A 115343-nucleotide genomic window follows, 5' to 3' on the forward strand; every position below is an offset into this window, starting at 1 on the left:
AACGAGCGCGCCGCGCTGCTGACGCTGAACACCGCGCGGGAACTGCGGCAGATGGAGCGGATCATCCTGGGCACGGACGGGCCGGCGGGATCCGGGGCGCAGCCCTTGGGCATCCTGCGGATGGTCGCCATGCTGTCAAGCCTGGGCGACGTGCCGGCCGAGATCGCGTTCTGCTTCGGCACCGGGAACACGGCCCGGCAGCGCGAGCTGGACACCGGCCTCATTGACCGGGGCTATGCCGCCGATTTCGTGCTGATGGACCAGGCCCAACACGCGCCGGGCGCGACGATCCTGGAGTCGGTGCAACTGGGCAACCTGCCGGGCGTGGGAATGACCATCATCGACGGCGTGGTGTGCTCGGGCCGCAGCCGCAACACGCCGCCCGCCACGCGCTTGCCGGAGGTGGTTGGCACCTGAATTGAGCGCCTTCGGCGCGCTCGATTCCTGTTGCGAGGCTCTGCCTCGCGCTCCGAGGTATTTGGCGCGAGAGGAAGAGCGGGCGGTCTTTTCCTCTTGCTGGAAATATCCCGGGGGAGTCGCGGCCTGCCGCGACGGGGGCAGCGCCCCCGCCTGCGCGTCAGGTGATCTTGCGCAGGAGCTCGATGAGGGTCGCGCGTTCGGGCTGGCTGAGCGGGGCGAGGGTCTCGGCGGTGATCCTGTGCGCGGCGTCGATCATCCGGTCGAGCAGTGCGGCGCCTTCGGCGGAGATCGAGATCACCATGCGGCGCTTGTCCTGCGGGTCGGGGCGGGTTTCGGTCAGGCCCTTCTGGCGCAGCCGGTCCACGACACCCTTGATGGTGGCCACATCCATCGCCGCCAGGCGGCCCAGCCGGTTCTGCGAGCAGGTGCCCAGCTCGGCGATGCGCACGAGGGCGGCGAACTGCATCGGGGTCAGACCTTCCAGCGTGTGGGCCTGGAATATGGCGGCATGGCGCTGGCTGGCCAGGCGCAGCAGGAACCCGACCTGGTCGTCCAGCCGGTACGGTCGATCCGCTTCGCTCACGTCACCGCCCTCAGACCGCGAGGTAGCGGGTCGAGATGTCGGGATGCGCGTCCAGATGCGCAAAGCTGCCCTCGTAGCGCATCTGCCCTTTCTCGATGATGTAGGCCCGGTCCGACACGATCCGCGCGAAATGCAGATTCTGTTCCGAGATCAGGACCGACAGCCCCTCGCGTTTCAATTCGCCGATGATCGTCGCCATCTGCTCGACGATCACCGGCGCGATGCCTTCCGATGGCTCGTCCAGCAGCACAAGCCGGGGATTGCCCATCAGGGTTCGCGCGATGGTCAGCATCTGCTGCTCGCCGCCAGAGAGCTGCTTGCCGAGGTTGCGGCGGCGTTCGGCCAGGTTCGGAAACAGCTCGAACAGGTGCTCGAAGGTCCATTCCGGCGCGTCCGCGCGGGGCTCGCGGCGACCGACCTCGAGGTTCTCCTCGACGGTCAGTTCGCCGAAGATGCGCCGTTCTTCCGGCACATAGCCCAGGCCCGCGCGGCAGATCATGTGCGACGCCCGGCCCAGGATCGCCTGCCCGTCATAGGTGACCTGTCCCGACACGTGCTGGACCAGTCCCATCACGCTCTTGATCGTGGTGGACTTGCCGGCGCCGTTGCGGCCGAGAAGCGCCACGACCTCGTTCTCGCCCACGCTCAGGGTCACGTCCGAAAGGATCTGCGCCCGGCCATAGCGGGCGGTCAGGGTTTTCACGTCAAGCATGGCCCGCCCCTTCGAAGACCGACCCGCCGCCCAGATAGACCTCCTGCACCAGCGGGTTCTTGCGGATCTGGTCGCCGGTGCCCTCGGCGATCAGCTGGCCGCGGTTCAGCACCAGGATGCGGTGGGCATGGGCAAAGACCACGTCCATGTCATGTTCGGTAAAGACCACGCTCACCCCGCGCTTCTCGACGATGCCGGCGGTCAGCGCCATCAGCGCGATGCGCTCTGAGGGCGCCATGCCCGCGGTGGGTTCGTCCATCAGGAGCAGGTCGGGCTCGTGGGCGAGCGCGATGGCCAGTTCCAGCCGCTTGAGGTCGCCATAGGCCAGCTCGGAACAGGGCCGCTCGGCCTGTTCGCTCATCGACACCAGGTCGAGCAGGGCCATGGCCTCGTCGACATAGAGGCGGGTCGCGCGGGAGAACAGGTCGTAGATGCGGCGGTGATGCGAGATCAGAGCCATCTGCACGTTTTCGCGCACCGTCATCGACAGGAAGGTGGCGGTGATCTGGAAGGTGCGCCCGACGCCCAGCCGCCAGATCCGGCGTGGCGGCAGGCCGATCAGCTCGCGGCCGTTCAGCTTGACCGAGCCGCCATCGGGTTTGAGGTAGCCGTTGAGCATGTTGAAGCAGGTGGTCTTGCCGGCGCCGTTCGGGCCGATCAGCGCAAGGAACTCGCCCTTGTCCAGCGAGAAGCTCACGTCATCCACCGCGTGCACGCCACCGAAACTCTTGGCGAGGGCGTCGACCGCCAGAACCGCGCTCATGCCGCATCCCTCCGCAGCAGCCGCATCAGGCGGTTCACGCCGCCGGCGATGCCGTCAGGCGCCAGCAGCACGATAACCAGGATGATGCCGCCGAAGATTACGCGCCAGTAGTCCAGCCGCGTCACCCAGTCCTCGATCAGCACGAAGGCGGCGGCGCCCAGGATCGGGCCGGCCAGCGCGTGGATGCCGCCCAGCAGCACCATGATCAACCCGTCGATGCTCTGGGCGATGCCCAGCGCGTCGGGAAAGACGCTGCCCTTGGAGAAGGCGAAGACGACGCCGGCGAGGCCCGCGAAGGCCCCGGCCACGGTGAAGCCCATCCATTGGTGGAACCGTGTGTCGACGCCGATCGCCTCGGCCCGGATGCGGCTGTCGCGCACGCCGCGCAGCACGTAGCCGAAGGGCGAATGGGCGGCGCGGCGCAGCGCCCAGATGCCGCCGATGCAGAGCGCGAAGGCGATGTAGAAATAGACCCGGTCGCTGCTGGCCCATGCCGCGGGCCAGACGCCCAGGATGCCGTCATCGCCCCCGGTGACGTCCTGCCACTGGAAGGTCACGCCCCACAGGATCTGCGCCGCCGCCAGTGTCAGCATGGCGAGGTAGACCCCCGACAGGCGCACACAGAACCAGCCGAAGAACAGCGCCGCCAGCGCCGCGCCGAAGGGCGCGAGTAGCATCGCCGGGATCATGCCCAGCCCCAGCAGCTTGACCGCCATCGCCGCGGCATAGGCGCCGACGCCGAAATAGGCGGCGTGGCCGAAGCTGACCATGCCGCCCACGCCCATCATGAAATGCAGCGAGACCGCAAACAGGGTGGCGACCATGACATCGACCAGCAGGATCATGGTGAAATCGGCCACGAAGACCGGGCTGAGCGCCAGCGCCATCACCGCCGCCGCCAGCATCATGGCGCCCTTTCCCGACAGCAGTCGGAGGGGCTGGTCGGGGTCTTCCGTGCCGCCATGCTCGCTGCCCGGCCGGCCGAAGATCCCGTAGGGCCGCACGATCAGCACCACCGCCATCACCACGAAGGGCAGGACGATCGAGATCTGCGGGAAGATCAGGATGGCAAAGGCGTTCAGCACCGAGATCAGCACCGCGGCGATGAACGCGCCCGAAACGCTGCCCATGCCGCCGATCACGGTGACCACGAAGGCCTCGCCGATGATCGACAGGTCCATCTGCAGCGACACCGCCTCGCGCGGGATCTGCAGCGCGCCGCCCAGGCCCGCGAGAAACGAGCCGAGGATGAAGGTGGCCGAGAACAGCCACGCCTGGTTGACGCCCAGGGCGCCGACCATCTCGCGGTCCTGGGTCGCGGCGCGCACCAGAACGCCCCAGCGGGTGCGGTGGAACACCAGCCAGATCGCCAGCAGCACGGCGGGACCGATGGCGATCAGCGCCAGGTCGTATTCCGGGATCGGTTCGCCCAGGATCCGGACCGCGCTGTCCAGACCGGGCGCGCGCGGACCCAGCAGGTCTTCGGCGCCCCAGATCGCCAGGGTGGCGTCCTGCACGATGAGCACGACGCCGAAGGTGGCGACCAGCTGGAACAGTTCGGGCGCGTGGTAGATGCGGCGCAGGATGATCAGCTCGACAACCAGGCCGATCACGCCGACCAGGAGCGCGGCCAGAACGATGCTGAACCAGAAGCCCAGGATGCCGCCATCCAGCCAGGTTACCAGCGAATAGGCCAGATAGGCCCCCACCATGTAGAACGAGCCGTGGGCGAAGTTCACGATGCGGGTGACGCCGAAGATGATCGACAGCCCGCTGGCGATCAGGAACAGCGACGACGCGTTGGCCAGCCCCGTCAGCAATTGCGCGAGATAAAACCCCATATCCGTCCCTGTTCCGTTTTTTCGTTGTGGCGGGGGCGCATCCGCCCCCGCGTCAGATCATTCCGCCGGGCGCAGCTTGGCGGCTTCTTCTTCGCTGGGCAGGTAGTCGGCCCCATCGGCATAGGTCCAGTCCACCATGGTCGGCATCCCGTCGACCAGGGCGGTCTTGCCCACATAGGCGCCCATGGTCGACTGGTGGTCGGCGGCGCGGAACATGAACGGACCCGTCGGGCTGTCGGACACTTGCAGCCCCTCCATCGCCGCCAGCAGCGCGTCGGTCTCGGTCGATCCGGCCTTTTCCAGCGCCGCGGCGATGGCCAGGACCGAGTTGTAGCCCACGATCGAACCGGTCTTGGGCAGCTCGCCGAACTTCGCCTCGTAGGCGGCGGAGAACGCCTTGTGCGACTCGGTGTCGATCTGCTCGGGCGGGTAGCCGGTCACGATCCAGCCGTCGGGCGTCTCGTCACCCAGCGGTTGCAGGTATTCCGGCTCGCCCGACAGGAGCGAGACCACGGCGCGGTCCTCGAAGAGATAGCGCAGCGAGCCCTCGCGCACGAACTTGGCCAGATCGCCGCCGAAGGTCACGTTGTAGATCGCGTCGGGCTTGGCCGCCTCCAGCGCCCGCACTGTCGAACCGGCGTCGATCTTGAACACCGGCGGCCATTGCTCCTCGACGAATTCCACGTCCGGGCGCAGCTTGGTCAATTCGGATTTGAAGGCCTTCACCGCGTCCTGGCCATAGGCGTAGTTGGGCGCCACGGTGGCCCATTTCACCGCATCGAGCTTGGCGGCCTCCTCGGCCAGCATCGCCGCCTGCATGTGGGTCGAGGGGCGCAAACGGTAGGTATACTTGTTGCCCTTGGACCAGACGATCGCGTCCGAGAGCGGTTCGGAGGCGAGGAAAAGCACCTGTTTCTGCTGCGCGAAATCCGCCACGGCCAGGCCTATATTGGACAGGAAGGTGCCGAAGATCAGCACCGCGCCTTCCTTCGAGATCAGTTCCTCGGCGATGCGGATCGCGGTCGCAGGGTCGCCGGTGTCGTCGCGGCTGACCACTTCCAGCTGCTTGCCCAGAACGCCGCCGGCGGCGTTGATCTCCTCGACCGCCAGTTGCCAGCCCTTCTTGTAGGGCTCGGTGAAGGCGGGCAGGCGGGTATAGCTGTTCACCTCGCCCAGCACGATGGTCTCTTGCGCCTGGGCCGGCGCGGTCAGCGCCAGCGGCAGCGCGGTCATCGCGCCCAGGAATGTACGTCGCATCAGGGTCATCTTTGGTGTCCTCCGGTTGGATCTGTTGGGTATGGTTGCCGGTTTTGTCCGGCATTTAGTGGTTATCGCAATCCGTCCTTGCCCTCGGCCTGATCGGCGGTCAGCCCGCCGACGCGGGGCAGCGGGCGACCGCTGTCGGTGACGGCGACCGCGACCATGATCTCGTTTGCGCGCGGAGCGTCGTTCAACTGCACCTCGATGCCGTCGAAATGGCTGCGGACATAGGCGGCATCCTTGTGGCCTAGCGGCACGTCCAGCACCTGGCCGGGGCTGCCCATCTTCTTGGACGAGGGCACCAGCGCGGCGCCTTTCTCGACCTCGGCGCGCAGGGGCGCGCCCAGTTTCGGGTGCAGGATGGCGGCGGCGTGTTCCAGCTCGCCATTCTCGCCCACCATCGCGGACTTGCCATAGCTCTCGGCCTGCGCCGGGTCGATCCCCAGCGCCTGCACGCAGCGCCGGCCCAGAAGCGCGCCCAGCTCGGCGCCGGTTTCCATCAGCGGGGTCAGATCCTCGACATAGCGCCCGGCAAAAGGGTTCTCGATCACCGCCACGGCGACGGCCTTGCGGGTGGGCGGGTCGATGCTGCGGCCCGCCTCGGCGTGGGTTTCCTCGACCGTCACGGCGATCTTGCGGATCTTCGTCATCTCAGCCCGTCCTCTCCCTTGATCTCCCAGGCCTCCAGCCCGCCCGAGCGCGAATGGATGCGCGGGCCGGTGGTCATGACCAGCGCCAGCGCCATTTCATCCGCGCGCGGCGCGTCGTTGCAGCCCACCTCCATACTGTCGAAATGGCTGCGCACATAGGAGGCGTTCACATGCGTGATCGGCACGTCCAGCCGCGCGCCGACGCCGCCGACCTTCTTGGTTGACGGCACGATGGCGCGGGCCTCGCCCAGCAATTCGCGCATCGCGTATCCGCCAGGGGCGTGCCACAACGCGCCATGTTCCAGTTCGCCCGCCGCGCCGATAATCGCGCCCTTGCCGTAGCCTTCGATGCGGTCGGGCCCGCCAAGCAGGTCCAGCAGCCGTTGCGCCATGTCCAGGCCCAGCGGCTTGAGATCCTCCATGAAGCCCTGGATCTCGGGTTCGTAGCGCCCGGCAAAGGGGTTGGCGATCACCGCCAGCGCTGCGGCGCGGCAGAGCGGGACTTCCTCGACCGGTCCCCCCTCGTGATAGATCTCCTCGCAGGATGTCACCATCTTGCGCAGCTTGATCTCAGGCATGGGCAAGGCTCCTTTCGGTGTCGGGTCGCATGTGTCTCGGACCTGTCTGGCACGACCGGCCCTGAAGGAACAGGGCCGCCGACCGGATCAGTCCGGCCGCCGCCATCCGGTCTGCGGCGCGGCGGCCCCGGTCCAGGGCGGCGTCGATCTCCCGTGGGCCCAGTGGCGGCACCGCGCGCACGACCGGCCGGGGCCCGAGGTCGCTGTCATCCTGAACGGTGTCGGCCGGGCAGCGGACAATGCCGGGGTGGTCGGGCAGGTCCACCGCGTTGGCGATCAGCGTGGCGGCGACATCGGCGCTTGCGGCGTCGCGGGCCAGAACCGTCACGCTGTCGGCGATGCCCATCGACAGGCTGCGCCCGCCCCGGCCCGAGGTTGCGATGCCGCCGATCCCGTTGCCGCCGACGACCTCGATCCGGCCCAGATCGGACCGGTCCAGCCCGGCCATCGCCAGGGAGAATGTCTCGCCCGGCGCAAGGTGCAGCGCGATGTCGCCGCCATTGTTCACATAGGCCCGGCGCAGCGGCGCGGCGGCGGTCATGGCGGCCAGGATCGCATCGGCAACCGCGCCCGCCACCGCCGCCATCGGCGTCACGAACAGCGGCAGATGCGCCTGCGCGGCCCGGTGCATGGCCCGCGCGACGGTACCGCGCGGCGTTGCGTCCTCGCAGCTGACGGCGGTGCGCAGCAGGTCCAGTTCCGCCACCAGTTCCTCCAGCAGCGTGTCGAACCGCTGCCGCGCGGCGGCAAAGGCCTCGGCCCTCGCCCCGTCGGTGCCCAGGATCAGGTCGATGGGGCCGTGCTGCAGATGCAGCCGCCCGCCCGGGAGAGGTGCGCAGACCGGCCGCATCAGCGTCGCCACCGGAAATTCTCGGGCGCCATCGGATCGGGCTGGCGCTCGGATTTCGACAGCTTGCGGGTGCTGTCCGAGATCACGTCCGCCACCGGGCGCACCTCGTCCACATGGCCGCCGAGGGCGGCGTAGTCGCTGGCGCGCATGGTGAACTCGATGGGTGCGACCAGCGCCGGTGTCGGCACGTATCCGAACGCATCGGTCGGCATGTCCATCACATCGGCCATCACCGTGATTCCGCCGCCGGGCCAGATATAGGCCTCGGCCCCGCCGCAGGAGACATAGGTCAGCGATTCCTTGACCGAGCGGGTCAGACGCACCGGGTTTTCGGTGACACCGGCCCGCAACGACCCGCCCGCGCCGCCCATGAAGAGGACCGAGCATATGGAGGGCTCGCAGTTCTCGGCGATCAGGTCGGCCGATCTGCGCAGGGCGTCGGGCACCGTTTTCTGCTGCGGCTGCAGAGCGTCGTCCAATTCGTAATAGGCGCATTGCTCGCCCGTGGTCGACACCATGAACAGGCGCAGGCCGGGCCAGGCGACCTTTGGCTTGAACTCGCCCAGGATGACCAGCGGGTCGCTGATATCCGTGCCGCCCCATCCGGTGCCCGGCTCGGCCACCTGGAAATAGCGCCCCGGCGTGGACCGGCGGCCCTTGATGCGGATGCCGGTGGCGGGCACGTCCAGCATCCGGCCCGCCTGATGCTCGCTGAGCACGCCGGTGATGTGGTCGTCCACCACTACGACCTCGTCGGCATGGCCCAGCCATTGCTTGGCGAACATGCCGATCGCGGCCGAGCCGCAGCCCACGCGCATCAGGGTCTCGCGCTGGCCGTCGATGACCGGCGGCTCTCCGGCCTGCACGACCACGCGCGTTTCGTGCCCCGGCGCGCCGATCACCATCTCGACCGCCTCGCGGTTGCACAGCTTGAGCAGCGCGTCGCAGGTTACGCGGCCCTCCTTCTTGGAGCCGCCGGTCAGATGCTCGACCCCGCCCAGGCTGAGCATTTTTGATCCGTACTCCGAGGTGGTGACATGGCCGATCGGCTCGTCATCCACGCGCACCACGTCGCATTCGTGGCCGATATGGCGGTCGGTGTCGATCTTCACCTTGACCCCGCAATAGGAAAAGATGCCCTCGGTCACGACCGTGACCATGTCGACGCCCTCGACCTCCTGGCTGACGATGAAGGGCGCGGGCTTGTAGTCGGGATAGGTGGTGCCGGCGCCGACGGCGGTGACGAAGGCCCGTCCGGACTGCACCAGATCGCCGTCCCAGTCCTCGGGCGCGGTGTCCTTGAGGAACGGCACCAGCTTGGCCTGGCCCTGCTCGATCACGGTCAGCGCGTCCAGCCGCACGAGTTCGCCTCCGTGATTGGCATAGCGGTCGCAGGCGCCCGAGCGGCCATCGGCGATGTAGCACAGCACCGGGCAGGCGTCGCAGCGGATCTTCTCTTCCTTAACGCGCTCACGTGCCATCGCGCACCTCGCGGATTGCCGCATACAGGCAGGACGGCGTGGCCGGGACCCGGCGCAGCCGCGCGCCGGTGGCATGGTGGATCGCGTTCAGGATCGCCGGTGCGGTCGGGATCAGCGCGTGTTCGCCCAGGCCCTTGGCGCCATAGGGGCCGTGTTCGTCGGGTTCTTCGATGATGATGGTCTCGATCTCGGGCACGTCCCCGATGGTCGGGATCAGGTAGTCGTGCAGGTTCTCGGTGCGCCCCGGCAGGTATTCCTCCATCAGCGCCATGCCCAGCCCCTGCGCGATGCCGCCCTGCACCTGGCCTTCGACCATCAGCGGGTTGATGGCGCGGCCCACGTCATGGGCGGCTACGAAACGCACCGCGCGCGCGGTGCCGAGCGCGATGTCCACCTCGACCACCGCCAGATGCGCGGCATAGCCGAACTGCGCATAGGGAACCCCCTGGCCGTCCGCGTCCAGCGGCTTGGTCGGCGGGTCATAGGTTTCCTCGGACCGCAGCACGTAGCCCTCGGCATCTGGTGTCAACGCTGCCAGGTCGATGCGGTGCGTCGTGGCGTCATCGCGCACCTCGATGGCGCCCGCGCCGAGGATGATCTCGGCCTCGGGGCCGGCATTGACGCGGGCCAGGATCTCGCGTCTGAGCGCCTCGCCCGAAAGCCGCGCGGCGTTGCCGGTCACGAAGGTCTGGCGCGAGGCCGAGGTCTTGCCCGCATCCGGGGTCCTGTCGGTGTCCGGGCCGACCAGTTCCAGCCGACCGACCGCCACGCCCAGGGCCGTTGCAAAGATTTGCGCGATCACCGTGTTGGCGCCCTGGCCGATATCCATTGCGCCCTGGTGCAGGAAAAGCGTGCCATCGGCGCGGATCCCGGCCTTGATGGTCGAGGGGTTGGGCAGCGAGGTGTTGCCGCAGCCATACCAGCCCGCCGCGACGCCGACGCCACGCTTCAAGGTGGGGTTCTCGGCGTTGAACCGCTCTGCCGCGGCCCGTTCCCGCGCCCAGGCCGGGCGCAGGGCCGTGAGGCAGGATTTGATGCCCACGCCCTGCGAGAAGACCTGGCCGCAGACCGTGGGTTGCCCGTTCTCCAATGCGTTGGCGATGCGGAACTCCAGGGGATCCATGCCAAGCTGCCCGGCCAGGTCGTCGAACAGGCTTTCCTGCGCGATCGCCGCTTGCGGCACGCCAAAGCCGCGGAAGGCCCCGGCCGGCGGGGCGTTGGTGTAGATCCCGGTGGCGCGGGCGCGATAATCGGCCACCATGTAGGGCCCCGAGGCATGGACCGGCACCCGGTTCGCCACCGTCGGCCCCCAGCTGGCATAGGCACCGGTGTTGAAGATGCCGTCAAACGCCATGCCGCAGATCCGTCCGTCGCGCGCGGCGCCGATGCGCAGGTCGATCTCGGACGGGTGGCGCTTGGTGGTGGCCTGCATCGAGTCGGTGCGCGAATAGCACAGCCGCACGGGCTGTCCGGTCTTGATCGCCGCCAGGGCCAGGTAGGGCTGCACCGAGATGTCCAGCTTGGCCCCGAACCCGCCGCCCACGGCGCTGGGGATGATGCGGATGCGCTCGGCCGGCAGTGCCAGGATGCCCTGCAGCGCGTCGCGGTCCATGACCGGGGCCTGGGTGCAGGCATGCACCTCGACCTTGTCGCCATCCATGCAGGCGAAACCGGCCTCGGGCTCGATATAGGCGTGTTCGACGAAACCGGTGGAAAAGCGCGCCTGGGCCAGCACATCGGCCCGCGCCAGCGCCGCATCGGCATCGCCGCGGCGGACATGGCCGGTGCACATCTCGTTGCCGGGATGGCCGGGATGCAGTTGCGGCGCGCCGGCGGCCATGGCCTCCTGCGGTGTCGGCGCATCCGGCAGCCGTGTCCAGTCGACCGGGACCGAGCCGGGATCGAGACCCGCGATGGCCTCGGGGGTGCCGATGATCGCGGCCACAGGCTCGCCGCGGAACCGGGTTTCGGTCTCGGCAAAGACCGGCTGATCCTCGAAACCGGGAATGACGCCGTACAGGTTGCGCCCCGGCACATCCGCCGCGCTGAGCACGGCGACGATGCCGGGGGTCGTCGCCGCGAACCCGTCCAGGTCGCCCAGACGGAAGGCCGCGCGGGGATGCGGCGACCGGATCAGCGCAATCTCCAGCGTTCCGGCCGGAGCGATATCGTCCCCGAAGGCCTCGTGCCCTTCCACCTTGGCGGCCCCGTCCAGCCGACGAATCGCATCGCCCACCGCGCCGTTGCCTGACGGGGCCGGCACCGTGCCGGTCGCCAGAACCGCCTCGATGATCTTGCGATAGCCGGTGCAGCGGCACAGCACGCCGCCCAGGGCATCCATCACCTGCCTTTCGTCCGGGGCGGGTGTCTCGCGCAGCAGGGCGGTGGCCGCGACCATCATCCCCGGCGTGCAGATGCCGCATTGCGCCGCGCCCTGCGCCTCGAAATTCCGGGCCAGCCGCCCGGTTGCCGGGTCGCGCGCCACCAGGCCGCGCAAGGTGTCGACCACACGGCCCTCCGCCTGGTGGGCCGGCATCAGGCAGGCACAGACCGGCGCGCCATCGACCAGCACCGTGCAGGCGCCGCAATCGCCTGCGTTGCAGCCGATCTTGACGTCGCGCGCCTCCAGCCGTTCGCGCAGGCTTTCGGACAGGCGCTCGCCGGGGCGCGGGGTGATGCGGGCCGGCGCGCCGTTGAGGGTGAAGGCAACGGTGTCTTTCTCGACGCGCTTATCCATGCGCTTCTCCGGCCGTGCGGATGACGCGGGCCACCTGTTCGGCCGCCGCGGCGGAGCGGTAGGCCGCGCCGGCGCGCATGTCGTCGATCGGGGCCAGCGGTTCCAGATGCGCCGGGGCGAGCGCAACCTCGCCGGGGCGCCGCCCGATCAGGTCCGACTCCAGCGCGGTCAGCCGTTGCGCCACCGCCGAGCAGGCGCCGACCGCGACGCGCGCCACAGTAATCCGGCCCGCCGCGTCCAGCCCGATCAGGGCCGCGCTCATGGTGATCGAGATCACCAGGTAGCGCCGCGCGCCCAGCTTGTGGAATGCGCCGCGCGCGCCCTCGGGCGGGGCGGGGACGTGGATCGCCGTCACCATCTCGTCGGCGGCCAGCGCGGTCCGGCGCGGCCCGGTAATGAACTCGGATAGCGGCAGCCGTCTTGTGCCGCGCACCGAGCGCAGCTCGATCTCGGCCGCCAGCGTCAGCAAGGGCGGCACCCCGTCGGCCGCCGGCGAGGCGTTGCACAGGTTTCCGGCCACGGTTCCGGCATTCTGGATCTGGATGCCGCCCACCTCGCGCGCCGCCGCGCGCAGCCCGTCGAAAGCGGGCGGAAGATCGGCGCGGGCGATGTCCGTCCAACTGGTCGCCGCCCCGATCCGCCAGCCGTCATCCTGCCGCGTGATCCCGCGCAGCGCGGCCACCCGGGTCACGTCGAGCAGCGGCACGGGCTCGGGGCCCGGTTGGCGGGCCGCGAAATGGTCGGTTCCGCCGGCGACGATGCGCACGCCGCCAGCCGCCAGCCGGTCAAGCGCCTCGTTCAGATCGGTCGGAGCGTGATAGCCCAAGTTCTCGGGCCCCCTGTCGGATCCTGCCGGTATCGGCAGGGTGGTTCTTGTTTGTATACGAATGATATTGAGGGAATTGGATTCGTGTCAATCATCAGTTTCCGCGGCGTCAGCGCTTGGCTATCCTGCCGCCATCCACTCCGGCCAGGAGCATCCGGTGATCGAGTTGAGGGACCTGCAATTGCTGGATGCGCTGGCCCGGCATCGGCATTTCGCCAAGGCGGCCGAGGAATGCGGGATCTCGCAGCCGGCCTTTTCGATGCGCATCCGCAAGCTCGAGGACCGGTTGGGCATCTCGATCGTGCGCCGGGCCAACCGGTTCCAGGGGCTGACCGAGGAGGGCGAGATGATCGTCCGCCGCGCCCGACGCATCCTGGATGACACAAGGGCGCTGGAGCAGGAGGTTCAGGCCGCGCGTGGCGAGATCACCGGCACGCTGGCGCTGGGCGTGATTCCGACGGCCCTGTCCTTTGCCAGCCGGCTGGTGCGGCACCTGTTGGCGGCGCATCCGCGCATCGTCACGCGGATCGAGACGCTGACCTCGTCGGCGATCCAGGGGCGTCTGGATGACGGCACGATCGATGCCGGCGTGACCTATTCCGACAGCATCGGCGCGGATCTGCGGGTGGTGCAGCCGCTCTACGAGGAGCATTACGTGGCGTTGATCCCCGAGCGCATGGCGGACGGGCAGGCGGCGCTGACCTGGGCGCAGGCGGCGGCGCTGCCGCTTTGCCTGCTGGTCCCGCAGATGCAGAACCGCCGCATCATCGACCGGGTGTTCGCCGACCAGGGCCTGCACCCGCAGATCATCGCCGAGACCTCGGGCTTTACCGCCGCAATGGCGATGGCCTGCGAGGGGTTGGCCGCCACGGTCGTTCCGCGCGTGTTGGTGGAGTCGCTTGGTCCGTTGGCCGGAACCCGGGCGCTGGACCTGATCGAGCCCACGGTGGCCAGGCCGATCTGCCTGGCCACGCTGGACCGCGATCCGGGCCTGCCGGCGGTGGCGGCCCTGCGCACGGTAGCGGCCTCATTGGAGTGATAATCCGTCGCTATCGTGCGATTGAGTATCGCGATTTGACGATATGGTATGCTGATGGAAAACGGTCCTGCACGCGGAGGACAACATGGCACCACTCGACAGCAAATCACCCGGCGGCAAGGGCGTCTGGAAATCCGGCCGGGGCAAGGGCCGGCACACGCCCAAGGGCCGGCAATTCACCGACGAGGCGCTGGCGGACATCCAGGCGCTGCTGGGCGACCGTCCGCGCCGCCGCGACCTGCTGATCGAATTCCTGCACCTGGTTCAGGACACGCATGGCCATCTGAGCGCCGATCACATCGCCGCACTGGCCGCCGAGATGAAGATCAGCCAGGCCGAGGTTTACGAGACGGCGACCTTCTATGCCCATTTCGACGTGGTGGCCGAGGGCGAGACCCCGCCGCCCGCGCTGACCATCCGGGTCTGCGACTCGCTCTCGTGCGAGCTGGCCGGCGCGCAGGCGCTCAAGACCGCGCTGGAGGACGGGCTGGACCCAGGCCAGGTGCGGGTGCTGCGCGCGCCCTGCATGGGCCGCTGCGACACCGCGCCCACGCTGGAGATCGGTCACAACCACATTGACCATGCCACGCCCGAAAAGGTTCAGGCGGCCATCGCCGCGCAGGCATTTCACCCGGCGATTCCCGACTATGAGAGGCTCGACGCCTACCGCGCCGGTGGCGGCTATGACAGGCTCTTGAACCTGCGTGAAAACGGCGACTGGGAGGCGGTGCAGGACACCGTGCTGGCCGCGGGTCTGCGCGGATTGGGCGGCGCCGGGTTCCCGTCGGGCAAGAAATGGGGCTTTGTCCGTGCCGAGGCCGGTCCGCGCTATCTGGCCGTGAACGGCGACGAGGGCGAGCCGGGCACGTTCAAGGACCGCTATTATCTCGAGCGTCAGCCGCATATCTTCCTTGAGGGGATGCTGATCGCGGCCTGGGCGGTCGAGGCCGAGACCTGCTTCATCTACATGCGCGACGAATATCCTGCGGTGCTCGAGATCCTGCGGCGCGAGATTGCCGCGCTGGAGGCGGCCGGCATCGTGGCACCGGGCCATATCGACCTGCGCCGCGGTGCGGGCGCCTATATCTGCGGCGAAGAAAGCGCGATGATCGAATCCATCGAGGGCAAGCGGGGGCTGCCGCGCCACCGTCCGCCTTTCGTGGCGCAGGTCGGCGTCTTCGACCGCCCGACGCTGGTGCACAATGTCGAGACGCTCCATTGGGTCGCGAAGGTCTGCCGCGAGGGGCCGGAATGTCTGAACGCGACCGAGAAGAACGGGCGCACGGGGCTGCGCAGCTTCTCCGTCTCGGGCCGGGTGGCGAAACCCGGCGTCTACCTGCTGCCCGCGGGCTCTACCATCACCGATATCATCGAGTCGGCGGGCGGTATGAGTGAAGGGCATGTGTTCAAGGCCTATCAGCCGGGCGGGCCGTCCTCGGGGCTGTTGCCGGCGTCGCTGAACGACGTGCCGCTGGATTTCGACACGTTGCAGCCGCACGGATCGTTCATCGGCTCGGCGGCGGTGGTGGTTCTCTCCGATCAGGACCAGGCCCGCGATGCTGCGCTCAACATGCTGCGGTTCTTCGAGGACGAAAGCTGTGGCCAGTGCACGCCCTGCCGGGCCGGCTGCGAGAAGGCCGTGAAGCTGATGCAGGCCGACAGCTGGGACCAGCCGCTGCTGGAAGAGCTGTGTCAGGTCATGGGCGATGCCTCGATCTGCGGGCTGGGGCAGGCGGCGCCGAACCCGATCCGGCTGGTCATGAAGCATTTCGGGGAGGAGATCTGATGATGCGCTTGTCTCCTGCCCGCCGCGCCCCGGGCCTGACCCGGGGCCCCGCGATGTCCCAGAGGCCCCGGGTCAGGCCCGGGGCGGGAGAAATGTCCGTCACAAGCCGCGCTCCGGAGGCCAGCCATGCTTGATGCCAGCGAGACCAAGACCGTCACCTTCCGCCTCAACGGCGAGGATGTCACAGTGCCCGATGGCTGGACCATCTGGGAGGCCGCCAAGGGCCGGGGTCTGACCATCCCGCATCTGTGCCACAAGCCGGCGCCCGGCTATCGCCCCGATGGCAATTGCCGCGCCTGCATGGTCGAGGTCGAGGGCGAACGCACGCTTGTCGCCTCCTGCATCCGGCCCGCCGCCGACGGTATGGTGGTGACCACCGACAGCGCCCGCGCCGAAACCTCGCGCAAGCTGGTGATGGAGCTGCTGCTGGCCGACCAGCCCGAAACCGATCACGACGCCAGTTCGCATTTCAACGCGATGGCCGATCTGACCGGCGTCAGCGACAGCCGCTTTCCGCGCCGCGAGGCCGAGGCCATCCCGCTGCTCGATGCCTCCCACGTGGCGATGCGGGTCAACCTGGATGCCTGCATCAACTGCAATCTCTGCGTCCGTGCCTGCCGCGACGTGCAGGTCAATGACGTGATCGGGATGAGCTATCGCGGCCACCTGAGCAAGGTGACCTTCGATCAGGACGACCCGATGGGCGCGTCGACCTGCGTGGCCTGCGGCGAATGCGTGCAGGCCTGCCCCACCGGCGCTCTGATGCCGGCCACGGTGCTGGATGACGCGCAAAAGGGCGACAGCGCGGACTATGACGAAGAGGTGCAGAGCGTCTGCCCGTTCTGCGGCGTCGGCTGCCAGCTCAGCTTCAAGGTCAAGGACGGCAAGATCAGATACGTGGACGGGGTCGAGGGTCCGGCCAACGAGAACCGGCTTTGCGTCAAGGGCCGCTTCGGCTTCGACTATGTGGACCACGCGCACCGCCTGACCAAGCCGCTGATCCGCCGTGACGGCGCCGAGAAGGGGCTGAACGTCGATCCGGCCAACCCGCTCAGCCATTTCCGCGAAGCGACCTGGGAGGAGGCGCTGGACGCCGCTGCCGCCGGCATGAAGGGCCGCGGGCGCGAGATCGCGGGGTTCGGCTCGGCCAAGTGTTCCAACGAAGAGGCCTATCTGTTCCAGAAGCTGATCCGCCAGGGCTTTGGCCACAACAACGTCGATCACTGCACACGGCTCTGCCATGCCTCCTCGGTGGCGGCCTTGCTGGAGAATGTCGGCTCGGGCGCGGTCACGGCCACGTTCAACGAGATCGAGAATGCCGATGTGGCCATCGTGATCGGTGCCAACCCGATCGAGAACCACCCCGTCGCCGCGACCTATTTCAAACAATTCGCCAAGCGCGGCGGCAAGCTGATCGTCTGCGACCCGCGTGGCGTGGGCCTGGGCAAGTTCGCGTCGCATCGCCTGCAGTTCAAGCCCGGCGGCGACGTGTCGATGCTCAATGCGATGATGAACGTGATCGTCGAGGAAGGGCTCTATGACGCCGAGTATATCGACCGGTTCACCGAGAACTGGGACGAGATGAAGGCGCATCTGGCCGATTACACGCCCGAGAAGATGGCGCCGATCTGCGGCATCGCCCCTGACGAGCTGCGCGATGCGGCGCGGACCTTTGCCAATGGCAAGGCGGGCATGATCTACTGGGGCATGGGGATTTCCCAGCATATCCACGGCACCGACAATTCGCGCTGCCTGATCAGCCTGGCGCTGATGACCGGAAATGTCGGCAAGCCCGGCGCCGGGCTGCACCCCTTGCGCGGCCAGAACAACGTGCAGGGCGCGTCCGATGCGGGGCTGATACCGATGTTCCTGCCGGATTATCAGAGCGTCACCGATGACGGGGTGCGCTCGGCCTTTACCGAGGTCTGGGGATCGGAGGATTTCTCGAACGAGAAGGGCCTGACCGTGGTCGAGATCATGGATGCGATCCATCAAGGCCAGATCAAGGGCATGTATATCCTGGGTGAGAACCCGGCAATGTCCGACCCGGATGTGGACCATGCCCGCGCGGCCCTGGCCAAGCTCGATCACCTGGTGGTGCAGGACATCTTCCTGACCGAGACCGCGAACTATGCCGACGTGATCCTGCCCGCCAGCGCCTGGGCGGAAAAGACCGGCACCGTGACAAACACCAACCGGCAGGTGCAGATGGGCCGTCGCGCCGTCGCGCCGCCGGGCGAGGCGCGCGAGGACTGGTGGATCGAGGTTGAACTGGCGAAGCGGCTTGGGCTGGGCTGGACCTATACCCACCCGTCCGAGGTCTTTGCCGAGATGAAGCTGAACATGCCCTCGCTCGACAACATCACCTGGGAGCGGCTGGAGAGCGAGGCGGTGACCTATCCGTCGCTGAGCCCGCAGGATCCCGGGCAGGCCATCGTCTTCGGCGACGGTTTCCCGCGCGCCGACAAGCGGGCGCGGTTCACGCCCGCAAAGATCATCGAGCCCGACGAACGGCCGGATGCGGAATACCCGTTCGTGCTGATCACCGGCCGGCAGCTTGAGCATTGGCACACCGGCTCGATGACCCGGCGGGCCAAGGTTCTGGATGCGGTGGAGCCCGAGGCGAACTGCTCGATGCACCCGCGCACCCTGCGGCAGATGGGCATCGCGCCGGGCGACACGATCCGCCTGACCACGCGGCGCGGTTCGGTGCGGGTGATGGTGCGGGCCGATCGGGCGATTGCCGAGGACAACGTGTTCCTGCCCTTTGCCTATGTCGAGGCGGCGGCCAACATCCTGACCAACGCGGCGCTGGATCCCTATGGCAAGATCCCCGAGTTCAAGTATTCCGCCGTGCGGGTCGAGACCGACGGGATCGCTGCCGAATAGGCGCGGGACAAGGTGATTTGCCCATGCCACGCGCCCCTGGCGGCGTGTGGGTCAAGGGGTGACGCGCTCTTCGATATGGCGGGCCATGAACCGGCCCACCTCGCTTTCGATCGGGCGGCGGCCCGAGAAGATCTCGACGAAATCCGGGATCCGGGCGATCCGCATCCAATGCGTGTCGTCGACCGGCAGCGCGAAATAGCCGATCTGCGCTTGCAGGAGCGCCAGCGTGCGGGTTTCGGCCTCGGTCTCGGGGTAGCCGAAATGCCGGAACAACCCGGCAATGGCGGTGCGCCGCGTGGCATCCGCCTGTGCCAACCGCTCCGCGACCGCAGGGTCGGCGCGCGCCCAGTCGCGCACGGCAAGCTCCATCCTGGCGTCGAACAGATCGCGATCCAGCCAGCAATCGCAGAGGTTGAACAGCGCCTCGCAGATCGTTTCGGCATAGGCGTCGGCGCGGGAAAGGAGCGGTCGCGTCGTGCGCGTCTCCCAGCGCATCAAAAGCGCGTCGAGCAATGCCTTGCGGTCCTTGAAATGCCAGTAGAACCCGGTGCGGGACAGGCCGAGCCGCTGCGCCAGCGGCGCAACCATGACCGCATCCACGCCCGCCTCGCACAACAGCGCGGCGGCGGCGTTCAGCCAAAGATCTTCTGACCCGCGCGGGCGACTCGGGGCGGCACTGCTCATGGCCCCGGTTAGCATTGTTTGCCGCGGCGCGGCAATGCACCCGACGGTTGAGTCCGTGAATTCGACAGGGCTGTCGGGTTGGGCCGCGTTTCGGCGCTGGTCAGCGGCGGTCTCGCGGGCCATTCTGGGCGCACCGATCACCGTGAGGACACCGCGATGACACGCCAGATTCCGCACTCGGGCCATGACGGCCCGTATCCCGCCCCGGTCGAGGTGGCCGGTCAGCAGGCCCTGCCGGAGTGGATCGACTACAACGGGCACATGAACGTGGGATATTATGGCGTGGCCTTCGACCGCGCGCTCGAAGTGATGCTGGACGACCATCTGGGGCTGGGCGAAACCTGTGTGGCGACGGCCGGTTGCGGGCCCTACGTGATCCAGTCGCATCAGCATTTCCTGCGCGAGGTGAAGGCGGGCGAGGCGTTCGGGTATCGCTTTCGCCTGCTGGACCATGACAGCAAGCGGCTGCATTATTTCGCCGAGATGGTGGCCGGGGCGGATGGCGCGACCTGCGCGACCCAGGAGGCGCTGATCGTCAATGTCAGCCAGGCGACTGGCCGGTCCGCGCCGTTTCCGGACTGGGCGTTGCCGCGGCTGGAGCGGATGGCGCAAGACCATCGCCAGTTGCCCGATCCGCCGCAGCGCGGCGCGGGCCTGGGGATCCGGCGCCGCTGATCTGCTGTGATTGTTTCGGGATCGGGAACAGAAACGGAGGCAAATCTGGAATTGTTGCCCGTGAAAGCCCAAGTAACAGAGGCTCGCACGGATAACCTCGGCGCGAATCGGGCGGCATGGTAAGCCGAGGAGCCTGCGGGGGTGGGCAGTGTAGGTGTGTGACCCGGGTACGGGCGGCCCAAGGGCCGGCCGCAGGGCAGGGAGTGGCATTTGGTCTTGCAGGACCGGACTGACCGGATCATGAGGATCGTCGAGACCGCCGAGGCGCGGTTCGGGCGGCCCGTACAGAACGTCACCGCCCCGGGCGGCGGCGGGCGCTCCAGCTTCCGCCTGCATTTCCACGAAGGCTCGGTCATCGCCACGTTCCGCTCGGATCCCCGGCGCACGCGGCTCGAGGCCTATGTGCTCCGACGCCTGAGCGAGCGGTGCGACGACGTGCCGGAATGCCTCGGCACGGTCGGCGACGTGATGTTCCAGTCCGATGTCGGTCGCCGCAGGCTCAGCAAGGTTATCACCCATGTCGACCCGCCACGGCGGAACGAACTGGCCGCGCGGGCGGTGGCGGGGCTGTTCCGCATCCAAAGCGCGGCACGACAGGCGAAACTGGCCGAGGTCGTGCCGCGCCTGGGCACCGATCCGGCCTGGGTGGCCAGCCTGGTGAACGCGGTCGATGCCCTCGAGCCGTTCTCGCACGGGATTTCCGACCGGTTTGACAGGGCTGCGGCCTGCGAGGTCCTGGGCGCGCCTGGGTCCCAGTTCGTCAAGTGGGATTGCCGGGCCGGCAATGCCGCGCTGACCAAGGACGGCCGGCTGCGCTGGTTCGATTTCGAGTTCAGCGGTCTGCGCCACGGGGCCGAGGATTTCGCCTGGCTGATCGGAGACGAGGCCTGGCCCGTGGCCCCCGACAAGATGATCGACTTGGTCATCGACGCTTTCGATCCGGGTTGCGGGCAGGACATCGCCGAGTGGCTGGAATACCTGTCGGTCTACCTGACCTTCCACTGTGCCGTACGCCTGCGCCTGATCCTGCAGGAGGCGCGGCTGCGCGGCTGGCTGTCCAAGGCGCGCGTTCTGGAGTTCGACGATGCGGGGGTGCATCCCGATTTCACCGCCCAGCTGTGCCGTGTCGGCCGCTATTTCGCGGCGCAAACCCGGCTGACCGCCCCGCTGACCTCCAATTTCGACACCGCGCTTGCCAATTTCAAATCGGGATCGGCCGGGAGTGCCGGGCAAAAGGGGGGCTGACCCCGTGTCCGAGGCGAATGGCCCTCAGCCCGGCGACACCGCGCCGCTGCTGCGCGTCGAACTGGTCGACCGGTTCGAGCGGTTCGCCGCCCTTCGACCGGCCTGGCAGGTCCTGGAATCGCGTGATCCCGAGGCGACCGTATTCCTGTCCTGGGACTGGCTGGCGCAGGCGTTCCGCCCGGCACCCGGTCAGTGGCGGGTCATGGCGGTGTTTCGCGGCGCCGCCCTGGTTGCAGTGCTTCCGCTCAGCTATCGCGTGGCCTGGGGGCCGGACCGGATGTCGCTTCAAACCCGGATCGCATCCGGCGGGCGGCTGGTGTCCAGCCCCTATTGCGGCCTGCTGTGTGAACCCGGCTACGAGAATTCGGCCATCGGTGCCTTGGCCGGTCTGTTGCGGACGATGCCCTGGGCGCGGATGACGCTGCATGGCGTGACGGTTCCGCGCCGCGCCGACCGCCTGCTGAAAGCGTTCGACGCCGAGAGTGTCGCGGTATCCCGGAATGGCGGCCCCGGGGGGCGGGCCGAACTGGACCTGCCGCGCGCCTTCGATACCTATCTGCGGCGGGATCCGGATGCCGCCATCCGCGAGGCCATCGAACGCCATGCGCCCGGCGGCGCGGGCCGGGGCCGGCTGAGTGTCGAACTGGCCTCGGGCCGCGGGGCCAAGGCCCAGCTGGGAGCGATGCTGCGCCTGTGGATGGTGGACCACGCCGGATCCCGGGGGGCCGCCGCTGCCCGCGCCGCCGCCGCCCGGTATCTGCACCTGCTCGGCTGTGCCGACCGGATGGGCCGGCTGGGGCTGGTGGTGTTGCGGTCCGACGATGCTCTGCTGGGCGCATTCGCCCATGTCACCGATCCGCGCCGCCGGGTGGCGCATGCGGTTCTGGGGGCGGTCGACACGCAGGCCACGAACCTGCCCGTGGCGACCGTGCTGCGCGCCGAGGCGATCCGCTGGGCCATCGGGCAGGGGTTCACCCGCTACGATTTCGGACCCGCGCCGATTGCCGAGGCGCGGGCTTTTGGCGCCATGCCCCGGCCGCTGGTCTCGCTGTCCTTGCAGCGGCGCGGTGCGCCGGCCGGGCAGGACTGCCTCGATCCGATCGGGCACCGTGCCGCGTTGCGCCTGGTTCTGAATCGAGTCGAATCCGGCAAGGCCGGATCCGCCGCGGCGGGTCTGCGGCAGATCATCGACCGGATGGACCCGACCAGCCGGGACTGATGCGGGTGGTCCGCCTCACGGGCCAACGGGTTGGCGGAGCAATTGAACGATTCTGTCGGATTTACCTGCAATCGGCGAACAATGGCGCGCCCGGATGCCCAGTGTTTCCATTCCGAATGGAAAAAGCCTTGTTTTTATGGTGGTTACCAAGAGAAACGCGGCATTTGCCGACAAATCGTTATTAATGCGCCGAAGCCGGTGCTAATGTGAATGTGGCGGAACTTGGGCAGTATTGTGCACAGGGTTCGCCCGCCGGTTCGGACGGCAAGGGTGTAGCGCCCCGTCCCGGTCGGTGATGTTTTTTCAAGGGTCGAGGTTTTCGGCCCGTCGATTTTGTGAGGTTGTGTAGCCGCGTGCCGTGCCAGTGTGGCCGGTTCGCGAGTGGGGTATCCCTGGGGGGGGATCATGAAAGACATTATTGACGGGGCCCGGGTGGCCCCTGCCGGCCATGTCTGGGTGGGGCCGGCGTCCTTTGGCGTGGGTGTGTCGGCATCCGCGGTGGATCCCGCGAATCTGAATGGTCCGTTCCGCGCGTCGCCGATCGCACCGCCACGTCGCCGCAGCTGGTATTCCGACACCGGCAAACGCGTTTTCGACGTGGCGCTGATCCTGGTCACGCTGCCGGTGACGCTGACCCTGATCGGTCTGTGCGCTCTGGCGCTGGCGCTCGATGGCGGGCATCCCTTCTATTGGCAGGACCGGCTGGGTCGCAGCGGTCGGCGCTTCCGCATCGTGAAGCTGCGCACCATGGTGCTGGACGCCGACGCGCGCCTCGAACGTCTCCTGGAGGAGGATCCGGACCTGCGCGCGGAATGGGACGCAACCCAGAAACTCAAATGCGACCCGCGTATCACCCGTGTCGGCGATTTCATGCGCCGCAGCTCTCTGGATGAGCTGCCGCAGATCTGGAACGTGCTGCGCGGCGAGATGAGCATCGTGGGCCCGCGCCCCATGCTGCCGGAACAGCTGTCAATGTACGACACGCCTGAGGCCTATTTCTCGATGCGCCCCGGACTGACCGGGGCATGGCAGGTCTCCAGCCGCAACGAGGACCGCTTCGGACTGCGCGCCAAGCTCGATGCCGGTTATGCCGCGACGCTCAGCTTCTGGGGCGACCTGGGGCTGATCTGGCGCACGTTCGGCGTCGTTCTGCGGCGCACGGGTTATTGATAGGTGGTTTTCGCACATGGCAGCCGGAACACGGCCAGGCGGTGTGGACAGGTTGATGGAGATCGACATGGCAATACATGACGCAAAGCTGGTCAGCGACGCCGAGATGAGCTCGACGATGGCCAAGCTTGACAAGATCGAGCGCATGTCGAAACAGCCTGCAAAGCCCTTTCGCCGCAAGGCTGCTCTGAAGGCCGCGGCCAAGGCCCGGCGCGTCACCGGCGCAAAGCCGGTCACGCCGGCCGCGCCCAGGATTCAGCTGCCGGCGGCGCTGCCCGAGCCGTGGCTGCGGCTCGAGGAGATCGCGCTCGAGGCGCCGGGGGGCAAGACAGCGAGCCTGCCTCTGGTCAACCGGTTTCGCGGCGCGCCGGCGACACGGGCGTTCGACGTGCTGCGTACGCGGCTGCTGCAAACGCTCAAGGCCCGCGGCTGGCGGCGGGTGGCCGTTGCCGCCCCGACCCGCGGCTGCGGCGCGACCTTCACCGCGGTGAACCTGGCGCTCAGCCTGGCGCGGGTGCCCGACAGCCGCACGGTCCTTATGGATCTCAACCTGCGCGAACCGGGCGTCGCCAAGGCATTGGGCCGCGCGCCTTCGGGCGACATGCGCGGGTTTCTCAAGGGCAACCTGCGCGTCACGGATCACCTGCTGCGCTGCGGCCAGTCGCTGGCGCTGGGGCTGAGCGACCGCCCGGCCGTCGATGCGGCCGAACTGTTGCAGGCGCCGGTCTGCGCCGGAGTTCTGGATGCGATGATTTTGGATATGAACCCCGATGTCGTGTTGTATGACCTGCCCGCGATGCTGGCCCATGATGACCTCAGCGGCTTTCTTCCGCAGATCGATGGCGTGTTGCTGGTGGCTGACGGCACCCGGACCACCGCGGCCCATATCCGGGCCTGCGAACGGGTTCTGGGCGAGGACGTGCCGCTGCTGGGGGTCGCGTTGAACCGGGCGCGCGGTTCGGACAACGAAGCTTTTGCGGTGTGACGCGCGCCGACGGTTCTGCCATAGTTTTGCCGGTATGATATGCTTGAACGCAGGGCTGTGCGCGTGGCGTGCCGCACCGGACAAGGGCCGCAAGCGGCCGGAGCAACGGAAAGAGGATCATGGGGCCGATTTACTCGCTTGAGGATTTCCTGGACATGGTGCGCCGCCGGATCGTTCTGATCCTCGGCGTCATCTTCCTGGGTGGCCTCGCGTCGGTCGGCATCGCCCTCATGCAGGCGCATGAGTACGAGTCCTCGGAGGTGATCCAGATCGTGCAGCCGATGATCGACGACGATCTCGCCCGCACCACGGTTCAGGGATCCTCGGCCCGGCGCCTGCAACTGATCGAACAGCAGTTGATGGCGCGCAGCACGATCCTTGGGATCATGGACAAATACGGGCTCTACCGGAACCTTCCGGGGCTTACGACGTCGCAGAAGATCGTCCTGTTCCGGGAATCGGTCGTGATCGAGGGCGTGGCCGCCGCGCGCGAGGGGTTCTCGGATGACGGCACGATCTCGGTCCTGACCATCACCGCGCGGATGGCGACACCGGAGCTGGCCCAAGCCATCGCGAGTGAACTGGGCGAGCGGACCATCGAACTCAGCAACCGCGACCGCATCAACGTCGCACGCGAGACGCTGGCCTTCTTCGATGCGCGCGAACGGGCGCTCACCGACGAGCTTGTCTCGCTGGAGGACCAGATCGCTGCCTACCGGCTGGAGAACAACATCGCCCTTCCCGACAGCGTGGAATTCCGCCGCGACGAAATCGCCGCCATCAATTCCGAGCTGCTGAACATCGCCCGCGAAAGAATTCGGATCGAGCGCGCGATGGAGCTGGCGACCAAGACCGAGCGCCCGGCCACCGCGGAACGCATGCGCGAGGATTTCCGCGAGGATCTGGCGACGCTTGCAGCCCAGAGCAACCTCTTGTCCGAGCGCAAGACCGAGCTTGAGGCGGTCATCCAGACCTCGCCGGAAATCGAGCGTCAGCTGGGCGCCTATGAACGGCAGCTGGCGCTGATGCAGGAAGAGCTGGAACAGATCGCCGAGCGTCGCACCGCGGCCGAGCTGGGATTTCGCCTCGAGGCCGAGCGGCAGGCCGAGCGGCTGACGGTTCTGGAAGAGGCGGCGCTGCCGGATTATCCCGTCACCCGCAGCCGCAAGCGGCTGGTGCTGCTGGGCGTGGTGGCCAGCACCATGCTGGCCCTGGGACTGGCCTTTCTGAGGGAGTTGCGCAACCCGGTGATCCGGTCGGCGGCCCAGATGGAGCGCGAGCTTGGCATCACGCCGGCGGTCTCGGTGCCGGTCTTCGACCCGAAGAAGGAGCATCGCCGCGCGGCCCGCGCCGGCTCGTCCGCCAGCGCCTGACGGGGTTCAGAAACCGGCCAGACCGGTAAAACTGTCCCAGTGCACGGCAATCACCGCAGCAGACAGCAGCGCACAAACCAAGGCCGCCAGCGCGTCATGCACCGGATCCCAGGCATGGTGGCGCGCGGCGAGCCAGGCCTGCACCGGATAGACCAGCACGACCGAAAGCCCCAGCGCTGCGATGGCGCCAATCAGACCGAATGCCGCCAGTGCGGCCATGATCGTGGCCACGCGCACGACCGCCCGCGCCAGCATCAGCACGAAAAACGACCTTGCGTCGCCGGCGGCCAGCGCAGCGTCGTCATAGGTCATGCCGATCACCTGCGGGATCAGCGAGATCGCCACCAGCGACAGGATCGGCCCGGACAGCAGATAACGATCGTCATAGAGCAGTGCGGCCAATCCCGGCCCCGCCAGGGCCATCGCCAGCAACAGCGCCGAAAGCCCGACCGTCATGGCCCAACGCAGCCTGCGGATCTTGCGCCAGTTGTCGCGGTTGCCGCGCACCGGCTTGTCCCGGTAGACGGGGATCATCAGCTTGGTGCTTACCGCCATGCCCAGCATCATCGGAAAGCTGCCCAGGAAATACCCGATATTGTAGATCCCCAGCATGTCCAGGCTCAGGTAGCGGCCCAGGATCGCCCTGTCGCTCTGGCTGACCACGAAGGTCAGCCCGGTGCTGAGAAAGATCCACTTGCCGAAATGCAGGATCTCGAGCGCTGCCGACCGGTCCCAGCGCAATCGGTTCGCGGGGCCGGGCAGGAAGAAATGCGTCAGCGTCAACCGGAATGCCGCCTCGGCCACGCCGCCCAGCACCAGCGCGATGGCCGAGCCGGTGGCCCACGCCACGATGATCACCACGGCGATCCCCAGGCCCTGGCTCAGCAGCGTCAAGCCGGTCAGGCGGCCGACGAGCAGGTGGCGGTTCGCGGTCTCGATGCGGGTGGGATAGAAACCCGCAAGCAGCAGCGACAGCGCCGCGATGGGCAGGTAGAGCGCCAGGTCGGCCTCGCCATAGAACCCGGCGACCGGCTTTGCCAGCAGGCAGGCTGCGACAAAAAGGATCACACCGCGGGCAATCTGGATGGTCCAGGCCGTGTTCAGGAACTCGGGGTCGTCGCCGCGCGGGTTCTGGGCAATGGAGGTGCCGATCCCGACATCCGAAAACAGCCCGAGCCCCATCACCGCGACCATCACCAGCGCCATCAGGCCGAACGCCTCGGGAAACAGCAGGCGGGTCAGGATCAGGTTGGCCGCCAGCCGCATCGCCTGCGATCCGCCATAGCCGATCACCAGCCACGAGGAACTGCGCAGCACGCGGGCCATCAGGCCCGATCCCCGAAAGGCCGTGGCGATCTGCTTCATTTGCGGGTCCGCGCTCCTGCCCGGCATGGCGCCGGTTCGATGGCACGCTAGGGGCGGCGGGCAGGGGGGTCAATTGTGCCCGCGACCGGCCCGGGCCTTTGTGTCCGGCGGTCCACATCGCGCTACCCGGCTTGGCACCTGCCCTTGCGCAGCGGACCGCTCCGGTTAGGAGTAAGAGGGCTTGACCCAACCCGGTAGCCGTCTCCGTGAAAATCGCCTATGTCCTCAACACCTATCCGCAGCCGTCGCACAGTTTCATCCGGCGCGAGCTGCAGGCGTTGGAGCGCCTTGGGCTGAACGTCACGCGGCTGGCGATGCGGCGGCCCGACCTGCCGCTGGTCGATGACCGCGACCGGCAGGAGGAGGCCGCCACCGAATTCGTGCTGGAACGCGGTGCCATGGCGCTGACCGGGGCCTTGCTCGGGCGCGTCCTGGCGGATCCCCGGCGCGGGTTGCGCGCGCTGCGCCTGGCGCTGCGTTGCGGGGCGGCCTCGCCGCTGGGGCGTCTGCGCCATCTGATCTACCTGGCCGAGGCCGGCTGGGTCGCCGGCCGCTGCAAGCGTGATGGTATTGCCCATCTGCATGCGCATTTCGGAACCAATTCCGCGATGGTGGCCATGCTGGCAAACGCGCTGGGCGGGCCGCGCTACTCCTTCACCGTGCACGGACCCGAAGAGTTCGACGCCCCTGCCGCCCTGTCCCTGCCCGCCAAGCTGGAGCGCGCGGCCTTTGCCGTGGGAGTCAGCCAGTTCGGCCGCAGCCAGCTGTGCCGCTGGACCGCGTTCGAGGCCTGGAACCGGCTGGCCGTGGTCCCTTGCGGGATCGAACCCGGCGCGTTCGAGCAGGCCGCCCCCCTGCCGGAGGGCGCGCTGCACCTGGTCTCGATCGGCCGGTTTGCCGAACAGAAGGGCCAGATGGTACTGGTACAGGCAATGGCGCGGCTGCGCGACACGCATCCCGATCTGCACCTCACCCTGGTGGGCGACGGGCCGATGCGCCCCGTGTTGGCAGCCGAGATCGACAAGGCCGGGCTGGAGGGGCGCATCACCCTGACCGGATGGCTGGACCAGGACGGGGTGCGCGCCGCGCTGGACGCGTCGCACGCGCTGGTCATGCCGAGCTTTGCCGAAGGGCTGCCGATGGTCGTGATGGAGGCGATGGCCGCCGCCCGCCCGGTGATCTCGACCTATGTCGCGGGCATCCCCGAACTGGTCCAGCCCGGGCGCACCGGCTGGCTGGTGCCCGCCGGTGATGACGGGGCGCTGGCCGACGCGATCCGCACCCTGGCCGTCACGCCGCGCGAACAGCTGGCCGCGATGGGCGCGGTCGGCCGGACCCGGGCCCTGCGCCGCCATGACATCGACCGGGCGGCGGCCCGGCTGGCAGCACTGATGACCCGTACCCCCTGACCGGCGAAGCAGACGCGCGTCAGCGCCCCCGGGTCCAGCCGGATCCGCCGAACAGCGGTGTCTTCACCGCAAGGCTGACCAGGGCATAGGCGGCAAACCCGGCCGGGTCGGCCAGCAGGCGGCGAAGCAGGCCGCGCATGCCGATCCGTGGCGTATCGTCGTGCGCCGCCAGGTCCGGATAGAGCCTGGAGATCTCGTCCACGCCGCGGTTCTGGCGACGCCGGACGCGCACGAGATTGCCCAGCCCCTCGACAGGTGGCCAGCCGTAACCGGCGGGCACCCGGATGCGCTCGTCGGGTGCAAAGCTGAGCCGGGCGAAAGTGTCGTCCGAGATGATCTCGGGCCAGGCGCCCCACCGCGCGCGGCCCGAGTCATTCATCGCGAACAGCCCGAAACCGGGCACACCGTGGGTGACGAAGGGCAAAGTGACCCAGAACCGGCCATAGGCCCGGGTAAAGGCGCTGTGCGCCCGGGTCAGGCGCGGCGTGCCGCTGGCATAGCGTGCCACGTTGCAGTCCAGCGCCGCGACCAGCTGGGCCATCAGGGGCGGATCGACCCGCACATCGGCGTCCAGATAGGCCCGGATCGTGCCGCGCGCCGCCGTATCGCCCTGGCTCAGCGCGCCGGGCTTGCCGCCCTCCGTGCGCTCGATCACCGCAAGGTCCCAGCCCGACGTCGCATCCGACATCGCCCGGGCACGCTTTGCGGTATCGTCGGCGCAGCCATTGGCAACCACAAACACCTCGCCGGTCCAGCCCTCCGGCAGCGGATCCGAGGCAAAAAGTGCCGCAAGGCAGGCCTCGATCCACTCCGCCTCGTCATGGGCCGGCAGGATCACGCTCAGGCGGCGGGTCATTGGAACGCCGTCAAAGCGTCCCAGCGGGGATTGGCGTCGTCGAGATGCCGCAGATGCCCCCAGCTGCCCCACCGGTTCGGCCGGTAGACATCCTGGAACGCCATGAACAGCCCGCCGCCCAACGCCTTCCAGCCTGCCAGAAGCTCGCTGTAGAGCGCGCCCATCTCGGGCGTGTAGTTCAGGTGGGTGTAGAATTCCGTCAGCTCGGGATCATCCACCAGTGGTCCGGTGCCGACCACGTGGCTGCCGCCCTCGTAGACGATCAGGTCCAGCCCGTGCCGGTCGGCAACCTCGGCATGATAGGCGATCAGGTCGGTCAGGTTGCCGACCAGGGTGTCCGTCGGGTCGCCGCTGACGGCACCATCGCGCAGCTCGGCGCGGGCCTGCGAGACCGCCACGTCAAACCTGTGCAGCGCGACGAAGTTTTCCAGCGCTGCGCCGTTCAGCCCACGTGCGGCACCTTCGGCTTCGGCGGCCCGCCGGCTGACGTCAAGCCAGCCCGTCACCATTTCACGCCGATCCTCCCATCCCAGCGTGCCGCCGAAATAGCCGGTTATGGCGTAGGCGTCGAAATAGGCCGCAGGCGGCTTGCGTTTTTGTGCTTCGGCCATCCACAGTTTCGAGTTCAGGATCTGCTCTTCCAGGCCCCGCCAACCGGTTTGGGTCGAGATCACGCGCACCAGCCGGTCCGCCGCTTCCTCTCCGAACACCTCGGTCCAGATCTCTGCCATCTCGACCGCACGGGCGGCGTAGTATTCGACCCAGCGGTCCTTTTTGCCCCAGCGTGCGAGCGCCTGTTCGTCGGCCCAATGTGCCTGCTGGAATTGCCAGTTCCAGACCTCGTTGGAATACTCGACATAGGCGCGCCTGTCGGGGGCCAGCTGATCGCGGACGACTTCTGCGAAGCGGCGGATGTAGTCGTCATCCGCCTTGTGGGGCATGTTGAACCACCCGTCCAGCCCGGCCCGGTTCAGCAGGGCCACCATCACCTCGACCGGAACGCCCTTGCGGTAATAACTGTAATCGTCGGGCTTCGGCCGGTCCTCCCAGCGTGACTGTTCGGAATCGTTTGTCGCCATCCAGTCCATGAACCGAACCGCCCGAAACCCGTCGAGCCGCGCCAGCCAGAGCGGGTTGAACAGCGCGCCGGCCGCATGGGCCTCCTGGTTCTCCTCCTTGACCACGGCGATGTCGCGCACATACGCGTTGCCCGGCCCGCTGCGCTGGATCCGGATGTCGACGCTGCCCGGCCCCGGTGTGAAGTCGAACGAGACCCGGTTCGGGCCATAGCGCACCCCGGTCGCGCGCCCTGTCACCTCGACGATCCCCTTGCCGGCAAATGTCAGCACATAGCGTCCGGCGCTGGCCGTGTCGTATTCTGGCAGGTCCGTCAGCACCAGCGTTCCGATCGAGCCCAGCTCGGGCGGGATCGAAAGCGGCCAGCCATCCGCGTCCAGATAGCCGGCGGCCTCCAGGTCGTCATGCGTGGCGCCGCCATACTGGCGGGGTTTGTGTCCGATCCACCGCCGCGCGGTCTTGAACACGTCGATGAAGGGTTGCTGCACCGACCAGTCGTTGAGCTTGGCCAGACCGATACCGCGAGGCACCGGGCCGGGCTCGGACGGCAGCGCCGCGCCGGGCGGCGGGTCGGGCAGGGTGGGCGGTGGACCGGTCGCCTCGGGCGGTGTCGCCTGTGCCTTTTGCGCCTGCGCCGGCGGTGTCGGCGTGGCTTGCCGGAATTGGGCCACCGCCTGCCAGGCAAGCTCCTGCAAACGCGCGGCCAGCGCCGGGCTGGGCGCGTCGAACCCCTGGCCCCATTGGTCCGTCAGACGCCGTGGCAGCCCCGCAGGGGACTCGCCGGTGATCGCGGCATACTGCACCATTGTCAGGTAGTAGAACCCCAGGTCGTTGGGGTGGATGCTGTCGTGAAACACGTCCTCGATCCGGCGCAGGCCCGGCACCGTCCCGTCCCGTATCTCATAGGCCAGCAGCGCCATCGCCTGACCGGCGGGGATCAGGCGCATCGGTTCGGTGCCGGGAGCGCGCTCGGCGTTGACCGCGTCCACGACCCCCTGCCAGGCGGAGAGGTCCTGTTCGATCCGCTGCAGCCAGGGAATATGGTCGGATTCGTCCCAGTCGATCGCGACCCCGGTGCCCGAGCGCAGGTCATGCCAGGTCTCTTGCAGATAAACGCGGGCCTGCGGATTGTTCTCGACCGCCAGCGCGTGGTATTTCCGAGCGGTGCCTACGGTGTCGCTGTATCGCAGGTGATTTGCCAGCGGGATCGCCTCGGTCAGGATCACCGCGTCATAGGCGCCGCTGGCCAGCGCCCGGCGCGCGTTCAGTCCCTGGGCGCTGGCGCCGTTCTCCCAGTTGTGGCGGAGCGGGGCGCCATTGATGATCTGGTAGTCCACCCGGACGCCGTTCTCGGCCAAGACCTCGGACATCATCTGAGGGTTGGTGGGGCCGAACAGCGAATGGCCCACGAAGAGGACGCCAATCAGGCTCGACAGCCAGCTCATCGCGCCACTCCGGTCTTGGGATAGTTGGTCACAACGTCCCACACCACCTGTTGCATCAGCGCCGCCGCCTCGGCGGACGGGGCGGGGGCGGGGCTTCCGTCGGCGCGGCGCAGCTCATACGGCAGACCCACGGGCGAGGTGCGATAGAGCACGGCATAATGGGTCAGGGCCACCAGGTAGTGCCCCAGAGCGTTGAGGTGGATGGTGTCCTGCGTGCCATCGTCGCGCCGCGAGAACAGGTCCTCGGGCCCCGCGATGCCGCCCACGCCGCCGCGGGCCTCGACCGCGCGGGCGAACGCCGCCATCACCTGCCCCGCGGGGATCACGCGCATCGGGCGGTCCGGTACGGCGGCCAGATCGGGCAGAAGCAGCTTGTCCTCCCACAGCGCAGGCAGGTCTGCATCGAGCCGCGACAACCAGCCGTCGGGATCGTCCAGGTGATGCCATGTCTCATAGAGATAGACCTGGACATCCGGCCCGGCCTGCCGCGCCAGGTCGGCCCACCGCGCCAGGTAGCGCGCGCTGTCGTGATAGCGGATCGCGTCCCGCAGTTCGACCATCTCGGTCAGCACGACGGCATCGTATTCGCCGGACGAGATCGCCTGTTTCGCGGGCCGGAACCGGTCATGGGCGTTCTCTTCCTCCAACCCGTTGATCGCGTCGCCGCCCTGCCAATGCTGCTTCAGCGACGTACCCCAGCCCAGCTGGCTGTCATAGCGGTGCCCCTGACCGGCCAGTTGTGCCAGCATGGCGGGCATGTCCCGGCCCACCAGGCTGTGCCCGAGGTGATAGACCGACAGCGCACTGTCGGGCGCGGGCAGGGGGTCGGCATAGGCCGCCGCCACCGCCTCGGGCGCGGGCGGGCGGGGGCGGAGCCAGAACCACCACAGGGCGGCGGCCAGAACGGCAAGCCCGAGCAGGATCAGAACGGCGGTGCGCATGGTGGGTCTCGGCGTGCTCCTCGTCTACCTGTTCAGCCGGGATCGGTGACCACGGTGGCGATCAACCCATTGCCCGCCGCGAACCGTCCCTCCAGAGGGTCGTTGCGCCGGAAGGGCGGCACCGGGCGGCGAAACCGCGCTGTGAATGTGCCCGCCCTTGTGTCCGGCAGCACCTCGATGGCGTGGAAATCGATCAGCGTGCGGCTGCGCGGGTATTGCGCCTTGTAGGCGCTTTCCTTGGCGCAAAAGATCAGCTTGGCGGCCCGGGCCGGTTCCGCCGCATCGTCCAGCCAGTCGCGTTCGGCCGGCGTGCAGACGATCGGCCACAGCTCGGGGTCCAGCGGTACGTCCGGTTCCAGGTCCAGCCCCAGAAGCCTCTTGTCACCGTCGCGCGCCACCGCGGCCAGGCAGGCGTCGGGCGTGTGGCTGATGCTGCCCAGCAGGCCGTCGGGCCAGACCGGCGCGCGGTCCTCGCCCATCGGGATCGCCTGTTCCGGCAGTCCCAGCCGGACCATCGCCATGCGCGCCGCCGCCCGGCCGGCGGCAAACTCGCGCCGGCGTTTCGGGATCGCTCCGTTCAACGCGGCGCATTCATCCTCGCGCTGGGCATAGTTTGCGCGCGGATCGGTGGCGGCCAGCGCCACGCTCTCGTCCAGCAACCCGGCCACGAGTTCCAGCGCGGCATCGGGGCCACCGGGGGTCATCGCGCCCGTTCCTTGCGGCTGGCCCGCATGGCGCGGCGGCGTGACATGGTTTCGGCGCGCTGGGGTTCGGCGATTTCGGGTTCGGGCTTTGCCGTTTCGGCCCCCGACAGGTGTCCCGCCAAACCGCCCAGCGTGGGAAAGCGGAAGATGTCGGTGATCGACAGGTCCGGGCGCTGCAGCGTCTCGCGGATCTGGCGATGCGCCTGCACCGCCAGCAGGGAATGGCCCCCGAGGGCAAAGAAATTGTCCTCGGCCCGGATCGCGCCAACGCCCAGGATCCGTGTCCAGATCGCGGCGATCTCGCCTTCGATGCCGGTGGGTGCGGGGCCGGCGGCCGCCGGCTCGGCCCGTGCCGGTGCTGGATCGGGGAGCGCCTTGCGGTCGATCTTCTTGTTGGGCGTGAGTGGAAAGGCGTCGAGCGTCACCACATGGGCCGGCACCATCACCTCGGGCAGGGTAGCGGCCAGCGCCGCGCGCAGATCGGCCTCGTCCACCGGAGCGCCGGCGGTGACATAGCCCACCAGCCGCGCATCGCCGGATATCTCGCGCGGCACCACCACCGCTCCGGTCACGCCCGGCTGGACGGCCAGCGCCGCCTCGATCTCGCCCAGTTCGATCCGCTGGCCGCGGATCTTGACCTGGTGGTCGGTGCGGCCCAGGAAATCCAGCGTGCCGTCCATGCGCCAGCGCACCAGGTCGCCGGTCCGGTACATGCGCGGCGCCGCCGTCACCGCCAGCCCGGCCGCCTCGGCAAAGGGGTCCGGCGGGAAGCGCGTGTCGGTCAGCTCGGCCCGCTGCCAATAGCCGCGCGTGACCCCCTCACCACCGATGCACAGCTCTCCGGCCACGCCGACCGGGCAGATCCGCCCGCCCGGGTCCAGCACGTAGACCGACGTGTTGGCGATCGGCGTGCCGATGCCGACAATGCCGGGCTCGGTCGGCCCGACCTGCTGGCAGGTCGACCAGATCGTCGTCTCGGTGGGCCCGTACATGTTCAGCACCCGGGCGGCGGTCGCCTCGCGCAGATCCGACACCAGCTCGCCCGGCAGCGCCTCGCCGCCCAGCACCAGGTGGCGCACCCGCCGCAGCGCCATCCGCGCCTCGTCGTTCATGGCGATGATCCGCGCCATGGACGGCGTGCATTGCAGATGCGTCACGCCATGCCGGATAATCTGCGCGGCCAGCGAGAAATCGTCCTCCGCCAGCGCGCTGGGCGCATTGGCCCGCTCCAGCACTTGAGCCAGCGGCTTCAACCCCTCCAGCACCAGATCCGGCGCGATGCCATAGTCGATCAGGCAGGCAACTTCATCGACACCGATGCGCTTGAGCTGTTCGACCCGCGCCAGCCCGTCCTCGACCGTGCCGAAGAGGCCCGAGTCCTCGAAGTACCGCTCGAAGGCGAAATCCAGGATCGCCTCCAGTTCCTCTTCGGAGAGCGCGCCCAGGTCCATCTCGAAGGGGTTGCTGACGCCTTTGGGCTTCTTGAAGGCGGGAAACGCCCAGGCATATTGCTTGATCAGCCCGGCGGCCGAGCGCAGATAATCCTTCATCGGCTCGCGCGCCACTTCGCGCGCCGCCTCGCGGCTGTCGGCCAGGTAGGAATGCAGCATCAGCGTGACCCGGTGATCCGCCGGATCGTGCCCCGCCTCGCGCAGTGCCGCGTGATAGAGGCGGATCTTCTCGCCGACCTCGTCCACCGACTGCCCCAGCAGATGGGTCAGCACGTTGGCGCCCACGCGCCCCGCCTCTTTCCAGGTCTCGGGATTGCCCGCGGTCGTCACCCAGACGTTCAGCTCCTTCGACACCGGGCGCGGCTGCGTCACCACCTCGTGGATCGACCCGTCGGCGCGGGGGAATCCGACCTTCTCGCCGCGCCACAGCTTGCGCACGGTCTCCAGCGCCTCGAACATCGCGGGCTTGTTGTTGGGCGGCGCGTTCTCGGGGCGCAGCACGAAGTCGTCCGGCTGCCATCCCGAGGCAAAGCCGATCCCGGTCTTGCCGCCGGTCAGGTTGTCGATCACCGCCCAATCCTCGGCGATCCGCGCCGGGTGGTGCAGGGGCGCCACGCAGCTGCCCGCCCGCACCGCCAGCCCCGGCGCCACGGCGGCCACCGCCGCACCGGTCACCGCCGGGTTGGGGTAGGGGCCGCCGAAGGCATGGAAATGCCGCTCGGGCGTCCAGACCGCGTTGAAGCCATGTGCGGCGGCGAATTTCGCGCCTTCCAGCAGCAGTTCGTATTTCTTCGGCCCCGGCCCGTCGTCATTGCCCCAATACATCAGGTTGAAGTCGATATGCCGGTCAGAAACCGCGATCGGGCCGTTGGAGATCGCCGCGCGGTTCTCGTCGGAACTCAGAACCACCTTGAACCCGCGCGCCAAGGTCCAGAAGATCTCCAGCACCGAGATATCGAAGTTCAGGCTGGTCACCGCCAGCCAGCAGTCGCCGGGTGCATGGTCGATCCGGTCGTCCATCCCGGCAAAGAAGTTCATCACGTTGCGATGCTCGACCATCACCCCCTTGGGCGTGCCGGTCGAACCGGAGGTATAGATCAGGTAGGCCAGATCGTCGGCGCTGGCGCCACCGTCAACGGCCACGTCGCTTGCCGCAACTTCCTCCAGCTGCAGAACCTGCGCGTCACCGGCGGGCAGGGCCGTCCGCAGCGCCGCCTCGGTCACGATTACCCCGGCGCGGCTGTCGGTGATATAGTGCGCGATCCGGTCGGCGGGATAGTCCGGGTCGAGCGGGACATAGGCGCCGCCCGCTTTCAGGATTGCCAGTGCCGCCGCCACCATTTCGGGCCCACGCGGACAGTAGAGACCGACATGCACCCCCGGCTGCACGCCCATCGCGCGCAACCGCGCGGCGATGGCGTTGGCCCGCGCGTCCAACGCGCCATAGCTGAAGGCCTGCTCGGCAAAGACCAGTGCGGGGGCGTCCGGCATGCGCGCGGCCTGCGCCTCGAAGGCGCCATGCACGGTTTCGCCGCGGTCATAGTCCCGGGCGGTGTCGTTCCAGTTGGTCAACACGGTTGCGCGCTCGGCCTCGGGCAGGAGGTCCAGCCGATCCGGCGTTGTATCCTCCGCCGCGCCGGCCACGGCCTGCAAGGCGCGCTCCAGCCGCAGGGCCAGGAGTTCGCCCGCATCGGTATCCAGCGCGCCACTGTCGACATGCAGCGCCATGCGCCCGTCGCTCAAGACAACCGTCGCAAGGCTGCCCGGCACCGGCCCGGCACCGTCCAGGGCCAACCCGATGGGCGGGGTACCGCGCAACTCGATGCCCGGGTCGCGGGCCACGAGGTCCCGGGCGAACCCGCCCAGCTCGGCCGCCTTGGCCAGGTCGGCCTCGGCCCGCATCTGCAACGCGCCCAGCGGCGCGTCGTCGCGGGCCCGGAGCGGCACCCAGTCGCTCGTCAGTCCATGAGCCGCCCGGACCCCTGCCGATGCCAGCGCCAAGTCGCCGTGATCCTCGCCGCTGGTGTGCAGCGCCCAGAGCAGGGTCGCGGCCGCCATCTGCGCCCGGCTCAGCCCGTGCGGGACCGAGATCCTCTGGACCGCCCAATCGCCGGACGCTTTGCCAGCGGCCAGCGGCAGCGGCAACGGGTGACGGTCCCGCAGCATCCGCCGCCAATGCGGTTCGGCGCGTTGTGTGGCGGCCAGGGCGGCATCGAGGGCGGTTGCCTCCTGCGCATCCGGCGGGACCAGCCGGTCGCCGGGCCGTGTCAGCCCGGTCAGGTCGACCGCCGACCCGTCCAGCCGAGTCACGCCTTCCAGCCGCAGCGCGCCATCGCCGGTCTCGACCGTCAGAACCCGGTCGCCCACGTCCAGAACCGTGCCCGGCAGGGCGCCGGTTGTGGCCGCGCCCTGCACCGAGGTCACCCGCAGGATGTCCGCGCCGATGCGCAGCTTCGCACAGGTCACTGGGTTCCAGTATCCGCCGAAATCCAGCGCCCGGATCTGCGCCGAAACCACGCCGGCCGGGCGCGCAAGGTCCAGCACACCGCCCGCCGGCGGGCGACTGTCGCGGCCGTGATACGCCCGGTGCGGCAGCTCTTGCGGCTGGCGCTGCAGGCCGGTCTCCAACTGGTCCAGCACCTGCGGGAAACTGTCCATCCCGGCGGCGTAGCATTTCGAGTTCAGGGACAGGGCCGTCTCGTCCGGCACGATGTCGAATCGTTCCTGAGCCAGGATGTCGCCCTCGTCGATGCCGCCCTCGATCAGGTGCCAGGTGACGCCATAGGCCGTGTCGCCCGCCATCAGCGCCCAGACCGGGCAATTGAGGCCGGCATGTTCGGGCAGCGGCCCGTCATGGAAGTTCACCGCGCCCCGCGCGGGCAGCGCCAGAACCGCCTCGGGGATGACCGACAGGTTGGCCAGAGACAGCAGCCAGTCGAACCCGTCCGGATCGAACGTCTCGGCAAGATCGGATATCGCCCCGGTCGTCGGCAGCCCCTTGCCCCGCGCCCAGGCCAGGATGTCGGCATCGCGTGAGACAACGGCCCGGATCTCGTGCCCACGCTCCAGCAGCATCTCGGAACAGCCGATCAGCAGGCTTTCCTGACCGATCACAACACAGGAAAAACTCATGCCTCGTCCTCCGTCAACGGGGTCAGAACGGCGGGTTCCGGGCGCGTTGCCGGGCGCCGGAAGGGGGCGGTCAGGGAATGGGCGATTAGATCGCCCAGAAACCGGTCGGGATCGGCCTGCGGCTTGCGCTGGATCAGCCGCCGCAGCTGCCAGGCGGACTGCCCGGCGATCAGCGCCAGTGTTGCGCAGAGCGCGTAGATGTGGCCGTGGGTCTTGATGAAATAGTGCCGGCGCGAGTCGAACCAGTAGCCCGGGGTGCGCGTCCAGCTCTTCATCCCGGTGCTGGCCGAGCCGACATGCACCACCGCGCAGTCCGGCAGGTAATGGGTGGTCCAGCCCGCGTCGAGTGCGCGGCGGCACAGGTCGGTTTCCTCGAAATAGAGAAAGAACGTCTCGTCGAACCCGCCCGTGGCCTCGATCACCTCGCGGCGGATCATCAGGCTGGCGCCGGCGGTCCAGTCGATGCGCGTCGCGCGTTGCGGCAGCGGGATCGCCACGATGGCCCGGCTGAGCAGGCGCGAGACCGGACCGAAGCGGATCGATCCCTCGAACTCGCTGGCGATCGACGGAAAGCGGAACGCGGTGCGGTGCGGGTCGTCATCCACCCCGCGCACACCGCTGCCGGCCAGCCCGGCCCGGGGATGGGCGATCAGGAAATCGCGCAGGTGCCGGATGGTGCCGGGGTCGGGCCAGGCATCGGAGTTGAGCAGGTAGTAGAAATCCGGCGCCGATCCGTCGGACATGCCGGCGCGGATCCCGAAATTCACGCCGGCGCCGAAGCCGCCGTTGCGGGTGCTGTCCAGAACCCGCAGCCGGCCGCCCCGGGTCCAGCCGCGCGCCTCGGCCTCGCGCTGCAGGATCGCCAGCGAGTCGTCGCCCGACCCGTTCTCGACCACCAACACCTCGCCCGGCAGTTCCGCCATCTCGCGCATTGCCGCCTCGGCCGCTTTCAGCGTCATCTCGGGCGTGCGGTAATTCAGGATGATGGTCAGGATGCGGGGCTCTTGCATGATGCTCACTCGGCCGCCTCGGCAACGGGCGGCGGAGACTGTGCCGCATCGATGCACGCCCTGAGCCGGTCGGCCAGAACCGAGACATTCGGCACCAGGACCATGCTGTCGTGATCGCCCGGAACTTCGACCACCTGCGTGCGCGGCGCCCAGCGGGTCCAGTCGTTGTCGTCAAAGACATATTCGCGTTCGCGGCTGACCCAGTTGCCGCCCGACACTTTCCAGTGCCGGTCGAGCGGCGGGCGGAACAGCACCAGCGGCCCGTCCCAGGGCTGCAACCTGTAGGCGGCGACCGATTCGCGGAACGCGGCCTCGACCCGGGCGTTGTTGAAGGCGGTCAGGGCGTTTTCGGCGTCCGGTCCGCGGCGCCTGGCGATCTCCCACGCCATGCGGTTGCGGGCCCATTCACCCAGGTAGCCGGGGCCTTTCCTGCGCAATTCCTGCAGCTTTATCAGCGCCTTGTCGCCACGGCTGAGGGCCGGGCGCACGGGCAGCGGCGTGTCGAGCATGGCCAGCAGCGACACCTGTTCGCCCGACGCTTCCAGCTGCCGCGCCATCTCGTAGGCGGTGATGCCCCCGCCCGAGAACCCGCCCAGCAGGTATGGTCCCTGCGGCTGCACCTGGCGCAGCTCGGCGATATAGTCGGCCGCCGCGGCCTCGATCGTGCGATGCGGATCGTCCTGCCCGATCAGCCCGCGCGCCTGCAGCCCATAGACCGAGCGTTCGCGTCCCAGCATCAAGGCCAGGTGCCGCAGGTTCAGCACGTTGCCGAACATCCCGGCGACGATGAAGAACGGCGCGGCCTTGCTGTCGGCCGACTGGTGCAGCGGCACCACGTGGGTAAAGCCCGGCGCTTCGTCCGGGGTGTCGTCGCCGCCGGCGATGGGGCCGGTGCGCGCCTCGATCCGGGTGGCGATGCCGGCGATGCTGGGCGCCTCGAACAACAACGAGATCGGGAACTCCACCCCGAACTCCCGGTTGATCTGTGCAAACAGGCGCACCGCGATCAGCGAGTGGCCCCCGAGGTCGAAGAAGCTGTCATGGACGCCGACCTGCGAGACGCCCAGCAACGCCTCGAAGAACCCGGCCAGCGTCTTCTCGATCTCGCCCTCCGGCGCGACATAGTCGGTGTCGAGGTCGGGCCGCTCGAAGCTCTGGCCGTCGCTCACCTGGGGCGCCGCGCTGCGTTGAGCCTGCCGGACCAGCGCGTCCAGGTCCATGGAACTGACCACCACCTGCGGCAGTCCGGCGGCCAGCGCACGGCGCAGCGCCTCGGCCCCCTCGTCGCGCCGGATGCCCTGGCTGATATTGTGGTGCAGCCGCTGCTCGTCCGGCGACAGCGGCGCGTCGCCGGTCCGGGCCACGAGACCCAGCGCGGCGGCATCACTGTCGGGACGGTCGGGATCGGACAGGTCCAGCGCGCCTTGCAATCGCTGCATGCGGAACCCCTCGACCTCGACGCAGATCCGGCCCTGTGCGTCGGTCAGGGTCACGTCGAATGCGGCCTCGCCGCCGGTGTCGCCTTCGGCCAGCCGGACCCAGCTGCGGATCTCGGGCGGCAGCGGCACATGCACCTGAACCGCGCGGTAGGACACCGGAACCCACAGCGTGCTGGCATCATAGCCCGGCGCAAGGCGGATCGCCCAGCCGGTGGCCAGGTCCATCAGCCCCGGATGCAGGACCGAACCGGTCGTCACGTCACCGCGGCAGGCATCGGGCAGGACAAGCCGCGCCAGACCTTCGCCCGCGCCGAATGCGGTGCTGCGCAGCACCTGCCAGCGCGGGCCGAAGCGCAGATGCGCCTCTTGCGGGGAGTGCAGCACCGTTCCGGGTGCCGCCTCGTCGCGGGTCGTGCAGCGTGCGGCGATCGCGGACAGGTCCAGCGGTTCTGGATCAGGTTGCCGCGTCGGGACCAGGCTGGCCTGCGCGTGCAGGACGTATCCGCCGGCGGCGGCGCTGTGCACCGTGAACCCGTATGTCTCGCCCGCCGGCTCCAGCCGGATGACGCAATCGCGGCCGGCGTCGTCGGCGGGCATGGGACGGAAGAAATAGAGATCGCGGATCTCGAACCGCCCATTCTCGCCCTGCGCCCGCAGCGCCTGCGCGGCCAGGTCGAGATAGCCGGTACCTGGCATCAGCGCCGCGCCCGCCGCCGTGCGGTGATCGTCGAACACCCACCGGTCACCGGCCCGGAACTGCGAGACGAACAGGCGATTGCCGTCGCGGTCGAAACCCGCCTCGTCCAGCAGCGGCATCGGGGATTCCGTCCGCTCGGTCGGCTGCGCGGCACCCAGCCGCGCCGCCTTGGCATCGGCCGCCATGCCGGCATCGGCCCACACGCCCCAATCCACCGCGACCACGCGAGTGGCCGCGTCGCTGCGCGCCTGGGCCCAGGCGTTGAGATAGGCGTTGGCCGCGACATAATCGATCTGCCCCGCCGGGCGCGTCACCGTCGAGGAAGACGAGAACAGCACCATCAGCTCCAGCATCCCGTCGGGAAAGAGCTGGTCCAGGACGCGCAATCCAGCGACCTTTGGCGCCAGCACCTGCTGGATCCCGGCCTCTGTCCGGGACAGGATCGGGCCGTCGTCGATATGACCGGCGGCGTGGATGAGGCCGGTGATCGCGCCGAACGCCTCTTCTGCCTGGCCCACGGCTGCGCGCATCTGCTCGATGTTGCAGACATCCGCCGCCACCGCCAGCACCTGGCCCCGGTCACGGGCCTCCAGCTCTTGCAGGGCGCGGATCCGCCTTGCGGTCCGGTCGGCGGGGCTGTGGCGGGCGAGGTGGCGCGCCCAGTCCTGCCGCGGCGGCAGCGCCTCGCGCGACAGCAGGATGACATTCGCCCCGTGGCGTTCCATCAGGTCGGCGGCGAGGGTCAGGCCAATGCCGCCGAAGCCGCCGGTGATCAGATAGGTGCCGCCGTCGCGGAACGCGAGCGCATCGCCGTCCAGCGCGACCGGGCGGTAGGTCTGGCCGAACCGCTTGTCGCCGCGCAGGGCGGCCACCGTCTCGCCGGGTTCTGCCAGCAGGTCCCCGAGCAGGCGGTCGGTCAGCGTCGTCCCCGTTTCGGGCGGGTCGGCGCGCAGCCGCGACAGGATCCCGCCGGGCGCGGCGCGTGGCAGTTCGATGTCCAGGGTAGCGCAAGTCACACCGGGAAACTCGCGCGGGATGACCCCGGCCGGCCCTGCGATCATCGCCTTCTCGGGATAGGGAAGCCCCTCGCCGCGCACCTCGGCCGCTCCCGATGTCACGACGGTCAGGTGCACCCGCTCGGGCAGGTCGACCCCGCCCAGGGCCTGCGCCAGCCCGGTGAGGCTCAGAAAGCCCTGTTCCATATTGCGGTCGAAGAAACTTGCGCCCGGGCGGAAGGTCTCTTCGTCGGTGACCAGCCAGAAATGCCCGATCCGGTCGGGCAGGCGGTCGGCATCGGCCAGGGCGTGCAGCAGCTGGTCATAGCCGTGCCGCCCCTGTTCGGGGGCCAGCTGGAAAACGTCGTCGCCGAGCCGCGCAAAGGTGTCCCCGGCCAACACGCGCGTCACGCGGTGCCCGGCGCCCTGCAGTCGCCGGGCCACGGGCGCGGCGATGCCGGCAGTATCCTCAAAGATCAGCCAGGTCAGCGGCGCGACGGTGTCCAGCTCGGTTTCGACATCGATGTCGCACTCCGCCAGGCGCGGCCGCCAGGCCGGGCGCCAACCCCAGCGCGCCATGTCGTCCTCGCGCATCGGCGCGCTGCCGGTATCGGCAACCTGCGGCGTCCCGGGCTCGATGAAATACCGGCTGCTCTGGAAGGCATAGGTGGGCAGCGGCAGGCGATGGCGTCTTGCCGCGCCCCAGACCTGTGCCCAGTCGGCCTTTACGCCGCAGGCCCAGAGCCGGCCGATCACCCCCAGGAAACAGGCGTCGTCGGCCATGTCCTGATCGGGATGGCGCAGCGAGCTGAGCACCTGGCCGGGTTGAACCGCGTCGGCCAGCTGGGCCAGCGAACTCAACGCCTTGCCCGGCCCGACCTCGAGGAACACGCGGCCCGGTGTCTCGGCCAACGTGGCGATGCAGTCGGCGAACATCACCGTGTTGCGCAGATGCCCGACCCAATAGGCGGGATCGGTCGCCTGCGCCTCGGTCAGCGGCTGGCCGGTCCGGTTCGAGATGACCGTGATTTGCGGCGGGTTCAGCGTAAGCGTGGCGAGGAAGTCGCCATAATCCTTCAGGATCGGCTCCAGCATCCGGGAATGTGCCGCGATGTCGATCTGGATGCGCTGGTGGTCGATTTCGCGCGCCGCGAGCGTCTCGGCCAGCGCGTCCAGGGCATCGCGTGGCCCGCTGACCGCCGTCAGGCCGGGGGCGTTCACGCTGGCGATGTCCAACGCGTCGCCGATCAGCGCCTTGACCGCGTCCACCGGCAGCGACACCTGCAGCATCCCGCCCGCGGGTACCGTGTCGAAGAGCCGCCCGCGCAGCAGGACAAGGTCGATGCAATCCTCGAAGCGCATCACCCCGGCCAGGCAGGCGGCGGTGTTCTCGCCCATGGAATGCCCGACCAGTGCGGCGGGCCGCACGCCCCAGCTGATCCAGAGCTGTGCCAGGGCGTATTCGACGATCATGATCAGCGGCAGTTGCACCGACGGTTTTTGCAAACGCCTGTCGGCCTCGGCCGGGTCGCCCTCGGGCAGCCAGATGGCGCGGATGTCATGGTCGAGCGACTTCTGTAGATGCTCCAGCCCGCGATCCATCCACTCGGCAAAGACCGGCTCGGTCTCGTAGAGATCGCGGGCCATGCCGGCATATTGCGCACCGCCGCCGGGGAACATGAACACGGTCTCGGGCCGCTCGCCCAGCAGGTCATGGGTGAAGACCCGGCGCGGGTCTCCGCTGTCCAGCAGTTCCGCCGCCTCAAGCGCCGTTTCGGCCACCAGAACGCGGCGTTTCTCGAACCCGCGCCGACCTTCCTTCAACGTGTAGGCCACATCGGCCAGATCCACATCCGGATTGGCCCGCAGCCAGCCCGCCAGCGCCTGCGCGTTGCCGTCCAGCGCGGCGCGGGACCGGGCCGAGAGGCACAGCACGTGGAAGGGAAAATCGCTCTCCTCGGAGGCACCGCGATCCGGCGCTTCCTCCAGAATCGCATGCGCATTGGTTCCCCCGACGCCCAGCGAGTTCACTGCCGCCCGTCGCGGGCCGTTGTGCGAGGTCCAGTCGCTCAAGCGGTCATTGACACGAAACGGGCTGGTCTCGAAATCGATGGTCGGGTTCGGCTTTTCAAATCCGAGCGAGGGCGGGATCTGCCGGTGGTGCAGGGCCAGCGCAGTCTTGATCAGCCCGGCCACCCCGGCCGCCGTATCGAGATGCCCGATATTGGTCTTGACCGAGCCCAGCTTGCAGAACCCCGTCGCGTCGGTGCCCTGCCGGAACGCCTGGGTCAGGGCCGAGACCTCGATGGGATCGCCCAGATAGGTGCCGGTGCCGTGGCATTCGATATAGCCGATGGTCTCGGGCGGTGTTCCGGCGTCGTCCAGCGCCTGGCGCACGGCCTGTGCCTGGCCGTCGACGCTGGGCGCCAGATACCCGGCCTTGGCGGCGCCGTCATTGTTGATAGCGCTGCCCTTGATGACCGCCCAGATATGGTCGCCATCGGCCTGCGCGTCCTCGAGCCGCCGCAGCGCCACCGCGCCTGCACCCGAGCCGAAGACGGTGCCCTGCGCCCGGTGGTCGAAGGCGTGGCAATGCCCGTCCGGCGACAGCACCTCGTTCTCACGATAGAGATAGCCGCGCCCCTGTGGCAGCTCGATGGTGGCACCACCGGCCAGCGCCAAGTCGCACGTGCCCTCGCGCAGCGCCTTGCAGGCATAGTGCACGGCCACCAGCGAGGTCGAACAGGCGGTCTGGATGCTGATCGACGGCCCTTTCAGGTCGAACACATGGCTGACGCGGGTGGAGAGGAAATCCTTGTCGTTGCCGGTATGGCGCAGCAGGAACATGCCCACATCGTCGACCAGCCCCGGGTTCGAGCAGATGTTGAAGTAGAAATAGCTGCCCATGCCGCAGCCGGCATAGACGCCGACGGGGCCGGGCAGGGTTTCGGGCGGGTGCCCGGCATCCTCCATCGCCTGCCAGCAGACCTCGAGGAACTTGCGGTGCTGCGGGTCGAGGATCGCGGCCTCTTTCGGCGAGAACCCGAAGAACTCGGCATCGAACCGGTCGAACCCGTCCAGCGGGGCGGCGGCAGGAACGTAGTCGGGATGGGACAGCAGGTCGGGGCGTTCGCCGGCGTCCAGAAGGGCCTGTTCGTCGAGCCGTTGGATGTATTCGACACCATCGCGCAGGTTGTCCCAGAAGGCCGCCGTCGAGGAGGCGCCGGGCACGCAGAGCGACATCCCGACTATGGCGATATCGCCCGCGCCTGACTGATTCCCTCGCGACGTCATACCTTGACCAACCGTTCCGCTCGCAGCCATACCCGCCTTTGCCGCCTGCACCGTTGGCAATTCCGGCACAGGACGGGCGGGCCTCTACAAATGACACTTCCCCTCGGTGAACAGACTAGCGGATTGTTTCGCGATCAACAAAGCAAACCGCGAAAAACACGACCATGGCGTGCAGAGTCCGACAAAGCCACGGGCGTCGCGAAATTGTCCCGCCGTCTGAGACAATCGGCAGGCCGGCTCCCCATTGCAACGGATCAGAGCAGGCTGCGAAGGTTGCGTTTCGGCTGCGCCCCGATGATCGGCCCGTCACCGAAACGCGGGTGGCCTGCACGGTGCATCTGCAGGTCCGGGTTCCGCAACCTCTCGACATGGCCCAGCACCGCACCGGCGCACAGCCAGGTATAGTTGATAAGCGTGTCGTTGAGCAGCATGTCTGCAAGCGTGGCGGCCAGGATGATGACCACGGTGGCCGCGTGCGGGGAAATTTCGCCTTCTCGCATGCCCTGCATCTGCCGGCCAAGCAGCAGGATCGGAGCGGCCAGAAGGCCCATCTGAGCGATATAGCCGACCCATCCGAACGTGCCGAAGACGATGATCCAGTTGCCGTCCGGAACGGTCAGGATGCCGCCGCCGCCCGGGTCCATGACCAGGTTCCGGCCCCAGCTGCCCCATCCGAACCAGGGTTTCTCATGCGCCCGGTCCAGCAGCAATTCCTCGTTCTCGACGCGAAAATACAGGGATTGCGCCCGTTCTTCGCTGATCGCGGCGGATTGCTCGATGATCCTGTCCATCGGTATCAGCCCGTTATTGCGCAGCATCGGGTAGGTCACGGCCAGAACCGCGATCAGCACCGCCAGCCGGATCTTTGCCTTGTTTCCGAACAGCAGCACGAAGGGTGTCAGCACAGCGCCCAGAACGATCGACGCGAGGCTTTTGCAGGCCAGCACCACGAGCCCCAGGAAGACGGCCGCCATGGCCCAGGCCGACCGCGCCTTGTCTGTCGCCCGCCGCGCCAGCGCCGCCGCCGAGATCAGCGCCGTGGCCATGAACAGTGCGACCCACAGCCCGTGCTGCAGGAACACGATGGGACGATAGCCATCTCCGCGGATCATCTGGGCAAAATCGTGCTGGAAGAAGCCGTAGATCCAGATGTTCAGAACCGGGCTGATCACCGTTTCCAGCAGCGCGGGGACCGAATAGATCAGCCCGCCGATGGCCAGCCCCAGCAAGAGTTCCCGCATGCCTCTATCCGTGCCCAGAAAGGCCCGCCCGAGGAAGAACGGCAGCAGGACGATCAGCTGCGCGATCAGGACCGACAGCAGGTCCCGCAATCCCATGCCCGGCAGGGCGAAACGCACGATACGGATCGGCTCGGTGTTTTCGATGGCATGGAAGAGCAGGGGATCGCCGTTGGTCAGAACCGTCGCCACCGCCCCCAGCAGGAAGGTGATCAGCAGCAACCGCACCAGCCACGACCGCGACCAGAGCGCGACCGGCCTGCGCGCAACGAAGAGACATGCCAGGAAGGCGCTGACGCTGGCGATGGAATGCTTGTTCATCGACGGGAACAGCGGCGGGTCGAACTCAGCCACCGGCGGCAGCAGCAGGTAGCCGCCCAGCAGGCTCCAGATCAGCGCCCGTTCCAGCGTCAGCCGCAGGAACAGGAGCAACGTGACCACCGGCCACAGCATCAGCATCAGGTAGGCTAGCGAATTGGGCATCGGTTCGGCGTGGATCGCGGCAATGGCACAGAAGAACGACAGTCTAGCAACCGCCGCGGCTATTGTCGCCGTCTACAGCGCCATTGCGGCAATCAGAAGGCATGTTGCGCACCGGCTCTGGCGCCGCGGGGCAGGGTGGCCCTAGGATGATCGGAAGCTGTTCTTGGGGGAGATAACCGTGCGGTTCCAATTCGGCGCGCAGCACAGCATCACGGTCAACATGCCCGACCGCGACAGGTTGTTCGGCGAGATCCGCCGCCGGGTCCGGAACGGGCAGGGGTTCGCGCTGGCAACCCTGAACCTCGATCATCTGGTCAAGCTGTCGTCCGACCCGCGCTTTTGCGAGGTCTATGCCGGGCAGGACCTGGTGGTCGCGGATGGCCGGCCGATCGTCTGGCTGTCCCGCCTCGCGCGGCGGCCGGTCCGGGTGATCCCCGGCTCGGACCTGGTGCTGCCGCTGGCCGGGCTCGCGGCCGACGAGCAGGTGCCTGTCGCCCTGGTGGGCGGCAGCCGCGAGGCCCTGTCCGACGCGGCCCGCGCCCTGTGCGAGGCCGCGCCGGGACTGCGCATCGTCTACAGCCACGCGCCGGTTTATGGCTTCGATCCGGTGGGGGCCGAGGCGGACCGGATCCTGAACGACCTGCGCAAAGCCGGCGCGGGCCTGTGCTTTGTGGCGCTGGGCGCACCGAAGCAGGAGAGTTTTGCACTGCACGGTCGGCGGATCGCACCCGCGGTGGGCTTCGTGTCGGTGGGGGCGGGGCTGGATTTCCTCGGTGGCCACCAGGTCCGGGCGCCGCTCTGGATGCGTCGCATGGCCCTGGAGTGGCTGTGGCGGGCGGCGGGTGATCCGCGCCGGCTGGTGCCGCGATACCTGGCCTGTGCGGCTATCCTGCCGGGACAGATACGTGACGCGCTCAGGCTGCGCCGCTCAGGTGCGGAGTGACCCGGCGCGGGCTCAGAAGCCTAACAGGTTGGCCTCGTCGATTGCCTTGCGCAGGAAGGTCTCGCGGTCCGTCACCGGCTGCCAGCCCAGCCGGTCCTGCGCAAAGGTGCTGTCGAACCGGCTTAGATGCGCCCGCGACAGCCAGTCGCGCAGCGAGGGGCGGGTCAGGCCCTCGCGCCGCAGCACACGGGTCTTGAGCGCATGTTTGACTGCGTCCGCCGCAAAAAGCAGGCGCAGATTGCCGCGACTGACCCGGATCCGCGCGCGCAGCCGATCCTCGATCGCGTCGAAATAGGCCTGTGCGCCCAGCATGGGCGGTGCCACGAGGTTGAAGCTTTCGCCCTCGATCCCGTCCGCCTCGCCCATGCGGATCAGCGCATCGACGCAATCCTCGATCAGCACGAAGGGCAGCGGGTTGCGGCCGTCGCCCCAGATCCGCACCGCTCCCGCGCCGTGCCAGCGCCCGATGCCCCAGTGCTGCAGGGGCCCGCCGCGTCCCAGTACGATGCCGGGCCGCGCGATCGTCACGGGCAGACCCTTGGTCCGGTGCAGGGCGAGTAGCCTGCGTTCACACTCAGCCTTGCTGCGGGCATAGAGGTTGCGGTCGCTCATGTCCTCGGCGAAGCCGGTCGCTTCGGTGATGACTTCGTCGGGATCGGACATGTCGTAGGACGCGATAGTGCCGGTATAGATCAACCGCCGGACACCTGCCGACAGCGCCGCGCGGCCGATGCGCTCGGTCACGGCCACGTCATTGGCCAGGCAATCCTCCCAGCTGTCATCGACCGACCGGGCGAGGTTCCAGACGGTGTCGATCCCCGCCATTGCCCGGGCCAGCCCGTCGCTGTCGCGCAGGTCCACGGCCACCGTCTCGACCTGCTCCGGCAGGTCGGCGAAAGGCCCGGTCTTGCCACGACTCAGCACCCGCACGTCGCGCCCGCGCGCGACCAGCTCACGGGTCAGCGCACGCCCGATGAAGCCGGTGCCGCCGATCACCAGCGCATCAGGGTCCGGCTTGCGCGCGGCCTTTCGCGGCGGTGTTGCGCCGGGCAGGCCGGCCTTGGCGATGAGCTGATCCAGGGCGCCCATCACCGGCTCGGCCGTGGCGCCGGCAAACCGGGAATCGGGGGCGGCGTCGGCGCGCAGGGGGCCGTAGATCCCGTTCATCATCCCGCGAAAGCTGAGCGGGTAAGGCGACTTGCGATTCAGCGAGACCAGCTGGACCGCGGCTTTGGCCGCACCGTTGCGCAGGTGTTGCCAGGCCAGCGCGGCCTGACGACGGGCCGGATTCACCACCAGGTCGGACGCGTTCTCGGCGTCGATCACCAGAGTGTCGGCGGCAAGATCCAGCCGCGCGCTGGCCGTCGAGCCGCGCAGGGTCAACGACCGGTCATCCACGGTCTCGACCAGCGACAGGATCAAGGTCAGGTCCACGTCGCCGGCCCGGGCCGTGATGCGCCAGCTTTGCGGCAGGTCCACCCCGCCCGGCAGCGTGATCGGCTTGCCCAGGCTGACATGCTCGACCTCGACCGGGCCGAACAGGTCGTTGGCGAAGGCCATCAGGTGCGGCCCGAATTCCAGCGCCAGGTGGCGCGGCTCGCGCAGCAGCCACAACGAGAACGGCCCCGAGCGCAGCGGCGGCAGGGGATAGCACCACCGGATCTCGGCCCCCGAAATGCGCCCCAGAGCGCCATCGGCCAGTTGTTTCCTGAGGCGTTCATATGACGGCAGGCCAAGGAAATTGTGCCCGCAATGGAAACGTCGGTCGGCGGCTTGCGCGGCTGCTTCGATTCGCGCGGCCTCGGTCGCGGACAGGGCGACAGGTTTCTCGACCAGCACGTGATGACCGGTCTGCAGGCACCTTATGGCCAGCTCGGCATGGCTGTCGGGCGGTGTCAGGACATGCACAGCGTCGCACAGGCCCGAGGCCAAAAGCTCGTCGGTGTCATCAAAAGCCCGCGCGCCGTGACGCTCGGCCAGCGCCTGCGCGGCGCCGGGCGCGCGGTCACAGATGGCGGTCAGGTCCAGACCGTCGGTCGCCGTGATGGCATCTGCGTGCCAGCCGGCGATGTATCCGGCCCCGATCAGGCCGATTCGGATCGCGGTGTCGGTCATGGGCTCACTGATACTCGATGATGCGGGGGGCGTGCCGGCGCAGCCGGTGGGCAGCATAGCGGATCATGCCGACAAGGTTGGGAAATTTCGACGCGACCAGGAACAGCGCCTGATGCGCGGCCTCGACCACGGGCAGGCCGTCGCGACGCAAGCCCTGCCAGGCCCGCAGAAAGGACAGCGCATAGAGGGCGCTCGCCAGCAGCAGGGCCGGCGCGAACCAGATTCCGCTCAGGGCCAGCAAGGGCAGCAACAGCCCAAAGACGATCACCCGCCGCCGCTCGGCCCGGAAATGTCCGGGATGCATCCGGCCGACCTGGGCAAAGCCATGGCCCGCGCGCTCGGCACGCCGCCACCATTCCGAAAACCGCGTCATCCCGGCGTCGTGGCGGGTCATCGGCGACGGCAGGCGTTCCAGCCGCCAGCCTTTGCCGGCCAGCCTGAGACAGAATTCGTCATCCTCGGCGGCGATCACCGTTTCGTCGAACCCGCCGACCTGTTCAAAGGCCGTCGCCCGCACCATCATGTCGCCGCCGCAGGTGGTGATCGGCCCCGCAGGCCGGTGCCATTCGTGGTCGCAGATGCGGTTGTAGATGCTGGCCTCGGGCGCGACCTCGGAGCGCCATCCGGTAACCAGCCCCAGGCCGGGACCGGTGTGCAGATGGGCGACGGCCCGTTCGATCCACCCCGGCTCGAGCTGGCAATCGCCGTCGATGAACTGCACGAATTCCGGTCTTTCGTCCCCTTGCATGAGCTCGGCATATCCGGCATTGCGTCCGCGTGCCGCGTTGAACGGACAGGCGGGGTCCAGTTCGACCACCGCCACACCGGCGGCGCGCGCCGCCGTGACGCTGCCATCCCGCGAGCCGGAATCGACATAGACAATTCTGTTGGCCTGACCGGTCGCCGCCTCAAGGGCCCGGACAAGCCGCGCACCTTCGTTGCGCCCGATCAGCACGAGGCCCACGGCGCCGGGACCGGGCAGGTCCGGATCGGCGGCTGGCTGCGGCAGATCTTCAAAGGATGACAACGGGTTCTCCGGCAGGAAACGGGGCGGGCGCGCGCCGAATCTTAAGCAGGCTTTCACCGCAAAGTCCAAATCCTCTTGCGCGTCACGCATCCGCGAGGCAGCAAAGGGCGGGCGATTTCGGACGCCCTGCATCCAGGAGAGCGACTTGACCCGGAACCACACCATCCGGCGACGTGTCCTGCAAAGCGCGGAGGCGTCTGTCACGATGCTCAGCCTTGGCTGCGTGACCCAGGACTGGCGCGTCCTGCGCGGCGGTCAACCGGTGCCGGTCGTGCTGGGGTTCTCGGATCCCGAGGCCTATCGCGGAAACCCGCACTACATCGGCGCGATCGCCGGGCGCGTCGCCAACCGGATCTCGGGTTCGGGTTTCGATCTTGGCGGGCAGCGCTGGAGGCTGGAGGCGAACGAGCCGCCAAACCACTTGCACGGCGGTCCCGCAGGGCTGTCGCACCGGAATTGGCAGATGGAGCCGGACGGGGCGCGCGCCGTGCGGATGCGTGTTACGTCCGAGCATGGCGAGGGTGGCTATCCCGGGCGGCTGGATGTCGAGGTGACGGTCACGCTGAGCGGGGCGCAGCTGTGCTATGAGATGGTGGCCCGCAGCGACCGACCGACGCCGGTGAACCTGGCCCAGCATTCCTATTATTCGCTGGGCGCGCCATCAGTGCGCGACCTGCGCCTGACCGTGCCGGCCGCGCACGTCACGCCGTGCGGGCCCGCGATGCTTCCGATCGGCGAAATCCGTCCGGTTCAGGGAACGCCGCTGGACTTCCGCAACGGCCGCAGGATCGACCTCGCCGATCCGCAGGGGCAGGGCATCGACCTGAATTATGTCCTGTCCGGGGACGAACCGGTCACGTTGCGCGGAAACGGGATGCGGCTGGAGCTGCGCAGCGATCAGCCGTGCCTGCAGCTCTATACCGGCCACAAGCTGTCGCCGGGTGCAGCGCCCTCGGGCGGGCTTGTCCACACCCCTTTTGCAGGCCTGTGCCTGGAGCCGCAGGGATATCCCGACGCGGTCAACCGGCCCGAGTTTCCCAGTCCGCTCGCCACGCCCGAAGAACCGTATCGGCAGCGCCTGACCGTCACCATCGCGCCGGAGGCGGTCGGTTAGGCGGTTCCGTCCAGCGCCGCCAGGGCGATATTGGCCACCTCGTCCAGCGCAAAGGCCCCGGCGCCGCGCGCCCACATCAGGTCGCCCCATTTGTGCACCCGGATTTCGGGCGGCGGCCGGTCGGTGCGGGTGGTCAGGGCCTGCATCCGTTCCAGCACGGGATCGTCATAGAGATGGTCCAGCGGCATCCGCTCGCCGGCCAGGATGATCAGCGACGGATCGAAGAGGTTGACGAGGTTGGCCAGCCCCATCGCAAAGACCTGCCCGGCCCGGTCCAGGATCCGCCGGGCGGCCCGGTTGCCGTCGCGCGCCGCCGCAAGCACCGCGGTCGCCGGATCGTCCATTGCGCCCGGGATTGCCCCGGCGGGCAGGGCGGCGGCCTCTCGGGCCAGCGCGTAGTCGGCCACATAGGCCTCGAGGCAGCCGCGCTGCCCGCATCGGCAAGGCGCCCCGTCCAGCTCGACCTTGACATGGCCGAACTCGGCGCCGCAGCCGCGTGTTCCACGATAGGGGCGGCCGCCGATGAACAGGCCCAGCCCGACGCCGCTTTCGATGGTGACGACCAGGAAGTCGGACCGACCGCGGGCCAGCCCGAACAGGCTTTCGGCCAGCGCAACCAGGTTGGCGTCGTTGTCGACAAAGGCCGGCATGCCGAGGTGGTCGGCCAGGATCTGCGCAAATTCCACGTTGCGCCCGGTGAGCGACGGTGACCAGTGGACCAGGCCGCGCACGGCATCGACTACGCCCGCGACCGCAACGCCCAGCCCCGAGATCTCGCCGACCGCTCGACCGGCGCGCTGCGCCAGCGTTTCCAGCGCGGCGGCGATCCGCTTGGCCAGCGCCTCGGCGGTCAAGGCTTCACCGGTCATCGGCTGTTCCAGTTCGGCCAACCGGGCGCCGCCGAAGTCCAGCAGCACCAGCGACAGGCTGTCCGTGCCGATGCGCAGGCCGGCCACCAACCGGGCCGCGCCGCGGATCTTCAGGTCGACGCGGGGCCGGCCGCGGGCGGGCGCGGCATCGCCGCCATCCCGCGCCACCTCCTCGATCAGCCCGGCGCGCAGCAGGTCGGCCGTGAGCCCGGTCACGGTCGCCCGGCTGAGGCCGGAGCGCGCGGCCAGGTCGATGCGGGCCACGGGACCGTTGGCGCGGATCTCGCGAAACAGAACCCGCCGCCCGGTTTCCCTTTGCAAAACAGTCATTTGGTGTCGGCCCCGTCACCAAGATCAGCGGAAACGCGACTGTAGTCCGATTTAATTTGATTTCCAAATTAAAATCCGCGAAGTTGCGCGCAATTCAGGTCCCAGCGAGTCAGGAACAGGAAAATGACCGTACTCGTCGCCGATGTCGGCGGAACGAACGCGCGTTTCGCCTTGGTCTCGGATCAGGGGGTCGGCCATGCCACCCGGGTCGAGAACGACCGCTATGCAACGTTCTACGCCGCGCTCCAGGCCTATCTGGACGGGCGGGACATCCCCAAGCTGTCGGGCGCCTGCGTCGCCGTCGCAGGGCCGGTGACCGGCGATCATGCCCGGCTGACCAACCGCGACTGGGACTTTTCGGTCGACCGGCTCAGCGACACGCTGTCGGGACTGGCCAATGTGCAGCTGGTGAACGACCTGGTGGCGCTGGGCCATGCGCTTCCAGCGCTTGGGGCGTCCCAGTTGCAGGAGCTGCGCGGCGCATCAGGGCCGTCCCTGAACGATCAGGCGGTCGTGGCGGGGCTGGGCACCGGATTCAATGCCTGCGTCACCAAGGGCGATGTCGTGCTCGAGTTGGAACTGGGCCATGCCAGCCTGCCGGCCAGCGTCGCGGGCGTCCTGGCGCAGGAGGTCGGCGAGGCCGCCGACCGGTTCCGCAGCATCGAAGACCTGTTCTCGGGGCGGGGCCTGTCGCGTCTGCACGCTGCCCTGTCGGGCCGCGATCTGCCGGGGCCCGAGATCCTGCAGGCCTTCGCCGACGGTCGATCAGAGGCCGCGCGCCGTGCCGTGATGCTGACCGCGCGGCTTATGGGCGTTCTGACGCGCGAGATGGTGTTCCAGTACCAGCCGTTCCACGGCATCCATTTCGCCGGTGGTGCCGCGCGTGGTATCCTCGGCTCTCAGGCGATCGAGGAATTCAGTGCCGCGCTGGACCACGATGGTCTGTTCGCCGAGCACGTGGCCCAGGTGCCGATCCGCCTGATCACCGATGATGCCGCGGCCCTGCTGGGCGCGGCCCGCTGCGCCGGATGGCAGAAAGAGGAGGCGTGATGTCCCGACAACCGTTCCGCTGGGGAATCCTGTCCACCGCCAAGATCGGGCGCGAGCAGGTGATGCCGGCCATTGCCCGGTCGGAAGACGGCGTGATCCACGCCATCGCCAGCCGCGACGCCGACCGCGCCGGCGCGCTCGCCGCCCGGTTCGGCGCCCCGCACTCCTATGGCGACTATGACGCGCTGCTGGCCGACCCGGAGGTGGACGGGGTCTATCTGCCGATCCCGACCGCGCATCACGCCGAATGGTCGATCCGCGCCGCCGCCGCCGGCAAGCATGTGCTGTGCGAGAAACCCATCGCGTTGCAGGCCGGGCAGATCGACGAAATCATCGCGGCTCGCGACACGCATGGCGTGGTGATCTCCGAGGCGTTCATGGTCTGGTATCATCCGCAATGGCACAAGGTGCGCGCGCTGATCGCCGAAGGCGCGATCGGGCGGCTGCGGCACGTGTCGGGTGCGTTCTCATACCACCTGACCGATCCGGCGAACATGCGCAACAAATCCGAGCTGGGCGGCGGCGCGCTGCCGGATATCGGGGTCTATCCCGTGGTCACGACGCTGATCGCCACCGGGGCCGAGCCGAGGGGTGCAACCGCGCAGGTTGAGTATTCGCCCGAGTTCGGCACCGACATCTTTGCCCGGGCCGATGTGGCCTTTGACGGTTTCGCCCTGTCGATGCATGTGTCGAGCCAGATGGCCCTGCACCAGTCGATGCGGTTTTTCGGCGAAACCGGCTGGATCGACGTGCCGGCCCCGTTCAACCCGCTGGGCTATGGCGATGCGCAGGTCATCCTGCATGACCAGAAGAACACGCAGACCCAGGTTTTCCGCTTCGGCGAGGTGAACCAGTATGCCTTGCAGTCCGACGCCTTTGTGCGCGCCAGCCGCGGTGAGTCGGACGAGGTGTTTCCGCTGGAGTTTTCGCGCCGCGTGCAGCAGGTCATCGACGAGATCTACCGGGCGGGCGGCCCGCGCCCTCAGTAATCGCGCTGAAAGAAGATCCCCAGCCCGGTCTCGCCCTCGTTGTCGACCGAGCCGCGCACGGTGAAGTTGTCGGTCACGTCCAGGTTCAGGTTCAGCTCGGTGTCGCCCTGCGTGTTCACAGTCACGTCGGAATACAGGTTCTCGCCCAGGTAGCCGCCGAGGCCCAGCTGGCCCGCGCCGCCGGAATCGGTGCCGAGGTCGATGGATTCGGCGCCGGTGCTGTCGCGCAACCCCTTGGTGGAATCGCCGCCGGCGCCGCTGAGCTGCGCAAGCGACGCGGCCATCTGCGCGATGACGAAAGGCGACAGCTCGGAAAAGCGGCTGCCGAAGAGCAGCATGGCCAGCGCCTCTTCGGGCGGGCGTTCGGGATCCGAGGTCACTTCTATCTCGGGCAGGTCGACCGGCCCCGAGATCTGGATGCTGGCCTCGCCATCCTCGGTCGTGGTCGACGAGACGAACTCGATATAGGGCTTGAGGCTGCCCTGCAGCGCGATCACGCCCTTGTCCAGCGACAGGCGCCGCCCCAGGATGTCGAACACACCTCGGATCAGGTCGATCTGACCCGAGGGCGTGATGTTGGCCACGGTGCCGCCGATATTGATCGCCCCGCCCAGTTCCGCGTTCAGGCCGCGACCGCGCACGAAGATTCGGTTGGGGGCCAGGATGTCGATGTTCAGTCCGATCTGCGGCCCGCCGCCGCCTCCGCCGGTGTCTTCCTGGATCAGCCCGGCCTTGCGGCGTGTGCTGCGCACCTGGCCGGGTTCGCCCAGATGCACGATGTCGGGGATCGGGGCGGCACCCGCGGCGCCCGTCGATGCGGCGATGTTGATATTTGTCTCGCCGATCCGGACCTGACCGGTGATCGCGCTGTTGCCGGCCAGCGCGCCTGACATCACCAGGCGGCCATCGGCGCTGCTTTCATAAAGCGCGTTGTCGGTCAGGATCAGCTGGTTCAGGTCGACGGCGATCTGCCCGTTGAAGGGCGGTGTCAGTTCCACCGGTCCGCTGGCCCTGATCGTGCCGCCGGCGCGCAGGGCCGCACCGATCTCGATCGCCGCCCGGCTCTCGGCCAGGCGGACCGTGCCGCCGATATCGGTCAGCGTCTGTCCGGCACCGGGAATGGCCAGCGAAGCGCCCGAGGTCGAGACCGTCCCGCTGAGCGCCGGCAGGCCCGGCTTTCCGTCCAGCGCCAGGTCGAACTGCGCGGTTCCGCCGATCTTGTTGGGTGAGATGAAGGTGTTGGCGATCCCGAGGTTCAGCGCGCCGTTGGTGTCGAGATCGGCAAGGCCGCTGGCCTCGTCATAGGTGCCGGCGATCATGGCGTCGAAGCCGCCCGGGCCGGTCGCCTCGGTGTCGATGGTCCAGACCCCGTCGGTGCGGTCGGCGTTGCCCTTGGCCGTGATCACGCCGGGGAAATCGGGCAGGAACCGTTCCAGACGATCCAGCCGAGCGTCGAAATCCACGTTGGCGCCGCCGTCGAACGTCACGTCGCCGTCCAGCAGCGCATAGGAGGATTGCGGACCTTCCAGCCGCACTTCGCCCTGCAGCCCGCCTTGGGTCCGCGCCACGTCGCCGGTCAGCGTCAGCGGCCCCGACACCGTCGGCGTGATGCGCCCGAGATCGTCTAGCACGGTCCTGAGCCGCAACCGTTCGCCGGTCTTGCGCAAGGCACCTTCGGCGGTTGCGGTCACTGCGCCGGTGTCGAGATCCAGCTCGTCGATGTCGATGCCCTCGGCGTCGTTGCGCGCGTCGAGGGTCAGGCTGACGGGCGCGGTGATCAGCGCGTCGGCCTGGGCTATTCCGGTGGCCAGATCCCGGGCGTTCAGGTTCAGCCGGATATCCAAGACGCGATCGGTTATCGTGCCGCTGCCGGACAGATCGGCGTTAACCGCGCCCTGCAGGTCCTGCCCGGCCAGTCCGGCAAAGCGGGACAGGTCGGGGATTCGGGCGCTGGCGCGGCCCACCACCTCGGGCGCGCCGGCCTCGATGCCGGTCACGGTGGCGGCCACATCCGCGCTCGCGCTCGATCCGTTCAGGCGCAGGTGCCGGATCAGCAGCCCATGCTTGTCATTGCGCGCGTCCAGCGACAGCCGCGTGCGACCGGCGACAATCGGGTCGAGGTCGGCCCGCCCGGTGGACAGGTCATTCGCCACCGCGTCGACCTGCAGATCGAACTCGCGCGTCTCAAGCGTGCCGCTGCCGGCCAGATCGATGCGCGCATCGCCACCCAGATCCATGCCGGCCAGCTGCGAGAACGGCGCCAGATCGGCGCTTTTCACCCGCGCGGTGCCGTCCAGCGTCAGCAGGCCGCCCGGTTCGGTAACGATGGCCTGCGCCTCGGCCGACAGGGCCGCGCCATCCACGGTCAGGCTGCGCAGCCTGGTGCCGGTGTCGTCGCGCAGGGCGCTGACGAACACCTCGGTGCGCCCGGTCAGCAGGGGGTCGAGCTCGGCCATCCCGCTTTCCAGGTCCCGGCCGCTTGCCGTCAACTCGAAGTCGAAGCTGCCGCCCAGCGGCGTGCCGGTCCCGGTCAATTCCGCCTCGACCATGCCGCCAAGATCGCGGCCCGCCAGGTCCGAGAATCGTGCCAGGTCTTCGGCCTCGAGCGCCACGGTTCCGTCCATCGCGAAGCCGCTGTTCAACCCGTCGATCTGGGTATCCGTCCGCATCGTGAAGTCGCTGCCGGCGAGCACAAGGTCGTTCAGCCGCAGCTTGCCGTCGCCCACCAGGTCGAAAAGCCCGTCCAACGTCACCCTGCGTCCGACCGCGCGGGCCAGTGCGGGGTCGCTCGGATCCAGCCCGTCCAGCGCCACCTGCAGGTCGCCCGAAACCCGCCGCGTGCCCTCGGTCTCGACCGTGCCTTCGCCGCTCAGCCGGATGTCGGCCAGCTTGACCTGAGGCGTCTCGACATCCTCGGCGGTGACGCTCAGGGTCCAGCCCTTGGCCGTCCCGCTGTCATAGAGCGCCGAGATCTGCGCCTGCCCCAGTTCGACACGTGGATCGGCCACCGGCAGCACGACCCGCTCGCCCGACGGCGGCGTGATGCGGCCCTGCAGGGCCAGCCGTTCCAGCACGCCGCTTGCGGCCAGCGCCATGTCGCCCTCGATCCGCAGCGCGCTGGAGTTCAGATCCAGCTCGGAGATTGCCAGCCGCCCGTCCGAGGCGTTGAGGCCGCTCAGGCGCAGGCGGGTGTCGGTGCCAAAAAACGGCTGATAGGCCGGTTCGAGGAACGGCGTCATGTCGCCACCAAGATCGGCCGAAAAGGCGATGCCTGGCGGTGCGGCGTCGTCGACCTCGGTCGCGCTGCGCAACCGCACCTGGCCTGTGACGCGGTCCACCTCGTCGCTGGCCAGCGCAATGTCGGCGGTGAAGTCCGTCAGCGGGCCCGAGCCCTTGGCCGTCAGTTCCAGCGACGGCGCACCTGGAAGGCCCAGGGCGGTCGAGATCAGTCCGCCGCCATCCTCGGTCACGTCCAGGTCCAGCGTGATCTCACGGGTTTCGTTGCTGAACGCCGCCTGCAGGCCGATCTGGTCGCCGGGCCGGTCCAGGCGGGTGATCGTCAACCCGGTATCCAGCGAGCCGTCCGCCAGCGACAGCGCGCCGGCCAGCTGCAATTCCGCCGCGCGCCCCAGGACCGGTTGGCCCAGCTCCAGCCGGTCGACGCGGATCTCGCCCAGTTCCACCGACACGGGCAGTTCCGGCAGGCTGAAGGGCTGTGCCGCCGCGCTGGGCGCTTCGGTCTCGGTCGTGGTGGTTGTGGGCTTGCGGGCGACGACGATCTCTTCGGCCGAAAGCTCGTTGACCGAGAAACGCCCGCGCACCAGGGCCAGCCGGTTCCAGTCCAGCGTGGCGTTCGAGATGGTCAGCCAGACGCCGTCATCGTCGGCGACGGTGATCTCCTCGATCGAGGCGCTGGCGCTCAGCGCGCCCTCGAGGCCGCGCACCTTGATGAAGCGGCCGTCGCCCGACAGGTTGTCTTCCAGAAACCCGACGAGAAAGCCGCCGGCGTCCTCCTCATCCTCCTGCTGGGCGGGCAGGGGCGCGGGCACGGTTGCAAGGCAGGCCACCGCCGCAAGGGGATATGCGATGCGTCTCATCAGAAGGCCTGACCGATGCCGATGTAGAACTGGAACCCGTCGCTGGTCGATCCGCTGACCGGATAGGCCAGGTCGACCCGCAGCGGCCCGAACCCGCCCAGGTCATAGCGCAGGCCGAGGCCGGCGCCGGAATGCTCCTCGCTGTCCGAGTTGACGAAAGCGTCCCGGCCCACGATGCCCAGATCGTAGAACCCCACCAGCGAGATCCTGTCGGTCACGCGGCCCCGGATCTCGGCCGAGATCCCCGCGAAAGAGCGCCCGCCGGCGATGTCGCCGTTCACCGGAACGCCGAGGCTTTCAAAGGGTTGGCCGCGCACGGATCCCGCGCCACCCGAGAAGAACAGGAAATCCGGCGAGATCTCGTTGATCGACGGGCCGACAACCGAGCCCAGCTGCATCCGACCGGCCAGGACCAGCCGCCCGTCGGTGCCCATGTCCCAGTAGGCCCGCCCGTCCAGCATGGCCTGCAGCCCGGACTTGGTGCCTGAGAAGCCGAGGAACGGCGTGGCATCGGCCCGCAGGAAATACCCCGCGGTGGCATTTGTCTTGTCGTTGCGCAGATCCCATTCGCCGGTGACGGGCGCCACCAGATAGCGGAACTTGCGCCCCTCGCCAAAGGCGTCGTCGGCGTCGGAATACGTCACGCCGACATAGGCCTCCAGAAAGGCCTCATCCGAGAAGGTCCGCCGGGCGCCGATGCCCAGCGTGCCGCTGAGGATGTCGTAATGCGTGCGGTCGCGCGTCTCCAGATTGATCAGGTAGAACACGTTGTCGTCCGGCCCAAGACGGTCGGGGCGGTTCAGGCGCAGGCCGATCCGGCCGTCGATGTCCTCGTCGCCGCCGATATTGCGGATCGCCGCCTCGAAGCGCAGGTTCTCGGCCCGTCCCATCAGGTTGCGATGCATCCAGGTGGCCGAGACGTCGAGGCCCGAGCTTGACGACAGCTCGACGCCGAAGGTCAGACGCCGTTTCGGCTGGTCCTCGAACTCGGCGTCGAAATCCAACGTGCCGTCGGGGTTGGCGGTTTCGCGCTCGCGCAGGGTGACCGAGCTGAACGTGCCGGTGCGGCGCAGGCGGGTGGCCACTTTTTGCGCCTTCTCGGGCGAGTAGACCTCGCCGGTGGGAAAGCCCGCGATCCGGCGGATCGCCTCGGCCTGCACATCGGTGTCGCCGCTGACGGACATCCGGCCGAACCTGAGCTTGCGTCCGGGTGCGAGCTCGACCTGGGCGTTCAGGCGCGCCTCGGCGTGGCGGGCGGTGATGCGCTGGCCGCCGACATCGGCCTTGGCATACCCGACGCGCCGCCAGCCGCGCACGCCGGCGGAGGCCGCATCGCGGATCGCGCCGGTTGTGGCCGGCTGACCCGGCGCATAGGTCTCGGGGATCTCGGTCTCGGGCGCCAGCGGGCCGATTTCGGCCGTGCCGAAGCGGAACACGGGGCCGGGCCGGACGGTGATGTCGATGCGGCGCACCTGCGACGGCGTGTTGAGCGGATCGAGATTGGCCGCCTCGCGCCCGTCGACCCGGATGTTCACGACCGGGCTGAAATGACCCTCGTCATAGAGGATCTGCACCATCGTGCGGTAATCCGAGAGCGCCGCCGAAATCAGCTCGATCGGAGTGTCGAGGCCGCGCCCCTCAGCGCCGATGACCGAGGAGCTGGCCCGCAGCCGCTCGGTCAGGTCCTCGCTTGCGCCGGGTGCGCTCAGCGAGGTCTCGACCGCGCCGGCCAGGCCCGGGATCCAGATCGCGGCGGCCAAGGCCAGCACGTGCCTGATCCCGGTGCGGCGCTGTCGTGTCATCATGCTGCTCCACTCGCCTGATCGGCACCAGGGCCCGCGCTTGCAGAGCGTCCGCCGCCACCGTTTCGATCCGAGTTACCACAGCGCAATGCGTGACAAAAGACGCTTTGGGTGACGAACCCGTGTCAGGCCGCCATCCGGCGCGCGATGTCCAGCATCCGGGCCGAGAAACCCCATTCGTTGTCATACCAGCCGAAGACGCGGACCTGCCGGTCGCCCGCCACCAGGAGTTCCGGCGCGGCGATGATCAGCGACTCCGGCCGCGCCCTGAGGTCGGAGGAGACCAGCGGCAGATCGGTCCAGCCCAGCACCGGCGAAGCATCGGCCGCGGCTTTGAGACGGGTGGCGAAATCCTCGGCCGAGACAGGTGTGCCGGTGCGAACGACCAGATCGACCGCCGAGACGCTGGCGGTCGGAACCCGCACCGCCGCGCCCGTCACCCGACCGGCCAGCCGCGGCAGCACCGTTCCGATCAGCGCGGTCGCGCTGGAGGTGGTCGGCACCATCGACTGCGCCGCCGCCCGCGACCGGGCGGGATCGCCGCGCGGGGCGTCGACCAGCGGCTGGCTGTTCGTGTAGCAATGGATGGTGGTCATGTGGGCGCTGTCCACACCGGCGATGCCGTCGATCACCTTGAGCAGCGGCGCCAGCGCGTTGGTCGTGCAGGACGCGTTCGAGACGATCCGAGCGGATCCCAGCGCATCCTCGTTCGCGCCCAGCACGATGGTCAGTTCGGCGGCGGGCGAGGGGCCCGAGATCAGGACCTTCCGCGCCCCGGCCGCAAGCCCGCGACCTGCCACGTCGGAGGTGCGTGCAACTCCGGTGCAATCCAGCAGCACGTCGACCCCGGCCAGGTCCGTCTGCGCCAGGTCGGCGCTGTGGCTCACCGGGACTGTGCGGCCATCGACACGCAGCGCGCCGCCCTCGGCCTTGACCTCGCCGGGGTAGGGACCGAAGGCGCTGTCATAGGCGAACAGATAGGCCATCATGTCCAGCGGCGCGATGTCGTTGATCAACGCCAGCTCGACATCGCCGTTCCGGTCCCGGTCCAGGACCTGGCGCAGGATGGTGCGGCCGATCCGCCCGAATCCGTTGATCGCGAGTTTCATGGCTCAGCTATGGCAGCGGCGCATGACCGGCTCAAGAAATCAGGCGTATGCAATACAATCAGCCCTGCAGGCTCTTGACCGCCAGATCGCCCTCGGCCATCGCCTTGATCGCCAGCGCTGCGGCATGGCTGCCGGCGGCGGTGGTGAAATAGGGGATCTTGTCATAGAGCGCAGTGGAGCGGATCGCCTTGCTGTCCTCGACCGCCTGCGCGCCCTCGGTAGTGTTCATCACAAGCTGAACCTGCCCGTCCTTGAGCATGTCGACCACGTCGGGCCGGCCCTCGTAGACCTTGTTGACCACGTCGCAGGGCACGCCGTGCCCCTCAAGCCAGCCTTGCGTGCCGCGGGTGGCCACCAGCGTGAAGCCCTGGCCGACCAGCACCTGCGCGGCCTCTAGCATCGAGGCGCCCTTGTCGGCGTCCTTGATCGAGACGAAGGCGCGGCCCGCGGCCGGCAGGACCATGCCCGCGCCCAGCTGCGCCTTGAGGAAGGCGCGCGGGAAGTCGCGGTCCCAGCCCATCACCTCGCCGGTCGAACGCATCTCGGGGCCGAGGATGGTGTCGACGCCGGGGAAGCGGGCGAAGGGCAGAACCGCCTCCTTGACCGAGAACCACGGCATGTCCGGATCGGCCAGCGTCATCGGATCGGCCATCGGCACGTCGACGTCGTATCCGGCATCCTTCTGTTTCTGGCGCAGCGGGAAGGCCGAGAGCTTCTCGCCGGCCATGATCCGCGCGGCAATGGACGCGATCGCGCTGTCGGTGGCCTTGGCGACGAAGGGCACGGTGCGGCTGGCGCGCGGATTCACCTCGATCAGGTAGATCTCGTCATCCTTGATCGCGAATTGCACGTTCATCAGCCCCACGACGTTCAGCGCGCGGGCCAGCGCCTCGGTCTGCGCCTTGATCCGGTCGATCACCGCGCGGTCCAGCGAATAGGGCGGCAGCGAACAGGCGCTGTCGCCGGAATGCACGCCGGCCTCCTCGATATGCTGCATGATGCCGGCGACATGCACGTTCTCGCCATCGCAGAGCGCATCGACATCCAGCTCGACGGCGCCGTCGAGATAGCTGTCGAGCAGGACCGGGCTCTTGCCCGAGACCACAACCGCCTCGTTGATGTAGCGTTTGAGGTGATCCATGTCGCGGACGATCTCCATCGCCCGTCCGCCCAGCACGTAGGAGGGGCGGATCACCAGCGGGAAGCCGATCTTGCCGGCGATCTCGAGGGCCTGCGCGTCGGTCGAGGCGATGCCGTTCCTGGGCTGTTTCAGGTCCAGCCGGTTGACCAGGTCCTGGAACCGCTCGCGATCCTCGGCCAGGTCGATGGCGTCGGGGGTGGTGCCCAGGATCGGGATGCCCTCGTCATGCAGCGCATTGGCCAGCTTGAGCGGGGTCTGGCCGCCGAATTGCACGATGACCCCGTGCAGTGTGCCGCGCGACCGCTCGACGCGCAGGATCTCCATCACGTGCTCGAAGGTCAGCGGCTCGAAATAGAGCCGGTCGGAGGTGTCGTAGTCGGTGCTGACCGTCTCGGGGTTGCAGTTGACCATGATGGTCTCGTAGCCGGCCTCGGTCAGCGCGAAACAGGCGTGGCAGCAGCAATAGTCGAACTCGATCCCCTGGCCGATCCGGTTCGGGCCGCCGCCCAGGATGACCACCTTCTTGCGGTCGCTCGGCCGCGCCTCGCATTCCACCTCGCCCATCACCGGGGCCTCGTAGGTGGAATACATATAGGGCGTCTGCGCCTCGAACTCGGCGGCGCAGGTGTCGATCCGCTTGAACACGGCGGTCACGCCCAAGTTGTGCCGCGCGCGGCGCACATTGTCCTCGTCCCGGCCGGTAAGCGTGGCCAGCCGCGCGTCGGTGAACCCCATCATCTTGAGCGCGCGCAGCCCCTCTTCGGTCACCGGCAGGCCGTCGCTGCGCAGGGTGCGTTCGGCCTCGACGATCTCGCGGATCCGGGCCAGGAACCAGGGGTCGAACTTGGTGACCGCCTGGATCTCTTGGTCGTCCAGCCCGTGGCGCATGGCCTGCGCGATGCTGCGCAGCCGGTCGGGCGTCTGCTGGCTGATCGCCTTGATGACGGCGGCCTTGTCGTCGGCGGGCTCCCAGGGGCCGACATTCAGGCCGGGGATTTCCACCTCGTCAAACCCGGACAAGCCGGTTTCCATCGAGGCCAGCGCCTTTTGCATCGATTCGTGGATTGTGCGGCCGATGGACATCGCCTCGCCCACCGATTTCATCGCGGTGGTCAGATAGGGCTCGCTGCCGGGGAACTTCTCGAAGGCGAAGCGCGGGATCTTGGTCACCACATAGTCGATGGTCGGTTCGAAACTGGCCGGCGTGACCTTGGTGATGTCGTTGTCCAGCTCGTCGAGCGTATAGCCCACGGCCAGCTTGGCGGCGATCTTGGCAATCGGAAAACCCGTCGCCTTGGATGCCAGCGCCGAGGACCGCGACACGCGCGGGTTCATCTCGATCACAACCATGCGCCCGTCCTCGGGGTTCACGGCCCATTGCACGTTGGACCCGCCGGTCTCGACCCCGATCTCGCGCAGCACGGCGATCGAGCCGTTGCGCATGATCTGGTATTCCTTGTCGGTGAGCGTCAGGGCCGGGGCCACGGTGATCGAGTCGCCGGTATGCACGCCCATTGGATCGACGTTTTCGATGGAACAGACGATGATGGCGTTGTCGGCTGTGTCGCGAACCACCTCCATCTCGTATTCCTTCCAGCCCAGCAGGCTTTCGTCCACCAGGATCTGGTTGACCGGGCTGGCGTCCATGCCGGAGCGGCAGAAATGGATGTAATCCTCGCGGTTGTAGGCCACGCCGCCGCCGGTGCCGCCCAGCGTATAGGCCGGCCGGATGATCGCCGGCAGCCCGACATCCTCCAGCGCCTCGAGCGCGATCTGCACGCCGGCATCCAGATCGGCCTTGCCGTCGGCCTTCTTGGGGGCGGTGACGATGGTGGCGCGGGGGTTTTCCAGCCCCAGGCGGTCCATCGCCTCGCGGAACAGCCTGCGGTCCTCGGCCATCTCGATTGCCTCGCGCTTGGCGCCGATCATCTCGACGCCGAATTTCTCAAGCACGCCCATTTCCTCGAGCGCCAGCGAGGTGTTCAGCCCCGTCTGCCCGCCCATGGTCGGCAAGAGCGCGTCGGGGCGTTCCTTTTCGATGATCTTCGCGACGATCTCGGGCGTGATCGGCTCGATATAGGTGGCGTCGGCCAGCCCCGGGTCGGTCATGATCGTCGCCGGGTTCGAGTTGACCAGAATGACCCGATAGCCTTCCTCGCGCAGGGCCTTGCAGGCCTGGGCGCCGGAATAGTCGAACTCGCAGGCCTGGCCGATGATGATGGGTCCCGCCCCGATGATCATGATCGACTTGATATCGGTTCTCTTCGGCATGTCGGTCCCCTTGCAAGTTCGAGTCGGGCAGCCTGCGTGCGCCCAAATTGTCGTGGGTTATAGGGACCGGGCCGAAAGGTGCAAGGGGTATCGGATTCGGGGGCGGAGATGCCGCAATCGGCCCTTTCTTGCTTTGCTTGCATGGCCTATATCACAAGTCCTGCGGAACGGGGGCCAAACGTGCGTATTCGCTTCGATCAGGGGCCCGGGGGGCCGGGTACGGGGTTCGTCGAACCCGTCCGGACGATCCGGGCCGATGCGCCAGAGGAGGTGCCGGGGGCGATGGCCGCGCTGGACGCCGCGCGGGCCGAGGGCGGATGGCTGGCCGGATATGCAAGCTATGAGCTGGGCTATGCGCTGGAACCCCGGCTGACACCGCGCCTGCCGAAGGGCCGGCGGTTGCCGCTTCTGTGCTTCGGGGTCTATGACGGTCCGGTGGCGCGCGCCTTGCCGGCACCGGCGGGCGGCGTGTCGAGTTTTTCGCCGCGCTGGGACGCCGCGCGCCATGCCCGCGCTTTCGGCCGCATCCACGAGGCGATCGGGGCCGGCGACATCTACCAGGCCAATCTCACCTTTCCCGTGGATCTGAGCGTCGAAGGGTGCGCCGGCGCCCTCTATGCGGCGCTTGCGGCGGCGCAGCCGGTCGGCCACGGCGCGCTGGTCGAACAGGACGGCCTGCCGGACCTGCTCAGCCGGTCGCCCGAGCTGTTCTTTCGCACCGATGCGCAGGGGCGCATCGAAACCCGCCCGATGAAGGGCACCCAGCCGCGCAGCGCGGACCCGGCCCAGGACGCGCAGCGCCGCGACTTCCTGCATGGCGACGAGAAGAACCGCGCGGAAAACCTGATGATCGTGGACCTGCTGCGCAACGACATCAGCCGGGTGGCCGTTCCGGGTACGGTCAAGGTGCCGCGGCTTTTCGAGGTCGAGACCTATGCCACCGTGCACCAGATGACCTCGCAGGTCGAGGCGCGGCTGGTGCCGGGCACCACGCTGTCGGGCATCCTGCGGGCGCTGTTTCCCTGCGGCTCGATCACCGGCGCGCCCAAGATCCGCGCGATGGAGATCCTGTCCGAACAGGAGCCCTGGCCGCGCGACATCTATTGCGGGGCGATCGGCTGGGCGGCGCCGGACGGGCGGTCGGAGTTCAACGTGGCCATCCGCACCCTGATCGTTCAGGGCGGGCGGGCCGTGCTGAACGTGGGCGGCGGGGTGGTCTGGGACAGCACCGCCGGGTCCGAATACGAGGAGGCGCTATGGAAGGCCCGCTTCGCGCACCGGCTGAGCCCGGTTTCCGCCTGATCGAAACGCTGGGCTATCGGCCCGGCACCGGTCTGGTGCGGCGTGACCGGCACCTTGAGCGCATGGCGCGGACGGCCGCCGCGCTGGAGATTCCGTTCGACCGGCGGCGGGCGCTGGCCTGCCTGGCCGGCGCGGACGGCCCCGCGCCCTTGCGTTGCCGCCTGACGATGGACGCCGAAGGCGGCTTTCGCCTGGGAACCGGCGCGCTCGACCCGAACCCGCCCCGCTGGCGCGTCGCCATCGCGGCAGAGCGGCTGCGCTCGGACGATCCGTGGCTGCGGCACAAGACGACCCGCCGCGCGCTCTATGACCGGGTGCGCTCGGAATTGCCCGAAGGCGTGGACGAGATGCTGTTTCTCAACGAGGCGGGCGCTCTGTGCGAGGGCACCATTACCAATCTCTTTGTGGCGACGTCCCGGGGCCTAGTGACACCACCGGCATCGGCCGGCCTGCTGCCCGGGATCCTGCGGGCCGAGATGCTCGAGACCGGGCGTGCGGTCGAGGGTGACCTGACCGTCGATGACCTTGTCGCCGCGCCAGAAGCCCATGTCGGCAACGCGCTGCGCGGCCTGATCCCGGTCCGATTGGTCGGGCAGTCGGGCACTGGGCCGCGGTGACGCGCTTCCGTTTCCGATCCGGAAACGGAGCTGAGCGAAATCCGCCGCGAACGCCCCTGATCCCTTGACTTCCCGGCCCCGGCGCGGTGTATCGGCCCGACCGATTTCCGGGCCGAAGGGATTTGACACATGCACGCCTATCGCAGCCACACCTGCGCCGATCTGACCGCCGCCAATGTCGGCGACACCGTCCGCCTGTCGGGCTGGGTGCATCGGGTGCGCGATCACGGGGGCGTCCTGTTCATCGACCTGCGCGACCATTACGGCATCACCCAGGTGCTGTGCGACGGCGACAGCCCGGCCTTTGCCGAGTTGGAAAAGGTGCGCAGCGAATGGTGCATCCGCATCGACGGCAGCGTGAAGGCGCGCGATCCGGACCTGGTCAATCCCAAGCTGCCCACCGGCGAGATCGAGGTCTATGTCCGCGAGCTCGAGGTGCTGGGCGCCGCGGCCGAGCTGCCGCTGATGGTGTTCGGCGAACAGGAATATCCCGAGGAGACCCGCCTGCGCTATCGCTATCTCGACCTGCGCCGCGAGGCGATGCAGGCCAGCATGACGCTGCGCTCGGACGTTGTGGCCTCGATGCGCCGGCGGATGTGGGACAAGGGGTTCCGCGAATACCAGACACCGATCATCACCGCCTCCAGCCCCGAGGGCGCGCGCGATTTCCTGGTGCCCTCGCGCCTGCATCCGGGGCGGTTCTATGCGCTGCCGCAGGCGCCGCAGCAGTTCAAGCAGCTGATCATGGTCTCGGGCTTCGACAAGTATTTCCAGATCGCGCCCTGTTTCCGCGACGAGGACCCGCGCGCCGACCGCTCGCCCACGGATTTCTACCAGCTCGACATGGAAATGTCGTTTGTCACCCAGCAGGACGTGTTCGACACGATCCAGCCGGTGCTGCACGGCGTGTTCGAGGAGTTCGGGCAGGGCGCCAAGGTCGATGAGGTCTGGCCGCAGATCTCGTATCGCGACGCGGCGCTTTGGTATGGCACCGACAAGCCCGACCTGCGCAACCCGATCAAGATGCAGGACTGTTCCGAGCATTTCCGCGGATCGGGCTTCGCCATCTTCGCCAGGCTCTTGGAGCAGGAGGGCACCGAGATTCGCGCCATCCCGGCGCCGGGCGGCGGTTCGCGCAAGTTCTGCGACCGGATGAACGCCTTTGCTCAGAAAGAGGGGCTGCCGGGGATGGGATATATCTTCTGGCGCGACCAGGGCGAGGGCATGGAAGCAGCCGGCCCGCTGGCCAAGAATATCGGCCCCGAGCGCACCGAGGCGATCCGCCAGCAGCTGGGGCTGGGCGTGGGCGATGCGGCCTTTTTCCTGGGCGGCAAGACCAAGAGCTTCGAGAAGGTCGCAGGCAAGGCGCGCGACGTGATCGGCGAGGAGCTGGGGCTGACCGAGAAGGACCGCTTCGCCTTTGCCTGGATCGTCGATTTCCCGATCTACGAGAAGGACGAGGAAACCGGCGAGATCGATTTCGAGCACAACCCTTTCTCGATGCCGCAAGGCGGGATGGAGTCGCTGGAGGGCGACCCGCTCGCGGTCAAGGGCTATCAGTACGACCTGGCCTGCAACGGCTATGAAATCGTCTCGGGCGCGATCCGGAACCACAAGCCTGAGATCATGCTCAAGGCCTTCGAGATCGCGGGCTATGGCGCCGACGAGGTCAAGAAGCGGTTCGGCGGCCTGTTCAACGCGTTCCAATACGGCGCGCCGCCGCATGGCGGCTGTGCGGCCGGCATCGACCGGATCGTGATGCTGCTGGCCGATACCGCCAATATCCGCGAGGTCATCATGTTCCCGATGAACCAGCGCGCCGAGGATCTGATGGTGTCTGCCCCGTCCGAGCCGACCTCCGACCAGCTGATGGAACTGGGCCTGCGGGTGATCCCGCAGGACTGAGCCGCAGGCGGGTAAGGCCGGTCAGTCCTCCAGGCTGTCGGCCAGCTTGTCGTCGATCAGCTCAACCTCCTGCGCCTTGCGCTTGTGGAAACGCTGGCCGAAGGCGTCGTTGTGCTCTTCGCCGATGACCTCGCGGGCGCGGGCGAACACGTCGTTCTCCTCCTCGTCCATGTGGTGGTGATAGTCGTGTTCGAGCGTCTTGAACGTGGCCAGCCATGCCGGCGATGACATGTCCGTTGCGTTCAGTTCTTCCATCAGGTCGTCGAGCTGCTGGTGTTCATGCACCGAATGGCGGGCCGCGTCCTGACCCCAGGTCTCGGAAATCAGCTTGGAATAGAACGTCTCCTCTTCCGCGGCGGCGTGGGATTTGACGTCCTGGTAGAACTCCCGCCACAGCTTGCGGCGGGTTTCGCTGTCGCCGCTGGTGTCGGCGATCCGGTCCATCAGGTCGCGGTGTCGGTCGTGGTCTCGTTTGATCGCATCGTAGATCGACGTCATGTCTGGCTCCTTCGTCTGGCTGAGCCGTCAACGTGCCGGACATGGGCCAGGTTCCCGAAACCGGCTGCCGCTCCGGGGCGACAATCAGTGTCCGACGCCCCGGCTCAGCGGCGCGGAGCGATGGTGAGGTCACGCAGCACGCGGCCACCGGCGCGGGCTCGGTTGCGCCGGATTTCTCGGGCGGCGATGCGGGCCTGCCCGTAGAGGACGATCGAGAGCGTGGCAACGGCGGCAATGAACAGTGTCAGCATCAGATCGCCTCGCGCCGGGTCAGCCGGTCCTGGACCAGGCCGGCCACGCGGGCGGCCTTGGCCGCGGCCGGCAGGCCGTGTTCGCGCGCCAGCGCCAGCTGTTCGGCCGCGTCGGCCAGGGCGTGATCCTCGGCGCTGCGGGCAACCCCGCCGAGAAACTGCGCCACATAGTCCAGCGTCTCGCCGCGCGTGCCCTCGCCCAGGATCTCGGCGGCATGGGCGATGTCGTCGTGATAGGCCATCGGGTCGGGCCGGATGACCTCGTCCGGAACGATACGCGGCCCGGCCGGCTGCCATTCCGGCGGCAGACGGTTGAGGATCGCGTTCTGGAACGCCGCCAGCGAGATGATCGGCTTGGCCAGGAACCCGTCGGCGCCGGCCGAGATGGCGACCGCCTCGGTGAAATCGTCGCCGGACATGCCCAGGATCACGCCGATGCGCGGGTTGGCCTCGGCCATGTCCTCGATCAGCGCGCTGCCCGAGCCGTCGGGCAGGCCGAGGTCGACGATCAGGACCGAGGGGCGATAGATCTGAAGGTGGCGATGGGCCGAGGCCAGGCAATCGGCGCGGCGGATCCGCGCGCCGCTGCGCAGGCACATCAGCCGCAGCGCCTCGCAGGCATAGCGGCTGTCCTCGACCACCAGTATGGTCAGGCCCAAGAGCGGGCGCGCCGCCGTCGGCATCCGGTAGGGATTGGCAAAGGGGTCCGAATCGTCCATGTGCAGGCTCCTCTCGACAGACAGGGCCACGCTAGGGATGGCTGGCTAACAGCAGGTTAATGGGCGCTTTGGCGCACTTGCGCTTTCGGCCTGCGCCCCGCATAACCCGGGCGCCATGTGACAAGAGGAGACCCCGGATGATTGGCCGCCTGAACCATGTCGCGATCGCCGTTCCCGATCTGGACGCCGCCGCCGCGCAATACCGCGACGCGCTGGGCGCATCGGTCGGGGCACCTCAGGACGAGCCCGATCACGGCGTGACGGTCGTCTTCATCGAGCTGCCCAACACCAAGATCGAGCTGCTTTATCCGCTGGGCGAGGACAGCCCGATCCGGGGCTTTCTCGACAAGAACCCCGCGGGCGGCATCCACCATGTCTGCTACGAGGTCGAGGATATCCTGGCCGCGCGCGACAAGCTCAAGGCAAGCGGCGCGCGGGTGCTGGGCTCCGGCGAGCCCAAGATCGGGGCGCATGGCAAACCGGTGCTGTTCCTGCATCCCAAGGATTTCAACGGCTGCCTGGTGGAACTGGAACAGGTCTGAGCGCAAAAGCCCACTCACTCACAAGGCGATCCCCCATGTCCATCACCTCGGCCCTCGTTCTCTTCGCGGTCATCTGGTTCATGACCTTCCTCGTGGTGCTGCCGATCCGGATCAAGACCCAGGGCGACCTGGGCGAGATCGTGCCCGGCACCCAGGCCGGCGCGCCCGAGGTGCATCACCTGAAGAAGAAGGCCTGGATCACCACCGCCGTCGCCTTCGTGCTTTGGTGCATCATCGCCGGGATCATCGTCTCGGGCTGGATCGGCGTGCGCGACTTCGACTGGATGGGCCGGATGCCGCCCGCGGGCTGAGGATCAGGGCCGCGCCTGCAGGGCGTGGAAGATGTGGGTGAATGTGGCCGCGCCCAGGATCGGGACCAGCAGGTTGACCACCGGCACCGACAGCGGCATCGCCATCAGCGTTCCCGCCAGCCAGATCGTCCCGCCGTGCCGCGCCCGCAGCTTGCGCGCGCCGTCGCGCCCCAGCCGCCGCATCGCCGCCAGCGTGAAATATTCCCGGCCCAGCAGAAAGCCGTTGAGGCTCCAGAAGATCAGCGGCGCGAAGGGCGGAAAGAACACGTAGAGCAAGAGCGCCAGCAGGTTGGCGAGCAGCAGAACCCCCAGGAAATTCACCGTGTCGCGCAGCGCGTCCCAGAACGGCACCGGCGTCACCTTGGGCAGAGCGGGATAGTGCCTGTCCTCGACCGCCTGCGCCACGTCGTCGAGGAACATCGACGTGATGGCCGAGGCCACGGGGACCATCAGGAACACCGACAACACCAGCATGAACAGGAGCGAGGACCAGCTGAGCAGGTCATCGAGCCAGGTCACCTGCCCCAGAACCGGCAGGGTCGCGTCCTCACCGACCAATGCGTTGATCAGCCACAGGAAACCGGCATAAGATGCCACCAGAAGGGCCAGTGTCAGGCCGATGCCGAGAAACAGAACCTTGCGAAACCGGGGATCGCCCAGTTGGCCGAGCGCCAGGGTGAAGCTGTTGAGGATCGTCATTCGGCGACCCATTCGGTGATGGCGTCCAGATCCGGGCGCGGACGCTCGGGCGGGATGCTGCCCTCGGTGGCGATGTGGATGAATCCGGCCACGCGCTCATTCTCGGCCAGGCCGAGGCCGGTGGTGCAGAATTCGCGGTCATGCGCGACCCAGCCGGTCAGCCAGTTGCCCCCCCAGCCCGCGGCCAGCGCCGCGTTGAGCAGGGCCAGGCAGACTGCGCCGGCGGAATAGGTCTGTTCGATCGCGGGGATCTTCTCGCTGGGGCGCTGCACCTCGATCACCGCTACGGCAAGGTGGCCCATATCGAATTGGCTGCGCGCCTTGGCCGTGTCCTCTGCGCTCTTGTGCAACGCTTCGGCGCGGGCCTGCGCCAGATCGGCAAGCCGGGCCATCGCGCCGGCCTCGATCACGATGAAGCGCCAGGGTTCCAGCTTGCCGTGATCGGGGCTGCGCGCGGCGGCGGTCAGAAGCGGGGCCAGGTCCTCACGTGTCGGCGCCGGGGCGCGCAACGTCTTTGCCGGGCGCGACCGGCGGGAGAGCAGAAAGTCGAGCGCGTCTGGGTTCGGGGCCGGCATGGATGTAAATCCCTTTTACATTATCTCCCTACCTATCTCGGGCACCGAAGCATGGGTTTCAAGGGAAAAAGCCGCTCACCTGTCCGGATTGCGCCGTTGCGCGGCAGGGCGCGCTGCTACGGGACAGGCCGGGGGCTGGCACTCCGGGGCCACGGATCGACGGTGCGATGGGCCGGCGCGTTATGGCGAGCCCTGGGTTTCAGGCCCGGCGGGGCGGTATTGATAGACGCCTTCGGGAAGATCCAGCGCCGCGGCCAGGTCGCGCAGCTGTTCCGGGGACAGCGTGATCTTCTGGATCCGGTCGCTGCGCGGATCCAGCTGTTCCAGGGTGACGCATTCGGCGAAGGAGTTGATCACCACATCCTCCTGCAAGGGCAGTTCGCCCTCGTCCACAAGGGTGATGACGGTGGAATCGAATTCATGCTCGATGGTAAACATCCTGTCACAGTGACCCTGCCGGCGGGGTATTGCAAGCGGCCGGCGGGAACGGGAACGGGGCTGGAAGGTGTCGGCACGACGGGCTAGGTTCTCCGGTGCTGTCGTTGTTTCGGAAAGGTATCCAGATGCGCCGGATCCTGTTGTTGCTGGCCTTCATCCTCGCCTCCTGCGGACCCTTGCCGGCGCCTCCGGCACCGGGCGGGCCACCACTGCCCGACGCGGGCGGGCCGCGGCCCAGCCCCGAACAGGCGGTGCAAAGCTTTGCCGAGGTCAGCCGCGCGGTCGGCCCGCGCGCGGTGGAAGAATGCCGCCGCCGCACCAGCGGTGTGAACTGCGATTTCCGCATCGTGGTCGATTCCGACCCGCGCGCGCCGGCCAACGCCTATCAGAGCCGTGACAAGCAGGGCCGCCCCGTCATTACCTTCACCGCGGCGATGATCGCGGATGCGCGCAATGCCGACGAGCTGGCCTTCGTGATGGGGCACGAGGCCGCGCATCACATCCGCGGGCATCTCGACCGCCAGGCGGTGAATGCCGCGGCAGGGGCCGCGATCTTTGCCGAGCTTGCCACGCTGACCGGCGCCGGATCGGTGCAGACCGCGCAGCAACTTGGCGCGGCGGTGGGTGCGCGCACCTTCTCGAAGGATTTCGAGCTGGAAGCGGACGAATTGGGCACGGTGATTACCTACCGTGCGGGTTATGATCCGCTGGTCGGGGCGCGATTCTTCACGCGCATTCCCGATCCGGGCAACCGGTTCCTGGGCAGCCACCCGCCCAATGCCGAGCGGATCGACACGGTGCGCCGGACGGCGCGGCAACTGGGGATCGCTCCTTGACCGGACTGGTCCGGCTTGGCGTCGTGCTGAGCGATCGCGGCTCGAAATACGCGGTTTCCGGCGCGCCGGTTCGCAGCCGGGCCGAGATCGACGCCGTGCTTGGTGCGCTGAAATCCGAGCGCAGCTATGCCAGGGCCACGCACAACACCTGGGCCGCCCTGCTGGACACCGGCGGCCTGAAGGCCGATGACGGTGAGGGCGGCGCGGGCATGGTGATCCTGCGCATGCTGGAGCGCGCCGGGCTGGACGGTCATGTCGTCATCGTGACCCGCTGGTATGGCGGCAAGAAACTGGGCGGCGACCGGTTTCGGCGCGTGCAGGACGCGGTTCGCGCCTATTTCGACCATCTGGGGATCCCGTCTTGACCTGAGTCAATGCTGGCCGCGCACTGCCGGGGGTAGAGTGATGGTCATCCGCGCCGAACAGGGAGACCGGTCAATGATCGAAATCGAGACACTCAAGCGCCACGCCGGGCTTGTCGATCGCATGGCGACGGCCACCGGCGTCGACCTGCAGGAAGCGGCCCTGAGCGGTGATCTGTCCATCGACGAGATCACCGATGCCGTCCTGAAATGCACCGGCTGCAGCGATCCCGCGCATTGTGCCGGTGTGCTGGAACAGTCGCCGACCGTCGCAGCCCCGCCGGGTTATTGCCGGAACCGGGACCTGCTGGCGCGTCTGCAGCCCTGAACACGGACCCGGGGACATCGCGATGCAACGCCTTGGACAGATGATGCGACACCTGCGTCTTGTCCGCCGCATGGGCAAGGAAGCGGGTGTCGACCTGGTGGCGGCGTATCGGGCCGGGGCGCTGAGCCAGGCCGAATGGGCGGAGATGGTCCAGGGTTGCCGTGCCTGCGCCTGGGCCGCGGATTGTCCGGGTTGGCTCGATTCGCATCCCGAAATCGGCGCAGCCCCGCCGGAATGCCGGAACCGCGCGCGTCTGGCTGCACTGAAAAACCGTTTCCCGTCAGGAGAGAAAGCATGAAACAGATACGACTCGGAGAAATCGAGCCGCATTTCTGGCTCACGCGGTCCGTCGCCCGCTGCATGGGCCTGTCGCTGTCCGAGGCGATGGCCGAAGGTCGGTTGAGCGAGCAGGGCTATGCCGAACTCGTCACCCAATGCCGCGCAGCAGGCGGTGCGCCCGGCGGGTGCAGGGCGGCCTGCGAGCAATGGCTGGCGGCGCAGCAATCCGAGGACCGCTCCGCGCCGGAGTTCTGCCCGAACGCGGAGCGCCTGAACGGATTGCGACGCTCAAAGGCTTGAATGTGACCCGTCGCAGAGCGGCACCTTGCCGGAGTGCTTGCAGCCGCAGAAGAACACCTTCTTGTCGGCCTCGGCGGTATACTTGACCGGCTCGAAACCGGTCTCCTTGTGCGACCCGTCGCAAAAGGGCTGCCGGCTGGATTTCCCGCAGGCGCACCAGAAATAGGTCTTGCCCTCGGTCACTTCGACGGGAAACGGGGCTTTCTGGGCGATGTCTGGCTTGTCGGTCATCTGGCGCTCCTCTGCGGTTGGCTGAATCGTCCTCACCATAGAGGCGCACCGCCGTTGGGCAACCCGTGCAGGTCGGGGCGGCACCGGCTCAGGCGGCCGGAACCTGTCGGCCCCAGAGGTCGTATTCGCCGGCCTCCTCCACTTCGACGCGGACGATGTCGCCGGGTTTGAGCCCCTCGAACTCCGCGTCGATGAAAAGGTTGCCGTCGATCTCGGGAGCATCCGCCTTGGTGCGGCAGGTTGCGGCCTCGTCGTCCACTTCGTCCACAATCACGTCGATCCGCTGGCCGACCTTGGCGGCCAGGCGCGCCTCGGAGATGGATTGCGCCTTGGCCATGAAGCGCTCCCAGCGATCCTGCTTTTGATCTTCTTCAACGTGATCGGGTAGAGAATTCGATCTGGCGCCTTCAACGTTTTCATATTTGAAACATCCAACCCGATCCAGCTGCGCCTCGCCCAGCCAGTCCAGAAGGGTCTGGAACTCGGCCTCGGTCTCGCCCGGATAGCCGACGATGAAGGTCGATCGCAGGGTGATGTCCGGGCAGATCGCCCGCCAGGCGGCGATTTCGTCCAGCGTCCTGGCCGCCGCCGCCGGTCGCGCCATGCGTTTCAACGTGTCGGGATGCGCGTGCTGGAACGGAATATCCAGGTAGGGCAACAGGTTGCTGCCGGTATCCGCCATCAGCGGGATCAACTCGCGCACATGCGGGTAGGGGTAGACGTAGTGCAGCCGCACCCAGGCATCCAGCTGCCCCAGTTCGCGCGCCAGGTCGGTGATGTGGCTGCGCACCTCACGATTTTTCCACAGGTGCACGTCGTGCTTTCGGTCCAGCCCGTAAGCACTTGTGTCCTGAGAGATAATCAGCAACTCATGCACACCGTTATCCACAAGCTTTTCCGCCTCGCGCAGCACCGCGTGGGCGGGTCGGCTGGACAGGCGTCCGCGCATGTCGGGGATGATGCAGAAGCGGCACTTGTGATTGCAGCCCTCGGAAATCTTGAGATAGCTGTAGTGCCGAGGCGTCAGCTGCACGCCGCGCGCCGGAAGCAGGTCCACGAACGGGTCGGGATCCGGCGGCACCACCCCGTGCACCGCATCGAGCACCTGCTCGTATTGATGCGGTCCGGTGACGGCCAGGATGCGCGGATGGTGCTCGCGGATGTAATCGGGCTCGGCCCCCAGGCAACCGGTGACGATCACTTTGCCGTTTTCGGTCAGGGCCTCGCCGATCGCGTCAAGGCTTTCGGCCTTGGCGCTGTCGAGAAAGCCGCAGGTGTTCACGATGACCGCATCTGCCCCGGCATAGTCGGGCGAGATGCCGTAGCCCTCGGCACGCAGCCGGGTGAGAATGCGCTCGCTGTCCACCAGCGCTTTGGGGCACCCCAGGGAGACCATGCCGATTGTGGGCTGTCCGGCACGCGGGGTTTCGGACAGGGCGGCGCGCGGCGCGAGGTCGGGGCGCAGATCGGGAGGATTGGTGCTCATCAGCGCGCATATAGAGTGCCGGGCGATCCCATGCAATTGATGTGCGCGCCGTGACGCGATGTTCTATGCTGAGAAAAACACGAGGCGAGGAGCAATCTCATGCGCTGGCTGGTGCGGATCGTGGCCATTCTGGTGGCTGTCGCGGTGTTGCTTGTGGGGGCGCTGCTCCTGCTGCCCGGAGAGAAGCTGGCCCGGCTGGCGGCGGACCAGATCCGGGCGCAGACCGGCCGCGAAGTGGTGTTTTCGGGCGAGGTGCGGTTTACGTTCTGGCCGGTTCTGGGGGTCGAAACCGGGCCGGTGACGCTGGCCAATGCCGATTGGGCCGGGCCCGAGCCGATGTTTCGGGCCGAGGGGCTGACCATCGGAATCGCCGCCGCGCCGCTCTTGCAGCGCGAGATCCGGATCGAACGGATCGTGGCCGATTCGCCGGTTCTGCGGCTGGAAGGGGCGGGCGAGCGGGCCAACTGGCAATTTGGACCCGGCGGCGCGCCTTCCGCGTCGCCCACCGCTGATCCGTCCCCTGCGCCGCCGGCGCCCGATGCGGCAGGGCAGACCTTCACGCTGGACCGCCTGACTCTGCGCAATGCCCGGCTGATCCTGGTGACCGACGGCGCGGTGGCCCTCGACCAGAGCGGTGTGGACCTGACGGCGCGCTGGCCGGATGCGGCAGGCCCGCTGGATGTCGAGTTGTCGCTGTCCCGCGGGGCGGATCCGATAGAGGCGCGGGTCGCGCTGGCCGATCCGACCGGGTTCCTGGAGGGGCAGGTGTCGCGCCTTGCGCTCAGCGCGCGCACCGCCGGCGGGACGGTGGAGTATGACGGCAAGGCCAGCACCGAAGGGGCGCTGGCGGGCGACATTGCCGTGCGAATGACGGATACCGCCCGCGCCCTGTCCGCGCTCGGGCAGCGCGGCGTCGACCTGCCGCGCGGGTTGGGTCGGGCCGCCGATCTCGCGGGACAGCTGACTTATACCCCGGATGGCCGGATTTCGCTGCGCCGGTTGCGGCTGGACCTCGATGGCAACATCCTGACCGGGGATGCGGACGTGACGCTTGCGGCCAAGCCGGTCGTCACCGCACGGCTGTCCGGCGGCATCCTGGACCTGACCGGCCTGGCGCCACAGGGCGGCGATCCGGCGCCGAGCGCCGGGGGCAGCGGTGGCGGCGCCGCAGCACCGCCGGAAGCGCCTGCCGGATGGTCCGATGCGCTGATCGACGCCTCGGCGCTGGCATTGGCCGACGGAACGCTGGGCCTGGCCGCGCAGGAGATCCGCCTGCCGGGCATGGTGCTGGGCGAGACCCGCGTCAGCCTGGGGATCGAGCGGTCCCGCGCGGTTCTGCAATTGCAGCCCGTGAACGTCTTTTCCGGCCGGATCAGCGGGCAGCTGGTGGCCAACAACCGCAACGGCCTGTCGGTCGGCGGCGACCTTTCGATCGAGGCGATCGAACTGAATGACGCGCTGCCGGTGCTGGCAGGTATCGACAAACTACATGGCGAGATCTCGGGCCGGCTGGACTTCCTCGGGGTGGGCCAGAGCGAGGCGGCGATCATGCGCTCGCTGTCGGGGTCGGGCCGGGTTTCGGTCGGCAAGGGTTTCTTCAGCGGGTTCGACCTGGAGGAGCTGGTGCGCTCGGGCGGCGGAAATGGCGGGTCGACCGTGTTCGACGGGCTGACCGCCAGCTTCACGATGCGGGAGGGGAACCTGTTCAACAGCGATTTGGAGTTGATGATCAAGGGCAAGCGGGTCGCGGGCGAGGGGCGCGTGGGGCTGGGTGCGCGCGACCTGGACTATACGCTGTTGCCGGAGGCCACCCACAACGGTCGTCCGCTGCGCATCCCCGTGCGGCTGACCGGGCCGTGGTCGGATCCCCGCATACGGCCGGACCTGTCCCGTGCCCTGCAGGAGCGGATCGACGAGGAGGTCGACAAGCAGAAGGACGCGCTCGAGGCAGAGGCCAAGGAGAAGTTGCGCGAGAAGCTGTCGCAGGAACTGGACACCGAGATCGCGCCGGAACAGGACCTCGAGGAGGTGCTGAAGGACCGGCTGGAGGACGAGGCAAGAAAAGGGCTTTTGAAACTGCTGGGCGGCAATTGAGCCCGGCGGGCGCGCCGGTGGCCCCTTGGGGAGCCTCCGGCGGGAGTATTTTTCAAAAGATGAAGCCCGGGCCGAGCGCTCAGATCGTCTGGTCGTAGTCGCCGACGCCCGGTTCGGTGCGGATGACCGCGTCGAGATCGGCGAAGATGGCGCGCAGCTCGGCCTCGCTCTCGCTGCTTTCGCAGACCACCACCAGGTTGGGCGTGTTGGAACTGGCGCGCACCAGCCCCCAGCTGCCGTTGTCGAGGATGACGCGGGCGCCGTTCACGGTGACCACCTCCTTGATCGGGCGGCCGGCCACGGGTTCGCCGGCCTTGTGCCGCGCCACCAGCTTGGCGACCAGGCGGTCGAGGATGTCGTATTTTTCGGTGTCCGGGGCATGGGGCGACATGGTCGGCGTGCTCCAGGTGCGGGGCAGGGCCTTGCGCAGATCCGACATGGACTTGTCGGGGTTGCGGTCCATCAGCTTGCAGATCTCGACCGCGACGCGCATGCCGCAGTCATAGCCCCGGCCCACCGGCTCGGCCAGGAAGTAGTGGCCGGATTTCTCGAACCCCGCCAGCGCGCCCAACTCCTTGACCCGCCGTTTCATGTGGGAATGGCCGGTCTTCCAGTAGTCGGCCTTGACCCCCTGCGCCTGCAATTCGGGGTCGCTGGCGAACAGGCCGGTGGATTTCACGTCGGCCACGAAGGTGGCGCCCGGATGCAGCTTGGCCAGGTCGCGGGCCAGGATCACGCCCACCTTGTCGGCAAAGATCTCCTCGCCCTCGTCATCGACCACGCCGCAGCGGTCGCCGTCGCCGTCGAAGCCCAGCGCCATGTCGGCGCCGCTGGCCCGCACCGTGTCGGCCATGTCGTGCAGCATTTCCATCGCTTCGGGGTTCGGGTTGTAGTTGGGAAAGGTGTAATCCAGCCGCGTGTGGCTGGGCACCACATCGACGCCCATGCGCTCGAAGATCTCGGGCGCGAAGGCGCTGGCGGTGCCGTTGCCGGTGGCGCAGACCACCTTGAGCGGGCGCGACATGCGGAAATCGCCGACCAGATCGTCGATATAGGCCTCGCGCACGCCGGGCACGAACGCCCATCCGCCGCCGGGCCGTGCCTCGCCATGGCCGCCCAGAACGATGTCGCGCAGCTCGGCCATTTCGTCGGGGCCGTGGGTCAGGGGGCGTTCAAAGCCCATCTTGACCCCCGTCCAGCCGTTGGGATTGTGGCTGGCGGTGACCATGGCCACGGCTGGCACGTCCAGGTGGAACTGGGCGAAATAGGCCATCGGGCTGAGCGCGGGGCCGATATCCCTCACCTGGATGCCGGCCTGCACCAGCCCCAGGATCAGCGCCTGCTTGATCGCCAGCGAGTAGTCGCGATAGTCGTTGCCGACGGCGATAACCGGCTCGATCCCGCGGCGGTGGATCTGGGTACCCAGGCCGAGCCCCAGCGCGGTCATGCCGGGCAGGTTGATCTCGTCGGGATATTTCCAGCGCGCGTCATATTCGCGGAACCCGGTGGGCGCGATCATCGGGTCGCGCAGGAATTCCCAGGTGTTCGGCGTGACCGGCGAAGTCGGTTTCGTCATGCTCTCTGCCCCTTGTCTCAGATCCGGATCGGGTTTGCCTTGGCCAGGCGGTCGAAGGCCATGAGCGTATCGATCAGCGCGGCCATGTTGTCCAGCGCGATCATGTTGGGCCCGTCCGACGGGGCGTTGTCGGGATCCTCGTGGGTTTCGATGAAGACTGCGCCCACCCCCAGTGCGACCGCGGCCCGCGCCATCACCGGCGCAAACTCGCGCTGGCCACCCGACGAGCCACCCTGGCCGCCCGGCTGCTGCACCGAATGGGTGGCGTCCATGACCACCGGATAACCGGTCTGTGCCATCTGCGGCAGCGCCCGCATGTCGGCCACCAGCGTGTTGTAGCCGAATGAGGTGCCGCGCTCGGTCAGAAGGATGTTGTGGTTGCCGGTGCTTTCGATCTTGGCCACGACGTTGGGCATCTCCCAGGGGGCGAGGAACTGCCCCTTCTTGACGTTGACCGCCTTGCCGGTTTCTCCGGCGGCCAGCAGCATGTCGGTCTGCCGGCAGAGGAAGGCGGGGATCTGCAGCACGTCGACCGCCTGCGCCGCCTGTGCGCATTGCGCCTCGGTATGCACGTCGGTCAGCACCGGAATGCCCATGCCGCTGCGGATGTCGTCCAGCACCTTGAGCCCCTTGTCGATGCCCAGGCCCCGCTTGCCGCCCAGCGAGGTGCGATTGGCCTTGTCGTAGCTGGCCTTGAAGACGTAGCGCGCGCCGGCGGCGTCGCAGACCTCCTTCATCCGGCCGGCGATCATCTGCGCGTGGTCGGCGGTTTCCAGCTGGCAAGGGCCCGCGATCACGGTCAGCGGCAGGTCGTTGCCGACGGTGATATCGGCGATCTGGACGTGTTTCATGGATTTACGATGATACCTGTTCTCTGAGGATGGACGCAGTGAGCGAGATCATCAGGTAGATACCAGCAAAAATCAGGAATGCCACGATCGTGTTCTCGAATTTGCGGGGGTATGTGGGCTCCTGGCTGGGAACCGGGTTCACCGAGACGGTCAGATAGCGCACCTGGCGGTTCGCCTCCATCCGGGTCGTCTCCATCTGCTGCAGCGCGGATTGAAGCATGATGTCGCGGGTGGCCAGGTCGGCCTGGGCCATCTGGATGTTGACCGTCAGCTGCGCCAGCGAGTTTTCACCCTTCGAGGCGTCGATCATCTGGGCATTGAGCGAAGCCAGCAGGCTTTGCAACCGTTCGATATCGGCGCGTGTGCCGTCGACCTTGGCCTGGTTGGGGCGGGGGTTGTCCAAAAGGGCCGCGAGCTGCAGTTCCTTTTCCTGGATCTGCACCTCGACCTGGTTGATCCGGCTGCGCAGGCTGGCGATGACGCCCTCGGGATCCAGAACCTCGCCCTGCAGCTGCAGCTCGACAAGTTCTTCCTGCGCCTTGCGCCGCTCGGCCTGGGCGGTTTCGAAGACCGCGCGGGCCTCGTCCATCTGGTCCTCGCGCTTCTGCTCGGACAGGTTGTTCACCCGGCCCTCGGCATAGGAGATCAGCGCCTCGGAGAATTCCGCCGCCGTTTCGGGTTCCGCGGCGGCCACTTCCATCCGGATCACGCCCTCGGTCGGGTCATAACCGATCGTCACCATCTTCGAGTAGGTATTGTAGGCGTCCTCGTTCGTGGCTTGCGGGTCCAGGCGCTGGATCGGGTCGATATGTGGTTGCGAGAAATGCTCCATGAACCCCTCGTCCCGGTCCAGCAGCAGCATCGCTTCCTTCGATTCCAGAAAGGACTGGACCGAGATGGAATCCTGGCTGGTGGCGAACTGGGTGCCGGCGAAGAAACTGCCGACGCCGCCCAGGGTGCCGTCGGCCTGCAGGATCACGAATTCCGACTTGCTGGCATACATCGGCGTCGCCAGCACGTAGAAATACCAGCCGACAATGGCGGTGGGCAGCATTACGAAGGCAAAGAGGCGCGCCATCAGAAGTGCCAGCTTGCGCCGCCGCCGCCGAACGATGTCGCGCTGGATCTTGCCGATCTCCAACTCGCGACGCTGGGCCGGGCTCAGCCCCGCGGCGGGCAGGTTCCGGTCGGAATCCGACACCGTTTGCGGCAGCTGGATGCGCGGGTCGTCCGATCCGCCTGTTGCATCCTTTCCCGAACCCGATCCGGCTTTCGGCACCACGAGTTCCAGCATGTTGGAGCGCTTGAACGGGTCGATCCCCTTGTTTCGAAGAAGGCGGACCGCGTCGTAATCCGACACCGCCGGCAGGTTGTGCTTTTGCGCCACGCGGCGGGCCATGCGCAGCTGGCGGCCGGTCAGCCCTTCGGACCGGATCGCGGTCAGCTCCTTGGTGACGTTGGTTTCGGGCGCGGCGTCGGCTTTGGGTTCGGCCGCGGGCTCGGGTGCCTCGGTGGGCGCGGCGGGCGCCGCTTCGGATGCCGCGTCGGTGGTGGGCGCATCTGCCCCGTCGTCGGCCCCGGCCTGCGGGTTGCGCCGGATGCGAAACTTCCTAGCCTTGGGCTTCGTAGTCATAGAGCTGCTTCGCCTCTTCCAGGGTGTCAAAGATATGCAGGCGCCCGTCGAGAAGAACGGCGCCCTGATGCGCGAACTTCTCCAGCACCGAGGCGCTGTGGGACACGATGACGATCGTGGTCGTGCGCAGCCGGTCCTCGAGGATCGCGCCGGCCTTGCGGTTGAAGGCCACGTCGCCGGACGAGGGCATGCCCTCGTCGACAAGGTACATGTCGAAATCCAGCGCCAGCATCAGCGCGAAGGAGAACCGCCCCCGCATCCCCGACGAGTAGGTGCCCAGCGGCTGGTCGAAATACTCGCCCAGGTCGCACAGCCAGCGGCAATAGGCCTCGACGTAATCCGGGTCCAGCCCGTAGAGCCGGGCGATGTAGCGCGCATTCTCCATCGCCGAGAGCCTTGCGATGACGCCACCCATGTAGCCCAGCGGGAACGAGATGTTGCAGCGCCGCCGGATCACGCCCTCGTCCGGTTTCTCCAACCCCGCCATCATGTTGATGACGGTGGTCTTTCCGGTTCCGTTCGGTGCCAGGATGCCCAGCGACTTGCCCAGGTCGACACGAAACGACGCGCGGTCCAGGATCACCTTGCGGCGGGTTCCCGTCCAGAAGGACTTGCTGACATTCTCGAACTCAAGCATCTGCCACGGCCTGCGAAAAACTCGGGCGGCCCCTGTCGGCGCGCCTTACTGCCCTTTTCGGGTCGTTTTTGTCGGTCTAGGCTCCGATCTTGACCATATTATGTCTGAATATGAAACAAACATTCAACGCAAAACGGATCTTGACGCGTCCAGCGGGGCCGGTGCTGCATGAACGGTGACCCCGCTGGCGACGCGTCCGCACACCCCGAAAGCCACGATCTCGTGGCCCGGATCCGGGCTTGCCGCCTCTGCGCCGAGCGGTTCGCGGCCACCGCCACGGCCCATGTGCCGCGTCCGGTCGTCTGGTTCCGTCCCGGCGCAAGGATCCTGATCGCGGGGCAGGCGCCCGGGGCGCGGGTGCATGCCTCGGGCCGGCCCTTCACCGATCCCTCCGGCGACCGGCTGCGCGATTGGCTGGGTGTGGACGAGGCAACATTCTACGATCTGGACCGGGTGGCGGTAGTGCCGATGGCGTTCTGTTTCCCGGGCTACGACGCGCGCAAGGCCGACCTGCCGCCGCCGTCGATCTGCGGACGCACCTGGCACGGGAAGGTCATGGCGGCGCTGGGCGACATGCCCTTGACGGTGCTGGTGGGCGGGCACGCGCATCGCTATCACCTTGGCGCGCGCGGCCCCGTGACGCAGACCGTGGCCGCCTGGCGGGACCATGCGCCGCGAGTCTTTGCCTTGCCTCACCCGTCCTGGCGCAATACGGCATGGCTGCGAAAGAACCCGTGGTTCGAGGCCGACTTGCTGCCGGTTCTCCGGGCGCGGGTGCAGGAGGTTCTGAATGGCTGACCCGACGGTGCTGGACGCCGCCCATGCCGCGATGGAGGCGGCGCCCGAGGACGCGGCCGCGCGCCTGCGCTTCTACGAAAGGCTGGCCGATGGCGAGCTGTTCCTGCTGCTGACCGAGGAGCCGGAGGGCGACGACATTTCTCCCGAGCTGTTCGAGGTGGCCGATGGCCGGTTCGTGCTGGCCTTCGATCGCGAGGAGCGGCTGGCGCAGTTCACCGGCCGCATCTCGCCCTATGCCGGGCTTTCTGGACGCGCGCTGGCCCGGATGCTGGCCGGGCAGGGCATCGGGCTGGGCCTCAACCTCGAGGTGGCGCCGTCGTCCATCCTGATCCCGGCCGAGGCGCTGGCCTGGCTGGCCGGGACGTTGCAGAAGGCGCCGGACGAGATCGAGGCGCGGATCGCCGGGGTCACACCGCCGCGCGACCTGCCCGAGGCCTTGCTGACCGGGCTCGACGTCAAGCTGGCCAGCGCCGCTGGCCTGGCGCAGGCGGCCTACCTGGTCGGCGCCGAATACGAGGGCGGCGGGCGCGGGCACCTTCTGGCCTTTGTCGATGCCCGGCCCGGCGCGCAGGACGCGCTGGCGCGGTCCGTGGCCGAGGCGCTGACCTTTTCGGGGATCGAGGCCGGCGCGCTGGATGTGGCGTTCTTCGCGGCGGCGGATCCGGTCTCGGCCCGGCTCGCGCGGGTCGGGCTGCGGTTCGACCTGCCCGAGCCGGCCAGCGACCGGCCCGAGCCGGCGGCGCCGGGCTCGGACCCCGACAGGCCGCCGATCCTGCGCTGAGCCGCGGTCAGCCGGCGCTGGGTTCCAGCTTGTCCTGGGTGCGGGTCTGGAAATCCGAGGCGTCGTGCCGCTCGTGCAGCTGCAATTCGGGCTTGCCGAAGGTGCGGTTAACCATACGGCCGCGCTGCACCGCCGGGCGCGCGTCAATCGCCTCGGCCCAGCGCAGGACATTGGCATAGCTCGTCACGTCCAGGAACTCGGCCGCATCATAGAGCCGCCCCAGAACCAGCTGCCCGTACCACGGCCAGATCGCGATATCGGCGATCGAATAGTCATCGCCGGCGATATGGGTCTTGCCGGCCAGCTCCCGGTCCAGCACGTCCAGCTGGCGCTTGGCCTCCATGGTGAAGCGGTCGATGGGGTATTTCCACTTCTCCGGCGCGTAGGCATAGAAATGGCCGAACCCGCCGCCCAGGTAAGGCGCGCTGCCCATCTGCCAGAACAGCCAGTTCATCACCTCGGTGCGCGCCTGTCCCGACGCGGGCAGGAACGCGCCGAATTTCTCGGCCAGGTGCACCAGGATCGAGCCGGATTCGAACACGCGGACCGGTGTTTCACCGCTGCGGTCCATCAGTGCCGGGATCTTGGAGTTGGGGTTCACCTCGACGAAACCGCTGCCGAACTGGTCGCCGTCGCCGATGCGGATCAGCCAGGCATCGTATTCCGCACCGGCATGACCCAGCTCCAGCAGTTCCTCCAGCATCACGGTGGCCTTGACCCCGTTCGGCGTGGCCAGCGAATAGAGCTGCATCGGATGCGTGCCCACGGGCAGGTCCTTGTCGTGGGTCGGCCCCGCGATGGGACGGTTGATCGAGGCGAACTGGCCGCCGCTATCGCTTTCCCAGGTCCAGACGGCAGGCGGGGTATAGCTGTTCTGATCGGTCATGATGTCGGCTCGTCCATTGTTGCGTTTCGTCGTCACGTCAGACGCCTCAGGTATGGGCGGCGCGATCAAATGCCATCCTGCATGCATGCACAACCCTTGTTCACTGCAACATCCCGGCGCCGGCTTTCACGTTTTGGCCTCGCGCCGTCACAGCGGCGCGAGGCCCCCTACGAAATCGGATGCGGGTGCGTATTGTCTGAGGCGTGCCGGGCGCACCGGCAAGACATGGACCCAACCTGCACCAGAAGGAACTCCGAAATGAAACGATTTGCACTTGCCGTGGCCGCCGCTGCCACTTTCGCGCTGCCCGCGTTCGCCGGGCCGCAATTCGTCGACGAGACCGGATTTGCCGTATCGGGCTACGACGTCGTGTCGTATCGGTCGCTCGAGCAGGGTCCCTTGGGACAGTCCCAGCCGGAGCCGGCCAAGGGCCGGGCCGAAATCACCGCCGAGTGGAACGGCGCCACCTGGGCCTTCGCGAGCGAGGAGAACCGGGCTGAGTTTCTGTCCGACCCCGAACGCTATGCGCCGCAATATGACGGGCACTGTGCCTATGGCGTGTCCAAGGGCGGCAAGGTCCCGGGCAACCCGACGCTCTGGCGGATCGTCGATGACAAGCTGTATCTGAACATCACCAAGAACGTCGTCGGTTTCTGGGAAGAGGACATTCCCGGCAATATCGACCTGGCCCAGGGCAACTGGCCGGGGATCGAGGACAACGACGCTTCGAACAGCACGATTCCCAATTTCTCGTCGCAGGCACCGGTTCAGAACTGAGCCGCAGTTCCGGGGGCCGCCCACAAGAAGAAAACCCGCGCCAGTCCGGCGCGGGTTTCATTTTGTTCGGATGGGGCGCAGGTCACCTCAGCGCCGGCGATCCTTGCGCGAGCTCATCGGCTGGAACGCCACACCCACATGCGCCTCGCAATAGGGCTTGCCCTGCTGCACCGGCAGGCCGCAGAACCAGAAGTTCTCGGTCGCCGGATCGCCGACGGGCCATTTGCAGGTGCGCTCGGTCAGTTCCATCAGCGACAGTTTCTTTGCCTTCTTTTCGATCTCGTTCACCTTTGCCAGGGCTTCGGGGCTGATCTCGTTGGCCGAGGGTTGCGGCGGCAGGGGCTGACCGGCCGGAATGATCTGCTTGCGCGCGGGCGCGGCCGGCTTGGCCTCGGCCGCCGCCGGTGCGGCGGCGCCTGCCGGGCGTGCCGGCTCGGTCTTGGGGCCGGGTTTGGGCTTGGCCTCGGCCTTGGGCGCGGGCTTCTCCTTTGCCTCCGCCTTGGCCGGAGCGGCGCCGGCATTGCGGTTCGACAGGCCCAGCCGATGCACCTTGCCGATCACCGCGTTGCGGGTGACGCCGCCCAGCTCCTTGGCGATCTGGCTGGCCGACTGGCCCTCGCCCCACATTTTCTTGAGCAGTTCGACACGCTCGTCTGTCCAGGACATGGCTTGCCTTTCAAAAAGCGGGAAAGCGGCCGCGCGCGACGGCCGCCTTCTGAATTTCTCGTCTGCCCTATTTTAATCACTGGCCGAGGAGTTACAAGGCGTCTTGAGACGGGAAACAACGCGGGAGACGGGCAGATGGACGGCATGACACCACCGGGCGAACGCCGCTTCGGACAGGTCAACTGGATGGGCCTCTACACGCTGGCCCAGCGCGAGACGCTGCGGTTCCTGGTGGTCTGGACCCAGACCCTGCTGGCGCCGCTGGTGACGGCGGGCCTGTTCCTGCTGATCTTCTCGATTGCCATCGGCCCCACACGGGGCGACGTGATGGGCGTCGATTTCCTGACCTTCCTGGCCCCCGGCATCCTGATGATGACGGTGATCCAGAACGCCTTTGCCAACACCTCCTCTTCGGTGGTGATCGCCAAGGTGCAGGGCAATATCGTCGACACGCTGATGCCGCCGCTCTCGGCCGCCGAGATCCTGCTGGGCTATCTGGCCGGCGGGGTCGCGCGGGGGCTCATGGTGGCGCTGGCGATTGCCGCGGCAATGGCGCTGGGGCTGGGGATCGTGCCGCAGCACCCTGCTCTTGCCCTGGTCTTCGTCATCCTGGGCGGCGCCTTTATGGGCGCGGTGGGGCTGGTCGCGGGGATCTTCGCCAACAAGTTCGACCAGATGGCGGCGATCACGAATTTCATCGTCACGCCGCTGGCCTTCCTGTCGGGCACGTTCTACTCGGTCGAGGCCTTGCCGCCGGTTCTGAACCGCATCACCCATGTCAACCCGGTCTTCTACCTGATCGACGGTCTGCGCCACGGCATGATCGGGGTCTCGGACAGCTCGCCCTGGCTGGGCCTGGCTGTCTGCACCTTCGCCACCGCGGCGGTCTGCGCGCTGGCCTGGGAGATGCTGCGGCGCGGCTACCGGCTCAAGGCCTGAGGCGGCATCGGCCGGCGTCCCTGACGCGCCTCGCGCCAGGCCAGCAGCAATGCACCGGCAAGGATGATGCCGGCGCCGGTCAGGCTGATCGCGTCCGGCACCACGCCGAAGGCGCCGAAATCGTAGAGTGTGGCGAAGATCAGCGTGGCATAGCTGAACGGCGCCACGAAGGAGGCATCGGCGCGCGCCATGCCGTTCACGAAACAGGCCTGCGCGCAGGCCATCAACAGGCCAACTCCGGCCAGCGCCGCCCACTGCTCCTGTGTCGGCGTCTGCCAGACGGCCAGAACGGCCAGGCTGGAAATGACGACGCCCAGGCCATTGTTGACCAGCAGGATCTGCAACGGGCCCTCGCGGCCCGACAGTTTCTTGATGAAGATCAGTTCCATCCCCATGACACAGGCCGCCGCCAGCGCCAGCATTGCCGCGGGCTGGAAGCTGGCCGGGGTCGGTCTCAGCAGGATCAGCGCGCCGCTCAGCGCGATGGCGGCGGCCAGCCAGCGCACCGGCCCGACCCGCTCGCCCAGAAGCGGGATCGCCAGAAGCATCGCGATCACCGGGTTCAGGAAGGTGATCGCGGTGGCGTCGGTCATCGGGATATGCGCCACCGAGGCGAACATCAGCGTCACACCGCCCCAGCCGAAGGCGGTGCGGCCCATGTGCAGGCCCCAATGCGGGCGGGACAGTCGCGGGCGCATCGCCGCCACGGTGGCGGTGATCGCGAGGAAGGCAAAGACGAAGCGACCGTGGCTGACCTGCATCGGATGCAACGCCGGACCCAGTGCCTCGGTGCCCAGAGCCTTGGCCAGGAGCGTCGTGGCGGCGATGAAGGCGGTCGCGGCCAGGATGAACCCCGCGGCCAGAACCGGGTTTTGCGCTTGCGGCTTGAACATGCGGCCAAGCGGTGCCGGATCGCCGCATCCTTGGCAAGCGATTTCGCAGACAGGCGGCGCCGCACCCGTATTGGCGATCCGGGCTGCTCATTTGGGCTTTGCAAGCGGCAAATCCTCCGCTATGGAACCGCCCATGATCAAACCCGCGCATATCTTTGCCCGCCGACGTCGCCGCTGACGCGCGCCGCCTCGCCGTTTGATCCCGGTGCCCGGCTCTGGGTCCACACCTCGCACATCGTTGACGAAACGCGCCCTGTGAGGCACTCACAAGGCTTACCGCCCGAAAAGGATGATCCGATGATCCCGTCCGTTCTGCCCACCTATAACCGTGCACCGCTCAGCTTCGAACGGGGCGAGGGAAGCTGGCTGATCGAGGCGGACGGGCGACGCTTTCTTGATCTCGGCGCGGGCATCGCGGTGAACGCGCTGGGCCATGCCCACCCGGCGCTGGTGCAAGCGCTGACCGATCAGGCCGGGGCGCTCTGGCACGTCTCCAACCTCTACCAGATCCCGCAGCAGCAGGCCTTGGCCGACAGGCTGGTCGAACACAGCTTTGCCGACACGGTGTTTTTCACCAATTCCGGCACCGAGGCCTGCGAACTGGCGGTCAAGATGGCGCGCAAGCACTTCTTCGACAAGGGACAGCCCGAGCGGGTCGAGATCCTCACCTATGACGGGGCCTTCCACGGCCGCTCTTCGGCCGGCATCGCCGCCGCCGGGTCCGAGAAGATGACCCGGGGCTTCGGCCCGACCCTGCCGGGCTTCGTGCATCTGACCTGGGCCGATCACGACGCCACAGCGGCCGCGATCACCGAGCGCACGGCGGCGATCCTGATCGAGCCGGTGCAGGGCGAAGGCGGCATCCGGGTGCTGCCCGACCAGTGCCTCAAGGGCTTGCGCGACCTCTGCGACCAGCATGGCATCCTGCTGATCCTGGACGAAGTGCAATGCGGTGTCGGCCGCACCGGGCGCCTTTTCGCCCATGAATGGGCAGGCGTGACCCCCGACATCATGATGGTCGCCAAGGGCATCGGCGGCGGTTTCCCGCTGGGCGCGGTGCTGGCCACCGAGGCCGCCGCCGCCGGCATGACCGCGGGCACCCATGGCTCGACCTATGGCGGCAACCCGCTGGGCTGCGCGGTGGGCTGTGCGGTGATCGACCACGTGGCCGATCCGGCGTTCCTGGCCGAGGTGAACCGCAAGGCAGGCCTCCTGCGCCAGAAACTGGAGGGGCTGGTCGGCGCGCATCCGGACATCTTCGAAGAGGTGCGCGGCACTGGCCTGATGCTCGGTCTCAAATGCAAGCCGGCCAACACGGATGTTGTCTCTGCGGGCTATGCCAACCAGCTCATCACCGTGCCCGCCGCCGACAACGTGATCCGCCTTCTGCCGCCGCTCACCATCACCGAGGACGACATCGCCGAGGCGCTGGACCGTCTCGACCGGACAGCCCGGCAGGTCAAGGCGGCCTGATCTTCACCGTTTTGAAAATACTCCGGGGGTGTGGGGGTTGGCCCCCACTCCCGCCCAAGACAAGAAGCGACATGCCATGAATCATTTTCTCGACATCCACAAGACCGACGCCGGCGCGCTCCGGACGATGATCGACCAGGCCGCGGCCATGAAACAGGCCCGCCGGGACCGCCCCAAGGGCGCACCGGACGACACGCAGCCGCTTGCCGGCCACATGGTGGCGCTGATCTTCGAGAAGCCCTCGACCCGCACCCGCGTCAGCTTCGACGTGGGTGTGCGGCAGATGGGCGGGCAGACCATGGTTCTGTCGGGCAGCGACATGCAACTGGGACACGGCGAGACCATCGCCGACACCGCCCGCGTGCTCAGCCGCTATGTCGACCTGATCATGATCCGCACCTTCGACGAGGCGGTGCTGACCGAAATGGCCGAATATGCCGACGTGCCGGTGATCAACGGGCTGACCGACCGGACCCATCCCTGCCAGATCATGGCCGACGTGCTGACCTATGAAGAGCATCGCGGACCGATTGCCGGCAAGAAGGTGGTCTGGACCGGTGACGGCAACAATGTCTGTTCCTCCTTCCTGCATGCCGCCGGCCAGTTCGGGTTCGACATGACCTTCACCGGCCCGGCGCAGTTCGACCCCGAGGAGGAATTCGTGGGCCTGGCCCGCTCGAAAGGCTCCAGAGTGGTGATCGAGCGCGATGCGGCCCGCGCGGTCGAGGGTGCCGATCTGGTGGTGGCCGACACCTGGGTGTCGATGCATGACGCGCAATCGGCCAAGGAACGCCGCCACAACATGCTGCGCCCCTACCAGGTCAATGCCGAGCTGATGGCCCATGCCAAGCCAGACGCGCTGTTCATGCACTGCCTGCCCGCACATCGCGAGGAGGAGGCGACATCCGAGGTCATGGACGGCCCCAACTCGGTGATCTTCGACGAGGCCGAAAACCGCCTGCACGCGCAGAAGGCGATCATGCGCTGGTGCCTGGGCGTCTGAACCGGGCCGCCTGCATCTGTCCAGACAGAGAAAGCTGCGCCATACTGGTCGGATTCCGGGACCGGAGGCGCGTTTGGACCGCAAGCTCACAACGATCATGGTGGTCGACCTTTGCGGCTTCACCAGGCTGACTGCCCGGGACGAAGAAGGCACGATCGCGCGCCTGCGCGCATTGCGGGCGGACTTGATCGACCCGGTTGTCGCAGATTGCGGCGGTCGCATTGTCAAATCGCTGGGCGATGGCATTCTGGCCGAGTTCACTTCGCCTGTGGCCGCTGCGCGCTGTGCGCTGACTGTGCAGGACCAGGTTGGTGAACGAGAGGTCGATCAGACAGACGACGATCGCTTCAGCCTGCGTGTCGGACTCCACCTGGGTGACATCGTGATCGAGGGCGACGACATTCTGGGTGATGCCGTTAACCTGGCCAAGCGGGTCGAGGGGCTTGCCGAGCCCGGGGGCATCTGTGTCACAAGGGCGGTGCGAGACCAGATCAGCGGCAAGATCCCGGCTCGGACGGTGCCAATGGGCGCCCAGCGGATTCGAAACCTGCCGGATCCGGTGGAAATCTGGAAACTCGAGCCTGCCGGGACAGCCCAACCTGCCCGGGCCACCGCCACTGCCCAACTCGGGCAGCCGCCGACGCTGGCAGTCCTTCCGTTTTCCGAACTGGGTCCGGATACGGGTGATTTTCTCGCAGACGGCGTCGTGGAGGAGATCACCGCAGCGTTGAGCCAAGTACGGAGTTTCGTGGTGATCGCGCGCCAATCGGCTTTTGCGCTTGGCAACGAGATTGGCGACGTGCGGGACGTCGGCCGCAAGCTGGGAGCCCGCTACATCGTGACTGGATCGGTGCGACGCAGCGGCGACCGTCTGCGGGTGATGGTGCAGCTTTCCGATGCGAAAAGCGGCGCGCAACTGACGAGTGCGCGGTACGACGACCGGTTGGCCGATCTGTTTGCCCTGGAGGACCGGATCGCGTCCCAGGTGGCCGGCGCAATATCCCCCTCGGTTCTTTCCTCTGAAATTGCCGCGGCGCGGGCTTTGCCGCCGGCTGATCGGGATGCCTATGGGCTTGTGATGAGCGCCTATCCCCATTTCTGGACACATTCGTCGCACGAGAATGATCGCGCCATCGAATTGCTGAGCCTGGCTTTGGAGCGGAATCCGAACGAGATGCGGGCCCGTGCCTTGCGTGCCTGGGCCTACGCGCAGCGGGCCTGCTACATGTGGTCCAATGAGCCCCTGGAGTCGCGCACGGCGGCGTTGGCCGACGCTGACGCCGCAGTGGTCGCCGCGGGCGATCATGCGCCCTCCCTGGTTGCGATAAGTGCGGCGATCTCGATGACCTCGCTCGAGGTCGATCGCGCCGAGCGCATCCTTGATCGCGCGCAGGGTCTAAATCCGAATTCGGCCTGGGGCTGGATGAGAAAAGGCTGGATATCGATCTATCGTGGGCAACCGAAGGAAGCGATCGAACAATTTGATCGCGCAGAGCTGTTGAGCCCGCGTGACCCGTTCCTGTTCAACATGGATTTCGGGCGCGGCTTCGCTTGTGGACTGCTGGAGGATTTCGATCAAGGCGCGCACTGGTTCAACCGCGGGCTCTCCGCCGGGCCAGCGGCGAGTTGGGTCTATCGCGACCTGGCGAGCCTTCACGCTCGGGCCGGGCGAAAGGCCGAGGCCGAGGCGGCGCTTGAATCGTTGCGGGGAGCCTATCCAGATCTGACCATCAAGCGGATCGAGAACAGCATGCCGCCCGCTGTGTTTGACCGCCATACCGGTTTTTTCGACGGCTTGCGCAGCGCTGGCATCCCCGAAGGCTGATCGCCGATCGTCAGGTCGTCACCGCATTCAGCAGCCAAAAGATCATTGCCGAAATCAGCGCTGCGGCCGGTACCGTGATCACCCAGGCAGCGACGATGGTCATGAAATGCGACCGGCGCACCAGCTTGCGGCGCTGGCGCTCTTCGCGCGCCAGGCGCTTGCCGGTCTTGTCCGGCGACCTCCCGCGGGACGAGTTGGACAGCCATTCGCGGTAGAAGCCGACACCGAACACCGCGCCGACCGCGATATGGGTCGAGCTGACCGGCAGGCCCAGCCAGCTGGCCACGATCACGGTGATGGCTGCCGACAGCGCCACGCAATAGGCCCGCATCGGGTTCAGCTTGGTGATCTGGCTGCCGACCATGCGGATCAGCTTGGGCCCGAACAGGAACAGGCCGAAGGAGATGCCGAACGCGCCGATGACCATGACCCATTCCGGGATCGCAACCTTGGCCGCCACGTCGCCATGCTGCGTGGCATGCACGATGGCCGCCAGCGGCCCCACCGCGTTGGCCACATCGTTGGCGCCATGCGCAAAACTCAGCAGCGCAGCCGAGATCACCAGCGGCAGGCGGAACAACACCTTGAGCGACCGGGACCGGTTCTCGAGCCCATCGGATTGCCGCTTGACCAGCGGTCGGGTCACCGCCCAGGCCGCCAGCCCGGCCGCCAGCCCGATCAGAAGCGCCGGCCCGGTGGCGATCTCGACGATCCGTTTGAGGCCCTTCACCGCCAGATAGGCCGAAAACACGCCCGCCATCAGCCCGACCAGCACCGGCACCCAGACGCGGGCGGCGGCGATCTTGTCGCCGCGGTTCTCGATCCGGTTCCGGATCAGCGCCAGCAGAAGGGCGGCGAAGACGCCCCCCAGCACCGGCGAGATGACCCAGCTGGCGGCAATCGCCGACATGGTGGCCCAGTTCACCGCCGAGAACCCGGCCGCGGCCACGCCGGCGCCCATCACCCCGCCCACGACCGAATGGGTGGTCGAGACCGGCGCGCCGATCCAGGTCGCCAGGTTCACCCAGAGCGCCGAGGAGATAAGCGCCGCCATCATCGCCCAGACGAAGACCTGGGTCTGCGCCACCGAGGCGGGGTCGATGATCCCCTTGGAAATGGTCGAGACCACGTCGCCGCCCGCCAGCAGGGCGCCGGCGCTTTCGGCCAGCGCGGCGATCGCGATGGCGCCGCCCATGGTCAGAGCGTTGGCGCCGACCGCCGGTCCCATGTTGTTGGCCACGTCGTTGGCGCCGATATTGATCGCCATGTAGGCGCCGAAGGCGGCCGCCGCGACCACCACCAGCCCGCCCGGTTCCGACCCCAGGAAGACAGCCGCGCCGAGGGCCGCCAGCACCATGAAGGCAAGCGCGATGCCCGGTGCGACCAATGGGCGGGCGACATAGGTGGTCGCCATCTCGACGCGCGAGATGCGCTTGAGGTCGCGGTCAAGCGTCTTCCACTTGTTGCCTTGTTGCGTGCCGTCGGTCATGGCGGATCTGTTCCGGTCGAACTGTCGGCGCCCGCCCTATCGCCCCGGCATGCCCTTGGCAAGCGTGCGCCCCGGACTCGGGCCGGCCTAGATGCTCTGCAGAAGCTGCCGCAGATGCGGCTCGCGCACCAGTTCGGCCGCGCGGTGCGGTCGCATCCAGCGCCGCTTGCGCTCATGGGCTTCGGGGTAGTCGGAGACCAGCCCGTCCACATCGACGCGATAGACCGTTGTTTCGACCGGCAATGGTGTGCCGCTGTCGAGGATCTTGTCGTAGAAATAGAGGCCCACCGGCTCGGGCCGGATCCTGGCTCGTTTGACCCCGGCCTCTTCCCAGGCTTCCTGCAACGCGCTTTCGGGTCCGCTCTTGCCGTCCACGGGCCATCCCTTGGGCAGGATCCAGCGGCCGCTGCCGCGCGAGGTGATCAGCAGAACCTCGGTTCCGTCTCGCCGGTCGCGGGTGCACAGCGCCGCGACCTGAACCGCGCGCGGGCGCAGCACCATCGGGCGCACGACCTCGCGCCAGGTCCTCAGAAACGTTTCTGTCATGCCATCCTGCCCGGGGCATCCCGTTGTTGATATCGCCGTCTGGGTTGCGACGAATTGTCATCAACATAGGGCTTTTCCTGAAGATGTTCAACATTCTGGCCGTCGCGGCGCCCGAATGGCGCGTCCGCCGTTGCAATGGTGCAGGTGATCGGCAATCTGGTGCGATGCCACGCGCCGCCCCAGACAGACCCGCACCGGATGCTTCGGACGCCACCGAGGGGGCGGAGGAATACGACTATGTCATCGTCGGCGGCGGCACCGCGGGGTGCGTGCTGGCCAACCGCCTCAGCGCCGATCCCGCCTGCCGCGTGCTCTTGCTGGAGGCGGGCGGGTCGGACCGCTACCACTGGGTGCAGATCCCGGTCGGGTATCTCTATTGCATCGGCAACCCGCGCGTGGACTGGATGATGAAGACCGCGCCCGAGCCGGGCCTGGGCGGGCGCAGCCTGGTCTATCCGCGGGGCAAGGTGCTGGGCGGGTGCAGTTCGATCAACGGCATGATCTACATGCGCGGGCAGGCGGCCGATTACGATGGCTGGCGCCAGATGGGCAATACCGGCTGGGGCTGGGACGACGTGCTGCCGTATTTCCGCCGGTCCGAGGCGCATCATGCCGGTGAAACGCCTCTGCATGGCGCAGATGGCGAGTGGCCCGTCTCGACGCAGCGTGTCGGCTGGGACATTCTGCGCGCGGTGCAGGCCGGCGCCGCCGAGTTCGGCTGGCACCCGACCGACGATTTCAACGCCGGCAGCAACGAGGGCACGGGCTTCTTCGAGGTCAACCAGAGGCGCGGGCTGCGCTGGAACACGACCCGGGCCTTCCTGCGGCCGGCGATGAGGCGGCGCAACCTGCGGGTTCTGACCGGGGCGTTGACCGAGCGGCTGCTGCTCGACGGGCGGCGGGTGACCGGTGTCGCCTATCGCCACCGGGGCAGGGCGCGCCTGGCCCTGGCGCGGGCCGAGGTCCTGCTGGCGGCCGGGGCGATCAACTCGCCGAAACTCCTGGAGCTGTCGGGCATCGGCCAGCCCGACCGGCTTGCAGCCCTGGGTATCGCGCCACGCCACGACCTGCCCGGCGTGGGCGAGAACCTGCAGGACCACCTGCAAATCCGCACGGTATTCAAGGTCTCCGGCACCACGACCCTTAACGAGTTGTCGCACAGCATGACGGCGCGTCTTCGCATGGCCGCGCAATTCGCCCTCACCCGTTCGGGGCCGCTGTCCATGGCGCCCAGCCAGTTCGGCATGTTCACCCGGTCCGATCCGGCACTGGCCACGCCGGATCTGGAATACCACGTTCAGCCGCTTTCGACCGATCGGCTGGGCGATCCGCTGCACCGGTTTCCGGCGATCACCGTGTCGGTCTGCAACCTGCGGCCCGAAAGCGTCGGCCATTGCCACATCACACGCAACGATGCGGACCCGCAGCCGGAGATCGTTCTGAACTACCTCAGCGCGCCGCGCGACCGGCAGGTGACCGTCACCGCGATCCGGCAGGCCCGCCGGCTGATGACCGCCCGCGCCCTGGCGCGCCATGAGCCGCGGGAGTTCCTGCCCGGCCCGAAGGTGCAGTCCGAAGCCGAACTGGTCGAGGCGGCGGGCCGCATCGCCACCACGATCTTTCACCCGGTCGGCACCTGCAAGATGGGGCAGGACCGGTCCGCGGTGGTCGCCCCGGATCTCAGGGTTCACGGGCTGGGCGGGCTGCGCGTGGTCGATGCCTCGATCATGCCGCGGATCGTGTCGGGCAACACCGCCTCGCCGGTCATCATGATCGCCGAAAAGGCTGCCGACATGATCCTCGGCCGGGACTGAGGCATCCGCTGCCTTTCATCGTTCCGGCAAATACTCCCGCCGGAGGCATTCCCGGCCGCCACGCTCAACCGCGCCGGGGCTTGGCGCGCAGGGTTGGATCGGCTTTTGTCGGGTCCTCGGGCCAGGGGTGCTTGGGGTATTGCGCGCGCATGTCCTTGCGCACATCCGCATAGGACCCGGCCCAGAATCCCGGCAGGTCGCGGGTGATCTGGATCGGCCGCTGCGCCGGCGACAGCAAGGTCACCTTGAGCGGAACCCCGGCCACGACCGGATGGCGCGTGACCCCGAACATCTCCTGCAGCCGCACCGAAATCTCCGGCACGGCGTGGTCATAGTCGATGGCCACCCGCCGCCCCAGCGGGGTCTCGAAATGGGCGGGCGCGCGGGCGTCCAGCTCCTGCATCTGGGTCCAGCTCAACCGGGCCCGCAGCGCCGGCAGCGGATCGAACCGCCGCCAGTCCTCGGCGCTGCGCAGGCCGTCCAGCATCGGCAGCAGCCAGTCCTCGATTGTGGACACCAATCCCTCGGTCGAGAAATCCGGCAGATCCGCGCCGGCTGTACGCACCAGTTCGACCCGTGCGGCCAGCCGCGCCGCGGGGCCTGTCAGCCGCAGGCCCAGGTCGCGCACGCCGTCCAGCATCGCCTCGGCCACGCGCGCGGGCGGCACATCCTTCCAGATCCGGTCGTCCAGCGTGATCGCGCCCAGCCGCTCCTGCCGCCGCGCCACCACCCGGCGGTCGCGCTTCGACCAGGCGCAGACCTCGAAGCTTTCGATCCGGTCGGCGAACAGCGCACGGATCTCGCCCTCGGTGATCTGTGCGGCCAGCCGCAGCTTGGCCTCGCGCGGATTGCCGTCAGTGTCCAGCGCGACAAGGTAGGGCGCGCCCGCGAGCGTGTCGTCCGGCTCCAGCATGGCGCCCTTGCCGCCTGACAGCACGAAGCGCGGCGCATCGCCCTTGCGGCGCTGCCCGATGCGGTCGGGATAGGCCAGCGCCACCAGCGCCGCGTCGCTTGCGCCCGCCATGTCGCCGGAGGGGACCTGCGCCCGCAACCGTTTTGCCTCGGCCCGCGCGCGGTCCAGCGCCGCCGGGTTCACATCATAGGGCCGCCGGCGGCGAAAACCGCCCGGATCGCGCAGCGCCTCGAGCCGCAGCGACAGGTCCGCGGGTGCGCCGCGCAGGGGATCGCGTTCGGCCAGCAGCGCGGCCAGCGGCGCGGCCGCAGCACCGCCCCGGACCAGCATATGCGCCAGCCGGGGATGCAGGGGCAGGGCGGCCATGGCGCGCCCATGTGCGGTGATCCGCGCCTTGTCGTCCAGCGCGCCCAGCATCCGCAACAAGGTGCGCGCTTCCTCCATCGCGGCATCCGGCGGCGGCGTCAGAAAGGGCAGCTCTCCGGGCGCGGCGCCCCAGAGCGCCAGTTCCAGCGCCAACCCGGTCAGGTCCGCCGCCTCGATCTCGGCCGGTGGAAAGGCGGCCAGCGCGCCCTCCTCGCCGCGTGACCAGAGGCGATAGCAGAAGCCCGGTGCAACCCGGCCCGCGCGGCCCGTCCTCTGCGTCGCCTCGGCCCGCGTCACCCGCTCGGTCACCAGCCGCGACAGGCCCGAGCCGGGATCGAAGCGCGACCGCCGTGCAAGCCCCATGTCGACCACGACGCGGACATCCTCGATGGTCAGCGAGGTTTCGGCAATCGACGTGGCCAGGACCACCTTGCGCCCCTCGCCGTCCGGGGCGATCGCGGCGCGCTGTGCCGCGAAGGGCAGCGCGCCGAAGAGAGGGCGCAGGCGGCACGTGGCGGGCAAGCGACCGGAGAGCGCCGCCTCGGCGCGACGGATCTCACCCTCGCCGGGCAGAAAGACCAGGAGGCCGCCGCCGGTGTCGCGGCTCTCGCGCTCGGCCCGCAACACCAGGTCGACCAGGGCGTCAAGACGGCGGGCCTGCGCGCCCAGCGGCCGGTCCTGCCAGCGCGTCTCGACCGGAAAGGCGCGGCCTTCCGAGGTGATCAGCGGCGCGGCCATCAGCTCGGCCACCGGCCCGGCATCCAGTGTGGCCGACATCGCCACCAGGAACAGGTCGTCGCGCAGCGCACCAGCCACTTCGAGGCTCAGAGCCAGGCCCAGATCCGCATTGAGCGAGCGTTCGTGGAACTCGTCGAAGATCACTGCACCAATGCCGGGCAGGTCGGGCTCGGACTGCAGCATCCGGGTCAGGATGCCCTCGGTCACGACCTCGATCCTCGTGGCGCGCGTGACTTTTCTTTCGCCCCGGATCCGATACCCCACCGTCTCGCCGGCGCGTTCACCCAGCGTTTCGGCCATGCGCTCGGCCGCGGCCCGCGCCGCCAGCCGCCTCGGCTCCAGCATCACGATCCGCCCCGGTGTCAGCCCGGCCGCCAGCATCGCCAGCGGCACCCGCGTGGTCTTGCCCGCACCCGGCGGGGCCTGCAACACCGCGCGCCCGCCACTGCGCAGGGCATCCAGCAGGGCCGGCAGGGCCTCGTCTATCGGCAATCGCTCCATCGCGGTGTTATGGCCAATGGTCGCACGGCAGTCCACCTCCGGCCGCCTCTGGACATTTACGCCCCGGCAACATCATCTATGCGCCGAATCCGAGAGGGGCCGCATGGACACCACACAGCTTGCCGACCGTATCCTGACCGGCGACCGCCGCGCGCTGTCCCGCGCCATCACTCTGGTCGAAAGTCGGCGCGAGGATCACCGGCAGCAGGCGGCCGAACTGCTCGACCAACTGGCCGGAAGCGGGCGGCAGGCGCTGCGCATCGGCCTGTCGGGCACGCCCGGCGTGGGCAAGTCCACCTTCATCGAAAGCTTCGGCATGATGCTGATTGGGCAGGGGCTGCGGGTGGCTGTCCTGGCGGTTGATCCCAGCTCGGCGCGCTCCGGCGGCTCGATCCTGGGCGACAAGACCCGGATGGAACAGCTGGGCCGCGAGCCGGCCGCCTATATCCGCCCCTCGCCCAGCCAGACGCATCTGGGCGGCGTCGCGCGCCGCACCCGCGAGGCGGTGGCGCTGTGCGAGGCGGCCGGGTTCGACGTGGTGCTGATCGAGACCGTGGGAGTCGGGCAGTCGGAGACCGTGGTCGCCGAGATGTCCGACCTCTTCGTGCTGCTGCTGGCGCCCGCCGGCGGAGACGAGCTGCAGGGGGTCAAGCGCGGGATCATGGAGATGGCCGACCTGATCCTGGTCAACAAGGCCGATGGCGACCTCAAATCCGCGGCCAACCGCACCTGCGCCGACTATACCGGAGCGCTGCGCCTGCTGCGCAAGCGGCCGCAGGATCCCCAGGGTTTCCCCAAGGCGCTGGCGATCTCTGCGGTCGAGACCGATGGCCTGACCGACGCCTGGTCCGAGATGCAGACGCTGGCGGAATGGCGCCGCGAAAACGGTTTCTGGGACCGCGCCCGCGCCGAACAGGCCCGCTTCTGGTTCGAGCGCGAATTGCGCGCCGCTCTGCTGGCGCGGCTGGACACCCCCGCCGCCCGGGCCGAGATGGACCGTCTGGGGCGCGATGTGGCCGAGGGCCGGATCGGCCCCGCGATCGCGGCGCAACAGATGCTGGACAAGCTCGATTCCGCCTGACGCGGGCGTCCGCGGGTCCTTTCACTGTTCGGCCAAATACTCCCGCCGGAGGCATGGCCCGACAGGGCCATTCCCGGCGCCGCGCTGGCCGGCAAAGAATCCCGGAAGGTCGGCTTGACCCCGCCTGCGATTCCCACTAAAGCCACCGAACCAGTTTTCGGGCGCGACCTTGGTGCGCGCCCCTTGTGATTTGGCAGGTGGCCACGCCGCCGCCGCATGAAACAAAGGAAGAAACCCATGTCGCGCCGTTGCGAACTGACCGGAAAAGGCCCGATGACTGGCAACAATGTCAGCCACGCCAACAACAAGACCAAACGTCGTTTCCTGCCCAACCTGAACGACGTGACGCTGCAGTCGGAAACCCTCAAGCGTGGCATCAAGCTGCGCATCTCGGCTTCGGCGCTGCGCTCGGTGGATCACCGCGGCGGGCTCGACGCCTACCTGGCCAAGGCCAAGGACGAGGACCTGTCGGCAGCCGCGCTGAAGGTCAAGAAAGAGATCGCCAAGGCGCAAGCCGCCGAGGCCTGATCCGAGCTGGATCGTTCGAACCCGACCCCGTGCCGCCGGCGCGGGGTTTTTTGCTGCCCGGTCGCAGCCCGGATATGCCCGTGGCAATCGGCTGCACCGGGGTGCCGCCGTCTTGCGGGGGGTCCCGGCCGGTGATCTAACCGATGGCGATGCAAGAGATCCTGCGCCAAGCCCTCGCCCTGGTCCTGAGCGGCCTGCTGGTCCTGACCGGCCAGGGGGTTGCGGCGTCGCGCGGGGTCGGCGCCGCGGTCGGGCAGGTCGATCTCTGCACCGGGTCCGACCCGGTGATGGTCCATGTCGATGCCGAGGGGCAGCCGACCCGCGCGCCGCATTTCTGTCCGGACCGGGCGCTTGCGCTGCTTGGCGCGGTCCTGAGCGCGCCACCCGACCTTTCGCACCCGCCCGGCCGGGTGTCGCCTCGGCCCGGGATCCGGAGCAGCGAGCAGATCGTTCCCGTCGTCTCCACCCCGTCCGCGCGGGCGCCGCCTCTCGTCTGAAGTTCCGAGTTTCGACATTCAAGCGACAACAGACTACGACGGAGAGAGACATGTCGTTCAAATCCATGCTTCTGGCCGCCTGCGCCAGCCTGACCCTTGCCGGCGCGGCCCTGGCCGGGAACGCCATCGAGATCGAAGATGCCTATGCCCGGTCCTCGGGCGCCAACGCCAAGGCCGGCGCGGCCTTCATGGTCCTCGACAACACCGGTGACGAGGATGACCGGCTGATCGCCGTGCGCTCGGACGTTGCTGCCCGGGTCGAGCTGCACACGCACAAGGACATGGGCGACGGGGTGATGAAGATGATGGAGGTCGAGGACGGTTTCGTCATCCCTGCCGGCGGCAGCCACGCGCTGGCGCGCGGCGGCGATCACGTGATGTTCATGGGGCTCAAGCAGCCCTTCGAACAGGGGGCGATGCTGCCGGTCACGCTGGTCTTCGAAAAGGCCGGCGAACACGAGATCGAGATCCCCGTGGACCTGGAGCGCAAGGCCGGTCACGGCATGACTTCCGGCGACATCAAACGCGGTGAGACCGAGCCTGACTCCTGACCGATCAGCGTGCGGCCGGGCCACACCCGGCCGCCGCTCACAGCCCGGCCAGCAGGTCGTCCACCCAGGCGGGCACGACGCGGCCGGCCGGCCCGGTCCGCACGTCGTCGAAGCCGTGGCTCAGCTCCGAGGGCTCGAGGTTCAGCTCGACGGTGCGCGCCCCGGCGGCGCGGGCGTCCTGCACGAAGGCGGCGGCGGGATAGACCTGGCCCGACGTGCCGATGGCGGCAAACAGGCCCGCGCCCGCCAGATGGTCATAGATGTCGTCCATGAAATACGGCATCTCGCCGAACCACACCACGTCCGGACGCGCCTCGGGCGCATCGCAGGCGGGGCAGGGATGGCCCGGCGCCATCTCGTCGGGAGCGGGCCAGCGGTGTCCGCAGGCCGCACAGAGCGCACCCGCCAAGGTTCCGTGCATGTGGAGCACGCCCCGCGCGCCGCCCGCCTCGTGCAGGCCGTCGACATTCTGCGTGACGATCACCACCTCGGCCGGCCAGTCCCGTTGCAGCCGGGCCAGCGCCTTGTGGGCCGGATTGGGCTGTGCCGTCGCGGCCTGCTTGCGCCGGGCGTTGTAGAACCCGTGCACCAATCCGGGATCCCGGGCGAACCCCTCGGGCGTGGCCACGTCCTCGATCGCGTGGCGGGCCCAAAGGCCGCCCGCGTCACGGAACGTGCCCAGCCCGCTTTCGGCCGAGATCCCGGCACCGGTCAGAATGACGATCTTTTGCATTGGCACGCTCCCGATATATGTAGTCCGCGCATGACCCATCGAATCCTGTTTGTCTGTCTTGGTAATATCTGCCGCTCGCCCGCGGCCGAAGGCGTTTTTCGCGCCCTCATGCCCGAGGCGCGGTGCGACAGCGCCGGAACATCGGGCTGGCATGACGGTGACCCGCCCTATGGTCCGATGCAGGCCGCCGCAAGGGCCCGCGGTATCGACCTGTCGGACCTGCGCGCGCGGCGCTTCGTGGCGCAGGATTTCAAGCGGTTCGACCTGATCGTCGTGATGGACGAGGATAACCGGGCCGCGGTCGAGGCGTTGCGTCCCGCCGGCAATCCCGCGCCCGTGCGCCTCTTTACCAGCTTCGCCCCGGCCGCCGGGGCAAGCCATGTGCCGGACCCCTACTACACCAGGGATTTTGACGGTGTGCTGGACCTGATCGAGCTTGCGGCGCAGGGGCTGAAGGCGGAACTGGTTTAAGCAAAGCCAAAACCGGCAATCCCTGTTGCGGAAACTCCGGCACCGGCCTTGCCCGCCGGCCGCGCGGCAGGCTGACTGGCGTTGTTCAGACACGAGCCGCACCATGTCATCACCCTGTTATCCGACGCCGCGCCCTTCAGGGGTCGAGCACGCGCAACTGCCCGCTCAGCCAGGGCAGGCGGGCGATGGCCGGCTCGATCATCTGGGCCTGGGCCAGCCGTCGCACCATGCGGGCAACGTCGGTGGGCACCCGGTCCGCCCAGTCGGCCCCTGCGAACAGCGAGATGGTGCGCGCGAAGCTGGCGAAGGGCAGGGCGTGGGCGTCGATCTGGTCGTGGAACCGCGCCGCCCGCACATAGCCCAGCGGCGTCGTCACCGCCCAGCCCACGCGCCGCGCGACCATCGCCATCAGCGCCAGGTGCGAGCCGATCTCGAACCGTTCCTCGAAAGCCAGCTTCTGCCGGGCCAGATGCGCTTCGATCTGGCGGCTGATCAGCTGTTCCTTGGCGTAGCGCAGAAGCGGCAGCGCCTGCAGGTCGACCATGTCCGGCGCAGCGGCCCCGAACGCGCCCTTGGGCGACACCAGGATGAACGGATCCCGGATCAGCGGATATTCGACCACCCCGCCCAGCACCTCGCCCGAGGCCGCGCTGACACCGAGTTGCAGGCGCTGGCTGCGCACGGCCTCGATCACGTCATAGCTGGACGCGGTGACCAGCTTGAACCGGCATTGCGTCAGGCTGTCGGCCAGCAGCGTGGCCAGACGCGGCGTCAGGTCGTTGTCGAAATCGTCGATCATGCCGATCGACAACGTGCGCAGGTGGCTCAGGTCCATCACCGTGATTTCGCTCTGCGCCAGCCGCAATTCGCGCAGCACTGCGCGGGTGCGGGCCATGAAGCTGCGACCGGCCGGCGTCAGGGTCATCGGGCGGCGCCCGTGATCGACCAGGTCGGTCCCAAGGGCGCGCTCCAGGTTGCGCACCTGCTGGCTGACGGCCGGTTGGCTCAGGCCAGTCAGGTCCGCCGCCTGCGCCACCGAACCGGTCTCGGCCAGGGCCTCGAACACTTCGAGACCGCGCAGGGTCATTCCCTTGGTCAGCATGGTGCGCACCTCTCGCAGTTTTACCTTTTGTTAAACTCTGTGACCGCTCGGTCAAGCAATCCAGCAATGGAATCGGTTCATGCCTGTTGAATACCTGAAGACCGCGCCCGGCCTTCCGCCCGAACCGCAAGGCGATACCGCCGATATCGTGCAGCTGATGCTGGCCCGTTTGCGGCTGGAGGGGGAGGCGGCCGCGCGGGACTATGCCACACGGCTGGACGGCTGGACCGGCGAGATCGTGGTGCCGCCCGAGGTGGTCGCGTTGGCCGCGGCGCAGGTTCCCGAGGATCTGCGGGCGCAGATCGATTATGCCCATGACAACATCCGCCGTTTCGCCGAGGCGCAGCGCGCGTCGGCACAGGACTTCGAGCTGGAATTGCGGCCCGGACTGGTCACCGGCCAACGCCAGATCCCGCTGGGATGTGCCGGCTGCTACGTGCCCGGCGGGCGCTATGCGCATATCGCCTCGGCGCTGATGACGATCACTACCGCGCGCGCTGCCGGCGTGCCGAATGTGATCGCCTGCTCGCCGCCGCGGCCGGGGCAGGGCATTCACCCGGCGATCCTATACGCGATGTCGCTGGCCGGGGCGGACCGGGTGCTGGCCCTGGGCGGCGTGCAGGGGATGGCGGCGATGGCGCAGGGACTGTTCGGCGGGCCGCCTGCCGATATCCTTGTCGGACCCGGCAACCAGTTCGTGGCCGAGGCGAAGCGGCAGCTGTTCGGCCCGGTGGGCATCGACATGGTTGCCGGCCCCACCGACTCGATGGTGGTGGCCGACGCGACCGCGGACCCCGAAACGCTGGCCTGGGATCTGGTCGGGCAGGCGGAGCACGGGTACAACTCGCCGGTCTGGATGATCACCGACTCCCGGGCGCTGGCGCAGGCCGTCATGGACCGGATCCCGGGATGCATCGAGCAACTGCCCGAGCCGAACCGGGCCAGCGCACACGCCGCCTGGGACGGCCTGGGCGAGGTGATGCTGGCCGCCGACCGCGAAGAGATGGCCGCCACCGCCGACGCATATGCGCCCGAGCACCTGCATGTTCAGGCTGCCGACCTCGCCTGGTGGCGCAATCGGCTGACCGCCTATGGCTCGCTGTTTCTGGGGGCCGAGACGACGGTGGCTTTCGGCGACAAGGCCGCCGGGCCGAACCATGTCCTGCCCACCTCGGGCGCGGCGCGCTACACCGGTGGGCTGAGCGCGCACAAGTTCCTCAAGACCGTCACCTGGCAACGCGCCGCGCCCCAGGCCGTGCCCGACCTGGCCCGTGCCACCGCCGCGATCTCGCGCGCGGAGGGCATGGAAGGTCACGCCCGCACCGCCGACATTCGGCTTGCCAAAGCGGCGCCGGCAGTCAAACTGGCCATTGAGGGGCAGGGATAGACGCAGGATGGCAACAGGTCCGACCACGAGGCCGCGCGGCGCGGCACCGACCTGCGGGGCGGCGCGGGTCTGATGCGGGCGGTGGGCATCCTTGGCGGCATGGGACCCGAGGCGACCATCCTGCTGATGCAGAAGGTGCTGGCGGCTGTGCCGGCCCGCGACGATGCCGATCACGTGCCGCTGATCGTGCACCAGAACCCCCAGGTGCCCAGCCGCATCGCCGCCCTGATCCAGGGCACCGGCGACGATCCCGGCCCGGTCCTGGCCGCTATGGCGGGCGACCTCGAACGCGCCGGCGCACGGGCGCTGGCGATGCCCTGCAACACCGCGCATCACTATGCGGATGCGGTGCGTGCGGCCACAGGCCTGCCGTTCCTGGACATGCTGGAGTTGACCGCCGCGCATCTCGCGGGCCAGGGCGCGCGGCGGATCGGCCTGCTGGCCTCGCCGGCCGTGCGCCTGACCGGGGTCTTCGATCCGTCCTTCGCGGCGCATGACCTTCGCGCGGAGTTCCCTCGGGATGACAGCGCGGTGCTGGCCCTGATCCGGGCGGTCAAGGCGGGGCAGGCCGCGGATGCCGCGATCCTGATGCGCGAGGCGCGGGCGTTGATACAGGCGGGGTGCGAGCAGGTGCTGATCGCCTGCACCGAACTGTCGCTGTCCGCGCAGGAACTGCCCGCCGATATCCACTGGACCGACAGCCTGGACTGCTTGGCACACGCGATCGTGGCCTTTGCCGCCGGCGACTGAGCGCGGCGGTTCAGCGGCAGACGGCTTGCGCCAATTCTCCGAACGCCTCGTAGCGCTTCCAGAACCGCTCGTCGTTGCCGCGATCCGACATCTTGATTTCCTGCGCGCGGTGCGGGTCCGAGAAGAACCGCGCCGCCTTGCGCCGCTCGGACCGGTTCAAGGTCTGGTTGGCAACGCGCTGGATGCAGCGGCACAGCCGGGGGGTGGCCGCCGGCCGGTCCGAGATTCGGCACGCCCGGCTGATCTCGCCGGTTGCCGCCTGCGCCGGCGGGGCGGGGACCAAGGCGGCCGTCAGGGCCGCGCAGAGCACAAGGGTGGAAATCCGCTTCAACATGGGTCTGACGCCTCATATGCCTGCCAGGGGTTCGATGCCCCCGTTTGTTGTGGCGCGGAGTATGGCCGAGCAAGCGGCCGCGATCAATTGCCAAGCGATGCCGGGGCCGCGGATTTCGCATAATGTGCGCGGCAGGCCGCAGAGGTTGTGGCCAGCTGAAACACCCTGGCCGCGGCCCTCAGCGCCGCACCTCGAAGCCCGCGTCCTCGACCGGCGCGCCGGGTTGCGTCTCGATCGTATCGACCCGCGCGCCGCCCGGCCCTTGCCACATCCGGCGCAGCATTTCGTCGACCTGCGCCGCCGGTCCGCAGAGCACCGCCGAAACCGACCCGTCGCGCTCGTTGCGCACCCAGCCGCGCAGGCCCAGTTTCTGCGCCTCGGCCCGTGTCCAACCGCGATACCAGACGCCCTGGACCCGGCCGGTGATCTGGACGCTGACGGACTTCTCGTCGCTCATTGGGGCGCTCCGTTTCTCGCATTCTCCATCCTAGCTGCAACAGCCCGGATTGTCTGTGCCGCCCCGGCATCAGTGTGTGCCGGTCCCTCGCCCGCCGGTATCATCCGCAGCGGCAGACATATGATGCGGTGAAGCCTCGCGGCCCATTGACCGCGACCCGTTTCCGCAGCATATCCCCATCCCATGACAGACCTCGCCCATATCCGCAATTTCTCGATCGTCGCCCATATCGACCACGGCAAGTCCACGCTTGCCGACCGGCTGATCCAGGCCACGAACACCGTGTCCGAACGCGACATGAAGGAACAGCTGCTCGACGCGATGGACATCGAGCGGGAACGCGGCATCACCATCAAGGCCAACACCGTGCGCATCGACTATGTGGCCGATGACGGCGAGACCTATGTGCTGAACCTGATCGACACGCCGGGCCATGTCGACTTCGCCTATGAGGTCAGCCGCTCCATGCGCGCGGTCGAGGGCTCGCTGCTGGTGGTGGATTCCACCCAAGGGGTCGAGGCGCAGACGTTGGCCAATGTCTACCAGGCCATCGACGCGGATCACGAGATCGTGCCGGTCCTGAACAAGATCGACCTGCCCGCCAGCGATTGCGACCGCGTGGCCGAGCAGATCGAGGACGTGATCGGCATCGAAGCCACCGACGCCATCCAGGTCAGCGCCAAGACCGGAATCGGCATCCGCGAGACGCTCGAGGCGATCATCCACCGCCTGCCGCCGCCGCAGGGCACGCTGGACGCGCCGCTCAAGGCGATGCTGGTCGACAGCTGGTATGACGCCTATCTCGGTGTCATTGTCCTGGTCCGCATCATGGACGGCACGCTCAAGAAGGGCATGCGCGTCAAGTTCATGTCCAATGGCACCCTGCACAATGTCGACCGTGTGGGTGTGTTCCGCCCCGGCATGCAGATGGTCGACAGCCTGGGCCCCGGCGAGATCGGCTTTCTCACCGCCTCGATCAAGCAGGTGCGCGACACCCGCGTGGGCGACACGATCACCACCGACAAGCACGGCGCCGAGACGCCGTTGCCCGGCTTCAACCCGTCGGTGCCGGTGGTGTTCTGCGGCCTGTTCCCGGTGGATTCGGCCGAGTTCGAGGATCTGCGCGACGCGATCGAGAAACTGGCGCTGAACGACGCCTCGTTCAGCTACGAGATGGAGACCTCGGCCGCGCTCGGCTTCGGTTTCCGCTGCGGCTTCCTGGGCCTGCTGCATCTCGAGGTGATCCGCGACCGGATCGAGCGGGAATACGATATCGACCTGATCACCACCGCGCCTTCGGTGATCTATCACGTGTATATGCGCGATGGCGAGATGCGCGAGCTGCACAACCCCGCCGACATGCCCGACCTGACCCATGTGGACCATATCGAGGAGCCGCGCATCAAGGCCACCATCCTGGTGCCGGACGAGTTCCTGGGCGACGTGCTGAAGCTCTGCCAGGACCGGCGCGGCATCCAGGAGGATCTGACCTATGCCGGCCAGCGCGCGATGGTGGTCTATGACCTGCCGCTGAACGAGGTTGTGTTCGACTTCTACGACCGGCTGAAATCGGTCACCAAGGGCTATGCCAGCTTCGACTACCACCTCACCGGCTATCGCGCCGACAACCTGGTCAAGATGCAGGTGCTGGTGAATGACGAACCGGTCGATGCGCTGTCCACCATGGTCCACCGTGACCGGGCCGAGATGCGGGGCCGGGCGATGTGCGAAAAACTCAAGGACCTGATCCCGCGCCACATGTTCAAGATCCCGATCCAGGCGGCCATCGGTGGCAAGGTCATTGCCCGCGAAACCCTCTCGGCGCTGCGCAAGGACGTGACGGCGAAATGCTATGGCGGGGATGCCACGCGAAAGCGGAAACTGCTGGACAAGCAGAAGGCCGGCAAGAAGAAGATGCGCCAGTTCGGGAAGGTGGACATTCCCCAGGAGGCGTTCATTTCCGCCCTCAAGATGGACTCCTAGTCCATCTTGAGTGCGAGTGGGCGAAAGCGGTTGGCGCAGCCAGCAAGCGTAGGGTGCGTGCTCGCACGCACCGCTCCCCGGCATCCGCTTACGCACGCTCGTCCATTGGTGCGTGAAATCACGCACCCTACACCAGATCCAGTTCGGACCGATACCGCGTGTCCCGGTGAACCGACGAAAACGCCCAATCCTCGGGGCGTGTCACCAAACCGTGTTTCACCGGGTTCAACCAGCAATAGCGCAGGTGCGCCGCGAAATCGGCATCGTCGCGAATATGATGCTTCCAGAACCGTTTTTGCCAGATGCCGCGTTCCTGCCGGATGTCGTGGCTGAAGCGGGTCGGGGCTTTCGGCCAAGGGCGCGAGAACCGTGACTTGATCAGGCGCCAACGAGTGCCATAGGCACGATCGCCCGCAGGCAATCGCCAGATGCAATGGATGTGGTCCGGCAAGACCACCCACGCCTCAATGCCGAAGGGCCGTTCCTCGCGGGTTAAGCGGACCGCCTGCCGCAGAGTGTCGATTTCGCGAACCAGCAGGTCGCTTTGCCGGTTGGCGAGGTTGACCGTGAAGAAGATTGTTGCGCCAGTGAGCCTGGGGCGGCGGTACGTGGACATTGTGCCATTTGACCGGAATTTTCTTAATGGTGCGTGAAATCACGCACCCTACCGTGTTTGGCTCAGTTCATCCCGTCAAGCCGACCCAGATCGAATCCCCAAGCATGCCAACCTTCCAACATGTGCCCGAACCAACCCGCATATGAGGACGCCATGCTTCCGCTCACACTCATCATCCACATCTTCCTCGGCTCCACTCCGGCAGGGTCGGCGGTGATTGCCGTGCTGGCGATGAGCTATGCCACACTCACCCCGATCCTGATCTCGGCGGTAGCGGGAATCGTCGCGGCCTTGCCAATCTCGGTCCATGTGGCCAGGCGCCTCGCGGGTTGATCGCGATTCCCCGGCTAGATTCCTTTTGCACCCGCAGAAAACCGCCTAAGACGCGGCTGCGCGGACGCAAGCGGCGTTTTCCCCGCCTAAGCGTGCCGAAAAGGCCGCAAAATCCAACTTATCCACAGCAAAATCCGCCAAGATATCAACAGGTTATCCCCGTCAAAATCTCATGCTGCGCTGCTTTTTTCTTGCCGGAATCGGTCGGTCGGGCAACAGTCAGATCACCGCAACGGAGCTTCGGCAGACCGGGCGGGGCGCAGAGGCTTCGAAGGCTGGCGCAGGGCGGGACGGATCCTTGATGCGTCCCACCTGTCCAAGGTCTTCGGGATCGGGCTGATCGCGACGGTTCCTCGGAACCTGATGCGGACGACCTGATTTGAACGGGCCGATGTGCGTCGCGGCAGGGTGCAAGCCATGCAGCGGCAGCAGAGGCTCCTTCGGGGGCCCGAGCAACTGGATCGGCCTGCCTTCGGGCAATTCGGACCAGTAAGGCGTCAGGGCGCGTCCGCAAGGGCGCATGCGAAGACCGCGTCTGAGCACCTGGCGCCTTTTCCTATCCCCCGGACCTACCTTGGTGTTCGAAAGCAAACGGGGCTCGGTCGCTGTATGCGCCCGGGCCCCGCCGTCAGTCATGCAATACCGCGTCCATGCACCTGTGCGTCGTGGATACACGCTGGATCATGCGCGATCAACCAGATATTGATGCCTTGCGTGAATACGCCACCACTGGTGCGGATTTGCCGCAGATATGGTGGGTGGATTCAGAGCGCGTTCTGCACGTCCGACGCGGTGTTCGAGATCGCGTTGCCGGCCTTTTGCAGGTCGCGGCCCGCGCCTTTTGCCGTCTCGCAGGCCGCAAGCGACAGGATCATCAGGCCAAGGGTCAGCACTCGGGTCATTGCGTCCATCTCCGTCCGGGTCGCCCGGTTCTACTCCGGGCGCGCGCGGGCCCGCAAGTATCGACATGGGCCGAGCCAGGAAGGGGCGGCGCGACGCGGGGTTTGCCGGTATGCCCATCACCTTCGCCGCCTGTGCTGCGGGCTGTTCAGGACCACGCCTTGCGATAGGAATGCGGCGAGGCGCCGTATTTCTCGCGGAACTTGCGGGCCAGGTGGCTGGTGTTGGAAAACCCGGTGGCGGCGGCAATGTCCGCCACGGGCATGTTGGTCTCGTTGAGATAGGCACTGGCCCGCGAGAGGCGCAGGTTCATGTAATAGGTCATGGGCGCCTCTTCGACATAGCGCTTGAACAGCCGCTCGAGCTGCCGGCGCGAGGTGCCAAGGCGCTGGCAAAGGTCGCGGCAGTTGAGCGGCTCTTCGATACTGTCCTGCATGATGTCGATGGCGGCCAGAAGCTTGGGGTTGCGGCTGCCGATGGCGATCGATCGCGCCGAGCGTTGCGGCGCGCGGGGATCGGCGCGCATGTGGATGCACATATCCGCCACCATCGCCGCCAGCTGGCTGCCGTGGCGGGTCTCGATCAGCGCCAGCATCATGTCGATGGCCGCATTGCCGCCGCCGCAGGTGGTGATGCGCCCGTCGCTTTCATAGATGTTCTGGGTCGGCTCAAGCGACGGAAACGCCTCTGCGAAACCCGCCTGGTTCTCCCAGTGCAGCGTGAATCGCACGCCGTCGAGGATGCCGGAGCGGGCGAGGGCAAAGGCACCGGTGCAGATCCCGCCCAGCGACCGCCCGAAGCGGTGCTCGCGCCGCACCCAGTTCAGGACGGACGGAGATTGCCCGCGCTCGGGCTCGACTCCGGCGCAGACAAAGCCGAGGCCGGTTGCCGGCAGCGGGCGCATCGCCTCGTCGGGGATGATGCGCAACCCGTTCGAGCAACGGATCGGTTCGCCGTCCTCGGTCATCGTGTGCCAGGTATAGAGCTGCTTGCGGGTCAGCTGGTTGGCGATACGCAATGGCTCGATCGCGGCCGCGACGGCCAGCATGGTCGTGCCGGGCAGCAGCAGGAAGTGAAAACTCTGCGGCGGACCGTCGAAGGACAGCATGAAATCCGCAGAGCCGCCTTTCTGAACGAACGGGTCTCGGGCCATGACCGGTCGGAACGCTCCTTTGTGCGGTTGCGCGGGGCGCGCGGCATGCCGCCGCGGCCGGAAACGGGTTTTGGGTGTCCGGCTTTTATGCGGGCCCTGCGGCGCGACGTCAATTGTGCCGGCAGAGGCGTCCCGGCCATTCCGCCTGGTCGCCCGCGCGGGATCGACGAATCGCGCCGGATGCCCTTGCAGCCCCCCAGAGCGACAACTAAGACTCGGGTAACTCATCGTCGGGTATGGTCCCGATCCGCAGCAGAAAGCAGGCAGGTCCCGAATGCACGATCCCGTTGACACCTACATGAACACGCTCGTCCCGATGGTCGTCGAACAGACCAGCCGTGGCGAGCGGGCCTATGACATCTTCTCGCGCCTGCTGAAGGAGCGGATCATCTTCATCAACGGCCCGATTCACGACGGGATGAGCCATCTTGTCGTGGCCCAGCTTCTGCATCTTGAGGCCGAGAACCCGAAGAAGGAGATCTCGATCTACATCAACAGCCCCGGCGGTGTCGTGACCTCGGGCCTGTCGATCTATGATACGATGCAGTATATCAAGCCGAAATGCTCGACCCTGGTGATCGGCCAGGCGGCTTCGATGGGCTCGCTGCTGCTGGTCGGCGGCGAGGCGGGGATGCGATTCTCGCTGCCCAACAGCCGGATCATGGTGCACCAGCCCTCGGGCGGCTACCAGGGGCAGGCCAGCGACATCATGATCCACGCCGCCGAGACGCAGAAGCTCAAGGACCGGCTCTACGAGATCTATGTGAAGCACACCGGCCAGAACAAGAAGGCGGTCGAGAAGGCGCTGGACCGCGACAATTTCATGTCTCCCGAAGAGGCCAAGGAATGGGGCCATATCGACGAGATCGTGGAAAGCCGCGGCAAGGCCGGCGACGAGGAAAGCTGACGCCTGCGGGCGCGGGACAGGTGCGGGCCGGCGGCTGATTCCGGTTTGCAGTTATGGATTGTAGCGGTCAGTATGCTGGCCTAAGCTGCACGAAATGCGGTATGGCGATGCCCCGGAAGGGGCGCGGAATACGGAGCCGGAAAGGTAGATCATGGCAACGAATTCAGGCGGTGACAGCAAGAATACGCTCTATTGCAGCTTCTGCGGCAAGAGCCAGCACGAGGTGCGCAAGCTGATCGCCGGCCCGACGGTGTTCATCTGCGACGAGTGTGTCGAGCTGTGCATGGACATCATCCGCGAAGAGACCAAGGCCAGCGGGCTGAAGTCCTCGGACGGGGTGCCGACGCCCAAGGACATCTGCAAGGTGCTGGACGACTACGTGATCGGGCAGGCCACGGCCAAGCGCGTCCTGTCAGTGGCGGTGCACAACCACTACAAGCGTCTCAACCACGCGCAGAAGTCGGGCAACGACATCGAATTGGCCAAGTCGAACATCCTGCTGATCGGCCCCACGGGCTGCGGC

At 67.9% G+C, this 115343-nt stretch carries 98 protein-coding genes (2 of these 98 running past the window's edge); 45 read left to right on the forward strand and 53 right to left on the reverse strand.

What is annotated here, in order from left to right:
• On the forward strand, positions 1-417 hold the final stretch of the coding sequence (locus BMX57_RS03050; RefSeq protein WP_092362423.1) for an amidohydrolase family protein. It extends 750 nt beyond the left edge of the window; the window shows 417 of its 1167 coding nt (coding positions 751-1167); the start codon falls outside the window, past its left edge; the stop codon is at positions 415-417.
• Positions 418-577: 160 nt separating this feature from the next.
• Here the strand turns inward: BMX57_RS03050 and BMX57_RS03055 are convergent, their stop codons facing one another.
• From BMX57_RS03055 to BMX57_RS03105, 11 genes are all read right to left on the reverse strand, one after another.
• Positions 578-1003, reverse strand: coding sequence for a MarR family winged helix-turn-helix transcriptional regulator (locus tag BMX57_RS03055; RefSeq protein WP_092362425.1), 426 nt, complete (start codon positions 1001-1003; stop codon positions 578-580).
• Between the two features lie 10 nt (positions 1004-1013).
• Positions 1014-1715: an ABC transporter ATP-binding protein gene (locus BMX57_RS03060; protein ID WP_092362427.1), complete on the reverse strand. Its 702-nt coding sequence runs from the start codon at positions 1713-1715 to the stop codon at positions 1014-1016.
• Positions 1708-2478, reverse strand: a complete 771-nt coding sequence (locus BMX57_RS03065; protein ID WP_092362429.1) for an ABC transporter ATP-binding protein — start codon at positions 2476-2478, stop codon at positions 1708-1710. Before BMX57_RS03065 ends, BMX57_RS03060 begins: the two co-directional genes overlap by 8 nt.
• Positions 2475-4319, reverse strand: a complete 1845-nt coding sequence (locus BMX57_RS03070) for an ABC transporter permease (RefSeq protein ID WP_092362431.1) — start codon at positions 4317-4319, stop codon at positions 2475-2477. Before BMX57_RS03070 ends, BMX57_RS03065 begins: the two co-directional genes overlap by 4 nt.
• A 57-nt stretch (positions 4320-4376) precedes the next feature.
• Complete coding sequence (locus BMX57_RS03075; RefSeq protein ID WP_218142413.1) at positions 4377-5585, reverse strand: ABC transporter substrate-binding protein; 1209 nt, start codon at positions 5583-5585, stop codon at positions 4377-4379.
• Positions 5586-5647: 62 nt separating this feature from the next.
• Positions 5648-6229, reverse strand: coding sequence for an amino acid synthesis family protein (locus tag BMX57_RS03080; protein WP_092362433.1), 582 nt, complete (start codon positions 6227-6229; stop codon positions 5648-5650).
• Positions 6226-6807 (reverse strand): amino acid synthesis family protein, encoded by a 582-nt coding sequence (locus BMX57_RS03085; protein WP_092362435.1) that lies wholly within the window; start codon positions 6805-6807, stop codon positions 6226-6228. The genes BMX57_RS03080 and BMX57_RS03085 overlap by 4 nt, the downstream gene beginning before the upstream one ends.
• Positions 6800-7669: a UPF0280 family protein gene (locus BMX57_RS03090; protein WP_308419726.1), complete on the reverse strand. Its 870-nt coding sequence runs from the start codon at positions 7667-7669 to the stop codon at positions 6800-6802. Before BMX57_RS03090 ends, BMX57_RS03085 begins: the two co-directional genes overlap by 8 nt.
• Positions 7657-9138, reverse strand: a complete 1482-nt coding sequence (locus tag BMX57_RS03095; RefSeq protein ID WP_092362437.1) for a 6-hydroxynicotinate reductase — start codon at positions 9136-9138, stop codon at positions 7657-7659. The genes BMX57_RS03090 and BMX57_RS03095 overlap by 13 nt, the downstream gene beginning before the upstream one ends.
• Positions 9128-11875 (reverse strand): molybdopterin-dependent oxidoreductase, encoded by a 2748-nt coding sequence (locus BMX57_RS03100; RefSeq protein ID WP_092362439.1) that lies wholly within the window; start codon positions 11873-11875, stop codon positions 9128-9130. The genes BMX57_RS03095 and BMX57_RS03100 overlap by 11 nt, the downstream gene beginning before the upstream one ends.
• Positions 11868-12701 (reverse strand): FAD binding domain-containing protein, encoded by an 834-nt coding sequence (locus BMX57_RS03105; protein WP_092362441.1) that lies wholly within the window; start codon positions 12699-12701, stop codon positions 11868-11870. The genes BMX57_RS03100 and BMX57_RS03105 overlap by 8 nt, the downstream gene beginning before the upstream one ends.
• A gap of 157 nt (positions 12702-12858) precedes the next feature.
• Here BMX57_RS03105 and BMX57_RS03110 point away from each other — a divergent pair, with 157 nt between their 5' ends.
• The 3 genes from BMX57_RS03110 (at position 12859) to fdhF (ending at position 18415) form a co-directional block, all read left to right on the forward strand.
• Positions 12859-13740, forward strand: coding sequence for a LysR family transcriptional regulator (locus tag BMX57_RS03110; protein ID WP_092362443.1), 882 nt, complete (start codon positions 12859-12861; stop codon positions 13738-13740).
• An 85-nt stretch (positions 13741-13825) separates the two neighbouring features.
• Positions 13826-15526 (forward strand): NAD(P)H-dependent oxidoreductase subunit E, encoded by a 1701-nt coding sequence (locus BMX57_RS03115; RefSeq protein WP_092362445.1) that lies wholly within the window; start codon positions 13826-13828, stop codon positions 15524-15526.
• 126 nt (positions 15527-15652) lie between these two features.
• Positions 15653-18415: a formate dehydrogenase subunit alpha gene (gene fdhF, locus BMX57_RS03120; protein WP_092362447.1), complete on the forward strand. Its 2763-nt coding sequence runs from the start codon at positions 15653-15655 to the stop codon at positions 18413-18415.
• 51 nt (positions 18416-18466) lie between these two features.
• Here fdhF and BMX57_RS03125 read toward each other — a convergent pair whose 3' ends face one another.
• Positions 18467-19099: a TetR/AcrR family transcriptional regulator gene (locus BMX57_RS03125; RefSeq protein WP_092362449.1), complete on the reverse strand. Its 633-nt coding sequence runs from the start codon at positions 19097-19099 to the stop codon at positions 18467-18469.
• Between the two features lie 156 nt (positions 19100-19255).
• Between BMX57_RS03125 and BMX57_RS03130 the strand changes: the two genes are divergently transcribed.
• From BMX57_RS03130 to BMX57_RS03155, 6 genes are all read left to right on the forward strand, one after another.
• The gene (locus BMX57_RS03130) at positions 19256-19774 is read left to right on the forward strand and encodes a thioesterase family protein (RefSeq protein WP_092363065.1); all 519 of its coding nucleotides are present in this window, start codon (positions 19256-19258) and stop codon (positions 19772-19774) included.
• A 240-nt stretch (positions 19775-20014) separates the two neighbouring features.
• On the forward strand, positions 20015-21019 hold the full coding sequence (locus BMX57_RS03135; RefSeq protein ID WP_092362451.1) for a phosphotransferase family protein: 1005 nt from the start codon (positions 20015-20017) through the stop codon (positions 21017-21019).
• Positions 21020-21023: 4 nt separating this feature from the next.
• Positions 21024-22238, forward strand: coding sequence for a GNAT family N-acetyltransferase (locus BMX57_RS03140; RefSeq protein WP_092362453.1), 1215 nt, complete (start codon positions 21024-21026; stop codon positions 22236-22238).
• Between the two features lie 405 nt (positions 22239-22643).
• Complete coding sequence (locus tag BMX57_RS03145) at positions 22644-23408, forward strand: sugar transferase (RefSeq protein WP_092362455.1); 765 nt, start codon at positions 22644-22646, stop codon at positions 23406-23408.
• A 67-nt stretch (positions 23409-23475) separates the two neighbouring features.
• The gene (locus BMX57_RS03150) at positions 23476-24393 is read left to right on the forward strand and encodes a CpsD/CapB family tyrosine-protein kinase (protein WP_143057871.1); all 918 of its coding nucleotides are present in this window, start codon (positions 23476-23478) and stop codon (positions 24391-24393) included.
• 119 nt (positions 24394-24512) lie between these two features.
• Entirely contained in the window at positions 24513-25766 is a 1254-nt protein-coding gene (locus BMX57_RS03155) for a GumC domain-containing protein (RefSeq protein ID WP_092362458.1), read from the forward strand.
• A 6-nt stretch (positions 25767-25772) separates the two neighbouring features.
• Here BMX57_RS03155 and BMX57_RS03160 read toward each other — a convergent pair whose 3' ends face one another.
• On the reverse strand, positions 25773-27131 hold the full coding sequence (locus BMX57_RS03160) for an oligosaccharide flippase family protein (RefSeq protein ID WP_092362460.1): 1359 nt from the start codon (positions 27129-27131) through the stop codon (positions 25773-25775).
• A gap of 206 nt (positions 27132-27337) precedes the next feature.
• Between BMX57_RS03160 and BMX57_RS03165 the strand changes: the two genes are divergently transcribed.
• Positions 27338-28540, forward strand: coding sequence for a glycosyltransferase (locus BMX57_RS03165; protein ID WP_092362462.1), 1203 nt, complete (start codon positions 27338-27340; stop codon positions 28538-28540).
• A 19-nt stretch (positions 28541-28559) separates the two neighbouring features.
• Here BMX57_RS03165 and BMX57_RS03170 read toward each other — a convergent pair whose 3' ends face one another.
• The 8 genes from BMX57_RS03170 to BMX57_RS03205 form a co-directional block, all read right to left on the reverse strand.
• A complete protein-coding gene (locus tag BMX57_RS03170; protein ID WP_092362464.1) occupies positions 28560-29396 on the reverse strand; it encodes a glycosyltransferase family 2 protein in 837 nt (278 codons plus the stop codon).
• Positions 29393-31918 (reverse strand): hypothetical protein, encoded by a 2526-nt coding sequence (locus BMX57_RS03175; protein ID WP_092362466.1) that lies wholly within the window; start codon positions 31916-31918, stop codon positions 29393-29395. The genes BMX57_RS03170 and BMX57_RS03175 overlap by 4 nt, the downstream gene beginning before the upstream one ends.
• Entirely contained in the window at positions 31915-32859 is a 945-nt protein-coding gene (locus BMX57_RS03180; protein ID WP_092362468.1) for a hypothetical protein, read from the reverse strand. Before BMX57_RS03180 ends, BMX57_RS03175 begins: the two co-directional genes overlap by 4 nt.
• Before the next feature lie 32 nt (positions 32860-32891).
• Entirely contained in the window at positions 32892-33563 is a 672-nt protein-coding gene (locus BMX57_RS03185) for a 4'-phosphopantetheinyl transferase family protein (protein ID WP_092362470.1), read from the reverse strand.
• The gene (locus tag BMX57_RS03190) at positions 33560-38146 is read right to left on the reverse strand and encodes a MupA/Atu3671 family FMN-dependent luciferase-like monooxygenase (RefSeq protein WP_092362472.1); all 4587 of its coding nucleotides are present in this window, start codon (positions 38144-38146) and stop codon (positions 33560-33562) included. Before BMX57_RS03190 ends, BMX57_RS03185 begins: the two co-directional genes overlap by 4 nt.
• Positions 38143-39156 carry a glycosyltransferase family 2 protein gene (locus tag BMX57_RS03195; protein WP_092363067.1) on the reverse strand — a complete coding sequence of 338 codons (1014 nt, stop codon included), beginning with the start codon at positions 39154-39156 and terminating at the stop codon, positions 38143-38145. Before BMX57_RS03195 ends, BMX57_RS03190 begins: the two co-directional genes overlap by 4 nt.
• A gap of 5 nt (positions 39157-39161) precedes the next feature.
• Positions 39162-45581: a type I polyketide synthase gene (locus tag BMX57_RS03200; RefSeq protein WP_092362474.1), complete on the reverse strand. Its 6420-nt coding sequence runs from the start codon at positions 45579-45581 to the stop codon at positions 39162-39164.
• 254 nt (positions 45582-45835) lie between these two features.
• Complete coding sequence (locus BMX57_RS03205; protein ID WP_092362475.1) at positions 45836-47302, reverse strand: hypothetical protein; 1467 nt, start codon at positions 47300-47302, stop codon at positions 45836-45838.
• 178 nt (positions 47303-47480) lie between these two features.
• Between BMX57_RS03205 and BMX57_RS03210 the strand changes: the two genes are divergently transcribed.
• Positions 47481-48245: a WecB/TagA/CpsF family glycosyltransferase gene (locus BMX57_RS03210; protein WP_373283079.1), complete on the forward strand. Its 765-nt coding sequence runs from the start codon at positions 47481-47483 to the stop codon at positions 48243-48245.
• A gap of 12 nt (positions 48246-48257) precedes the next feature.
• On the opposite strand, the gene BMX57_RS03215 is transcribed toward BMX57_RS03210, so the two are convergent.
• Positions 48258-50360, reverse strand: coding sequence for an NAD-dependent epimerase/dehydratase family protein (locus BMX57_RS03215; protein ID WP_092362477.1), 2103 nt, complete (start codon positions 50358-50360; stop codon positions 48258-48260).
• 4 nt (positions 50361-50364) lie between these two features.
• A complete protein-coding gene (locus tag BMX57_RS03220) occupies positions 50365-51387 on the reverse strand; it encodes a glycosyltransferase family 2 protein (protein WP_373283078.1) in 1023 nt (340 codons plus the stop codon).
• Between the two features lie 145 nt (positions 51388-51532).
• Here BMX57_RS03220 and BMX57_RS03225 point away from each other — a divergent pair, with 145 nt between their 5' ends.
• Complete coding sequence (locus BMX57_RS03225; RefSeq protein WP_143057872.1) at positions 51533-52501, forward strand: aldose epimerase family protein; 969 nt, start codon at positions 51533-51535, stop codon at positions 52499-52501.
• On the opposite strand, the gene BMX57_RS03230 is transcribed toward BMX57_RS03225, so the two are convergent.
• A complete protein-coding gene (locus BMX57_RS03230; protein ID WP_177175371.1) occupies positions 52498-53700 on the reverse strand; it encodes an ROK family transcriptional regulator in 1203 nt (400 codons plus the stop codon). The genes BMX57_RS03225 and BMX57_RS03230 overlap by 4 nt on opposite strands.
• 123 nt (positions 53701-53823) lie before the next feature.
• Here BMX57_RS03230 and BMX57_RS03235 point away from each other — a divergent pair, with 123 nt between their 5' ends.
• Complete coding sequence (locus BMX57_RS03235; RefSeq protein ID WP_092362483.1) at positions 53824-54750, forward strand: glucokinase; 927 nt, start codon at positions 53824-53826, stop codon at positions 54748-54750.
• Positions 54750-55739, forward strand: a complete 990-nt coding sequence (locus BMX57_RS03240) for a Gfo/Idh/MocA family protein (RefSeq protein WP_092362485.1) — start codon at positions 54750-54752, stop codon at positions 55737-55739. Before BMX57_RS03235 ends, BMX57_RS03240 begins: the two co-directional genes overlap by 1 nt.
• Here the strand turns inward: BMX57_RS03240 and BMX57_RS03245 are convergent.
• The 4 genes from BMX57_RS03245 to carB all read right to left on the reverse strand — a co-directional run bounded on the left by BMX57_RS03245 (position 55733) and on the right by carB (position 66159).
• Positions 55733-59836 (reverse strand): translocation/assembly module TamB domain-containing protein, encoded by a 4104-nt coding sequence (locus BMX57_RS03245; protein WP_092362487.1) that lies wholly within the window; start codon positions 59834-59836, stop codon positions 55733-55735. The genes BMX57_RS03240 and BMX57_RS03245 overlap by 7 nt on opposite strands.
• Positions 59836-61638 (reverse strand): autotransporter assembly complex protein TamA, encoded by a 1803-nt coding sequence (locus BMX57_RS03250; protein WP_229724183.1) that lies wholly within the window; start codon positions 61636-61638, stop codon positions 59836-59838. The genes BMX57_RS03245 and BMX57_RS03250 overlap by 1 nt, the downstream gene beginning before the upstream one ends.
• A gap of 125 nt (positions 61639-61763) precedes the next feature.
• Positions 61764-62747: a type I glyceraldehyde-3-phosphate dehydrogenase gene (locus tag BMX57_RS03255; RefSeq protein ID WP_092362491.1), complete on the reverse strand. Its 984-nt coding sequence runs from the start codon at positions 62745-62747 to the stop codon at positions 61764-61766.
• A gap of 58 nt (positions 62748-62805) precedes the next feature.
• Positions 62806-66159, reverse strand: a complete 3354-nt coding sequence (carB, locus tag BMX57_RS03260) for a carbamoyl-phosphate synthase large subunit (protein ID WP_092362492.1) — start codon at positions 66157-66159, stop codon at positions 62806-62808.
• A gap of 180 nt (positions 66160-66339) precedes the next feature.
• Between carB and BMX57_RS03265 the strand changes: the two genes are divergently transcribed.
• The 3 genes from BMX57_RS03265 (at position 66340) to aspS (ending at position 69983) form a co-directional block, all read left to right on the forward strand.
• Positions 66340-67461 (forward strand): aminodeoxychorismate synthase component I, encoded by a 1122-nt coding sequence (locus BMX57_RS03265; protein WP_092362494.1) that lies wholly within the window; start codon positions 66340-66342, stop codon positions 67459-67461.
• Positions 67416-68078 (forward strand): aminotransferase class IV family protein, encoded by a 663-nt coding sequence (locus BMX57_RS03270; protein WP_092362496.1) that lies wholly within the window; start codon positions 67416-67418, stop codon positions 68076-68078. The genes BMX57_RS03265 and BMX57_RS03270 overlap by 46 nt, the downstream gene beginning before the upstream one ends.
• A gap of 129 nt (positions 68079-68207) precedes the next feature.
• Complete coding sequence (gene aspS / locus BMX57_RS03275) at positions 68208-69983, forward strand: aspartate--tRNA ligase (RefSeq protein WP_092362498.1); 1776 nt, start codon at positions 68208-68210, stop codon at positions 69981-69983.
• Between the two features lie 21 nt (positions 69984-70004).
• Here aspS and BMX57_RS03280 read toward each other — a convergent pair whose 3' ends face one another.
• The 3 genes from BMX57_RS03280 to BMX57_RS03285 all read right to left on the reverse strand — a co-directional run bounded on the left by BMX57_RS03280 (position 70005) and on the right by BMX57_RS03285 (position 71451).
• Positions 70005-70481 carry a hemerythrin domain-containing protein gene (locus BMX57_RS03280; protein WP_092362499.1) on the reverse strand — a complete coding sequence of 159 codons (477 nt, stop codon included), beginning with the start codon at positions 70479-70481 and terminating at the stop codon, positions 70005-70007.
• Between the two features lie 104 nt (positions 70482-70585).
• Positions 70586-70732, reverse strand: coding sequence for a hypothetical protein (locus tag BMX57_RS20575; protein ID WP_177175372.1), 147 nt, complete (start codon positions 70730-70732; stop codon positions 70586-70588).
• Positions 70732-71451: a response regulator gene (locus tag BMX57_RS03285; protein ID WP_092362501.1), complete on the reverse strand. Its 720-nt coding sequence runs from the start codon at positions 71449-71451 to the stop codon at positions 70732-70734. Before BMX57_RS03285 ends, BMX57_RS20575 begins: the two co-directional genes overlap by 1 nt.
• A 137-nt stretch (positions 71452-71588) precedes the next feature.
• On the opposite strand from BMX57_RS03285, the gene mce reads away from it, so the two are divergent.
• Together mce and BMX57_RS03295 are read left to right on the forward strand one after the other, a co-directional pair.
• Positions 71589-71993 (forward strand): methylmalonyl-CoA epimerase, encoded by a 405-nt coding sequence (mce, locus tag BMX57_RS03290; RefSeq protein ID WP_092362502.1) that lies wholly within the window; start codon positions 71589-71591, stop codon positions 71991-71993.
• A 35-nt stretch (positions 71994-72028) separates the two neighbouring features.
• Entirely contained in the window at positions 72029-72304 is a 276-nt protein-coding gene (locus tag BMX57_RS03295; RefSeq protein WP_092362504.1) for a DUF1467 family protein, read from the forward strand.
• Positions 72305-72307: 3 nt separating this feature from the next.
• Here the strand turns inward: BMX57_RS03295 and BMX57_RS03300 are convergent, their stop codons facing one another.
• From BMX57_RS03300 to BMX57_RS03310, 3 genes are all read right to left on the reverse strand, one after another.
• Complete coding sequence (locus tag BMX57_RS03300) at positions 72308-73003, reverse strand: EI24 domain-containing protein (protein WP_092362506.1); 696 nt, start codon at positions 73001-73003, stop codon at positions 72308-72310.
• Positions 73000-73578, reverse strand: a complete 579-nt coding sequence (locus BMX57_RS03305; RefSeq protein WP_092362508.1) for a nitroreductase family protein — start codon at positions 73576-73578, stop codon at positions 73000-73002. The genes BMX57_RS03300 and BMX57_RS03305 overlap by 4 nt, the downstream gene beginning before the upstream one ends.
• A 180-nt stretch (positions 73579-73758) precedes the next feature.
• The gene (locus BMX57_RS03310; protein WP_092362510.1) at positions 73759-74016 is read right to left on the reverse strand and encodes a hypothetical protein; all 258 of its coding nucleotides are present in this window, start codon (positions 74014-74016) and stop codon (positions 73759-73761) included.
• A gap of 125 nt (positions 74017-74141) precedes the next feature.
• On the opposite strand from BMX57_RS03310, the gene BMX57_RS03315 reads away from it, so the two are divergent.
• The 5 genes from BMX57_RS03315 to BMX57_RS03335 all read left to right on the forward strand — a co-directional run bounded on the left by BMX57_RS03315 (position 74142) and on the right by BMX57_RS03335 (position 76121).
• Positions 74142-74852: a M48 family metallopeptidase gene (locus BMX57_RS03315; protein WP_092362512.1), complete on the forward strand. Its 711-nt coding sequence runs from the start codon at positions 74142-74144 to the stop codon at positions 74850-74852.
• Positions 74849-75217 carry a YigZ family protein gene (locus tag BMX57_RS03320; protein ID WP_092362514.1) on the forward strand — a complete coding sequence of 123 codons (369 nt, stop codon included), beginning with the start codon at positions 74849-74851 and terminating at the stop codon, positions 75215-75217. Before BMX57_RS03315 ends, BMX57_RS03320 begins: the two co-directional genes overlap by 4 nt.
• A 73-nt stretch (positions 75218-75290) precedes the next feature.
• Positions 75291-75542: a DUF6455 family protein gene (locus BMX57_RS03325; RefSeq protein WP_092363073.1), complete on the forward strand. Its 252-nt coding sequence runs from the start codon at positions 75291-75293 to the stop codon at positions 75540-75542.
• Between the two features lie 22 nt (positions 75543-75564).
• Positions 75565-75840, forward strand: a complete 276-nt coding sequence (locus BMX57_RS20580) for a DUF6455 family protein (protein WP_092362516.1) — start codon at positions 75565-75567, stop codon at positions 75838-75840.
• Positions 75837-76121, forward strand: a complete 285-nt coding sequence (locus BMX57_RS03335; RefSeq protein WP_092362518.1) for a DUF6455 family protein — start codon at positions 75837-75839, stop codon at positions 76119-76121. The genes BMX57_RS20580 and BMX57_RS03335 overlap by 4 nt, the downstream gene beginning before the upstream one ends.
• Here BMX57_RS03335 and BMX57_RS03340 read toward each other — a convergent pair.
• Together BMX57_RS03340 and rimO are read right to left on the reverse strand one after the other, a co-directional pair.
• Positions 76110-76352: a CDGSH iron-sulfur domain-containing protein gene (locus BMX57_RS03340; RefSeq protein ID WP_092362520.1), complete on the reverse strand. Its 243-nt coding sequence runs from the start codon at positions 76350-76352 to the stop codon at positions 76110-76112. The two genes, BMX57_RS03335 and BMX57_RS03340, sit on opposite strands and share 12 nt — an antisense overlap.
• 88 nt (positions 76353-76440) lie before the next feature.
• Complete coding sequence (gene rimO, locus BMX57_RS03345; protein ID WP_092362522.1) at positions 76441-77838, reverse strand: 30S ribosomal protein S12 methylthiotransferase RimO; 1398 nt, start codon at positions 77836-77838, stop codon at positions 76441-76443.
• A gap of 99 nt (positions 77839-77937) precedes the next feature.
• On the opposite strand from rimO, the gene BMX57_RS03350 reads away from it, so the two are divergent.
• Positions 77938-79932 (forward strand): AsmA family protein, encoded by a 1995-nt coding sequence (locus BMX57_RS03350; RefSeq protein ID WP_092362524.1) that lies wholly within the window; start codon positions 77938-77940, stop codon positions 79930-79932.
• Positions 79933-80011: 79 nt separating this feature from the next.
• Here BMX57_RS03350 and BMX57_RS03355 read toward each other — a convergent pair whose 3' ends face one another.
• Genes BMX57_RS03355 through BMX57_RS03370 form a run of 4 tightly spaced genes read right to left on the reverse strand, consistent with a single transcriptional unit; the run spans position 80012 to position 84629 of the window.
• Complete coding sequence (locus BMX57_RS03355; protein ID WP_092362526.1) at positions 80012-81508, reverse strand: phosphomannomutase/phosphoglucomutase; 1497 nt, start codon at positions 81506-81508, stop codon at positions 80012-80014.
• 17 nt (positions 81509-81525) lie between these two features.
• On the reverse strand, positions 81526-82359 hold the full coding sequence (gene kdsA / locus BMX57_RS03360) for a 3-deoxy-8-phosphooctulonate synthase (RefSeq protein WP_092362528.1): 834 nt from the start codon (positions 82357-82359) through the stop codon (positions 81526-81528).
• 4 nt (positions 82360-82363) lie between these two features.
• Complete coding sequence (locus tag BMX57_RS03365; RefSeq protein ID WP_092362530.1) at positions 82364-83992, reverse strand: KpsE/RkpR family capsule polysaccharide export protein; 1629 nt, start codon at positions 83990-83992, stop codon at positions 82364-82366.
• Positions 83970-84629: an ABC transporter ATP-binding protein gene (locus BMX57_RS03370; protein ID WP_092362532.1), complete on the reverse strand. Its 660-nt coding sequence runs from the start codon at positions 84627-84629 to the stop codon at positions 83970-83972. Before BMX57_RS03370 ends, BMX57_RS03365 begins: the two co-directional genes overlap by 23 nt.
• Before the next feature lie 168 nt (positions 84630-84797).
• Here BMX57_RS03370 and BMX57_RS03375 point away from each other — a divergent pair, with 168 nt between their 5' ends.
• Both BMX57_RS03375 and BMX57_RS03380 read left to right on the forward strand, forming a co-directional pair.
• Positions 84798-85427, forward strand: coding sequence for a uracil-DNA glycosylase family protein (locus BMX57_RS03375; RefSeq protein WP_092362534.1), 630 nt, complete (start codon positions 84798-84800; stop codon positions 85425-85427).
• Positions 85420-86208 (forward strand): SseB family protein, encoded by a 789-nt coding sequence (locus BMX57_RS03380; RefSeq protein ID WP_092362536.1) that lies wholly within the window; start codon positions 85420-85422, stop codon positions 86206-86208. The genes BMX57_RS03375 and BMX57_RS03380 overlap by 8 nt, the downstream gene beginning before the upstream one ends.
• Positions 86209-86215: 7 nt before the next feature.
• On the opposite strand, the gene yghU is transcribed toward BMX57_RS03380, so the two are convergent.
• On the reverse strand, positions 86216-87094 hold the full coding sequence (gene yghU / locus BMX57_RS03385) for a glutathione-dependent disulfide-bond oxidoreductase (RefSeq protein ID WP_092362538.1): 879 nt from the start codon (positions 87092-87094) through the stop codon (positions 86216-86218).
• A gap of 258 nt (positions 87095-87352) precedes the next feature.
• Here yghU and BMX57_RS03390 point away from each other — a divergent pair, with 258 nt between their 5' ends.
• A complete protein-coding gene (locus BMX57_RS03390; protein ID WP_092362541.1) occupies positions 87353-87871 on the forward strand; it encodes a YHS domain-containing (seleno)protein in 519 nt (172 codons plus the stop codon).
• 87 nt (positions 87872-87958) lie between these two features.
• Here BMX57_RS03390 and BMX57_RS03395 read toward each other — a convergent pair whose 3' ends face one another.
• Positions 87959-88537, reverse strand: coding sequence for a GcrA family cell cycle regulator (locus BMX57_RS03395; RefSeq protein ID WP_092362543.1), 579 nt, complete (start codon positions 88535-88537; stop codon positions 87959-87961).
• A gap of 135 nt (positions 88538-88672) precedes the next feature.
• Here BMX57_RS03395 and BMX57_RS03400 point away from each other — a divergent pair, with 135 nt between their 5' ends.
• Positions 88673-89476 (forward strand): ABC transporter permease, encoded by an 804-nt coding sequence (locus BMX57_RS03400; protein WP_092362545.1) that lies wholly within the window; start codon positions 88673-88675, stop codon positions 89474-89476.
• Here the strand turns inward: BMX57_RS03400 and BMX57_RS03405 are convergent.
• Entirely contained in the window at positions 89458-90369 is a 912-nt protein-coding gene (locus BMX57_RS03405; protein ID WP_092362547.1) for a DMT family transporter, read from the reverse strand. The two genes, BMX57_RS03400 and BMX57_RS03405, sit on opposite strands and share 19 nt — an antisense overlap.
• A 297-nt stretch (positions 90370-90666) precedes the next feature.
• Between BMX57_RS03405 and BMX57_RS03410 the strand changes: the two genes are divergently transcribed.
• From BMX57_RS03410 to BMX57_RS03420, 3 genes are all read left to right on the forward strand, one after another.
• The gene (locus tag BMX57_RS03410) at positions 90667-91842 is read left to right on the forward strand and encodes an aspartate aminotransferase family protein (protein ID WP_092362549.1); all 1176 of its coding nucleotides are present in this window, start codon (positions 90667-90669) and stop codon (positions 91840-91842) included.
• A gap of 76 nt (positions 91843-91918) precedes the next feature.
• Positions 91919-92845, forward strand: coding sequence for an ornithine carbamoyltransferase (gene argF, locus BMX57_RS03415; protein WP_092362551.1), 927 nt, complete (start codon positions 91919-91921; stop codon positions 92843-92845).
• 73 nt (positions 92846-92918) lie between these two features.
• Positions 92919-94670 carry an adenylate/guanylate cyclase domain-containing protein gene (locus BMX57_RS03420; RefSeq protein ID WP_092362553.1) on the forward strand — a complete coding sequence of 584 codons (1752 nt, stop codon included), beginning with the start codon at positions 92919-92921 and terminating at the stop codon, positions 94668-94670.
• A gap of 10 nt (positions 94671-94680) precedes the next feature.
• Here the strand turns inward: BMX57_RS03420 and BMX57_RS03425 are convergent, their stop codons facing one another.
• Both BMX57_RS03425 and BMX57_RS03430 read right to left on the reverse strand, forming a co-directional pair.
• Positions 94681-96159, reverse strand: coding sequence for an inorganic phosphate transporter (locus BMX57_RS03425; protein WP_092362555.1), 1479 nt, complete (start codon positions 96157-96159; stop codon positions 94681-94683).
• Between the two features lie 87 nt (positions 96160-96246).
• Positions 96247-96705 (reverse strand): NUDIX hydrolase, encoded by a 459-nt coding sequence (locus BMX57_RS03430; RefSeq protein WP_092362557.1) that lies wholly within the window; start codon positions 96703-96705, stop codon positions 96247-96249.
• Positions 96706-96869: 164 nt separating this feature from the next.
• Here BMX57_RS03430 and BMX57_RS03435 point away from each other — a divergent pair, with 164 nt between their 5' ends.
• Positions 96870-98519: a GMC family oxidoreductase gene (locus tag BMX57_RS03435; protein ID WP_092363075.1), complete on the forward strand. Its 1650-nt coding sequence runs from the start codon at positions 96870-96872 to the stop codon at positions 98517-98519.
• Positions 98520-98583: 64 nt separating this feature from the next.
• On the opposite strand, the gene hrpB is transcribed toward BMX57_RS03435, so the two are convergent.
• Positions 98584-101037, reverse strand: coding sequence for an ATP-dependent helicase HrpB (hrpB, locus tag BMX57_RS03440; protein ID WP_092363077.1), 2454 nt, complete (start codon positions 101035-101037; stop codon positions 98584-98586).
• 103 nt (positions 101038-101140) lie between these two features.
• Between hrpB and meaB the strand changes: the two genes are divergently transcribed.
• The 4 genes from meaB to BMX57_RS03460 all read left to right on the forward strand — a co-directional run bounded on the left by meaB (position 101141) and on the right by BMX57_RS03460 (position 103694).
• Entirely contained in the window at positions 101141-102118 is a 978-nt protein-coding gene (gene meaB / locus BMX57_RS03445) for a methylmalonyl Co-A mutase-associated GTPase MeaB (protein ID WP_092362559.1), read from the forward strand.
• Between the two features lie 237 nt (positions 102119-102355).
• Complete coding sequence (rpmB, locus tag BMX57_RS03450; RefSeq protein WP_092362561.1) at positions 102356-102646, forward strand: 50S ribosomal protein L28; 291 nt, start codon at positions 102356-102358, stop codon at positions 102644-102646.
• 143 nt (positions 102647-102789) lie between these two features.
• Positions 102790-103143 carry a hypothetical protein gene (locus BMX57_RS20585; protein ID WP_177175373.1) on the forward strand — a complete coding sequence of 118 codons (354 nt, stop codon included), beginning with the start codon at positions 102790-102792 and terminating at the stop codon, positions 103141-103143.
• Between the two features lie 50 nt (positions 103144-103193).
• On the forward strand, positions 103194-103694 hold the full coding sequence (locus BMX57_RS03460; RefSeq protein ID WP_092362563.1) for a copper chaperone PCu(A)C: 501 nt from the start codon (positions 103194-103196) through the stop codon (positions 103692-103694).
• Positions 103695-103731: 37 nt separating this feature from the next.
• On the opposite strand, the gene BMX57_RS03465 is transcribed toward BMX57_RS03460, so the two are convergent.
• Positions 103732-104427, reverse strand: coding sequence for an NAD-dependent deacylase (locus BMX57_RS03465; protein WP_092362565.1), 696 nt, complete (start codon positions 104425-104427; stop codon positions 103732-103734).
• 30 nt (positions 104428-104457) lie between these two features.
• Here BMX57_RS03465 and BMX57_RS03470 point away from each other — a divergent pair, with 30 nt between their 5' ends.
• Positions 104458-104898, forward strand: coding sequence for a low molecular weight protein-tyrosine-phosphatase (locus tag BMX57_RS03470; RefSeq protein ID WP_092362567.1), 441 nt, complete (start codon positions 104458-104460; stop codon positions 104896-104898).
• Between the two features lie 136 nt (positions 104899-105034).
• On the opposite strand, the gene BMX57_RS03475 is transcribed toward BMX57_RS03470, so the two are convergent.
• On the reverse strand, positions 105035-106000 hold the full coding sequence (locus BMX57_RS03475; protein ID WP_092362569.1) for a LysR family transcriptional regulator: 966 nt from the start codon (positions 105998-106000) through the stop codon (positions 105035-105037).
• Between the two features lie 79 nt (positions 106001-106079).
• Here BMX57_RS03475 and hisD point away from each other — a divergent pair, with 79 nt between their 5' ends.
• Positions 106080-107387, forward strand: a complete 1308-nt coding sequence (gene hisD / locus BMX57_RS03480; protein ID WP_092362571.1) for a histidinol dehydrogenase — start codon at positions 106080-106082, stop codon at positions 107385-107387.
• Between the two features lie 72 nt (positions 107388-107459).
• Positions 107460-108137, forward strand: coding sequence for a cysteate racemase (gene cuyB, locus BMX57_RS03485; protein ID WP_177175374.1), 678 nt, complete (start codon positions 107460-107462; stop codon positions 108135-108137).
• 10 nt (positions 108138-108147) lie between these two features.
• Here cuyB and BMX57_RS03490 read toward each other — a convergent pair whose 3' ends face one another.
• Both BMX57_RS03490 and BMX57_RS03495 read right to left on the reverse strand, forming a co-directional pair.
• The gene (locus tag BMX57_RS03490; protein ID WP_177175375.1) at positions 108148-108471 is read right to left on the reverse strand and encodes a hypothetical protein; all 324 of its coding nucleotides are present in this window, start codon (positions 108469-108471) and stop codon (positions 108148-108150) included.
• Between the two features lie 178 nt (positions 108472-108649).
• A complete protein-coding gene (locus BMX57_RS03495; protein ID WP_092362575.1) occupies positions 108650-108928 on the reverse strand; it encodes an acylphosphatase in 279 nt (92 codons plus the stop codon).
• Between the two features lie 183 nt (positions 108929-109111).
• Here BMX57_RS03495 and lepA point away from each other — a divergent pair, with 183 nt between their 5' ends.
• A complete protein-coding gene (gene lepA / locus BMX57_RS03500) occupies positions 109112-110911 on the forward strand; it encodes a translation elongation factor 4 (RefSeq protein WP_092362577.1) in 1800 nt (599 codons plus the stop codon).
• A 127-nt stretch (positions 110912-111038) separates the two neighbouring features.
• On the opposite strand, the gene BMX57_RS03505 is transcribed toward lepA, so the two are convergent.
• A complete protein-coding gene (locus tag BMX57_RS03505) occupies positions 111039-111527 on the reverse strand; it encodes an REP-associated tyrosine transposase (RefSeq protein ID WP_092362579.1) in 489 nt (162 codons plus the stop codon).
• Positions 111528-111680: 153 nt separating this feature from the next.
• Here BMX57_RS03505 and BMX57_RS03510 point away from each other — a divergent pair, with 153 nt between their 5' ends.
• Positions 111681-111860 (forward strand): CTP synthetase, encoded by a 180-nt coding sequence (locus BMX57_RS03510; RefSeq protein ID WP_092362581.1) that lies wholly within the window; start codon positions 111681-111683, stop codon positions 111858-111860.
• A gap of 764 nt (positions 111861-112624) precedes the next feature.
• Here the strand turns inward: BMX57_RS03510 and BMX57_RS03515 are convergent.
• Positions 112625-112762 carry an entericidin A/B family lipoprotein gene (locus tag BMX57_RS03515; protein ID WP_092362582.1) on the reverse strand — a complete coding sequence of 46 codons (138 nt, stop codon included), beginning with the start codon at positions 112760-112762 and terminating at the stop codon, positions 112625-112627.
• A gap of 146 nt (positions 112763-112908) precedes the next feature.
• On the reverse strand, positions 112909-113913 hold the full coding sequence (locus tag BMX57_RS03520) for a GlxA family transcriptional regulator (protein WP_092362584.1): 1005 nt from the start codon (positions 113911-113913) through the stop codon (positions 112909-112911).
• 274 nt (positions 113914-114187) lie between these two features.
• On the opposite strand from BMX57_RS03520, the gene BMX57_RS03525 reads away from it, so the two are divergent.
• Together BMX57_RS03525 and clpX are read left to right on the forward strand one after the other, a co-directional pair.
• Positions 114188-114820 (forward strand): ATP-dependent Clp protease proteolytic subunit, encoded by a 633-nt coding sequence (locus BMX57_RS03525; protein ID WP_092362586.1) that lies wholly within the window; start codon positions 114188-114190, stop codon positions 114818-114820.
• Positions 114821-114971: 151 nt separating this feature from the next.
• Positions 114972-115343: the 5' portion of an ATP-dependent Clp protease ATP-binding subunit ClpX gene (gene clpX / locus BMX57_RS03530; RefSeq protein ID WP_092362588.1), read on the forward strand. Its footprint extends 897 nt past the window's final position; only the first 372 of its 1269 coding nucleotides appear in the window; the start codon lies at positions 114972-114974; its stop codon lies beyond the right edge, outside the window.

The organism is Cribrihabitans marinus (assembly GCF_900109035.1).
Classification (GTDB): domain Bacteria; phylum Pseudomonadota; class Alphaproteobacteria; order Rhodobacterales; family Rhodobacteraceae; genus Cribrihabitans; species Cribrihabitans marinus.

Bases quoted from the DNA above. Each gene is read 5' to 3' on its own strand.
- BMX57_RS03060 (WP_092362427.1), bottom strand. From the start codon at position 1,715: ATGCTTGACGTGAAAACCCTGACCGCCCGCTATGGCCGGGCGCAGATC.
- BMX57_RS03065 (WP_092362429.1), bottom strand. From the start codon at position 2,478: ATGAGCGCGGTTCTGGCGGTCGACGCCCTCGCCAAGAGTTTCGGTGGC.
- BMX57_RS03070 (WP_092362431.1), bottom strand. From the start codon at position 4,319: ATGGGGTTTTATCTCGCGCAATTGCTGACGGGGCTGGCCAACGCGTCG.
- BMX57_RS03075 (WP_218142413.1), bottom strand. From the start codon at position 5,585: ATGACCCTGATGCGACGTACATTCCTGGGCGCGATGACCGCGCTGCCG.
- BMX57_RS03080 (WP_092362433.1), bottom strand. From the start codon at position 6,229: ATGACGAAGATCCGCAAGATCGCCGTGACGGTCGAGGAAACCCACGCC.
- BMX57_RS03085 (WP_092362435.1), bottom strand. From the start codon at position 6,807: ATGCCTGAGATCAAGCTGCGCAAGATGGTGACATCCTGCGAGGAGATC.
- BMX57_RS03095 (WP_092362437.1), bottom strand. From the start codon at position 9,138: ATGGCACGTGAGCGCGTTAAGGAAGAGAAGATCCGCTGCGACGCCTGC.
- BMX57_RS03100 (WP_092362439.1), bottom strand. From the start codon at position 11,875: ATGGATAAGCGCGTCGAGAAAGACACCGTTGCCTTCACCCTCAACGGC.
- BMX57_RS03115 (WP_092362445.1), top strand. From the start codon at position 13,826: ATGGCACCACTCGACAGCAAATCACCCGGCGGCAAGGGCGTCTGGAAA.
- fdhF (WP_092362447.1), top strand. From the start codon at position 15,653: ATGCTTGATGCCAGCGAGACCAAGACCGTCACCTTCCGCCTCAACGGC.
- BMX57_RS03125 (WP_092362449.1), bottom strand. From the start codon at position 19,099: ATGAGCAGTGCCGCCCCGAGTCGCCCGCGCGGGTCAGAAGATCTTTGG.
- BMX57_RS03130 (WP_092363065.1), top strand. From the start codon at position 19,256: ATGACACGCCAGATTCCGCACTCGGGCCATGACGGCCCGTATCCCGCC.
- BMX57_RS03135 (WP_092362451.1), top strand. From the start codon at position 20,015: ATGAGGATCGTCGAGACCGCCGAGGCGCGGTTCGGGCGGCCCGTACAG.
- BMX57_RS03145 (WP_092362455.1), top strand. From the start codon at position 22,644: ATGAAAGACATTATTGACGGGGCCCGGGTGGCCCCTGCCGGCCATGTC.
- BMX57_RS03150 (WP_143057871.1), top strand. From the start codon at position 23,476: ATGGCAATACATGACGCAAAGCTGGTCAGCGACGCCGAGATGAGCTCG.
- BMX57_RS03155 (WP_092362458.1), top strand. From the start codon at position 24,513: ATGGGGCCGATTTACTCGCTTGAGGATTTCCTGGACATGGTGCGCCGC.
- BMX57_RS03160 (WP_092362460.1), bottom strand. From the start codon at position 27,131: ATGAAGCAGATCGCCACGGCCTTTCGGGGATCGGGCCTGATGGCCCGC.
- BMX57_RS03170 (WP_092362464.1), bottom strand. From the start codon at position 29,396: ATGACCCGCCGCCTGAGCGTGATCCTGCCGGCCCATGACGAGGCGGAG.
- BMX57_RS03175 (WP_092362466.1), bottom strand. From the start codon at position 31,918: ATGAGCTGGCTGTCGAGCCTGATTGGCGTCCTCTTCGTGGGCCATTCG.
- BMX57_RS03180 (WP_092362468.1), bottom strand. From the start codon at position 32,859: ATGCGCACCGCCGTTCTGATCCTGCTCGGGCTTGCCGTTCTGGCCGCC.
- BMX57_RS03185 (WP_092362470.1), bottom strand. From the start codon at position 33,563: ATGACCCCCGGTGGCCCCGATGCCGCGCTGGAACTCGTGGCCGGGTTG.
- BMX57_RS03190 (WP_092362472.1), bottom strand. From the start codon at position 38,146: ATGAGTTTTTCCTGTGTTGTGATCGGTCAGGAAAGCCTGCTGATCGGC.
- BMX57_RS03195 (WP_092363067.1), bottom strand. From the start codon at position 39,156: ATGCAAGAGCCCCGCATCCTGACCATCATCCTGAATTACCGCACGCCC.
- BMX57_RS03200 (WP_092362474.1), bottom strand. From the start codon at position 45,581: ATGACGTCGCGAGGGAATCAGTCAGGCGCGGGCGATATCGCCATAGTC.
- BMX57_RS03205 (WP_092362475.1), bottom strand. From the start codon at position 47,302: ATGCCCAATTCGCTAGCCTACCTGATGCTGATGCTGTGGCCGGTGGTC.
- BMX57_RS03215 (WP_092362477.1), bottom strand. From the start codon at position 50,360: ATGACCGACACCGCGATCCGAATCGGCCTGATCGGGGCCGGATACATC.
- BMX57_RS03230 (WP_177175371.1), bottom strand. From the start codon at position 53,700: ATGACTGTTTTGCAAAGGGAAACCGGGCGGCGGGTTCTGTTTCGCGAG.
- BMX57_RS03235 (WP_092362483.1), top strand. From the start codon at position 53,824: ATGACCGTACTCGTCGCCGATGTCGGCGGAACGAACGCGCGTTTCGCC.
- BMX57_RS03240 (WP_092362485.1), top strand. From the start codon at position 54,750: ATGTCCCGACAACCGTTCCGCTGGGGAATCCTGTCCACCGCCAAGATC.
- BMX57_RS03245 (WP_092362487.1), bottom strand. From the start codon at position 59,836: ATGAGACGCATCGCATATCCCCTTGCGGCGGTGGCCTGCCTTGCAACC.
- BMX57_RS03250 (WP_229724183.1), bottom strand. From the start codon at position 61,638: ATGACACGACAGCGCCGCACCGGGATCAGGCACGTGCTGGCCTTGGCC.
- BMX57_RS03255 (WP_092362491.1), bottom strand. From the start codon at position 62,747: ATGAAACTCGCGATCAACGGATTCGGGCGGATCGGCCGCACCATCCTG.
- carB (WP_092362492.1), bottom strand. From the start codon at position 66,159: ATGCCGAAGAGAACCGATATCAAGTCGATCATGATCATCGGGGCGGGA.
- BMX57_RS03270 (WP_092362496.1), top strand. From the start codon at position 67,416: ATGGAAGGCCCGCTTCGCGCACCGGCTGAGCCCGGTTTCCGCCTGATC.
- aspS (WP_092362498.1), top strand. From the start codon at position 68,208: ATGCACGCCTATCGCAGCCACACCTGCGCCGATCTGACCGCCGCCAAT.
- BMX57_RS03280 (WP_092362499.1), bottom strand. From the start codon at position 70,481: ATGACGTCGATCTACGATGCGATCAAACGAGACCACGACCGACACCGC.
- BMX57_RS20575 (WP_177175372.1), bottom strand. From the start codon at position 70,732: ATGCTGACACTGTTCATTGCCGCCGTTGCCACGCTCTCGATCGTCCTC.
- BMX57_RS03285 (WP_092362501.1), bottom strand. From the start codon at position 71,451: ATGGACGATTCGGACCCCTTTGCCAATCCCTACCGGATGCCGACGGCG.
- mce (WP_092362502.1), top strand. From the start codon at position 71,589: ATGATTGGCCGCCTGAACCATGTCGCGATCGCCGTTCCCGATCTGGAC.
- BMX57_RS03295 (WP_092362504.1), top strand. From the start codon at position 72,029: ATGTCCATCACCTCGGCCCTCGTTCTCTTCGCGGTCATCTGGTTCATG.
- BMX57_RS03300 (WP_092362506.1), bottom strand. From the start codon at position 73,003: ATGACGATCCTCAACAGCTTCACCCTGGCGCTCGGCCAACTGGGCGAT.
- BMX57_RS03305 (WP_092362508.1), bottom strand. From the start codon at position 73,578: ATGCCGGCCCCGAACCCAGACGCGCTCGACTTTCTGCTCTCCCGCCGG.
- BMX57_RS03310 (WP_092362510.1), bottom strand. From the start codon at position 74,016: ATGTTTACCATCGAGCATGAATTCGATTCCACCGTCATCACCCTTGTG.
- BMX57_RS03315 (WP_092362512.1), top strand. From the start codon at position 74,142: ATGCGCCGGATCCTGTTGTTGCTGGCCTTCATCCTCGCCTCCTGCGGA.
- BMX57_RS03325 (WP_092363073.1), top strand. From the start codon at position 75,291: ATGATCGAAATCGAGACACTCAAGCGCCACGCCGGGCTTGTCGATCGC.
- BMX57_RS20580 (WP_092362516.1), top strand. From the start codon at position 75,565: ATGCAACGCCTTGGACAGATGATGCGACACCTGCGTCTTGTCCGCCGC.
- BMX57_RS03335 (WP_092362518.1), top strand. From the start codon at position 75,837: ATGAAACAGATACGACTCGGAGAAATCGAGCCGCATTTCTGGCTCACG.
- BMX57_RS03340 (WP_092362520.1), bottom strand. From the start codon at position 76,352: ATGACCGACAAGCCAGACATCGCCCAGAAAGCCCCGTTTCCCGTCGAA.
- rimO (WP_092362522.1), bottom strand. From the start codon at position 77,838: ATGAGCACCAATCCTCCCGATCTGCGCCCCGACCTCGCGCCGCGCGCC.
- BMX57_RS03350 (WP_092362524.1), top strand. From the start codon at position 77,938: ATGCGCTGGCTGGTGCGGATCGTGGCCATTCTGGTGGCTGTCGCGGTG.
- BMX57_RS03355 (WP_092362526.1), bottom strand. From the start codon at position 81,508: ATGACGAAACCGACTTCGCCGGTCACGCCGAACACCTGGGAATTCCTG.
- kdsA (WP_092362528.1), bottom strand. From the start codon at position 82,359: ATGAAACACGTCCAGATCGCCGATATCACCGTCGGCAACGACCTGCCG.
- BMX57_RS03365 (WP_092362530.1), bottom strand. From the start codon at position 83,992: ATGACTACGAAGCCCAAGGCTAGGAAGTTTCGCATCCGGCGCAACCCG.
- BMX57_RS03370 (WP_092362532.1), bottom strand. From the start codon at position 84,629: ATGCTTGAGTTCGAGAATGTCAGCAAGTCCTTCTGGACGGGAACCCGC.
- BMX57_RS03375 (WP_092362534.1), top strand. From the start codon at position 84,798: ATGAACGGTGACCCCGCTGGCGACGCGTCCGCACACCCCGAAAGCCAC.
- BMX57_RS03380 (WP_092362536.1), top strand. From the start codon at position 85,420: ATGGCTGACCCGACGGTGCTGGACGCCGCCCATGCCGCGATGGAGGCG.
- yghU (WP_092362538.1), bottom strand. From the start codon at position 87,094: ATGACCGATCAGAACAGCTATACCCCGCCTGCCGTCTGGACCTGGGAA.
- BMX57_RS03390 (WP_092362541.1), top strand. From the start codon at position 87,353: ATGAAACGATTTGCACTTGCCGTGGCCGCCGCTGCCACTTTCGCGCTG.
- BMX57_RS03395 (WP_092362543.1), bottom strand. From the start codon at position 88,537: ATGTCCTGGACAGACGAGCGTGTCGAACTGCTCAAGAAAATGTGGGGC.
- BMX57_RS03400 (WP_092362545.1), top strand. From the start codon at position 88,673: ATGGACGGCATGACACCACCGGGCGAACGCCGCTTCGGACAGGTCAAC.
- BMX57_RS03405 (WP_092362547.1), bottom strand. From the start codon at position 90,369: ATGTTCAAGCCGCAAGCGCAAAACCCGGTTCTGGCCGCGGGGTTCATC.
- BMX57_RS03410 (WP_092362549.1), top strand. From the start codon at position 90,667: ATGATCCCGTCCGTTCTGCCCACCTATAACCGTGCACCGCTCAGCTTC.
- argF (WP_092362551.1), top strand. From the start codon at position 91,919: ATGAATCATTTTCTCGACATCCACAAGACCGACGCCGGCGCGCTCCGG.
- BMX57_RS03425 (WP_092362555.1), bottom strand. From the start codon at position 96,159: ATGACCGACGGCACGCAACAAGGCAACAAGTGGAAGACGCTTGACCGC.
- BMX57_RS03430 (WP_092362557.1), bottom strand. From the start codon at position 96,705: ATGACAGAAACGTTTCTGAGGACCTGGCGCGAGGTCGTGCGCCCGATG.
- BMX57_RS03435 (WP_092363075.1), top strand. From the start codon at position 96,870: ATGCCACGCGCCGCCCCAGACAGACCCGCACCGGATGCTTCGGACGCC.
- hrpB (WP_092363077.1), bottom strand. From the start codon at position 101,037: ATGGAGCGATTGCCGATAGACGAGGCCCTGCCGGCCCTGCTGGATGCC.
- meaB (WP_092362559.1), top strand. From the start codon at position 101,141: ATGGACACCACACAGCTTGCCGACCGTATCCTGACCGGCGACCGCCGC.
- rpmB (WP_092362561.1), top strand. From the start codon at position 102,356: ATGTCGCGCCGTTGCGAACTGACCGGAAAAGGCCCGATGACTGGCAAC.
- BMX57_RS20585 (WP_177175373.1), top strand. From the start codon at position 102,790: ATGGCGATGCAAGAGATCCTGCGCCAAGCCCTCGCCCTGGTCCTGAGC.
- BMX57_RS03460 (WP_092362563.1), top strand. From the start codon at position 103,194: ATGTCGTTCAAATCCATGCTTCTGGCCGCCTGCGCCAGCCTGACCCTT.
- BMX57_RS03465 (WP_092362565.1), bottom strand. From the start codon at position 104,427: ATGCAAAAGATCGTCATTCTGACCGGTGCCGGGATCTCGGCCGAAAGC.
- BMX57_RS03470 (WP_092362567.1), top strand. From the start codon at position 104,458: ATGACCCATCGAATCCTGTTTGTCTGTCTTGGTAATATCTGCCGCTCG.
- BMX57_RS03475 (WP_092362569.1), bottom strand. From the start codon at position 106,000: ATGCTGACCAAGGGAATGACCCTGCGCGGTCTCGAAGTGTTCGAGGCC.
- hisD (WP_092362571.1), top strand. From the start codon at position 106,080: ATGCCTGTTGAATACCTGAAGACCGCGCCCGGCCTTCCGCCCGAACCG.
- cuyB (WP_177175374.1), top strand. From the start codon at position 107,460: ATGCGGGCGGTGGGCATCCTTGGCGGCATGGGACCCGAGGCGACCATC.
- BMX57_RS03490 (WP_177175375.1), bottom strand. From the start codon at position 108,471: ATGTTGAAGCGGATTTCCACCCTTGTGCTCTGCGCGGCCCTGACGGCC.
- BMX57_RS03495 (WP_092362575.1), bottom strand. From the start codon at position 108,928: ATGAGCGACGAGAAGTCCGTCAGCGTCCAGATCACCGGCCGGGTCCAG.
- lepA (WP_092362577.1), top strand. From the start codon at position 109,112: ATGACAGACCTCGCCCATATCCGCAATTTCTCGATCGTCGCCCATATC.
- BMX57_RS03505 (WP_092362579.1), bottom strand. From the start codon at position 111,527: ATGTCCACGTACCGCCGCCCCAGGCTCACTGGCGCAACAATCTTCTTC.
- BMX57_RS03510 (WP_092362581.1), top strand. From the start codon at position 111,681: ATGCTTCCGCTCACACTCATCATCCACATCTTCCTCGGCTCCACTCCG.
- BMX57_RS03515 (WP_092362582.1), bottom strand. From the start codon at position 112,762: ATGACCCGAGTGCTGACCCTTGGCCTGATGATCCTGTCGCTTGCGGCC.
- BMX57_RS03520 (WP_092362584.1), bottom strand. From the start codon at position 113,913: ATGGCCCGAGACCCGTTCGTTCAGAAAGGCGGCTCTGCGGATTTCATG.
- BMX57_RS03525 (WP_092362586.1), top strand. From the start codon at position 114,188: ATGCACGATCCCGTTGACACCTACATGAACACGCTCGTCCCGATGGTC.